This window comes from Micromonospora parathelypteridis, from assembly GCF_014201145.1.
In the GTDB taxonomy this organism is placed as follows: Bacteria; Actinomycetota; Actinomycetes; order Mycobacteriales; family Micromonosporaceae; genus Micromonospora; species Micromonospora parathelypteridis.
This window is the reverse complement of the sequence record NZ_JACHDP010000001.1, coordinates 2,123,413-2,234,917: the sequence shown is the minus strand read 5'-3', so window position 1 is coordinate 2,234,917 and position 111,505 is coordinate 2,123,413. Positions and strand designations below refer to the sequence as shown.

General features: G+C 72.0%; 109 protein-coding genes and 2 tRNA genes (1 of these 111 cut by a window edge). 62 read left to right on the top strand and 49 right to left on the bottom strand.

Features of this window, described 5'->3' with window-relative positions:
• Positions 1-19 precede the first annotated feature (19 nt).
• Complete coding sequence (locus HNR20_RS09750) at positions 20-220, top strand: hypothetical protein (protein WP_184178389.1); 201 nt, start codon at positions 20-22, stop codon at positions 218-220.
• 107 nt (positions 221-327) lie between these two features.
• Here HNR20_RS09750 and HNR20_RS09745 read toward each other — a convergent pair whose 3' ends face one another.
• Genes HNR20_RS09745 through HNR20_RS09730 form a run of 4 tightly spaced genes read right to left on the bottom strand, consistent with a single transcriptional unit; the run spans position 328 to position 3,504 of the window.
• On the bottom strand, positions 328-786 hold the full coding sequence (locus HNR20_RS09745) for an RrF2 family transcriptional regulator (RefSeq protein WP_184178387.1): 459 nt from the start codon (positions 784-786) through the stop codon (positions 328-330).
• A gap of 3 nt (positions 787-789) precedes the next feature.
• Positions 790-1,674: an ABC transporter permease gene (locus tag HNR20_RS09740; protein ID WP_184178385.1), complete on the bottom strand. Its 885-nt coding sequence runs from the start codon at positions 1,672-1,674 to the stop codon at positions 790-792.
• Complete coding sequence (locus HNR20_RS09735) at positions 1,664-2,443, bottom strand: ABC transporter ATP-binding protein (RefSeq protein WP_184178383.1); 780 nt, start codon at positions 2,441-2,443, stop codon at positions 1,664-1,666. Before HNR20_RS09735 ends, HNR20_RS09740 begins: the two co-directional genes overlap by 11 nt.
• On the bottom strand, positions 2,440-3,504 hold the full coding sequence (locus HNR20_RS09730; RefSeq protein ID WP_184178381.1) for an ABC transporter substrate-binding protein: 1,065 nt from the start codon (positions 3,502-3,504) through the stop codon (positions 2,440-2,442). Before HNR20_RS09730 ends, HNR20_RS09735 begins: the two co-directional genes overlap by 4 nt.
• A 173-nt stretch (positions 3,505-3,677) precedes the next feature.
• Between HNR20_RS09730 and HNR20_RS09725 the strand changes: the two genes are divergently transcribed.
• Genes HNR20_RS09725 through nudC form a run of 4 tightly spaced genes read left to right on the top strand, consistent with a single transcriptional unit; the run spans position 3,678 to position 8,419 of the window.
• Positions 3,678-4,793, top strand: a complete 1,116-nt coding sequence (locus HNR20_RS09725) for an LLM class flavin-dependent oxidoreductase (RefSeq protein WP_184178379.1) — start codon at positions 3,678-3,680, stop codon at positions 4,791-4,793.
• 10 nt (positions 4,794-4,803) lie between these two features.
• On the top strand, positions 4,804-6,114 hold the full coding sequence (locus tag HNR20_RS09720; protein ID WP_184178377.1) for a M16 family metallopeptidase: 1,311 nt from the start codon (positions 4,804-4,806) through the stop codon (positions 6,112-6,114).
• Positions 6,111-7,463 carry a M16 family metallopeptidase gene (locus HNR20_RS09715; RefSeq protein ID WP_184178375.1) on the top strand — a complete coding sequence of 451 codons (1,353 nt, stop codon included), beginning with the start codon at positions 6,111-6,113 and terminating at the stop codon, positions 7,461-7,463. Before HNR20_RS09720 ends, HNR20_RS09715 begins: the two co-directional genes overlap by 4 nt.
• A complete protein-coding gene (nudC, locus tag HNR20_RS09710; RefSeq protein ID WP_184178373.1) occupies positions 7,460-8,419 on the top strand; it encodes an NAD(+) diphosphatase in 960 nt (319 codons plus the stop codon). The genes HNR20_RS09715 and nudC overlap by 4 nt, the downstream gene beginning before the upstream one ends.
• 127 nt (positions 8,420-8,546) lie before the next feature.
• On the opposite strand, the gene HNR20_RS09705 is transcribed toward nudC, so the two are convergent.
• The 3 genes from HNR20_RS09705 to HNR20_RS09695 all read right to left on the bottom strand — a co-directional run bounded on the left by HNR20_RS09705 (position 8,547) and on the right by HNR20_RS09695 (position 10,330).
• Positions 8,547-8,822 carry a hypothetical protein gene (locus tag HNR20_RS09705; protein WP_184178371.1) on the bottom strand — a complete coding sequence of 92 codons (276 nt, stop codon included), beginning with the start codon at positions 8,820-8,822 and terminating at the stop codon, positions 8,547-8,549.
• A 210-nt stretch (positions 8,823-9,032) separates the two neighbouring features.
• Positions 9,033-9,272, bottom strand: a complete 240-nt coding sequence (locus tag HNR20_RS09700; RefSeq protein ID WP_184178369.1) for a DUF397 domain-containing protein — start codon at positions 9,270-9,272, stop codon at positions 9,033-9,035.
• 74 nt (positions 9,273-9,346) lie between these two features.
• The gene (locus HNR20_RS09695) at positions 9,347-10,330 is read right to left on the bottom strand and encodes a helix-turn-helix domain-containing protein (RefSeq protein WP_184178367.1); all 984 of its coding nucleotides are present in this window, start codon (positions 10,328-10,330) and stop codon (positions 9,347-9,349) included.
• Between the two features lie 217 nt (positions 10,331-10,547).
• Between HNR20_RS09695 and HNR20_RS09690 the strand changes: the two genes are divergently transcribed.
• On the top strand, positions 10,548-11,843 hold the full coding sequence (locus HNR20_RS09690) for an MFS transporter (protein WP_229687076.1): 1,296 nt from the start codon (positions 10,548-10,550) through the stop codon (positions 11,841-11,843).
• 63 nt (positions 11,844-11,906) lie between these two features.
• Here the strand turns inward: HNR20_RS09690 and HNR20_RS09685 are convergent, their stop codons facing one another.
• Positions 11,907-12,149, bottom strand: coding sequence for a mycoredoxin (locus tag HNR20_RS09685; protein WP_184178363.1), 243 nt, complete (start codon positions 12,147-12,149; stop codon positions 11,907-11,909).
• Positions 12,150-12,241: 92 nt separating this feature from the next.
• On the opposite strand from HNR20_RS09685, the gene HNR20_RS09680 reads away from it, so the two are divergent.
• The 3 genes from HNR20_RS09680 to HNR20_RS09670 all read left to right on the top strand — a co-directional run bounded on the left by HNR20_RS09680 (position 12,242) and on the right by HNR20_RS09670 (position 15,278).
• Positions 12,242-14,407, top strand: a complete 2,166-nt coding sequence (locus HNR20_RS09680; protein WP_184178361.1) for an ATP-dependent DNA helicase UvrD2 — start codon at positions 12,242-12,244, stop codon at positions 14,405-14,407.
• A gap of 155 nt (positions 14,408-14,562) precedes the next feature.
• Positions 14,563-14,778, top strand: a complete 216-nt coding sequence (locus HNR20_RS09675) for a hypothetical protein (RefSeq protein WP_184188248.1) — start codon at positions 14,563-14,565, stop codon at positions 14,776-14,778.
• 134 nt (positions 14,779-14,912) lie between these two features.
• Positions 14,913-15,278 (top strand): WhiB family transcriptional regulator, encoded by a 366-nt coding sequence (locus tag HNR20_RS09670; RefSeq protein WP_110563491.1) that lies wholly within the window; start codon positions 14,913-14,915, stop codon positions 15,276-15,278.
• 293 nt (positions 15,279-15,571) lie between these two features.
• Here HNR20_RS09670 and HNR20_RS09665 read toward each other — a convergent pair whose 3' ends face one another.
• The 3 genes from HNR20_RS09665 to HNR20_RS09655 form a co-directional block, all read right to left on the bottom strand.
• Positions 15,572-16,918 carry an ABC1 kinase family protein gene (locus HNR20_RS09665; RefSeq protein WP_184178359.1) on the bottom strand — a complete coding sequence of 449 codons (1,347 nt, stop codon included), beginning with the start codon at positions 16,916-16,918 and terminating at the stop codon, positions 15,572-15,574.
• The gene (locus tag HNR20_RS09660; RefSeq protein WP_184178357.1) at positions 16,915-18,027 is read right to left on the bottom strand and encodes a TOMM precursor leader peptide-binding protein; all 1,113 of its coding nucleotides are present in this window, start codon (positions 18,025-18,027) and stop codon (positions 16,915-16,917) included. The genes HNR20_RS09665 and HNR20_RS09660 overlap by 4 nt, the downstream gene beginning before the upstream one ends.
• A 222-nt stretch (positions 18,028-18,249) precedes the next feature.
• Positions 18,250-18,420 carry a DUF5679 domain-containing protein gene (locus HNR20_RS09655; protein ID WP_167457767.1) on the bottom strand — a complete coding sequence of 57 codons (171 nt, stop codon included), beginning with the start codon at positions 18,418-18,420 and terminating at the stop codon, positions 18,250-18,252.
• 526 nt (positions 18,421-18,946) lie between these two features.
• On the opposite strand from HNR20_RS09655, the gene HNR20_RS09650 reads away from it, so the two are divergent.
• Both HNR20_RS09650 and HNR20_RS09645 read left to right on the top strand, forming a co-directional pair.
• A complete protein-coding gene (locus HNR20_RS09650; RefSeq protein ID WP_184178355.1) occupies positions 18,947-19,477 on the top strand; it encodes a M48 metallopeptidase family protein in 531 nt (176 codons plus the stop codon).
• A 329-nt stretch (positions 19,478-19,806) separates the two neighbouring features.
• Positions 19,807-20,415, top strand: a complete 609-nt coding sequence (locus HNR20_RS09645) for a hypothetical protein (RefSeq protein WP_184178353.1) — start codon at positions 19,807-19,809, stop codon at positions 20,413-20,415.
• A gap of 209 nt (positions 20,416-20,624) precedes the next feature.
• Here HNR20_RS09645 and HNR20_RS09640 read toward each other — a convergent pair whose 3' ends face one another.
• Complete coding sequence (locus tag HNR20_RS09640) at positions 20,625-21,857, bottom strand: zinc-dependent metalloprotease (protein ID WP_184188245.1); 1,233 nt, start codon at positions 21,855-21,857, stop codon at positions 20,625-20,627.
• Between the two features lie 184 nt (positions 21,858-22,041).
• On the opposite strand from HNR20_RS09640, the gene HNR20_RS09635 reads away from it, so the two are divergent.
• The 7 genes from HNR20_RS09635 to HNR20_RS09605 all read left to right on the top strand — a co-directional run bounded on the left by HNR20_RS09635 (position 22,042) and on the right by HNR20_RS09605 (position 28,549).
• Complete coding sequence (locus HNR20_RS09635; RefSeq protein ID WP_184178351.1) at positions 22,042-23,055, top strand: YlbL family protein; 1,014 nt, start codon at positions 22,042-22,044, stop codon at positions 23,053-23,055.
• Between the two features lie 96 nt (positions 23,056-23,151).
• Positions 23,152-26,148: a UPF0182 family membrane protein gene (locus HNR20_RS09630; protein ID WP_184178349.1), complete on the top strand. Its 2,997-nt coding sequence runs from the start codon at positions 23,152-23,154 to the stop codon at positions 26,146-26,148.
• Between the two features lie 170 nt (positions 26,149-26,318).
• A complete protein-coding gene (locus HNR20_RS09625) occupies positions 26,319-26,828 on the top strand; it encodes a SigE family RNA polymerase sigma factor (RefSeq protein ID WP_184178347.1) in 510 nt (169 codons plus the stop codon).
• A gap of 10 nt (positions 26,829-26,838) precedes the next feature.
• On the top strand, positions 26,839-27,756 hold the full coding sequence (locus HNR20_RS09620; protein ID WP_260321805.1) for a hypothetical protein: 918 nt from the start codon (positions 26,839-26,841) through the stop codon (positions 27,754-27,756).
• A gap of 84 nt (positions 27,757-27,840) precedes the next feature.
• Positions 27,841-27,914, top strand: a tRNA-Met gene (locus HNR20_RS09615).
• 155 nt (positions 27,915-28,069) lie between these two features.
• Positions 28,070-28,143 (top strand) — tRNA-Met (locus HNR20_RS09610).
• A 154-nt stretch (positions 28,144-28,297) separates the two neighbouring features.
• Positions 28,298-28,549 carry a hypothetical protein gene (locus HNR20_RS09605; protein WP_184178344.1) on the top strand — a complete coding sequence of 84 codons (252 nt, stop codon included), beginning with the start codon at positions 28,298-28,300 and terminating at the stop codon, positions 28,547-28,549.
• A 57-nt stretch (positions 28,550-28,606) separates the two neighbouring features.
• Here the strand turns inward: HNR20_RS09605 and HNR20_RS09600 are convergent, their stop codons facing one another.
• Positions 28,607-29,938, bottom strand: coding sequence for an ABC transporter substrate-binding protein (locus HNR20_RS09600; RefSeq protein WP_229687075.1), 1,332 nt, complete (start codon positions 29,936-29,938; stop codon positions 28,607-28,609).
• 137 nt (positions 29,939-30,075) lie between these two features.
• On the opposite strand from HNR20_RS09600, the gene HNR20_RS09595 reads away from it, so the two are divergent.
• On the top strand, positions 30,076-30,909 hold the full coding sequence (locus HNR20_RS09595) for a phosphoribosylaminoimidazolesuccinocarboxamide synthase (protein ID WP_184178340.1): 834 nt from the start codon (positions 30,076-30,078) through the stop codon (positions 30,907-30,909).
• 15 nt (positions 30,910-30,924) lie between these two features.
• Here HNR20_RS09595 and glpK read toward each other — a convergent pair whose 3' ends face one another.
• The gene (gene glpK / locus HNR20_RS09590; RefSeq protein ID WP_184178338.1) at positions 30,925-32,409 is read right to left on the bottom strand and encodes a glycerol kinase GlpK; all 1,485 of its coding nucleotides are present in this window, start codon (positions 32,407-32,409) and stop codon (positions 30,925-30,927) included.
• A 102-nt stretch (positions 32,410-32,511) separates the two neighbouring features.
• Between glpK and HNR20_RS09585 the strand changes: the two genes are divergently transcribed.
• A complete protein-coding gene (locus tag HNR20_RS09585) occupies positions 32,512-33,450 on the top strand; it encodes a ribose-phosphate diphosphokinase (RefSeq protein WP_184178336.1) in 939 nt (312 codons plus the stop codon).
• 111 nt (positions 33,451-33,561) lie between these two features.
• Here the strand turns inward: HNR20_RS09585 and HNR20_RS09580 are convergent, their stop codons facing one another.
• Positions 33,562-34,017 carry an ATP-binding protein gene (locus HNR20_RS09580; protein WP_184178334.1) on the bottom strand — a complete coding sequence of 152 codons (456 nt, stop codon included), beginning with the start codon at positions 34,015-34,017 and terminating at the stop codon, positions 33,562-33,564.
• A gap of 120 nt (positions 34,018-34,137) precedes the next feature.
• On the opposite strand from HNR20_RS09580, the gene macS reads away from it, so the two are divergent.
• Both macS and HNR20_RS09570 read left to right on the top strand, forming a co-directional pair.
• Entirely contained in the window at positions 34,138-35,277 is a 1,140-nt protein-coding gene (gene macS, locus HNR20_RS09575) for a MacS family sensor histidine kinase (RefSeq protein ID WP_184178332.1), read from the top strand.
• A 14-nt stretch (positions 35,278-35,291) separates the two neighbouring features.
• Positions 35,292-35,945 (top strand): response regulator, encoded by a 654-nt coding sequence (locus HNR20_RS09570; protein ID WP_184188242.1) that lies wholly within the window; start codon positions 35,292-35,294, stop codon positions 35,943-35,945.
• A gap of 65 nt (positions 35,946-36,010) precedes the next feature.
• On the opposite strand, the gene HNR20_RS09565 is transcribed toward HNR20_RS09570, so the two are convergent.
• The 3 genes from HNR20_RS09565 to HNR20_RS09555 form a co-directional block, all read right to left on the bottom strand.
• A complete protein-coding gene (locus tag HNR20_RS09565; RefSeq protein ID WP_184178330.1) occupies positions 36,011-36,583 on the bottom strand; it encodes a DUF5709 domain-containing protein in 573 nt (190 codons plus the stop codon).
• Positions 36,584-36,672: 89 nt separating this feature from the next.
• Positions 36,673-37,443 (bottom strand): ATP-binding protein, encoded by a 771-nt coding sequence (locus HNR20_RS09560; RefSeq protein ID WP_229687074.1) that lies wholly within the window; start codon positions 37,441-37,443, stop codon positions 36,673-36,675.
• Between the two features lie 56 nt (positions 37,444-37,499).
• On the bottom strand, positions 37,500-38,501 hold the full coding sequence (locus HNR20_RS09555) for an SDR family oxidoreductase (protein WP_184178326.1): 1,002 nt from the start codon (positions 38,499-38,501) through the stop codon (positions 37,500-37,502).
• Positions 38,502-38,726: 225 nt separating this feature from the next.
• On the opposite strand from HNR20_RS09555, the gene HNR20_RS09550 reads away from it, so the two are divergent.
• Positions 38,727-39,926 (top strand): glycosyltransferase, encoded by a 1,200-nt coding sequence (locus tag HNR20_RS09550; RefSeq protein WP_184178324.1) that lies wholly within the window; start codon positions 38,727-38,729, stop codon positions 39,924-39,926.
• A 25-nt stretch (positions 39,927-39,951) separates the two neighbouring features.
• Here the strand turns inward: HNR20_RS09550 and HNR20_RS09545 are convergent, their stop codons facing one another.
• The 4 genes from HNR20_RS09545 to aroA form a co-directional block, all read right to left on the bottom strand.
• A complete protein-coding gene (locus HNR20_RS09545; RefSeq protein ID WP_221310349.1) occupies positions 39,952-40,806 on the bottom strand; it encodes a DMT family transporter in 855 nt (284 codons plus the stop codon).
• A 59-nt stretch (positions 40,807-40,865) separates the two neighbouring features.
• Positions 40,866-41,684, bottom strand: a complete 819-nt coding sequence (gene hisN, locus HNR20_RS09540; RefSeq protein ID WP_184178320.1) for a histidinol-phosphatase — start codon at positions 41,682-41,684, stop codon at positions 40,866-40,868.
• A gap of 28 nt (positions 41,685-41,712) precedes the next feature.
• Complete coding sequence (gene rsgA / locus HNR20_RS09535) at positions 41,713-42,783, bottom strand: ribosome small subunit-dependent GTPase A (RefSeq protein ID WP_184178318.1); 1,071 nt, start codon at positions 42,781-42,783, stop codon at positions 41,713-41,715.
• A gap of 61 nt (positions 42,784-42,844) precedes the next feature.
• Positions 42,845-44,146 (bottom strand): 3-phosphoshikimate 1-carboxyvinyltransferase, encoded by a 1,302-nt coding sequence (aroA, locus tag HNR20_RS09530; protein WP_184178316.1) that lies wholly within the window; start codon positions 44,144-44,146, stop codon positions 42,845-42,847.
• Positions 44,147-44,249: 103 nt separating this feature from the next.
• Here aroA and HNR20_RS09525 point away from each other — a divergent pair, with 103 nt between their 5' ends.
• The 5 genes from HNR20_RS09525 to rsrA all read left to right on the top strand — a co-directional run bounded on the left by HNR20_RS09525 (position 44,250) and on the right by rsrA (position 47,592).
• Complete coding sequence (locus HNR20_RS09525) at positions 44,250-44,951, top strand: SOS response-associated peptidase (RefSeq protein WP_184178314.1); 702 nt, start codon at positions 44,250-44,252, stop codon at positions 44,949-44,951.
• A gap of 198 nt (positions 44,952-45,149) precedes the next feature.
• Entirely contained in the window at positions 45,150-45,542 is a 393-nt protein-coding gene (locus tag HNR20_RS09520; protein WP_184178312.1) for a WhiB family transcriptional regulator, read from the top strand.
• A 52-nt stretch (positions 45,543-45,594) separates the two neighbouring features.
• Positions 45,595-46,215, top strand: coding sequence for an alpha/beta hydrolase family protein (locus tag HNR20_RS09515; protein WP_184178310.1), 621 nt, complete (start codon positions 45,595-45,597; stop codon positions 46,213-46,215).
• Between the two features lie 260 nt (positions 46,216-46,475).
• Positions 46,476-47,303: a sigma-70 family RNA polymerase sigma factor gene (locus HNR20_RS09510; RefSeq protein ID WP_184178308.1), complete on the top strand. Its 828-nt coding sequence runs from the start codon at positions 46,476-46,478 to the stop codon at positions 47,301-47,303.
• A 1-nt stretch (position 47,304) separates the two neighbouring features.
• Complete coding sequence (gene rsrA, locus HNR20_RS09505) at positions 47,305-47,592, top strand: mycothiol system anti-sigma-R factor (RefSeq protein ID WP_030336658.1); 288 nt, start codon at positions 47,305-47,307, stop codon at positions 47,590-47,592.
• A gap of 123 nt (positions 47,593-47,715) precedes the next feature.
• On the opposite strand, the gene HNR20_RS32850 is transcribed toward rsrA, so the two are convergent.
• Positions 47,716-47,790: a 50S ribosomal protein bL37 gene (locus tag HNR20_RS32850; RefSeq protein ID WP_369814844.1), complete on the bottom strand. Its 75-nt coding sequence runs from the start codon at positions 47,788-47,790 to the stop codon at positions 47,716-47,718.
• A 221-nt stretch (positions 47,791-48,011) separates the two neighbouring features.
• On the opposite strand from HNR20_RS32850, the gene HNR20_RS09495 reads away from it, so the two are divergent.
• Complete coding sequence (locus HNR20_RS09495) at positions 48,012-48,233, top strand: biotin/lipoyl-binding carrier protein (RefSeq protein ID WP_184188239.1); 222 nt, start codon at positions 48,012-48,014, stop codon at positions 48,231-48,233.
• Positions 48,230-48,739, top strand: coding sequence for a GNAT family N-acetyltransferase (locus tag HNR20_RS09490; protein ID WP_184178304.1), 510 nt, complete (start codon positions 48,230-48,232; stop codon positions 48,737-48,739). The genes HNR20_RS09495 and HNR20_RS09490 overlap by 4 nt, the downstream gene beginning before the upstream one ends.
• A gap of 15 nt (positions 48,740-48,754) precedes the next feature.
• On the opposite strand, the gene HNR20_RS09485 is transcribed toward HNR20_RS09490, so the two are convergent.
• Complete coding sequence (locus tag HNR20_RS09485) at positions 48,755-49,372, bottom strand: TetR/AcrR family transcriptional regulator (protein WP_229687072.1); 618 nt, start codon at positions 49,370-49,372, stop codon at positions 48,755-48,757.
• 112 nt (positions 49,373-49,484) lie between these two features.
• On the opposite strand from HNR20_RS09485, the gene HNR20_RS09480 reads away from it, so the two are divergent.
• Positions 49,485-51,071, top strand: a complete 1,587-nt coding sequence (locus tag HNR20_RS09480; protein WP_184178300.1) for an MDR family MFS transporter — start codon at positions 49,485-49,487, stop codon at positions 51,069-51,071.
• Between the two features lie 50 nt (positions 51,072-51,121).
• On the opposite strand, the gene HNR20_RS09475 is transcribed toward HNR20_RS09480, so the two are convergent.
• Positions 51,122-52,951 carry a tetratricopeptide repeat protein gene (locus HNR20_RS09475; protein WP_184178298.1) on the bottom strand — a complete coding sequence of 610 codons (1,830 nt, stop codon included), beginning with the start codon at positions 52,949-52,951 and terminating at the stop codon, positions 51,122-51,124.
• A 189-nt stretch (positions 52,952-53,140) separates the two neighbouring features.
• On the opposite strand from HNR20_RS09475, the gene HNR20_RS09470 reads away from it, so the two are divergent.
• Positions 53,141-54,172 (top strand): SIS domain-containing protein, encoded by a 1,032-nt coding sequence (locus HNR20_RS09470; RefSeq protein WP_184188236.1) that lies wholly within the window; start codon positions 53,141-53,143, stop codon positions 54,170-54,172.
• A gap of 25 nt (positions 54,173-54,197) precedes the next feature.
• Positions 54,198-55,796: a PAS domain-containing sensor histidine kinase gene (locus HNR20_RS09465; RefSeq protein WP_184178296.1), complete on the top strand. Its 1,599-nt coding sequence runs from the start codon at positions 54,198-54,200 to the stop codon at positions 55,794-55,796.
• A gap of 39 nt (positions 55,797-55,835) precedes the next feature.
• Here HNR20_RS09465 and HNR20_RS09460 read toward each other — a convergent pair whose 3' ends face one another.
• Positions 55,836-57,344, bottom strand: coding sequence for a glycosyltransferase family 39 protein (locus HNR20_RS09460; RefSeq protein WP_184178294.1), 1,509 nt, complete (start codon positions 57,342-57,344; stop codon positions 55,836-55,838).
• Positions 57,345-57,380: 36 nt separating this feature from the next.
• Positions 57,381-58,406: an aldo/keto reductase family protein gene (locus HNR20_RS09455; protein ID WP_184178292.1), complete on the bottom strand. Its 1,026-nt coding sequence runs from the start codon at positions 58,404-58,406 to the stop codon at positions 57,381-57,383.
• 62 nt (positions 58,407-58,468) lie between these two features.
• Between HNR20_RS09455 and HNR20_RS32650 the strand changes: the two genes are divergently transcribed.
• The 5 genes from HNR20_RS32650 to HNR20_RS09430 all read left to right on the top strand — a co-directional run bounded on the left by HNR20_RS32650 (position 58,469) and on the right by HNR20_RS09430 (position 63,096).
• The gene (locus HNR20_RS32650; RefSeq protein WP_184178290.1) at positions 58,469-59,380 is read left to right on the top strand and encodes an ArsR/SmtB family transcription factor; all 912 of its coding nucleotides are present in this window, start codon (positions 58,469-58,471) and stop codon (positions 59,378-59,380) included.
• Between the two features lie 293 nt (positions 59,381-59,673).
• Positions 59,674-61,386, top strand: a complete 1,713-nt coding sequence (locus HNR20_RS09445) for a nitrite/sulfite reductase (protein WP_184178288.1) — start codon at positions 59,674-59,676, stop codon at positions 61,384-61,386.
• Positions 61,383-61,544 carry a hypothetical protein gene (locus tag HNR20_RS09440; RefSeq protein ID WP_167393614.1) on the top strand — a complete coding sequence of 54 codons (162 nt, stop codon included), beginning with the start codon at positions 61,383-61,385 and terminating at the stop codon, positions 61,542-61,544. The genes HNR20_RS09445 and HNR20_RS09440 overlap by 4 nt, the downstream gene beginning before the upstream one ends.
• A complete protein-coding gene (locus HNR20_RS09435) occupies positions 61,541-62,302 on the top strand; it encodes a phosphoadenylyl-sulfate reductase (protein ID WP_184178286.1) in 762 nt (253 codons plus the stop codon). Before HNR20_RS09440 ends, HNR20_RS09435 begins: the two co-directional genes overlap by 4 nt.
• Positions 62,284-63,096: a sirohydrochlorin chelatase gene (locus HNR20_RS09430; RefSeq protein WP_373290997.1), complete on the top strand. Its 813-nt coding sequence runs from the start codon at positions 62,284-62,286 to the stop codon at positions 63,094-63,096. The genes HNR20_RS09435 and HNR20_RS09430 overlap by 19 nt, the downstream gene beginning before the upstream one ends.
• Positions 63,097-63,176: 80 nt before the next feature.
• Here HNR20_RS09430 and HNR20_RS09425 read toward each other — a convergent pair whose 3' ends face one another.
• The gene (locus tag HNR20_RS09425; RefSeq protein ID WP_007072794.1) at positions 63,177-63,434 is read right to left on the bottom strand and encodes a WhiB family transcriptional regulator; all 258 of its coding nucleotides are present in this window, start codon (positions 63,432-63,434) and stop codon (positions 63,177-63,179) included.
• A gap of 450 nt (positions 63,435-63,884) precedes the next feature.
• A complete protein-coding gene (locus HNR20_RS09420) occupies positions 63,885-64,835 on the bottom strand; it encodes a diacylglycerol/lipid kinase family protein (RefSeq protein WP_184178284.1) in 951 nt (316 codons plus the stop codon).
• Here HNR20_RS09420 and HNR20_RS09415 point away from each other — a divergent pair.
• Positions 64,834-65,268: a hypothetical protein gene (locus HNR20_RS09415; protein ID WP_229687071.1), complete on the top strand. Its 435-nt coding sequence runs from the start codon at positions 64,834-64,836 to the stop codon at positions 65,266-65,268. The two genes, HNR20_RS09420 and HNR20_RS09415, sit on opposite strands and share 2 nt — an antisense overlap.
• A gap of 24 nt (positions 65,269-65,292) precedes the next feature.
• Here HNR20_RS09415 and HNR20_RS09410 read toward each other — a convergent pair whose 3' ends face one another.
• Genes HNR20_RS09410 through sodN form a run of 3 tightly spaced genes read right to left on the bottom strand, consistent with a single transcriptional unit; the run spans position 65,293 to position 66,688 of the window.
• Positions 65,293-65,697, bottom strand: coding sequence for an ATP-binding protein (locus HNR20_RS09410; protein ID WP_184178280.1), 405 nt, complete (start codon positions 65,695-65,697; stop codon positions 65,293-65,295).
• Positions 65,694-66,287, bottom strand: a complete 594-nt coding sequence (locus HNR20_RS09405; protein WP_184178278.1) for a GNAT family N-acetyltransferase — start codon at positions 66,285-66,287, stop codon at positions 65,694-65,696. Before HNR20_RS09405 ends, HNR20_RS09410 begins: the two co-directional genes overlap by 4 nt.
• On the bottom strand, positions 66,284-66,688 hold the full coding sequence (gene sodN, locus HNR20_RS09400) for a superoxide dismutase, Ni (protein WP_184178276.1): 405 nt from the start codon (positions 66,686-66,688) through the stop codon (positions 66,284-66,286). The genes HNR20_RS09405 and sodN overlap by 4 nt, the downstream gene beginning before the upstream one ends.
• Before the next feature lie 69 nt (positions 66,689-66,757).
• Here sodN and HNR20_RS09395 point away from each other — a divergent pair, with 69 nt between their 5' ends.
• The 3 genes from HNR20_RS09395 (at position 66,758) to HNR20_RS09385 (ending at position 69,465) form a co-directional block, all read left to right on the top strand.
• On the top strand, positions 66,758-67,123 hold the full coding sequence (locus tag HNR20_RS09395) for a S24/S26 family peptidase (RefSeq protein WP_373290996.1): 366 nt from the start codon (positions 66,758-66,760) through the stop codon (positions 67,121-67,123).
• Between the two features lie 142 nt (positions 67,124-67,265).
• The gene (locus HNR20_RS09390) at positions 67,266-68,444 is read left to right on the top strand and encodes an NAD(P)-dependent malic enzyme (protein WP_184178273.1); all 1,179 of its coding nucleotides are present in this window, start codon (positions 67,266-67,268) and stop codon (positions 68,442-68,444) included.
• Between the two features lie 58 nt (positions 68,445-68,502).
• Positions 68,503-69,465, top strand: a complete 963-nt coding sequence (locus tag HNR20_RS09385; RefSeq protein ID WP_184178271.1) for a zinc-binding dehydrogenase — start codon at positions 68,503-68,505, stop codon at positions 69,463-69,465.
• A 105-nt stretch (positions 69,466-69,570) separates the two neighbouring features.
• On the opposite strand, the gene HNR20_RS09380 is transcribed toward HNR20_RS09385, so the two are convergent.
• From HNR20_RS09380 to HNR20_RS09370, 3 genes are all read right to left on the bottom strand, one after another.
• Positions 69,571-70,536, bottom strand: coding sequence for an alpha/beta hydrolase family protein (locus HNR20_RS09380; RefSeq protein ID WP_184178269.1), 966 nt, complete (start codon positions 70,534-70,536; stop codon positions 69,571-69,573).
• Between the two features lie 125 nt (positions 70,537-70,661).
• Positions 70,662-71,201, bottom strand: coding sequence for a nucleotidyltransferase domain-containing protein (locus HNR20_RS09375; RefSeq protein WP_184178267.1), 540 nt, complete (start codon positions 71,199-71,201; stop codon positions 70,662-70,664).
• Positions 71,202-71,227: 26 nt separating this feature from the next.
• A complete protein-coding gene (locus tag HNR20_RS09370; protein ID WP_184178265.1) occupies positions 71,228-72,121 on the bottom strand; it encodes an alpha/beta hydrolase family protein in 894 nt (297 codons plus the stop codon).
• 156 nt (positions 72,122-72,277) lie between these two features.
• Between HNR20_RS09370 and HNR20_RS09365 the strand changes: the two genes are divergently transcribed.
• Positions 72,278-72,448, top strand: coding sequence for a hypothetical protein (locus HNR20_RS09365; RefSeq protein WP_184178263.1), 171 nt, complete (start codon positions 72,278-72,280; stop codon positions 72,446-72,448).
• Positions 72,449-72,492: 44 nt separating this feature from the next.
• On the opposite strand, the gene HNR20_RS09360 is transcribed toward HNR20_RS09365, so the two are convergent.
• The 7 genes from HNR20_RS09360 to HNR20_RS09330 form a co-directional block, all read right to left on the bottom strand.
• Positions 72,493-73,608 carry an acetate/propionate family kinase gene (locus tag HNR20_RS09360; RefSeq protein ID WP_184178261.1) on the bottom strand — a complete coding sequence of 372 codons (1,116 nt, stop codon included), beginning with the start codon at positions 73,606-73,608 and terminating at the stop codon, positions 72,493-72,495.
• Positions 73,605-75,674, bottom strand: coding sequence for a phosphate acetyltransferase (gene pta, locus HNR20_RS09355; protein ID WP_184178259.1), 2,070 nt, complete (start codon positions 75,672-75,674; stop codon positions 73,605-73,607). Before pta ends, HNR20_RS09360 begins: the two co-directional genes overlap by 4 nt.
• 201 nt (positions 75,675-75,875) lie before the next feature.
• On the bottom strand, positions 75,876-76,061 hold the full coding sequence (locus HNR20_RS09350; protein WP_088987811.1) for a DUF6104 family protein: 186 nt from the start codon (positions 76,059-76,061) through the stop codon (positions 75,876-75,878).
• Positions 76,062-76,176: 115 nt separating this feature from the next.
• Positions 76,177-79,932, bottom strand: coding sequence for a multifunctional oxoglutarate decarboxylase/oxoglutarate dehydrogenase thiamine pyrophosphate-binding subunit/dihydrolipoyllysine-residue succinyltransferase subunit (locus HNR20_RS09345; protein ID WP_184178257.1), 3,756 nt, complete (start codon positions 79,930-79,932; stop codon positions 76,177-76,179).
• A gap of 288 nt (positions 79,933-80,220) precedes the next feature.
• Positions 80,221-81,033 carry an ABC transporter permease gene (locus HNR20_RS09340; protein WP_184178255.1) on the bottom strand — a complete coding sequence of 271 codons (813 nt, stop codon included), beginning with the start codon at positions 81,031-81,033 and terminating at the stop codon, positions 80,221-80,223.
• Positions 81,030-81,965 (bottom strand): ABC transporter ATP-binding protein, encoded by a 936-nt coding sequence (locus HNR20_RS09335; protein ID WP_184178253.1) that lies wholly within the window; start codon positions 81,963-81,965, stop codon positions 81,030-81,032. The genes HNR20_RS09340 and HNR20_RS09335 overlap by 4 nt, the downstream gene beginning before the upstream one ends.
• A gap of 141 nt (positions 81,966-82,106) precedes the next feature.
• Positions 82,107-82,754, bottom strand: coding sequence for a hypothetical protein (locus tag HNR20_RS09330; protein ID WP_184178251.1), 648 nt, complete (start codon positions 82,752-82,754; stop codon positions 82,107-82,109).
• 160 nt (positions 82,755-82,914) lie between these two features.
• On the opposite strand from HNR20_RS09330, the gene HNR20_RS09325 reads away from it, so the two are divergent.
• The 9 genes from HNR20_RS09325 to HNR20_RS09285 all read left to right on the top strand — a co-directional run bounded on the left by HNR20_RS09325 (position 82,915) and on the right by HNR20_RS09285 (position 92,298).
• Positions 82,915-83,703 carry a GNAT family N-acetyltransferase gene (locus tag HNR20_RS09325; protein WP_184178249.1) on the top strand — a complete coding sequence of 263 codons (789 nt, stop codon included), beginning with the start codon at positions 82,915-82,917 and terminating at the stop codon, positions 83,701-83,703.
• Positions 83,700-84,644 carry a lysophospholipid acyltransferase family protein gene (locus tag HNR20_RS09320; RefSeq protein WP_184178247.1) on the top strand — a complete coding sequence of 315 codons (945 nt, stop codon included), beginning with the start codon at positions 83,700-83,702 and terminating at the stop codon, positions 84,642-84,644. The genes HNR20_RS09325 and HNR20_RS09320 overlap by 4 nt, the downstream gene beginning before the upstream one ends.
• Positions 84,645-84,746: 102 nt before the next feature.
• The gene (locus HNR20_RS09315; RefSeq protein WP_184178245.1) at positions 84,747-85,571 is read left to right on the top strand and encodes a DUF4097 family beta strand repeat-containing protein; all 825 of its coding nucleotides are present in this window, start codon (positions 84,747-84,749) and stop codon (positions 85,569-85,571) included.
• Complete coding sequence (locus HNR20_RS09310) at positions 85,568-86,179, top strand: PadR family transcriptional regulator (protein ID WP_184178243.1); 612 nt, start codon at positions 85,568-85,570, stop codon at positions 86,177-86,179. The genes HNR20_RS09315 and HNR20_RS09310 overlap by 4 nt, the downstream gene beginning before the upstream one ends.
• Before the next feature lie 96 nt (positions 86,180-86,275).
• Positions 86,276-86,977: a response regulator transcription factor gene (locus tag HNR20_RS09305; protein WP_184178241.1), complete on the top strand. Its 702-nt coding sequence runs from the start codon at positions 86,276-86,278 to the stop codon at positions 86,975-86,977.
• On the top strand, positions 86,974-88,530 hold the full coding sequence (locus tag HNR20_RS09300) for a sensor histidine kinase (RefSeq protein WP_184178239.1): 1,557 nt from the start codon (positions 86,974-86,976) through the stop codon (positions 88,528-88,530). Before HNR20_RS09305 ends, HNR20_RS09300 begins: the two co-directional genes overlap by 4 nt.
• Before the next feature lie 64 nt (positions 88,531-88,594).
• On the top strand, positions 88,595-90,229 hold the full coding sequence (locus tag HNR20_RS09295; RefSeq protein WP_184178237.1) for a S1C family serine protease: 1,635 nt from the start codon (positions 88,595-88,597) through the stop codon (positions 90,227-90,229).
• Positions 90,230-90,410: 181 nt separating this feature from the next.
• The gene (locus HNR20_RS09290) at positions 90,411-91,082 is read left to right on the top strand and encodes a BON domain-containing protein (RefSeq protein ID WP_184178235.1); all 672 of its coding nucleotides are present in this window, start codon (positions 90,411-90,413) and stop codon (positions 91,080-91,082) included.
• Between the two features lie 160 nt (positions 91,083-91,242).
• Positions 91,243-92,298, top strand: coding sequence for a glycosyltransferase family 4 protein (locus HNR20_RS09285; protein ID WP_184188230.1), 1,056 nt, complete (start codon positions 91,243-91,245; stop codon positions 92,296-92,298).
• Positions 92,299-92,326: 28 nt separating this feature from the next.
• Here HNR20_RS09285 and HNR20_RS09280 read toward each other — a convergent pair whose 3' ends face one another.
• Positions 92,327-93,742, bottom strand: coding sequence for a serine/threonine-protein kinase (locus HNR20_RS09280; RefSeq protein ID WP_184178233.1), 1,416 nt, complete (start codon positions 93,740-93,742; stop codon positions 92,327-92,329).
• A 165-nt stretch (positions 93,743-93,907) separates the two neighbouring features.
• Between HNR20_RS09280 and HNR20_RS09275 the strand changes: the two genes are divergently transcribed.
• From HNR20_RS09275 to HNR20_RS09245, 7 genes are all read left to right on the top strand, one after another.
• The gene (locus tag HNR20_RS09275; protein ID WP_184178231.1) at positions 93,908-94,741 is read left to right on the top strand and encodes a patatin-like phospholipase family protein; all 834 of its coding nucleotides are present in this window, start codon (positions 93,908-93,910) and stop codon (positions 94,739-94,741) included.
• Positions 94,741-95,757 (top strand): 1-acyl-sn-glycerol-3-phosphate acyltransferase, encoded by a 1,017-nt coding sequence (locus HNR20_RS09270; RefSeq protein ID WP_184178229.1) that lies wholly within the window; start codon positions 94,741-94,743, stop codon positions 95,755-95,757. The genes HNR20_RS09275 and HNR20_RS09270 overlap by 1 nt, the downstream gene beginning before the upstream one ends.
• 9 nt (positions 95,758-95,766) lie before the next feature.
• Positions 95,767-96,087, top strand: coding sequence for a divalent-cation tolerance protein CutA (gene cutA / locus HNR20_RS09265; protein ID WP_184178227.1), 321 nt, complete (start codon positions 95,767-95,769; stop codon positions 96,085-96,087).
• A 48-nt stretch (positions 96,088-96,135) separates the two neighbouring features.
• Positions 96,136-99,627 (top strand): SCO7613 C-terminal domain-containing membrane protein, encoded by a 3,492-nt coding sequence (locus HNR20_RS09260; protein WP_184178225.1) that lies wholly within the window; start codon positions 96,136-96,138, stop codon positions 99,625-99,627.
• Between the two features lie 136 nt (positions 99,628-99,763).
• Positions 99,764-100,819 carry a fatty acid desaturase family protein gene (locus HNR20_RS09255; protein ID WP_184178223.1) on the top strand — a complete coding sequence of 352 codons (1,056 nt, stop codon included), beginning with the start codon at positions 99,764-99,766 and terminating at the stop codon, positions 100,817-100,819.
• Positions 100,820-100,888: 69 nt separating this feature from the next.
• Entirely contained in the window at positions 100,889-101,182 is a 294-nt protein-coding gene (locus HNR20_RS09250) for a 4a-hydroxytetrahydrobiopterin dehydratase (RefSeq protein ID WP_184178221.1), read from the top strand.
• A complete protein-coding gene (locus HNR20_RS09245; protein ID WP_184178219.1) occupies positions 101,179-102,333 on the top strand; it encodes an FHA domain-containing protein in 1,155 nt (384 codons plus the stop codon). The genes HNR20_RS09250 and HNR20_RS09245 overlap by 4 nt, the downstream gene beginning before the upstream one ends.
• 56 nt (positions 102,334-102,389) lie before the next feature.
• On the opposite strand, the gene rocD is transcribed toward HNR20_RS09245, so the two are convergent.
• From rocD to HNR20_RS09230, 3 genes are all read right to left on the bottom strand, one after another.
• Positions 102,390-103,604 (bottom strand): ornithine--oxo-acid transaminase, encoded by a 1,215-nt coding sequence (rocD, locus tag HNR20_RS09240; RefSeq protein WP_184188227.1) that lies wholly within the window; start codon positions 103,602-103,604, stop codon positions 102,390-102,392.
• On the bottom strand, positions 103,604-104,419 hold the full coding sequence (gene ddaH / locus HNR20_RS09235; RefSeq protein ID WP_184188224.1) for a dimethylargininase: 816 nt from the start codon (positions 104,417-104,419) through the stop codon (positions 103,604-103,606). The genes rocD and ddaH overlap by 1 nt, the downstream gene beginning before the upstream one ends.
• A gap of 319 nt (positions 104,420-104,738) precedes the next feature.
• On the bottom strand, positions 104,739-105,458 hold the full coding sequence (locus tag HNR20_RS09230; protein WP_229687069.1) for a DMT family transporter: 720 nt from the start codon (positions 105,456-105,458) through the stop codon (positions 104,739-104,741).
• Between the two features lie 348 nt (positions 105,459-105,806).
• On the opposite strand from HNR20_RS09230, the gene HNR20_RS09225 reads away from it, so the two are divergent.
• Positions 105,807-106,616 carry an Fpg/Nei family DNA glycosylase gene (locus HNR20_RS09225; protein ID WP_184178217.1) on the top strand — a complete coding sequence of 270 codons (810 nt, stop codon included), beginning with the start codon at positions 105,807-105,809 and terminating at the stop codon, positions 106,614-106,616.
• Positions 106,617-106,633: 17 nt separating this feature from the next.
• Here the strand turns inward: HNR20_RS09225 and HNR20_RS09220 are convergent, their stop codons facing one another.
• Positions 106,634-107,500, bottom strand: a complete 867-nt coding sequence (locus HNR20_RS09220) for an aminoglycoside phosphotransferase family protein (protein ID WP_184178215.1) — start codon at positions 107,498-107,500, stop codon at positions 106,634-106,636.
• A 275-nt stretch (positions 107,501-107,775) separates the two neighbouring features.
• Between HNR20_RS09220 and HNR20_RS09215 the strand changes: the two genes are divergently transcribed.
• Together HNR20_RS09215 and HNR20_RS09210 are read left to right on the top strand one after the other, a co-directional pair.
• Entirely contained in the window at positions 107,776-109,041 is a 1,266-nt protein-coding gene (locus HNR20_RS09215; RefSeq protein ID WP_184178213.1) for an AGE family epimerase/isomerase, read from the top strand.
• Positions 109,038-109,991 carry a carbohydrate kinase family protein gene (locus HNR20_RS09210; RefSeq protein ID WP_184178212.1) on the top strand — a complete coding sequence of 318 codons (954 nt, stop codon included), beginning with the start codon at positions 109,038-109,040 and terminating at the stop codon, positions 109,989-109,991. The genes HNR20_RS09215 and HNR20_RS09210 overlap by 4 nt, the downstream gene beginning before the upstream one ends.
• A 101-nt stretch (positions 109,992-110,092) precedes the next feature.
• Here the strand turns inward: HNR20_RS09210 and HNR20_RS09205 are convergent, their stop codons facing one another.
• Together HNR20_RS09205 and HNR20_RS09200 are read right to left on the bottom strand one after the other, a co-directional pair.
• Positions 110,093-111,124: a LacI family DNA-binding transcriptional regulator gene (locus HNR20_RS09205; protein ID WP_373290995.1), complete on the bottom strand. Its 1,032-nt coding sequence runs from the start codon at positions 111,122-111,124 to the stop codon at positions 110,093-110,095.
• Between the two features lie 27 nt (positions 111,125-111,151).
• A protein-coding gene (locus HNR20_RS09200) for an FAD-dependent oxidoreductase (RefSeq protein ID WP_184178210.1) crosses the window boundary here: on the bottom strand, positions 111,152-111,505 show its end. Its footprint extends 1,026 nt past the window's final position; 354 of the gene's 1,380 nt are visible here — the last part of the coding sequence; its start codon lies beyond the right edge, outside the window; the stop codon is at positions 111,152-111,154.

Genomic DNA, 111,505 nt, shown 5'->3' with positions numbered 1-111,505 from the left:
CGGCGCGGGAGGGGTGACCATGGCGGGCGAAGCCGGCTCGGGTGCGCTGCGCGAACTGATCCTGGTGGTCGCGGTGGCGCTGGCCGGTCTACTGCTCGCCATGGCCGCGGCCTTCGCACCATGGCATGCCACCTCGGCGGGTAATGCTCCCGCCGGTCTGGTGGAGCTGCACAGTCCTGGTGACCCGAGCTTCGGCCCGGTTGTCGCAAAGGTGGGCTGAGCAGCGGCCGGCCGACCAATGCCGGCGGAGGGGCAGGCACGGTCAGGATCGGCACGAGATGTGGTCGGGTCGGCGGGGCACCGACCCGACCACATCGCCCCTACCGCTCATGACGTGGTGGGGGCGTGGTCGGTCGAGTGGCGGGTGAGCAGATCGGCCAGGGTGGTGCTGTCGACCACCGTGGCGATCGCCCCGTGCACCGCCAGCCAGACATCGGTGAGCCCCGCGGCCACTCCGTGATAGCCGGCGCGCTCGGCCGGCAGACCTCGCACCGTGGTGAGCGTGCCGCCGACCGCGCGTAGCACGTCCCCGACGGTGATCTCGTCGGGTGGGCGGGTCAGCGCGTACCCGCCGTCGGCTCCACGATGACTGTGCAGCAGACCCGCTCGCCGCAGGTCGAGCAGGATGCCCTGGAGGAAGCTGAGCGGGATGTCCTGCACCTCGGCGAGGCTGGCCGCCTTCACCAGCTCACCACCGCCCCCTCCGACGTCACCGCCGCCGCCGGTACCGGCGGCGACGGCGAGCATCGCCCGGAGCGCATAGTCGCTGCGCGCGGAGACGTACACGGGTCAGTTGCCCGCCTGGTCGAGCACGCCCCAGCGCCGCCGGATCGCCTTGTCCGCCGCACCGAACGCGGCGTCCACGACCAGGCCGAGTACCAGGATGACGATCATGGTGGAGAGCAGCCAGGGTGCGTCGGACAGCTCGCGGGAGTAGGTCAGCTGGGCGCCGAGCGAGGTCTGCGAGATGCCGACCACGAGCAGCTCACCCGCCATCAGGCTGCGCCAGGAGAACGCCCATCCCTGCTTCAGCCCGGCGACGATCGCGGGCAGGGCGGCTGGTGCGATGACGTACCGGTAGAGGTTGAGCCCTCGGGCGCCCAGGTTGCGGCCGGCCCGCAGCAGCAGCGGCGGCACGTAGTCCACACCGGAGATCACGCCGTTGGCGATCGACGGCGCCGCGCCGAGCACCACCACGAAGAAGATCGCCTTCTCGCTCAGCTCGAAGAGCAGGATGGCCAGCGGGAACCAGGCGATCGACGGCATGGTCTGCAACGCCGTGATCATCGAGCCGATGGCGGCGCGCAGCACCGTGGACCGGGCCACCGCCAAGCCCAGCAGCAGGCCGACGGCTACCGAGAAGACGTACCCGACGGCGGCCCGCCGCAGCGTCGTGAGCAGGCCGTCCCAGAGCTGCGGGCCCTGGGCCTGAGCGATCAGCTCGCGGCTGACCTCCAGCGGCCCGGGCAGGGAGTACGGCGGCTTCCAGCCCGACCAGACCACCAACTGCCAGGCTGCGATGGCGATGGCCAGCGCCGCCAGCTTGGGCCAGGTGGCCGCCCAGAAGCGGGCGCCCCGGGTGACCTCCTTGTCCCGGCCGGCGATCTCCAGCGCGTCGAGGCCGGAGATCTCCGCGTCGGTACGCGCCGAGCTGGTGAGGGTGTCACTGGCCATGGCGGCCCACCTCCGTACGGAGTCGCTCGGTGACCTCGGCGGCGATGGCGGCGACCTCGGGGGAGTCGATCCGCCGTGGGCGCGGGATGTTCACCTCGGTGGAGTAGATGATCCGGCCGGGGCGGCTGGAGAGCAGGATGATCCGGTCGGCCAGTCGGGCGGCTTCACGGACGTTGTGCGTGACGAAGAGCACCGAGAGCTTGCGTTCGGACCAGATCCGTTCCAGCTCGTCGTGCAGGATGTCGCGGGTCATCGCGTCCAGGGCGCCGAACGGCTCGTCCATGAGCAGCACCGGGGTTTCCAGGGCCAGCGTGCGGGCCAGTGCGACCCGCTGCCGCATTCCGCCGGAGAGTTCGTGCGGGCGCTTGCGCCCGAAGTCGGCCAGGTGCACCGTGCGCAGCAGCTCGGCCACCCGCTCGCGGCGCTCGGCCCGGGGCAGCCGGCGCAGCTTCAGCGGCACCTCCACGTTGGCGTCGACGGTCAGCCACGGAAAGAGCGCCGGCTCCTGGAACATCAGGCCGGGGTTGGCGTCGCCGGCCAGGGTGATCTGCCCACCACTGACCCGGTCCAGTCCGGCGACCAGGTTGAGCAGGGTGCTCTTGCCGCAGCCGGAGGCGCCGACCAGGCAGACGAACTCGCCGGGCGCGACGTCCAGCGACACACCGTCGAGCGCCAGGACGGCGTTCGCCCCGCGTCCGTACACCTTGGTCACGCCGGAGAGCGCGACCGCAGTGGTCGCGCTTCCCGGCGTCGTCGTGGTCGACGTCATGGTTGGACGACCTCGGGCTTGCCCTGCGCCTTGAGCGCGTTGTTGAGGTACGTCAGGTCGTACAGGCCCTTGAGGTCGACCGGATCGGTCAGCTTGACCTCGACGGCGTGGTCGAGCCCGGCCTTGAGGGAGGAGGAGATCGGGTCGTTGGTGAATTCCAACGTCGGCCACGCCTGCTTGATCAGCTTGAGTTCCAGCGGCTTGCCGGTGATCTTGCCGATCGCGTCGGAGATGGCCTGTTGGGCTTCCTCGGGCTTGGTGTTGACGAACTCGTTGGCGGCCACCTGGCCGTCGACCAGCTTCTGCACCACGTCCGGGTGCGCCTTGAGGAACTTCGTGCTGACCAGCAGGTTGGTGATGACGAACTTCTTGTCCGGCCACAGGTCGCGCTCGTCGATGAGCACCTTGCCGCCGGCGTTGACCAGGCGGGAGACGAACGGCTCGGGCACCCAGGCGCCGTCGATCGCGCCGCTGTTGAACGTCTCGATCGTCTGGGCGTTCTCCTGCGGCACGATCTTGACGTCGCCGCCACCCTCCTTGGTGGTGGTGAGGCCCTGCTGCTTGAGCCAGTAGCGGATCGCCACGTCCTGGGTGTTGCCCAACTGCGGGGTGGCGATCTTCTTGCCCTTCAGGTCCTGCGCGCCCGTGATGCCGGGCTTGACGACCAGCGCCACGCCGCCGGAGGCCGCGCCGGAGACGACCCGGACTGCCTCGCCCTTGGACTTGGAGAAGGCGTTCACCGTCGGGTTCGGACCGATGTAGGTGGCGTCCAGCGCGCCGGAGAAGACGGCCTCGATGGCGGCCGGGCCGGCGTTGAAGGTCTTGGGGTCCAGCTTGACGTTGGCACCGAGCTTCTCGGCGAAGATGCCCTTCTCCACGCCGACGACCGCCGGCGCGTGGGTGATGTTGGGGAAGTAACCGAGACGCAGCGTCACCGGGCCGGAGCTGCCACCCGTGCCGTCGCTGTCGTCGCCGCACGCGGCCGTGCTGCCGAGAGTCGCCGCGCCGAGGGCGGTGAGGGTGGCCAGGGTGACCAACCGGCGCAGGGGGAGCCGTCTCATCGTCCGTCCAATCCGCAGTATTCCTACTTAGTTGGTAGGAAGAGTGGGCCAGGTGGTGGGCAGCGTCAAGACCCGTCCATATGCCGGGAAGGCGCGTCTCAGATATGTCGGTATTTCCTACCAGCTTGCTAGGGTAATCGGCGCTTGGTTACCGGCAGAGAGGCGACGTCGCGATGACCTTCCACTGGTTCCTGCCCACCTCCGGCGACGGCGACCAGGTCGGTGCCGCCACCGTCACGGCGGGCGCCGCCCGGCACGACCGAGCCGCCACCGTGGCGTACCTGACCGAGGTCGGCCGGGCCGCCGAGACGCACGGCTTCACCGCCGTTCTGACGCCGGTCGGCGCCGGTTGCCCCGACCCGTGGATCGTCTGCGCGGCAGTCGCCCAGCACACCGAGCGGCTCGGCATGCTGGTCGCGGTGCGGGCCGGCTTCGCGCTGCCCACCCTGATCGCCCAGCAGGCCGAGGCGTTCCAGGCCATCTCCGCTGGCCGGCTGTCGCTCAACATCGTGACCGGTGGCGACCCGGCCGAGCAGCGGGCGTACGGCGACTTCCTCGGACACGACGACCGCTACGCGCGCACCGGGGAGTTCATCGACGTGCTCCGCGGCGCCTGGGCCGGACGACCCTTCGACTACGTGGGGACGCACTACCGGGTCGACGGCGGCGGCCTGGCCACCCCCCTCGCCGAGCCGCCGCCGGTCTATTTCGGCGGCGCGTCCCCGGCCGCCGAAGCGGTGGCCGCCCGGCAGGCCGACGTCTACCTGATGTGGGGCGAGCCGCCAGCCGCGATCGCCGCCCGGGTCGCCCGGATCCGGGCACTCGCCGCTGGGCACGACCGCACCCTGCGCACGGGTCTCCGGCTGCACGTCATCGCCCGACCCACCAGCGCCGAGGCGTGGGCCGAGGCCGACCGACTGCTGGCCGGGATGAGCCCGGAGCGCATCGTCGCCGCCCAGGCCAGATTCCGCCGGATGGACTCCGTCGGCCAGGCCCGGATGGCCGCGCTCAACGCCGGTCGCACCGACGGGCTCACCGTCGCACCGAATCTCTGGGCCGGCGTCGGCCTGGTCCGCGAGGGCGCCGGCACCGCGCTGGTCGGCAGCTACGCCGAGGTCGCGGCCCGCATCGACGAGTACGCGGCGCTCGGCGTCGACGAGTTCATCCTCTCCGGATGGCCGCACCGGGAGGAGGCCGAGCGGGTTGGCGCCGAGGTGCTGCCCCTGGTCACCGCCCCGGTGACGGCGGCTCCGGGGAGGTCGCGGGTGGCGGGGGTGCCGACGCGCTAGGGTCGATCACGTGGCGGCGCGGAGATCCAGAATTCCAGCGACGAAGTATCCGGTCGAGCGGTTCACCCTCGACAACGGCCTGCGGGTGGTGCTCACCCCCGATCGCAGTGCACCGGTGATCGGGGTGGCGGTCGTCTACGACGTCGGCATCCGCTCCGAGCCGGAGGGGCGCACCGGCTTCGCCCATCTCTTCGAGCACCTGATGTTCCAGGGCTCGGAAAACTTGGAGAAGCTGGCCCACTTCCGGCATGTGCAGGGCGCCGGCGGCACCTTCAACGGTTCCACCCACCTGGACTACACCGACTACTTCGAGACGCTGCCGAGCAACGCGCTGGAGCGCGCGCTGTTCCTGGAGGCGGACCGGATGCGCGGGCCCCGGCTGACCGAGGAGAACCTGCGCAACCAGGTCGACGTGGTCAAAGAGGAGATCCGGGTCAACGTCCTCAACCGGCCGTACGGCGGCTTCCCCTGGCTGACCCTGCCGCCGGTCATGTTCGACACCTTCCCGAACGCGCACGACGGCTACGGCTCCTTCGACGACCTGGAGTCGGCGACCGTCGCCGACGCCGCCGACTTCTTCCGCCGCTACTACGCCAGCGGCAACGCGGTGCTGGCGGTCAGCGGTGACATCGACGTGGCCGAGGCGACCGAGCTGGTCAACCGGCACTTCGGTGACGTGCCGGCCCGGCCCGCGCCGGTTCGGCCCGACTTCACCGAACCCGACCTGACCGCCGAGCGGCGCACCTCGTACACCGATGCCCTGGCACCGCTGCCGGCGGTGGCCGGCGCCTGGCGGGTGCCCGACCCGGTCACCGACTTCGCCGGCTACCTGCCGTACGTGGTGCTGGCCGAGGTTCTCACCGACGGCGACGCGTCGCGGCTGGTCGAGCGCCTGGTGCAGCGTGACCGCACGGTGACCAGCCTCGGCGGTTACCTCGGCTTCATGGGCGACCCGTTCGACGTGCGTGATCCCACCGCACTGCTGTTGCAGGCGCACCTGCCACCCGGGGGTGACGTGGACAAGGTGCTGCGCACCATCGACGAGGAACTGGACCGGCTGGCCAGCGACGGACTGACCGACGGTGAGCTGGCCCGCACCCAGGCCCGGATGGCGACCCACCTGCTGCGGGACACCGATGCGGTGCTCGGCCGGGCGCTTCGCATGGCGGTGCTGGAGCAGCAACGCGGCGAACCGGGCCTGCTCAACGAACTGCCCCGGCTGGTCGGCGAGGTCACCGAGGAGCAGGTCCGGGCCGCTGCGGCCACCCTGCGCCCGGAGCGTCGGGCCGCGATCGAGGTCATTGCCGGAGGTGCCCGATGAGTCCTGCTACCGCCACCACCGCTCCTACCGGGCCGCGTACGCTGCCCCCGCTCGGCCCGACCCGCAAGCTCAAGGTGCCCAAGCAGGCCGAGCGCACGCTGCGCAACGGCCTCACCGTGATCGCCGTACGCCGTCCCGCCGTGCCCCTGGTCGAGCTGCGGCTCTGGGTTCCGTTCGGTCGGGTCCACCTGGCCCGTGGCGCGATGCTCTCGCAGACCATGCTGTCCGGCACCGAGTCGATGACCAGCGTGCAGATCGCCGCCGAGTTGCAGAAGGTGGGTGGCGGGCTCTCCGCGGGCGTCGACCCGGACCGGCTGATGCTCTCCGGCGCCGGCCTGGTCACCGGCCTGGACCGGATGCTGGAGTTGTTGGCCGAGGTGCTGACCAGCGCCAGCTATCCCAGTGACGAGGTGTCCACCGAACGGGACCGACTGGTCGACCGGATCCAGGTGGCGCAGAGTCAGCCGGCGCACCTGGCCCGGGAGGCGCTGCTGAAGCGGGTCTACGGCCGGCACCCGTACGCGACCCAGACCCCGGAGCCCGGCCAGATCCGCGCCGTCCGGCCGGCGGCGCTGCGCACCCTGCACTCGGAGCGTGTTCACCCGGCCGGCGCGCAGTTGGTGCTGGTCGGCGACGTGCAGCCGGAGAAGGCCCTGGACGCGGCCGAGCGGGCCCTCGGCGGTTGGGCGGGCGCCGGGCGCACCGCCGAGTTGCCGGCGACCCCGCCGCTGGAGCCGGGGCCGCTGCTCTTGGTCGACCGGCCCGGCTCGGTGCAGTCCTCGCTGCGGATCGCGCTTCCGGCGGTGTCCCGCACGGACCCCGACCACGCCCCGCTGCAACTGGCCAACCTGATCTTCGGCGGCTACTTCTCCTCCCGTTGGGTGGAGAACATCCGCGAGGACAAGGGCTACACGTACGGCCCGCACTCGGGGATCGAGCACTCGGTCGCCGGGTCGGTGCTGGTCGCCGCCGCCGAGGTGGCCACCGAGGTGACCGGCCCGGCGTTGCTCGAGACGACGTACGAGCTGGGTCGGCTGGCATCGCTGCCACCGAAGCCGGAGGAGTTGGAGCAGGCCCGCCAGTATGCGCTGGGCACCCTCCAGCTCGGCATGTCCACCCAGGCCGGATTGGCGGCGTTGACCAGCGCGTACGCGGGCAACGGGCTGCGCCTCGATTTCCTCGCCGAGTACGCGGCGAGGTTGGCGAAGGCGAGTATCGACGACGTCGCGCAGGCGGCGGCCCGGTACCTTGCGCCGGCCCGTGCGGCGATCGTGGTGCTCGGCGACGCAGAGCGGATCACGCCAGGGCTGGCCGCGCTGACCACGGTCCACACCGAGCCCGTGTCGTGAGTGGGGAGGCTGCGCCGCCGTTGGCCCGGTCCACGCTCGATCGGGCAGCACACCGGCGGGGTGACGCGCAGTGGTTGACCGAGGCGTGGCTACGTGGCCGGGTGCTGCTGCTCGACTCGACCGACGAGGGTCGGACGCTGGCCCGTACGGGAACGACACCTCCGGCGTTGGTGCTGTTCGACTCGGCCGACGTGCCCGCCGGGTCCGAGTCGACGGCGATGTTCCTCGGTGTCGAGCCGGACGGGGTGCCGGTCTTCGCGGTCGACGCGCCGCTGCCGGCGCTACCGGGGACCCGGGCGGTCAACCTGCGCGAGGTGGGCCACCTGCTCGCCGACCGCGAGGCCGGCATCTTCACCACCGCGTTGGCGCTGGTCAACTGGCACACCCGGCACGGCTACTCGACGAGCAGCGGGGCACCGACCGCGATGGACGAGGCCGGTTGGTCTCGGGTGGACCGCAACGGTGGCCGGATCTGGCCGCGTACCGATCCGGCGATGATCGTGCTGGTGCACGACGGCGTGGACGGCCCGGACGGGCGCTGCCTGCTCGGCAACAACGCCAGCTGGCCGGGCACCCCGGGCGGTCGGCGCTACTCCTGCCTGGCCGGCTATGTCGAGCCGGGCGAGTCGGCGGAGGCCGCCGTGCTGCGCGAGGTCCGCGAGGAGGTGGGCATCGCCGTCGAGCGCATCGGGTACGTGGGCAGTCAGGCGTGGCCTTTCCCCGGCTCGCTGATGCTCGGCTTCCTGGCCACCGCCGACCCGACCGATCCGGTGCAGGTCGACCCGTCCGAGATCGCGTACGCCCGGTGGTTCTCACGCCGGGAGATCGGTGCGGCGCTGGCCGGGCAGACGGTGGACGTGGGCGACGGGGCCCGGCTGATCCTTCCGCCACCGTCGTCGATCGCGCTGTTCCTCGTCCACCGTTGGCTGGACGGCTGGGTGGACGCCGACCGGTGAGCACGGTCCCGGCCCGTGGCCGCCGTTGCCGCGGCGGTCACGGGCCGGGAACACGGGCCGTCGTGGTCGGTGGGTGCGAGTAACGCGGCGGGGGAGCCGGTCCGACCACGACGGACGTCCGGTGACATCAGGGGCCGGTGCGGCCTGGTCTGTTTCGGAAGGCGGGTCGGGGCTCGCTCAGCGGCAGGACCTTGACCCGTTGCTTGCCGGCGCGGACCGCGCCGACCGTGGCCAGGGCACGGGCCAGCAGCAGTGCGGCGTCCCGGTCCTCGGCGTGCACGATCTGCCGTCGCGGCTCGGGCGTGGTCGTCTCGTCGCGAAGTCGGTGGCCGTCCGCCCAGGCGGCGGCGATGTCCCCGTCGGCGACGGCGCGGATGTCGGTGCGAACGATCAGGAACCGCATGAGGGTCTCCGGATGAACCGCGACGGATGAGCCAGTGTGGAAGTTCCACGTACTCGAGGGCCATGTTACGCCGCGTGTTCATTCCAGCAACGCAAACGCGCCTATCGGTTCTGAGCCTCATCCGATCATCCGATGCCTGCTCAGAGGCCTTGCGTACACAACGCGACGGGGCCGCCGGCAGTACGCCGACGGCCCCGTCCCGGTCACCGGTCAGTTCAGATCGAACTGGCCGCCCTTCGCCCCGGTGATGAAGCCGAGCCATCCTGCCCGGTTGAACAGCAGCACCGGGCCGCCTCGGTCCTTACTGTCGCGCAGCGCGACCGCCGACGGGCCGGTGCTCAGCGGGGCGACCTCGACGCAGTTGGAGGTCTGGCTGCGCGTGCTGGTACGCCACGGGGCGTCCGCCAACGATTGGGCGGAGACGGACGGCGTTGTGCGGATGTCGTTCATGGTTCTACTCCTGATGTGAACCGTTCCGATGGGACGAGTGGTGCCGCACGCCCCGACGGAGGGTCCCCCGTGGATCACCGGTCCGTCAGCCGCCCCGAATCCCAGCGGCGTTGGGTCGGCGCCGTTGCCGGCCCGAACGCCACTGTGGATGGGGGCACCGCCTCGGTCGGCCGTCCCGTCGCCTCGATCAGCCAAGAGAGGGTGTCCGAAGCGTCAAGTGCCGCCGTGCATAGCCACTCGAACACCACTTTATAGCTATTTAGCGTGATTGCCTCGGTCGACATGACGTCGGTGAACCCCCCTTCGATGGCCAATGTCTCCGGATCGAGCGGATCGGCGAACCGGTAGACGGAGAACGCGGTCGGCGGAAGGTACCAATTGCCGACCTGGGTGTCGCGCAGCAGCACATGCAACGTCACGTTGGGTAGTAGAGCCAGATCGCAGAGCTGGACCAGTTGCTCGTGCAGCACCTCGGGCGGCCCGGCGCGACGGCCGACGAGGGCCGCCTCTTCCAGGACCGCGGTGTAACTGGGTGCATGAGGCTCCCGGGTGAGCAGCGACTGGCGGGCCATCCGCGCCTTCACCTCGGTCGCGGGCTCGTCGCCAGGCTCCGGTTCACCGGCGCCGGCGCTCACCTCGCGAGCCGAGACGATCCGGACCTGCGCGTACCCGGGTGTCTGCAACAGACCTGGCACCAACACCGGGTTGTACTCGGAGATCTCCGTGCAGCCCGCCTCCAGCTCGGCCCAGCTGCGCTGCTGCTGTGTCATCACCGGGAAGTTCTTCAACCAGCCCCGCATGTCGCCGGCCTCGCCGGCGATTCCGAGCAGCTCCTCGTGCAGTGCCTCGTCGGCACCGTAGAGGTCCAACAGAACGGCGACGTCCTGCGGGTCCGGCCGGCTGCGGCCGTTCTCCAGGCGGGACAGTTTGGACGCGGACGCCCAACCGATCCTTTCGATGACCTGGTCACCGGTGAGGCCCGCAGCCTCGCGCAGGCGGCGCAGGTCTATGCCCAACCGTCGACGACGCATGATCGGGCTGGGTGCGGCAGGAGGCACAGTGTCCTCTTTCCCGTCGACCGCCGCAGACGCGACGGTAACTGTATGAAATTCGCCCCCCACGGTCAGTATGGACGGCGCGACCGGCGTCGGAGGTTCCGACGGGGGCGTGTCTTGCGAAAAATGGACCACAGGTACGCCGGACGACGACGGACCTGCGGTCGCAGCCCCGTCGACCACGCCCACCCGGGCACGCCATCCCGCCGGAGGGACCCCCATGCGCACCGTCCTGCGCCGACCCGACTTCCGCCTGCTCTTCGGCGGCCTGCTGGCCAGCATGACCGCCGAGTCGATCCTGCTGCTGGCGCTCGCCATCTGGGTCAAGGATCTGACCGGCTCCAACGGGCTCGCCGGCGGCACCATCTTCGCCGTCGTCGCCCCGATGACGCTGGCGCCGCTGGTCGGTTGGTTCGTCGACCGCTGCCCACGCCGGCCGTTCTTCGTCGCGGCGAACATGGTCACCGCGGTCCTGCTCACCCCGCTGTTCACCGTCGCCGACGCGGGTGACGTCTGGATCGTCTACCTGGTGGCGGCCCTGTATGGACTGTCGTCCATCACGCTCGGCGCGGCGCTCAGTGGGCTCATCCGGGAGTTGGTGCCGGTCGAACTGCTGGCCGAGGCGAACGGCGTGCTGCAGACCGTACGCCAGGGGATGCGGCTGATCGGCCCACTGGCCGGCGCGGCGCTCTACGCGGCGCTCGGCGGGTGGGCGCTGGCCGGGATCGGCATGGTCGGATTTCTGACTGCGGCGGCGGTGGTGGCCGCGCTGCCCACCCCGCAACAGGTTCCGCCGACCATGCGGTTGCGCTGGCCCGCCGAGTTGGGAGCCGGTCTGCGGCACCTGGCCGGCGAGCCGGCCCTGCGTCGGGCCCTGCTCGGCTACGGGCTCGGGTCGCTGGTGATGGGCTTCAGCGAGTCGCTCATCTTCGCCTACGTCGACCAGGGGCTGAACCGCGACGCCGCGTTCGTGGGCGTGCTGGTCACCGTGCAGGGTGTGGGCGGGCTGCTCGGCGGGCTCTGCTCGCCGGCGCTGGTGCGCCGGCTCGGGGAGGTCGGCACCCTGGCCGCGGGGGTGGCCTTCTTCTCGCCGGCCGCGCTCGTGCTCGCGTACCCCGATCTCCGGCTCGCGTTCGCGGCGGTGCTGCTGGCCGGCGTCTCGCTGCCGCTGACGATGGTGGGGCTGCACACGCTGATCCAGCGCCGGACCCCGCCCGCGCTGGTCGGCCGGGTCGCCGCGGCCACCCAGGCCGTGGTCAGCGGGCCGCAGGCGCTCTCCATCGGGGCGGGCGCCCTGCTGGTCGGCTTCCTGGACTACCGGGTGCTGTTCACGCTGGTCGGGGTGGCCACGCTGGCCGCCGGCAGCTACCTCTGGCGGGGCCGGCACCTGAGCGCGCCGCCCGGCACCCGCCCGCCCACGCCACCGACCCGCCCGACGCTCCCGGCGCCCCGGCGGCCAGTCGAGGACTCCGACCGGCCTGTGACGACCGGCACCCGCCGGACGCCGCGAGGGTGACGGATACCGGACACGACGAGCGGTCGCCCCGACTGGGGCGACCGCTCGTGGAGAGTGAATCGGTCAGGCGCTGAGGGTCTCCAGGTGTTGCTTGACCTGGGTGATCGAGGGATTCGTCAGGGCGCTGCCGTCGGTGAAGCGCAGCGTCGGCACCGTCTGGTTGCCGCCGTTGACGCTCATCACGAACTCCGCGGCCTCCGGGTCCTGCTCGATGTCGACCACCTCGTACCCGATGCCTTCCCGGTCGAGCTGCGACTTCAGCCGGTGGCAGTAGCCGCACCAGGGGGTGGAATACATCGTCAGCATGGTCGGATCCTCCAACTCCTCCGGCCGCGGCTTGCCGATCAAGCCGAGGCTGTTCGCTGCAACGCTCGGAGTAGCTGAGATGATTCCTGGTTGTGGTGGTTCACTCAGCGTCGGAACAGGTGCTCGCCGGGCTGGACCCGGAGCAACGCTCCGCGGTGACCGCACCCGCCGGCCCGGTCTGCATCCTGGCCGGCGCCGGCACCGGCAAGACCCGGGCGATCACCTCCCGGATCGCCCATCGGGCGCTTTCCGGTGAGATCTCCCCCCGGCACGTGCTCGCGGTCACCTTCACCGCCCGCGCCGCCGCCGAGATGCGACATCGAATCGCCCAACTCGGGGTGAAGGGCGTTCAGGCGCGCACGTTCCACGCGGCGGCGTTGCGCCAGGTGCGGTACTTCGCGCCCCGCCTGCTGGCCGGCCGCGCCATGCCCGAGCTGCTGGACAGCAAGGTACGGCTGGTCACCCTCGCCGCGGCCCGGGTCGGCCTGCGCACCGACCGGGCCGCCGCGCGCGACCTGGCCGGCGAGATCGAGTGGGCCAAGTCGTCGTTGGTCGAGCCGACGGACTACGTCGTCTCCGCAGCCCGAGCACTGCGTGACACGCCGCACGAGCCGGCCAAGGTGGCCGAGGTGTTCACCGCGTACGAGCAGCTCAAACGCTCGAACGGTGTGATCGATTTCGAGGACATGCTGCGTGCCGCAGTGTGGGGCATCGAGGAACACCCGGATGTCGGCGAGCAGGTGCGTGGCCAGTACCGGCACTTCGTGGTCGACGAGTACCAGGACGTCAACCCACTCCAGCAGCGGTTGCTGGACGCCTGGCTGGGCGGACGCAACGACCTGACCGTGGTCGGCGACGCCAGCCAGACGATCTACTCGTTCACCGGTGCGACCTCGGCGTACCTGGTCGATTTCCCGCGCCGGCACCGGGGCGCCACCGTCGTGCGACTGGTCCGCGACTACCGCTCCACCCCGCAGGTGGTCGGGCTCGCCAACGCGGTGATCTCCCAGGCCCGGGGCACCGAGGCGCGGCTGCGGCTGGAGTTGAGCGGGCAACGCCCACCCGGGCCCGAGCCGGATCTGCGGATCTTCACCGACGAGCCCGCCGAGGCGAACGCGGTGGCCGCCCGCTGCCGGTCGCTGATCGATGCGGGCACACCGGCGAAGGAGATCGCCGTGCTGTTCCGGATCAACGCGCAGTCCGAGGCGTACGAGAAGGCGCTCACCGAGGCCGCGGTGCCGTACGTCGTGCAGGGCGCCGAGCGGTTCTTCGAACGGGCCGAGGTGCGCCAGGCCATGGTCGCGTTGCGTGCCGCCACCCGGTCGATCCCCGGGGAGACGCCGCTGCCGGCCGCCGTCGTCGAGGCCCTCACCGCGGTCGGCTGGGCCCCCGACGCGCCCCCGGCCGGCGGCGCCGCCCGCGAGCGGTGGGAGGCGCTGTCCGCGCTGGTCCAGCTCGCCGAGGAGTACGCGGCCACCCCCGAGGTCGTGCCGATCGGTGAGGCCGCGTCGGTGGAACGCCCCGTCACCCTCTCCGACTTCACCGAGGAGTTGGCCCGTCGTGCCGCCCAGCAGCACGTACCGACCGTGGACGGGGTGACCCTCGCTTCGCTGCACTCGGCCAAGGGGCTGGAGTGGGACGCGGTCTTCCTGGTCGGCCTCGCCGAGGGCACCCTGCCAACCACGTACGCGAAGACCGTCGAGCAGGTCGAGGAGGAGCGCCGACTGCTCTACGTCGGGATCACCCGCGCCCGGCAGTGGCTCTGGTTGTCGTACGCCGCCGCGCGCTCGCCGGGCGGACGAGCCCGACGGCCGTCGCGGTTCCTGCCCCAGCTCGACCGCTCCGGCGGCACCGAACGGGCCGTCAGTGGTGCCGGTCCGGCCCGCCGTCCCGAGCGGCGTCGAACCCAGATCGTCTCCTGCCGGATCTGCGGCGCCACCCTGCTCGCCGGCCCGGACCGCAAGCTCGGCCGCTGCCCCACCTGCCCGTCCGACATCGACGATGAGCTGCACGAACGGCTGTCTGAGTGGCGGCAGCGGGTCGCCGGGGCACAGAAGGTCCCGGCGTACGTGGTCTTCACCGACGCGACGCTGATCGCGCTGGCCGAGCGGCGACCTGGCCGGCCGGAGGAGTTGATCGCCATCGCCGGTATCGGCCCCCGCAAGTTGGGCCTCTACGGGGAGTCGGTGCTGGCGTTGGTGGGGGGCGCGGGGGTGGACGACGTCTGCCCGGAGAAAACTTTCGAAATCTCGTCCTAAATTCGTTTGCCCTCGCCCCGGCGCGAGGAATAGCCTCAGGACACACCACGCGAGCGGCGCCATTCCGGCTGCTCACCGGGGTTGGTCTGGTCGATACGAGGAACGTGAGGGAGGTGGCACCCGTGAAGATCTTCACCTATGAGCGTCTGACGGCGATGCCGTCTGTCTGCGCTCCGTTGTCGGCTGTCCGGGTGGCCCACACGGCCGCACGACCGGCGGTTCCGCAGGTGCACCAGGTTCAGGCCGAGCTGATCCTGACCGTCGCGCCCGTCGGAGTCGAGGGGACCAGTGGCTTCACGGGCAATGGCATCCAGCTCGCCAAGAAGCGCATGGATGTCCGCGGCGTTCCACCTCGAGGTAAACCGGTCTGACCATCAGACACCGGCTCACCTCGAGGCCGCGGAACCCGCTTACCGGGATCCGCGGCCTCAGTTTTTTGCCCGCCGTAAGTACGTACGTCGGAATGCGATCCACGAGATCGAAGTGAGAGAGAGGTGACCGGGAGATGAGTCTGGCGTTGGCCCCCCTCGACGTGAGCGTCGAAATGGAGGCGAACCTGCCCTGCCGGAAGTTCGACCCCGACCTGTGGTTCTCCGACTCGCCTGCCGAGCTCGAGCTGGCCAAGTCGCTCTGCGGGGACTGCCCGCTGCGCGTCGAGTGCCTTGCCGGGGCGGTGGAGCGGGCCGAGCCGTGGGGCGTCTGGGGCGGCGAGATCTTCGAGCGTGGCGCGGTTGTCCCGCGTAAGCGGCCCCGTGGCCGTCCGCGCAAGGAGGACGTCGCTCGTGACGCCGCACTTCGGGTCGAGGCCGAGGCGCGCCTGGCAGCCACTGGGCTGTCCGAGGTGCGTGGCGCGGTCCGGCTGGCAGCCTGACATGTTCCCGACCCGTACCAACTACGCCGGTGCCATACCGGCAGTGAGAGAGAAGACGATGTTCACCGTTCCGACTGGAGCCTTCGAGATGCAACTACTCCACGAAGCGTTGTCCCGGGCTCGAATGCGCCGGCCTCAGGCCGGTCGTACCACCACGAGCACTGAGGCAGCCCGATCCGCCCGTACCGTCGCCATGAACAGCCGCAACCAGACGGCGCGCGACCTGGGCGTTCTCTAGTACCACCCCACGCAGAAGGGCGGGTGCCGACCGGCACCCGCCCTTCGTGACGTCTTCAGGCGACCGGGGCGAAGCCGGGCAGCCAGCGCTCCAGGATGCTGCGGTACGGGGCCTTCGCCTCCAACTGGCAGAGCACCCCGATCGATCCGAGCGTCACCCGGTGGATCAGCAGGTACGACGGCGGCAGGTTGAGTTGCCTGCTCAGCTGGTACGTGGGGGAGCGGGGACTCGCCAGGCGGCCCGCCTCGCCCCGCAGCCAGGCCCGGGTGAACCGGAACCCGTCCGCCGCGATGGGCTCCAGCATCGGACGGATGAAGTCGAGCACGCCCTCGGCGTCGATCTCCTCCGCCGAGCCGATGAAGCCCTCTGACCGGAGCCCCGCCACCACCTCGTCGGCATCACCGCTCAGGGCCAGCGCCGCGATGCGACCGATCGGCTCCGGCGTGCCCTCCGGCATCCGGGCCACCGCACCGAAGTCGATCACCCCGAGTCGGCCGTCGGGCAGCAGCCGGAAGTTTCCCGGGTGCGGATCGGCGTGCAGCAGCCCGGCCCGCTGCGGCGCGGAGAGGTGCAGGGTGGCCATCAACCGGCCCGCCTCGTCCCGATCCTCCTCGGTGCCCTCGCGGATGATGTCAGCCAGCGGTGTGCCCGTCACCCACTCGGTGACCAGCACCCGAGGCGCCGCATGGACCACCCTCGGGATGTAGATCTCCGGGTCGTCGGCGTACGCCGCCGCGAAGGTGCGCTGCGACTCGGCCTCCAGCTCGTAGTCCAGTTCCTCGGTGATCCGCTCGCGCAGCTCGACCAGGAGCGGCTTGACGTCCAGACCGGGCTGGATGGCCCGGAACATCCCGCCCAGGCGGGAGAGCTGCTTCAGGTCGGCGAGCAGCGCCTCCCCGGCGCCCGGATACTGGATCTTGACCGCCACGTCGCGGCTGTTCGGCGCGCCCGACTCGTCCAACCCCGGCTCCCGCCATCGCGCCCGGTGGACCTGACCGATGCTGGCGGCGGCGGCCGGGACGTCGTTGAACTCGACGAACCGCTCCCGCCAGTCCGGGCCGAGCTGCTCGGTGAGCACCTTGTGCACGCTGGCGACCGGTAGCGGTGGCGCCGCCTCCTGGAGCTTCGTGAGCGCCTGACGGTAGGGCGCGGCGATCTCCTCCGGCAACGCCGCCTCGAAGACCGACAGCGCCTGGCCGAACTTCATCGCCCCGCCCTTGAGTTGGCCCAGCACGCTGAACAGTTGTTCGGCGGTGCGCTGCTGGATCTCCGCGGAGATCACGTCGGAGGCGAGCCCGGTGACGCGCTTTCCCATGCCGAGAACGGTCCGGCCGGCGAAGCCGAGCGGCAGGGCGGCGAGCTTGGCGGTGCGGGACACGGCGCGGCGCGGGATGTCGGTCACCCGGTCATTGTTACCGACCGGAGGGCCCCGCTGCTGCTCTGCGGCCGGGCTGGTGCGGACACTCGTCCCTGCGAGCACCCACACGCCGGGTGTGGCGGCCAACCCCGGCGACGGAAACGGCCGGCAGCACTGATCTCCATGGCCCCGCCCAGTGTCTCCGGCTGCCCGCCGTCAAGCTGTGTCAACGCCTCGGCCAGCGCGTACCCGATGGCCGCGAGCAGCGTGCCGGTCGCGCCGGCGGCCACCGGGTCGGCGGCGGCGAGCTGGGCGGCGAGCCGCGGCCAGTCCGGGTCGCGGTCGGCCCGGTGCAGCTCCACGCAGTGCAGGCAGGGCCCCGCGGGTGGGCGGACCAACGGCCCGACGACCGGTACGCCCTCGCGCAGGGTGACCAGCAGGTGTGGCTGCCGGCGCTGAGCGAAACCCGCGGCGAGCAGCGCGGGCGGCCGGTCGGTGCCGAGCTGGAGTACCAGGTCCACCCGACCGGTCCGGCTCGGCTGGGTTCCGGTGCCCGGTGCGAGGCGGTCGACCGCGGCCCGCACCGCCGGTGCCAGCGGGTTGCCGAGCTCGGTGGCGGGGATGCCCGTGCCGATCAGGTCGACGGGACGTACCGGGCCGGTGAGCAGCGGGATCACCTGCCCGACGCCGGACTGGGCCAACGCCACCGTCAGCGGCCCGCCGAGCGCCCCGGCGCCGGTGAGCACGACTCGGGCGGTCCGCCGCCGACGGAGGACCTGGGCAGGGGTGCCGGGCAGTCGAGCGGCGGTCAGGGCCAGGGCGCAGGCCTCGGCCGTGAGCCGGGCACGGACCGCGCCGGCCAGGTCACGGGGGAGCAGGCTGTGCGCGGGTACCAGCAGGCCGGCCGCCCGCAGGGCGTCGAGCAGGGTACGCGCGTCGTCGGTGGTGACCCGGGCGGTGGCCGCCTGGGCCAGCACAGCTCGCTCGCTGCGGGTGCCGTCGAGCAGGTCGAGCAGGTGGGCGGCGCGGGGGTTGGCCAGCTCCAGCAGCACGGCAGGCCCGGGGCCGACGCCGAGCTGCAGGGTGTGTCGGTCTCGCCAGAGCCGATTGAGGCCGGGCAGCAGCGTGGGGCGGGGCACTACGGTGCGGCTCATGGTCACGAATGGTGACCACATCCTCGCGTTAGGTCGATCGTTGTCCACAGGCGGTCGGGCCCCTGTCCTGCGTTGTCCACAGGATCTGGCCGGTTCTCCACAGCCCGCCGAACATGCTGTCGGTCACCCGACAGACCGTCGACGACCCGCGGGGCGTCGACATCCCGAACGGCAACGGGGTGGGGTGGCCACCGGCCACCCCACCCCCGCCACCCGTACGGGTCAGACCTTGGCCTTGCCCAGGATGCGGTTCACTGTTGTTCCGCATACCGGACACTTGCCCTTGGCCATGTTCATTCCGGTCTTCGAGACCTCGACGTGCCCCTCGAAGTCCCGCTTCTCCTTGCACTTCACGCAGTAACCGTTGTAGGTCGTCTGGGCCTGGTCGGCCACGGTGCCCTCCTCGTCTCGTCCGCCGGTTCGATGCCGTCCCGGCGGGGTGCCCGGCGGCGGGCCACACGGGGCGCCGGCGCTGGGTCTCACTCCACGGCCACCTTCATGACCGCTGGTCCGCGGACCCTACCCAGGTCTGGGCAGTTCCATGTCAGCTGTGCATCGACACTGTGAGCAAGTCGACGTCGAGAGTGTGCATGGCGAAATAGGTCGGATAAGTCAGTTTGGCGGGGACACGCCGACCAAACCCTCACAGCCACCCGTGCGGGTGCCCCCGCGACAGCATCCGGGACGGTGATCACCTACGGTGGAGGGGTGCCGCGCGCCGGCCCCGTTCGGTGTTCACCAAGGGTGACGAGATGGCGCGATGGCGCCGAGGCGGTGCTGCGGTCAAGAAATTTTCGGGACGCCTGGCGACCAATCACCATTTTCTGGGCGCGTGTCGTGCGGTTGACTCTTGCGGACCCCTGGTCAGTACGCATTAGCTTTCCTTCGTGACACGTAGCCGAGGCTGCGCGGGCCAGTGATGGCGGGGACGCGCAAGCCGGTCGTCGAGGTGCGGCGCAGTCAGCGTCGGCGACGCACGGTGTCTGCGTACCGTGACGGTGAGCGGGTCGTCGTCCTCATCCCGGACCAGTTCTCCCGTGCCGAGGAGAGCGAGTGGGTCGACCGGATGCTCGCCCGGCTCGCCGCACGGGAGGGGCGGCTGGCCCGCTCCGACGCCGAGCTGCTGGCCCGAGCCACCCGGCTCATCGACCTGTACCTCGCCGAGTACCCCACGAAGGCGGTTCCGGCCAGCGTCCGCTGGGTCACCAACCAGAACGGCCGGTGGGGCTCCTGCACCCCGGCCGACCGCAGCATCCGGATCTCGCACCGCGTGCAGGAGATGCCCGACTGGGTGATCGACTACGTGCTGCTGCACGAGCTGGCGCACCTGATCGTGCCCAGCCACAACGCCCGGTTCTGGGCGTTGGTCGGCCGCTACCCCAAGGCGGAACGCGCCCGCGGCTACCTGGAGGGCGTTGCCGCCGCCTCCTGCGCTCCGATCGCGCCCTGACCCAACCTCGCCCGCCGCACCCGCGCCCCAACCTGCCCGCGCGCCCGTGCGCCCGTGCGCCGAGGGGCGAAACCTTCTTGATCGACTCCATTTCCCCGATGTGGGGGTGTCCGCGCTCCGGGATAGCCCCACATCGCCGAAACGGAGTCGATCACGTCTCGGCCTGAGTGGGGGCAGGCCCAATCTGGCCGGATGAGGGCAAGTGAGTCGTGCCAAAACGGGACAAAGCGGACCAGGGGTGGGTCGTCGGGGCCGGGTCGGGGTGGGGCCGGAGTAGGGCTTGCCGGGCGGGGTCAGGGCCAGGTCGGCTCGGGCGCTAGGGTCGGGAGGTGGCACGACGAGTGGTGGTGGCGTTGCTCGGACCGGTCCACTGGTCGCCGCCCGGCGTCGACCGGGCCCAGTGGCGAGCGGCTCTCGCAGAAGACGTCATCGACCTGCTGGCCACACTCAACGAGGTGGAGGTCGCGGTCGCGGTGACCCCGGCCGATCGTGCTCTGGCCGACGCGCTGGTGTGGCCCGGCACGGCCGTGTACGAGGTGACCGAGCCGACGCCGAACGCCGTGTTCGCCGCGTTGGAGGGCTACGACCAGGCGGCGGTGCTCGCGGGCGACGTGCCCGACCTGCCCGCGCTTACCGTCGGCAAGCTGCTGCGCCCGCTCACCACCCGATCGGTCGCGGTGGCTCCGGTCGAGGGTGGCGGCCCAGGCCTGCTCGGGGTGGCTGTGCGGTTGCCCGTGCCGGGCTGGCTGCCGCTGCTGGATCTGGACACGGCGATGCCGGCTGACGCGCGCTCCGGTGCCCCTCGACCGGGGGACGTGGCGGTCACCGCCGGCTGGCGACGGCTGCGCGGCCCTGCCGACCTGGCCACGCTCGATCCGGCCTTCGAGGGCTGGGATGCGACCCGCGCTCTTCTTTCGGGATCGGGTCGACCCACCTGACCAGCCGACCGGCCCAACCGGCGCCACGTCCGACCCCGGCGCCGTGCGCCGGCCCGGGTGCCCGGCGCCAGCTAGGCGCCGGTCAGGGCTGAGGCGATGGCTGATCTGCCACCTGTCGGGCAGGGTTCAGTCACGGCGGGCCTTGGGCAGAACCCCACCTGTACGCCGGGCGCCCGCCGTCGATCGGAGCGGGCACCCGGGCACTGGCGTCAGGACCTGGTGTCAGGCTTGGCGTCGCCTTCGCCGTCGGTCTCGTCGGGCTGGCCCGGGGCCTTCTCCACCGCCCCGCCGGGAGCGGTGAAGTCGAAGCTGTCCAGCTCGCTCAGGTCCATGTCGTTCATTGCGAAGGCGACCGGGTCGGCGAAGTCGTCGTCCGACGGGAGCAGGTCCGGGTGGCCCCAGACGGCGTCCCGGCCTTCGATGCCGCGGTGCTCGGTGAGCGCGGCCCAGAGCGCCGCGGCCTCGCGCAGTCGGCGCGGGCGCAGTTCCAAGCCGACCAGTGCGGCGAAGGTCTGCTCGGCGGGACCGCCGGCGGCCCGGCGACGGCGGAACGCCTCGCCCAACCGGACGACGTTGGGCAGCCGGTCGCTGGCGGCGTTGTCCACGACGTGGCACACCCAGCCCTCGACGAGGGCGAGGGCGGTCTCCAGTCGGGCCAGCGAGGCCTTCTGCGCCGGGCTGTCCTCCGGGGTGAAGATGCCCTCCAGGGCGATCGCCTGCATCGACTCCGGGTCGGTCGGGTCGACCCGGCCCATCGCCTCCTCGATCGCCTCCCGGTTGACCCGGATGCCCGAGGCGTACATCTCGACCGCGCTGAGCACATGCCCGCGCAGCCACGGGACGTGCTGGAACAGCCGCTGGTGAGCGGCCTCGCGCAGCGCCACGTAGAGGCGGACCTCATCCTCGGGCAGCTCCAGGCCCTCGCCGTACGCCCGGATGTTGGCCGGGATCAGCGCGGCCGTGCCGGCCGGGCCGAGCGGCAGCCCGATGTCGCCGGCGGAGAGCACCTCCGCGGCGAGCGAACCGAGGGCCTGGCCCAGTTGACCGCCGAAGAGCGCGCCGCCGAGGGTGGCCACCATCGACTGCATCGGGCCGAGCTGGTCGCGCGCCTCCGGCGGCACGAGGTCGCCCATCGCGCCGACCATCCGGCTGGCGACCGGGTCGCAGAGCTTGCGCCACACGTCCAGCGTCTTGAAGATCCACTCATTGCGGTTCCAGGCGACCGGGGACTGGATGCCCGACGGCCATGCCGAGGCCGGCTCCAACCACAGGTCGGCCAGGCGCAGCGCTTCCTCGACCGCGTTGCGCTCATACGGTGACACTGCCGGGTCGCCGGCGGCCGCGAGCTGGCTGGCCGCTACCTGCCGGGCCAGGTCCCAGTTGACCGGACCGCTGCCCGGCGCGGAGAGCAGGTGCTGCAACTGCGACATGAACTGCTGCATCTGCGCGGGATCGTTGGGGTCTGGTGGTTGCCCACCCGGGAGCGCGAAACCGAACGGAATATCAGGCACGACGTCTACGGTACGCGGGCCGCGCCCCAGGTCGCCGCCGCTGGCGTTGCGCTGAGGGCGAAGTCGAGCGACGCATCCGGCAGACGGCGCTCAGCAGGTCGGTACGCTCTGCGGCATGAGACGTCGTGGCCTGACGGTCCTGCTCGGTGCCCTGTTCACCGCTCTGCTGAGCATCGGGGTGCTCCGGGTGCCGATCCCGTACGTGGTGCTCGGTCCGGGTCCGACGGTCAACACCCTGGGTACGGCCGACGGCAAGGAGGTCATCCAGGTCTCCGGGCGGGAAACCTCGACCTCAGCCGGCCAGTTGCGGCTGACCACGGTGGGGGTGCAGCCGACGGTGCGGCTGCGCGGGGCGATCGCGGGCTGGTTCTCCGACGACGAGGCGGTGGTGCCGCGTGAGCTGGTCTACCCGCCGGGGGAGTCGACCGAGCAGGTCGAGCAGCGCAACGCCGAGGACTTCAAGGCGTCGCAGACCAGCGCGGAGACTGCCGCGCTGCGGGAGTTGGGCTTTCCGGTGCAGGTGGTGATCAAGACGGTGGCCGGGGATGGTCCGGCCGCCGGGTTGCTGAAGGTCGGTGACGTGATCACCGCGGTCGACGGTCAGCCGGTGCCGGTGGCCGTGAAGGTCACCGAGCTGGTCCGGGCCAAGCCGGCCGGGACGGCGTTGACGATCGCCTACACCCGGGACGGCGCGCCGGCCACGGCGACGGTGACCAGTCGTGAGCAGGACGGCCGACCGCGGATCGGCGTCGAGATCGACCAGCAGCAGCCGCACCCGTTCACCCTCGGCATCGACCTCGGGGACATCGGTGGGCCGAGCGCCGGTCTGATGTTCGCCCTGGGGATCGTGGACAAGCTGACCCCGGCCGATCTCACCGGCGGCCAGGTCATCGCCGGCACCGGCACCATCGACGACGAGGGCACCGTCGGCCCGATCGGCGGAATCGCCCAGAAGCTGGTCGGCGCGAAGCGCGCCGGGGCCAAGGTCTTCCTGGTGCCGGCGGACAACTGCGCCGAGGCGGTCCGCAATCCGCAGCCCGGTCTGCCGCTGCTCCGGGTGGGTTCGTTGGACGAAGCGATGACCGCCCTGGAGGCGTTGCGCACCGGGGGTCAGCCGACCCGCTGTTGACCGGTGTGACCGTGCCCCGACACGCTCAGGAACACCCCGTACTCTGGGTGCCTGGTCGGAGCCGATCACATCGAGCGTGCGGAGCCAACAGTGGTCATGCGTAGCAGCAGCCCCCTTCCGAGGATGAGCCGGCGCGGGCGCGTCACCATCGCTGTCCTGGTCGGGGTGTTCGTGCTCTTCACCCTGCTTGGCTGGGGTGTCCAGGCGTGGACCGACTGGCTCTGGTTCGACGAGGTCCGCTACACCGAGGTCTTCACCGGTGTCCTGCTCACCCGGCTGTTGCTCTTCCTCGCCATCGGGCTCGGCATGGCGGTGGTCGTCGGTGGCAACCTGTGGTTGGCCTACCGTCTGCGCCCGCGAATGCGTCCGCACTCCGTGGAGCAGGCGACCCTGGAGCGATACCGGATCGCGCTCAGCCCGCGACTCGGCACCTGGATCGCGCTGACCGCCGCGGTGGTCGGGCTCTTCGCCGGCCTCTCCGCGCAGAACCGGTGGAACCAGTGGCTGCTCTTCCGCAACGGCGGTGACTTCGGGATCAAGGATCCGGAGTTCGGGGTGGACATCGGCTTCTACGTCTTCCAACTGCCGTTCTGGCGTTACCTGCTCGGGGTCGCCTTCACCGCGGTGGTGCTGGCCGTGATCGGTGCGCTGGCGGTGCACTACCTCTTCGGCGGCGTCCGCCTGCAGGGCGTCGGGGACCGGATGAGCAACGCCGCTCGCGCGCACCTGAGCAGCCTGATCGCGGTCTTCGTGCTGTTGAAGGCCATCGCGTACGTGCTGGACCGGCGAGCGATGTTGCTGGAGTACAACGAGGGCGCCAAGTTGTACGGCGCCGGCTATGCCGACGTCAACGCGCTGCTGCCGGCGAAGGAGATCCTGGCCTACATCTCGATCGTGGTGGCGATCGCGATCGTCGTCTTCTCCAACGCCTGGATGCGGAACCTGGTCTGGCCGGGGATCTCGCTGGCACTGCTCGGCGTGTCCGCGGTGGCCATCGGCGGCATCTACCCCTGGGCGGTGCAGACCTTCGAGGTCAAGCCGAGCGCCAAGGACAAGGAAGCGCCGTACATCCAGCGCAGCATCGACGCGACGCGAGCGGCGTTCGGGTTGGGAGCCACCGAGACGACCCCGTACGCGGCGAGCAACCTCACCCCACCGGGGAACCTGGCCACCGACGTCTCGGTGGTGTCCAATGTGCGGCTGCTCGACCCGCAGCTGGTCAGCGAGACGTACACCCAGCTCCAGCAGGTGCGTGGCTTCTACGACTTCGGTCCCAAGCTGGACATCGATCGCTACGGGGTGAACGGGAAGGTCTCCGACTACGTGGTCGGCGTCCGGGAGATCAACTACGGCGAGCTGACCGACCAGCAGAACACCTGGATCAACCGGCACACCGTCTACACCCACGGGTACGGGCTGGTGGCCGCCCCGGCCAACCAGGTGGTCTGCGGCGGGCAGCCGTTCTTCGTCTCCGGCTTCCTGGGCGAGAAGACCCAGGAGGCGTGCTCCTCGCAGACCGAGCAGATCCCGGCCAAGCAGCCGCGCATCTACTACGGCGAGCGGATGGCGGCCGACGACTACGCGATCGTCGGTCAGTCCGACCCGAACAAGAAGGCCGAGTTCGACCGGCCGGTCGGTGAGGGTGGCGGCGAGTCCTACACCTACACCGGTGAGGGCGGCGTCAAGATCGGTTCCTTCACCCGGCGCCTGCTGTACGCCATCAAGGAGCAGGAGTCGAACTTCCTGCTCTCCGAGGCGGTCAACAAGGACTCCAGGCTGCTGTACGTGCGTAACCCGCGGGACCGGGTGGAGAAGGTCGCGCCGTTCCTCACCCTGGACGGCGACCCGTACCCGGCAGTTGTCGACGGTCGGGTGCAGTGGATCGTCGACGGCTACACCACGGCGGCCACCTACCCGTACGCCGAGCGGGTCAACCTGCAGACCGAGACCACCGACGAGTTGACCAACCGGGGCACCTTCCAGCTGGCCCGGGAGAACGTCAACTACATGCGGAACTCGGTGAAGGCCACCGTCGACGCGTACGACGGCACCGTGAAGCTCTACGAGTACGACGACACCGACCCGGTGCTCAAGGCCTGGAACAAGGCGTTCGGCGGTGACCTGGTGCTGCCGAAGGCGGACATCCCGGTCGAGCTGACCGAGCACCTGCGCTACCCGGCGGACATGTTCAAGGTGCAGCGCAACCTGCTCACCAAGTTCCACGTGACCAACCCGGGCGACTTCTACTCGGCGCAGGACTTCTGGCAGGTGCCCAACGTGCCGGACGCTCCGGACAGCGGCCAGAAGCAGCCCCCGTACTACCTCTTCACCCAGTTCCCGGGGCAGGAGGGCCCGCGGTTCCAGCTCACCTCCGCGGTCACTCCGAACGGCCGGCAGAACCTCGCCGCGCTGATCTCCGGGTCGTACGTCGACGGCAAGCCCCGGCTGGAGGTGCTGGAGCTGCCGGATCAGACCCGGATCTCCGGCCCGGTGCAGGTGCACCAACAGATGACCAACAACGCGAACATCCGTCAGCAGCTCAACCTGCTCTCCAGCAACCAGGCGCAGGTGCAGTACGGCAACCTGCTCTCGTTGCCCTTCGCCGACGGGATGCTCTACGTCGAGCCGGTCTACGTGAAGAGCAACCAGCAGGACGCGTACCCGCTGCTGCAGAAGGTGCTGCTCTCCTACGGTGACGGCGGCTCGTTCGTGGCGCTCGCCGACAACATCAACGACGGCATCAAGCAGTTGGTCGAGCAGGGCAAGAAGGCCGGGCAGGGCACGTCGCCGCCGCCGACCACCGGGGGCAACCCGACGACCCCGACGACGCCGACTCCCACTCCGACCCCGACGGCTACGCCGAGCGCCGGCACCGGCAACCCGCCGCCGACCGGTGACGTGGCCGCCGCCGCGGACCGGGTGCAGACCGCGATCACCGAGGTCCGGGCCGCGCAGGCGTCCGGTGACTTCGAGCGGTACGGTCGCGCGCTCAAGGCGCTGGACGAGGCGCTGACCGCGTTCCAGCAAGCGCAGCAGGGCGGTACGCCCAGCGGTGGCTCGTCGCCGAGCGTCACTCCGAGCGCTGGAGGCTGACCCGCCTCCGCTGGGAGTTCCTCTTGGAGCCCCCGTCGTCGGACCGCACCCGGTCCTGACGGCGGGGGCTCCGCCGTGTCCGGACGTGCTGAAAGGTCCGGCCGACCCGCAACCTGTGACACCGGTCCGCCGTCCTCAAGTCAACGGGGTGGGAACGAGGGAGAACATTCGTGCGGGACGCGCAGAGCTTCGATGAGTTCTACCGCAGCACTTCGCGGCGGATGGCGAGGTACGGCTATGCGGTGGCCGGCGACCACAGTGAGGCGCAGGACCTGGTGCAGGAGGCGTACACCCGGGCCTGGCGGCACTGGGGGCGGCTGTCGGCGCATCCTGCGCCGGAGGCGTGGTTGCGGCTGGTGGTGTCACGCTTGGCGGCCGATCGCTGGCGTCGGCTGCGCAGCTTGCGCGGGGCGCTGCGGTTGGCGGGGCCCCCACCGGCGGTCGGACCGCCCAGTGAGGACAGCGTGCTGCTGCTTGAGGCCCTGCGCCAGGTGCCGGCCAACCATCGGCAGGCGTTGGCTCTGCACTACCTGTTCGACATGTCGGTGGAGGAGATCGCCCGTGAGGTCGGCGTACCCGTCGGCACGGTGAAGTCCTGGCTCTCCCGCGGCCGATCCCGGCTCGCCGCGTTGCTGCCCGATCTCGCCAGCGTGGAATTGGAGGCAACTGATGTCGCGTGAACTCTCTGAGATGTATCAGCGCCTCGCCGCCGCCGCCGACGCCTGCGACCTGGGCGTCCCCGACGTCCTGCGGCGGCGGGCGGACAGGAGGGCCCGGCTCCGCGCTGCCGGAGGCACCCTCGCCGTGGCGCTGGTGGTGGGTGGCGTGGCGATCGGCACCCAGGTGGTCGCCACGCCGCCGCCGGGAACCACACCCTCGCCGGCCGACACACCGACGATCCCCGCACCCAGTGCGACTGCCGCGTCGCCGTCCGCCCCGCCGACCACGCCCGGCCGACCCCCGGGTACGACTCCCGCGTCTCCGCGTGTCACCAGCGCGTCGCCACCAGAGACTCCGGTGAGCATCCCGGATCGGGCGTTCTTCGCTCTCGCGTCGGCGAACCAGACCACCATCAGCCCGAGGTTCCTCAATGGGGACGTGCTGCCGGGCCTGTGCGACGCCCGCTACCCGAGCGAGTCGGCGATCGTGCAGCGTCGGGCCCGGTCCCTGGTCTACAAGCTGGCGGAAACTCCGGCCAAGAACCCAGCGGATGGCAGCGTCGGCGAGGATGGCACCTACCGGAACACCATCACCATCTACCGGGCCGGGCGTGCCGACGATGCGATCGACGAGCTGCGCCGGGCGGTGCGCGACTGCCCGGAGCAGGAGACGCCGGCCGGCGACGCGTCGGTGGTGAGCAGGCAGCGACTGCTCGGCAGCGACGGGTACGGCGACGAGTCGGTGCTGTTCGAGACGCGGAAGCCGAACCTGGACGTCAACGGCGACCCGACCGGCGGGGACGAGGTCCGGCTGGTTCGCGTGATCCGGGTCGGTGACGTCGTGACCGTCCTCTGGGAGATCGGCTGGGAGACCGGGTCCAGCCCGCGGACACAGGTCGACGCGGACAGTCGCCGAGCGGTCGCCGCCATCGAGGCCTGGCTTGGGTGACCTCGGTGTGCCGGACCGCGATCCGGCGGATTCGGATGTCGTTTTGCGGGGCCCGGGGGTGGTGCGCTACGGTTATCGAGCCGACGCGGGGTGGAGCAGCTCGGTAGCTCGCTGGGCTCATAACCCAGAGGTCGCAGGTTCAAATCCTGTCCCCGCTACGAGAGAAATATCAGTTCGAAGCCCGTCTCCGGATTACCGGAGGCGGGCTTTCGACATTCCTGGCGGCGCGCGATTCCTGGGCACGGGCGTCCGCAGCGGTTGGCGACCCCCGCTGATCATCGCCGGGACGGATGGGTTAAGGTTAACCAGTCGACGCGGGGTGGAGCAGCTCGGTAGCTCGCTGGGCTCATAACCCAGAGGTCGCAGGTTCAAATCCTGTCCCCGCTACAAAGGCAGTGCGGATCGAAGCCCCGCCCCATGATTTGGGGGCGGGGCTTCGATCCTTTCCGGGCGCGGTCTGCTCACCGGCACAGAGCTCCCGATCCCATGATTCGGTGTGGACCGACGTGCCCAGGTTGCGCCCTTCGGCGAGGATGGGCACATGTCTTCTTTTGGTAAGTGGTGGGGCCGGCTGAGCGCCGTCCTCGGTGCGGTCGTACTCGCGGTCTTCGTGCCCGTCGCGGCGTGGGCGTCCACGGGCACCGGCGAGCTGGTGGTGGAGGCCGCCCGGCGGCGACGCGGCAGCAGCGGCTTCGGTTTCATCGGCCTGCTCTGCTGCCTGGTGGTCGTCGCGATCATCGTGTTCCTGGTGCTGCGTCTGACCCGCAACCGTCGGGGCGGTCCGCCCCGCTGACCGGGCCGAAGGCAACGACAGGTCACCAGCGGCCGGCCCCGGGCCGGCCGCCGGTGCTCACGCCGCGAGGGCCGCGATGGCTTGGGACAGAAAGCGCGCGGTGGCCTCACGGGTGCCGTCGCGCTTGACGCGAATGCGCTCGGCGGCGGTGACCAGCAGGGTGCGCACCTTGGGGTGCCCCTTGGGCGGTGGCGCCGGCGCCGGCCCGAGCAGGTCGTCGATGCTGGCGCCGAACGCGGCGACACGCTTCTGGGCCGGGTCGGTGATGCTGCCCTCGGCGTAGCGGCGGACGGGAAGACTGGGGTTCAGCCCACGCTCGTGGCCGAGGACGGTGCCGGCCTCGCCGTTGGTGGTCAAGAAGTTGATCACGTCGGCGACGGCGTCCGGGTGGCGGGTGCCCCGGAACGCCGCCCAGTACATCGACGCCCGCGCCCACTGTGCGCCCGTCGGGCCGGGGAGGCCGACGATGCCCAACTCGGACTCGGTGAGTCGTTGCAGCTCCGGCAGTTGGTGCGACCAGGCGAAGGACGCGGCGGTCAATCCGGTCACCACCAGCTGCCGAGCCGGCTCCCCGCTGTCGGCCTGCTCGACCAGCGCCGCGCCCGGTGTGGCCCGTCCACTGCGGGCCCGCTGCCACAGCTCGAACCACGCGATCAACTCGTCCGCGCCGAAACCGAGCTGGTTGCCCCGGTAGAACTCGCCACCCTGCGACCGCAGCCAGAGCCAGAGCGCCCGGTAGTCACCGGACGCGTCCATGGTGCCGGCCACTTGGCCGTCGCTGGCGTCGGTGACCTGTTCCGCCCAGGAGACGTACTCGGCCCAGGTCATTCCACCGCGTGGCTCCGGCACGCGCAGCTCCCGCAGCAGGTCCCGGTTGAAGACCACGGCGGCGTGGGTCTGCCCGCCGGCCACCGCCATCGTCCGCCCCTCCACCGTGCCGTAGCGGATCAGACCCTCCGACAGGCCTCGTAGATCCAGGCGGTGGTCGGCGACCTGCTCGGTGAGGTCGAGGATGATCTGCCGCTGGGTGTACTCGGTCAGCATCGAGTCGTCGATCTGGATCAGATCCGGGACGTTCCCACCGACCGCCTGGGTGGCCAGTCGGTCGTAGTAGCCGTCGGCACCCTGCCAGGTGACGCGGAAGGTGACTCGGGGGTTCCGCTCCGAGTAGAGCCGCAGCGCCTTCTCGGTGAGCTCGGCCCGCTTGGCGCCACCCCACCAGAAGACCGACAGCTCGACCGGCCCGTCCTGGGTCGACGTGGCGGCGCCGTCACTGCACCCTGCCAGCCCACCGGACGCGAGCAGGGGCGCACCGAGCAGCGCGCCGAGCAGTCGGCGCCGGCCCGGATCGGCGCCGAGGCGGTCGAGCGGGGGTCGAACAACGGGCACGGGGCTCTCCTGGACCTGCGGGGTCGTCGGTCGGACCATTCACGCAGTCAGCGCACGAGGGTGTCAACGTCCGTCCGGTCACCCCCGGCGGGGTGGTCGGCTCGGGCCTCCCGCTGTCGCATGGTGTACTAGCGCGCGTGGAACTTCTGCACTCGGGCAAGGTTCGGGACGTCTACGCCGACGGCGACGATCTGATCCTGGTCGCCTCGGACCGCATCTCGATCTACGACGTTGCGCTGCCGACGCCGATCCCGGACAAGGGTCGCCTGCTCACCGCACTCTCGCTCTGGTGGTTCGAGCAGCTCGCCGACCTGGTGCCAAACCACGTCATCTCGGCCACCGACGTGCCTGCCGAGTTCGCCGGGCGGGCCATCCGGTGCCAGCGGCTGGACATGCTCCCGGTCGAGTGCGTCGCTCGCGGCTACCTCACCGGTGGCGGCCTGCGGGAGTACGAGAAGACCGGCAACGTCTCCGGCGTACCACTGCCGCGAGGGCTCGGCGAGGCGTCGATCCTGCCCGAGCCGATCTTCACACCGTCGAGCAAGGCGCCGATGGGCGAGCACGACGAACCCATCACGTACGACGACGTGGTGGACAAGGTGGGCCAGGCCACCGCCGAGCGACTGCGGCAGATCACCATCGACGTCTACCGGCGCGGTGCCGAGCTGGCCGCCGACCGGGGCATCCTGGTCGCCGACACCAAGCTCGAGCTGGGCTGGGCGCCGGACGGCACCCTGGTCCTCGCCGACGAGTTGCTCACCTCCGACTCGTCGCGGTTCTGGCCGGCCGAGTCGTACCAGCCGGGCCGGGTGCAGTTCTCCTACGACAAGCAGTACGTGCGGGACTGGGCCACCGGTAGCGGCTGGGACAAGCAGGGCCCGGCCCCGGACATGCCGGCCGAGGTGGTCGAGGCGACCCGGGCGCGCTACGTCGACGTCTACGAGAAGCTCACCGGCAACCGCTGGGAGTGACCGCCGGGCCGCCGGTCACTCCACCCAGTCGAGGGTGCGCTGCACGGCCTTGCGCCAGTTGTGCAGCTCCCGGTCGCGCAGCTCCGGAGCCATGGTCGACTCCCACTGCGCGTCGGAGCGCCACTGGGCCCGCAGGGTGGCCAGATCGGGCCAGAAGCCGACCGCCAGACCGGCCGCGTACGCGGCGCCCAGGCAGGTGGTCTCGGTGATCCGGGAACGCACCACCGGCACGTCGAGCACGTCCGCGAGGAACTGCATGAGCAGCCCGTTGGCGGTCATCCCACCGTCCACCCGGAGCCGGCGCAGCGCCACGTCCGAGTCGGCGTCCATCGCGTCGACCACCTCGCGGGTCTGCCATGCCGACGCCTCCAGCACCGCCCGCGCCAGGTGCCCCTTGGTGATGTAGCCGGTGAGGCCGGCGATCACGCCACGCGCGTCGCTGCGCCAGTGCGGGGCGAACAGCCCGGAGAACGCCGGCACGACGTAGCAGCCGCCGTTGTCGTCGACGGTGCGTGCCAACTCCTCCACCTCCGCGGCAGTGGAGATCAACCCGAGGTTGTCCCGCAACCACTGCACCAGCGAGCCGGTGACCGCGATCGCGCCCTCCAGGGCGTACGCCGGCGGTTGGCCCTTGATCCGGTAGGCGACCGTGGTCAGCAGGCCGTGCGTGGACGGGACCGGGCTGGCGCCGGTGTTGAGCAGCAGGAAGCTGCCGGTGCCGTAGGTGCACTTCGCCTCGCCCGGCTGGAAGCAGGTCTGCCCGAACAGGGCGGCCTGCTGATCGCCGAGTGCGCTGGCCACCGGCGTTCCGGCGAGCACGCCGCTGGCGTGGCCGTACACCTCGGCGGAGCAGCGGATCTCCGGCAGCATCGCTGCCGGGACGCCCATCGCGTCCAGCAGCTCCGGGTCCCAGTCCAACGTCGTGAGGTCCATCAGCATGGTCCGGCTGGCGTTTGTCACGTCGGTGACGTGCTCGCCGGTCAGCTTCCAGATGAGCCAGCTGTCCATGGTGCCGAAGAGCACCTCGCCGCGCTCCGCGCGCTCGCGCAGGCCGTCGACCTCGTCGAGCAGCCAGCGCAGCTTCGGCCCGGCGAAGTAGGTGGCCAGCGGCAGGCCGGTGCGGGCCCGGAACCGCTCCTCGCCGTACGCCGAAGCCAGCTCGCGCAGCAGCGGCCCGGTGCGGGTGTCCTGCCAGACGATGGCGTTAGCCACCGGACGGCCGGTGGCCCGGTCCCAGACGACGGTGGTCTCCCGCTGGTTGGTGATGCCGACGGCGGCCAGCCCGGCCGCGTCGGTGCCAGCGGCCCGCAGCGCCTCGGAGACCACCTGCTGGACGTTGTCCCAGATCTCCTCGGCGTCGTGCTCCACCCAGCCGGGCTGGGGAAAGATCTGCCGGTGTTCGCGCTGGGCCACGGCGACGATCTCCCCGGCCCGGTCGAAGACGATGCACCGCGAGGAGGTGGTGCCCTGGTCGATGGCGGCGACGTACTGGGGGGTCACCGCAGCACCGTACCCGGACCGGCGGCGTGGTGCGACAGGCGTCACGGCGGGATTCGGCCCGCCGCCGTCCGCCCTCGGCCGGTTCGCCTACGATGTGCGAACGTGCGCGACATCGCCGTTTTCAGTGGAACTGCCCATCCCGACCTTGCTGCCGAGATCTGCGCCCACCTGGGGGTGCCGCTGCTTCCGGTGCGGGTGTCCCGGTTCGCGAACGACTGTCTGGAAGTGCAGTTGCAGGCCAACTGCCGGGAGCGCGACGTCTTCCTGATCCAGCCGCTGGTGCCGCCGGTGCAGGAGAACCTGGTCGAGCTGCTGCTGATGATCGACGCCGCGCGGGGCGCGTCCGCCGGCCGGATCACCGTGGTGTTGCCGCACTACGCGTACGCCCGCTCGGACAAGAAGGACGCGCCGCGAATCTCGATCGGCGCCCGGCTCGTCGCCGATCTGCTCACGTCGGCCGGGGCGGACCGGGTGCTCGCGATGACCCTGCACTCGCCGCAGGTGCACGGCTTCTTCAGCGTTCCCGTGGATCACCTGCACGCGCTGCGGGAGTTGGCCACCCACTTCCGGCGCTACGACCTGAGCAACACCGTGGTGGTCTCACCCGACCTGGGCAATGCCAAGGAGGCGGCGGCCTTCGCCCGGCTGCTCGGCACGCCGGTCGCGGCCGGGGCAAAGCAGCGGTTCAGCGACGACCTGGTCAAGATCAGCGCGGTGATCGGCGAGGTGACCGACCGGGACGTCATCGTGCTGGACGACGAGATCGCCAAGGGCAGCACGGTAGTCGAGCTGATGGAGCATCTGCGCGGCCTGAAGGTCCGTTCGATCCGCCTCGCCTGCACGCACGGGCTCTTCTCCGGTGACGCCTTGCAGCGGCTCAGCGACCAGGACGGCGTCCTGGAGATCGTCTGCACCAACACGGTGCCCATCCCGGCCGCCAAGCGGGTCCCCAAACTGCAGGTTCTGTCGGTGGCCCCTGCCCTGGCCGAAGCCATGCGCCGGATCCACAACGGGGAATCCGTCTCGGCGCTGTTCGCCTGACCTCCGCGCGCCCTGGCCCCGCGATCTTGCAGTTTCTGTCCCCGTTACGAGCGGGTTTACCCAATTCGTCGAGACAGTAAGTGCAAGATCGCCGGGCTGGGGTGGGGTGGGTTAGTGCGGGGTGTGGTCGTGGCTGACGAGGCCGGCGGTGACGCGGACGGTGGTGCCGGCGGTGCTGGTGACGACCTCCATGGCGTCGGTCAGCTCGCGGGCCAGCCAGAGGCCCCAGCCGCCAGCGGTGTCCGGGGCCGGCCTGGTGCGGTCGCCCAGCCGCTGCGGGCTGATCCCGTGCCCGTGGTCGGCGACCTCACACACCAGCAGGCTCGACTCGTGCCAGAGTCGCAGCCATCCGCGGCCCCCGCCGTGCCGCACCGCGTTGGTGATCAACTCGTTGATCGCGAGCACGAAGTCGTCCAGCCGTTGGCCGGTGAGCCCGGACGCGTGCGCACAGGAGGTGACCGAGTGTCGAATCTCGGTCACCTGGGCCTGGTCGAAGGCATCGGCGATCAGGAGGGCAGGTTCGATGGGCACAACCGTACGCGGTGCGTGCGGATCTGCGTTCGTCATGGGCCCGTCCCGGCGGCGGATCTCGGAGTACTTCGCGGCTTTTCCACCGTACGTCAGGGTTTCCCGAACCGCACTCGCTGCTCGCCGTGCCACTGGCCCGGTTGTGGCATCCTGACCGCCATGCCGTCGCCGCCAGGTGGATTCGAGGTGCCGCTGTGGCGCGCGCTCGCGGTCTTCCGGCTGGCGTCCCTGGCGTACGTGTGTGTGCTCGCGATCCGCGACTCCGACCGGTACGCCCACCCGTACGCCGTCGGCGCCCTGCTCCTTCTGATGATCATTTGGACCGGGGTGACCGCGATCGGGTACGCCCGACCGGCCTGGCGGCGCTGGCCGCTGCTGCTGGCCGACCTCGGGGTGGTGCTGGCCGTCGTGCTGGCCACCCCGTGGGTGGTCGGACGGGCGGCGCTCGCCACCGGCGTACCCACCATGGGGGTGGCCTGGATGGCCGGCCCGGTGCTGGCCTGGGCCGTCTCGGGCGGCCGACGGCGAGGCACGATCGCGGCGTTGCTGGTGGCCGGCGCGGACCTGGCCACCCGGGAGCGGATCGGCCAGTCCTCGTTCACCGGGGTGATCCTGATGCTGCTCGCCGGAGTGGTGGTCGGGCACGTGGCCCGGCTCGCGGCGGGCGCCGAGGAACGGCTGCAGCGCGCGGTGGAACTGGAGGCCGCCACCCGGGAGCGGGAGCGGCTGGCCCGTGGCATCCACGACTCGGTGCTCCAGGTGCTGGCGCTGGTGCAGCGGCGTGGCGCTGACCTGCCCGGCGAGGCCGGCGAGCTGGCTCGGCTGGCCGGCGAGCAGGAGGTCGCGTTGCGGGCGTTGATCGCCGGCGGCAACCCGACCGCTGTCGTGAACCCGGACGGCCCCGAGGCCGCCGCGGTGGACCTGCGGACTCTCCTCGGCCGGTACGCCTCGTCGGCGGTGGCGCTCTCCGCCCCGGCCACCCCGGTGCCGTTGCCTCGGCGGGTGGCCGGAGAGTTGGCCGCCGCGACCGGCGCGGCGCTCGACAACGTGGGGCGGCACGCCGGCGGGCGGGCCTGGGTGCTGATCGAGGACGAGGGGGCGACGGTGACCGTGTCGATCCGCGACGAGGGGCCGGGCATCCCGGACGGCCGGCTGGCCGAGGCGGCAGCCCAGGGCCGGCTCGGCGTGACCCAGTCGATCCGGGGCCGGGTGGCGGAGCTTGGCGGGACGGTGCGAATCGTGTCGGCCCCCGAGGCGGGCACCGAGATCGAGCTGACCGTGCCGAGGACACCGCGGTGAACCCGACCCGGGTGATGGTGGTCGACGACCATCCGATGTGGCGTGAGGGCGTGGCCCGGGACCTGACCGAGGCGGGCTTCCTGGTGGTGGCGACCAGCGGGGAGGGGCGACAGGCCATCCGGGTGGCCGCCGCCGCCCGGCCCGACGTGGTCGTCCTCGATCTGCAACTACCGGACATTTCCGGCGTCGAGGTGATCCTCGGGCTGCGCGCGGCCCTGCCCGACGTGCGGGTGCTGATGCTCAGCGCCAGCGGCGAACAGCAGAGCGTGCTGGACGCGGTCAAGGCGGGGGCCACCGGTTACCTGATGAAGTCGACCGCCCCCGCCGAGTTCCTCGACGCGGTCCGCCGCACCGCGGCCGGCAACGCGGTCTTCACCCCCGGCCTGGCCGGGCTCGTCCTCGGCGAGTACCGCCGGCTCGCCGCCGGGCCGGGGCGGGGGACCGACCCGACCGGCAGCGCGGGACCCGCAACGCCCCAGCTCACCGACCGGGAGACCGAGGTGCTGCGGCTGGTGGCGAAGGGCATGTCCTACAAGCAGATCGCGCAGCGGCTCGGGCTGTCGCACCGCACTGTGCAGAACCACGTGCAGAACACCCTGGGCAAGCTGCAACTGCACAACCGCGTCGAGCTGACCCGGTACGCCATCGAACGCGGCCTGGACGACTGACCCGGGGGTCAGACCGAGCTGACTGACTGACCGGGGTCAGACCGAGCCGACTGACGGACCGGGGGTCAGACCGAGCGCGGCGGCTCCGTCTCGTGGATGGCCAGCTCCTCGGCGGTCGCCCCGCCACCAGCGGAACCGGCGTCGTACGCCACCGAGTCGGTCTCCTGGTCGGTGTGCGACCCCTCGTCCGGTTCCACCAGCCGACCCACCGTGGCGTCGGCGACCGTGCCGAGCTGGCCGTGGTCGTAGAGGGAGACCGGCGAGTTCGGGTCCGAGGTGGGCCCGGGGTCGATCACGTCGGCGTCCAGTTGGGCCTCCGCCGCGGCCTCCAGGTTGTCGGCCTCGAAGGCGATCTTCGGGTCGATCGTCCCGGCCAGCGGGTCGTCCGCCGGACGCTCGTAGACCTCCCGGTCGAGCTTGTAGTCCAACGACTCACCGTCGAGCTGCTCCTCGGCGGTCGTACCGAACCGGTCCACCGCCACCGGCGTCCGGTCGCCGGGCAGTTGGGCCGGGTCCGGGCCGTCCGCCTCGCGCCCGGTGAGCACATCGTCGTGGGCGGTCGAGTCGTCATCGGCGGTGTCGGGCAGCCCTTGCGCCTCGGTGTCGGACACGGGGGTCGGGTACTCGTTGTCGCGCATGTCTGATCACTACCCGCTGCCCTGCCGCCATAACCGAAGCGCCGCCGGCCATGCCCTGCCGAAACCGGCACCCGAGGCGAAAAGCCCCGTCACTCGGATGCCGCGGCCTCGTCGTCCGGGTGCAGCACGCACCAGACGACCTTGCCGTCCGGTACGGCGCTGCTGCCCCAGCGACGGGCCAACGTGTCGATCAGGAGCAGCCCTCGGCCGCCGACCCGGGTCGGCGGGGACAGACCGGCGAACGTCGGCCGGAGCGGGGAGTAGTCGCGGACCGCCACGTGCAGGGTGCTGCCCTGGGGAGCCACCCGCACCGTCATCGGAGTCTGGGCGTGCGCCACCACGTTGTTGACCATCTCGGTGATCGCGATGCACGCCGGGTCGATGAGCGCCGACAGGCCCCAGCACTGGCAACCGGTGGTGACCAGCTCGCGGGCCTGCCGAGCCGCTCCCACCGTCGGCGCCAGTTCGGCGGTGAGCACCGCCGCCAGCGGCGCCGCCGCGACCGCGGCCAGCGCGCCGTCCAGAGTCGGCCACGCCGGCACGCCGGCCAACATGGTCGGCGAGGCCGGCACACCGGCCAGCGGCGCGTCCGCCTGGTCGGGCCCGTCCACCGCAGGGTCACACAGCAGCAGATCCGCGGCAGGCCAGTCGGCGACCTCCCGGCGAACCTCGCCGAAGACGCCGCGCCCCGCCGGGTCGACGACCCGCAGCCCGGTCACGTCGGCCACCACCGGGCCCGGTCGGTCGCAGAGTCGGGCCAGCAGCGCGCCGCGCACCGCCTCGGCTTCGGCAGCGTCGAGCACCCCGGTCAGCCGGATCACCACCGACGAACCGTCGATCTCCACGAGGCAGCTCGACATGATCGCCCCATTGTGCGCGTCAGTGACAGTTCGCGCATTCGGGCGCTCGATGTCGGTCATCGGCCGTCCGACCGGGATCGGCGGTTGATCGCCGCCATCGTGCCGACCGCGGTGCCGGCGGCGGCAAGGCCGAACGCGGCGGTCATCCGCACCAACTGACGCCGTCGGCCGTGCCAGCCGCCGTCCCGCTGGGCCTGGGCGTCGGCGTGGAACACGTTGCCGCTGCTGTCCGACCGAGCGCCCGGACCGAACTGGGTGCGGTGGGCGTACCAGCCGAGGGTGCGCTCGAACAGCGCGGGCGCCAGCCGCCACTGCAGGCCGAGCAGCCGGGCCGCGCCACCGGCGTACGCCTCGCGGCGGGGCCGGCGTAGCAACCGGACGATGGTCTCGGCGACCACCTCCGGCGGGTAGATCGGGGGCGGTGGCACCAGCTCACGTCCGCTGTAGTTGGCCGCGTGCCGGAAGAACGGGGTGTCGATGGTGGCGGGCAGCACGGTGCAGACGGAGATCTGACCGCGACCGGTGACCCGCAGCTCCTGCCGGACCGTGTCGGCCAGCCCTCGGATGCCGTGCTTGGTGGCGTTGTACGCCGACTGGTACGGCATGGCCACCTCGGCCAGCACCGAGGCGTTGTTGACCAGCACACCGCCGCCGGCCGCGCTGAGGTACGGCAGTGCGGCCTTGATGCCGTGCACCGCCCCGAGCAGGTTGACCTCCAGCACCCGGCGGAACTCGGCGACCGGAATCTCGTCGAACAGGCCCACCGCGCTCACCGCGGCGTTGTTCACCCAGGCGTCGATCCGCCCGAACTCGGCCGCTGCCCGATCGGCCAGCCGTCGCACCGACTCCAGGTCGGTCACGTCGGTCGGCACGACCAGTGCCCGTCCGCCCAACTCCCAACAGCGCTGGGCGACCTCTCGTAGGGCCGCCTCGCTGCGGGCGGCCAGGACGACGGCGGCACCGCGGCGGGCCAACGCGTACGCGGTCGCCGTGCCGATCCCGCTGGACGCGCCGGTGATCACCACGGTCGAATCGTCAAGGCTGCGGGTCAGCGGCATTCCTGATCGGTACCCCCGCCCGGGCCTGCTCATACCAGGGACCGATTGTTGATCACTCTGGGAGCGGCGCGAAATGTGGCTGTTGTGCTTGCCGTGGCGCAAGCGTCGGTGGCACCTGCGGGGACTGTTCCCGATCTGCCAGGTTTCGACTCCGGGTCCCGAGGTTAATGGGACGCTCTGAAACGGGAGGACCACCGCCGAGGAAAGATCGCAGGGAGGTGACCCATGCGCGTCGGCCTCGTCTGCGCGCACGCCAGCTCGTACCGCCATGCCGACGGTCCACCGGTCGGCACCCGGCAGCACATCGCGCGGGTCGCCGCCGAGTTGGCCGATCGAGGCCACGACGTCCGCCTCTACGATCGCCAGGACGCCCCCGGGCTGCCGGCGATGGTCGACGTGGACGGCTACCAGGTGCACCAGGTGCCCGCCGGCCCGCCCACCCCACTACCAACCGCCGAGCTCATCCCGTACGTGACGGAATTCGGCCGCTGGCTGGCCGACGAGTGGTCCGGTGCCTGGCGGCCCGAGGTGGTGCACGGGCACTACTGGGTCGGTGGCCTGGCCGCCGCGCACGCCGTCCGGGAGACCGACATCCCGGTGGTGCAGACCTTCCACTCGCTCGGCGTCGAGCAGCTGCGCCACCTGGGCGGTGGTTACGACGGGCCGGGGGAGCGGATCACCCTGGAACGCGCGTTGACCCGGGCGGTGGACATCGCCGTGGCCCAGTCGAACGACGAGGTCGACGAGCTCACCCGGATGGGTCTGCAACGCAGCTCGGTCGCGTTGGTGCCGGCCGGGGTGGACATCGAGCAGTTCCAGCCCGACGGCGAGGCGGCGCCGCGCGAACAACGGGCCCGCATCCTCTCGGTGGGCTCACTCTCCGCAGGGCACGGGCAGGAGGACCTGATCCGGGCGATGCGTCTGGTCGGTGACGCCGAGCTGGTGATCGCCGGTGGGCCGTCGGCCGACCAGTTGGTCAACCACGCGGAGGCGCGACGGCTGCGCGAGCTGGCCGAGCAGGTCGGTGTCATCGACCAGGTACGGCTCGTCGGGGCGGTGCCGCACGACCAGATGGCCACCTGGTACCGGTCGGCGGACGTGGTCGCCTGCACCCCGCACTACTCCTCGGCCGGACGGGTCTCGCTGGAGGCGATGGCCTGCGGCGTGCCAGTGATCGGCTACGCGATGGGCGGCCTGGCGGACGCCGTCGTCGACGAGGTCACCGGCCGACTGGTGCCCCCCGGCGACGTACGGGCGCTCGGAGTCTCGCTGCGCCGACTGCTCGCCGACAACGCCGGCCGTTTCGCGTACGGGCACGCCGCCGTTGACCGGGTGCGCAGCAGCTACACCTGGGAGCGCACCGCCGGCGCGTTGGAACGCCTCTACGAGCGGGTGGTGAGCCGCCGCAAGCCGGTCGAGGCCTGAGGCGGGCTGTCGGACGGCCGTACCGTCAGCCGGGCCGGCCGGCGGCGACCATTGCCTGGCTGCGGCGGCGCGCCACCGAGCGTTGTTGCTGCGGCTCGGCGTACCGGGTCAGCCCGATCACCGCGGCCAGGGTGACCAGGAAACCGGCCGCGGCCAGCCATTCCCTCCCCGGCCAGATCTTGTCGTTGAGCAGCAGCAGGCCGACGATCGCGGCCGGCACCGCCCCGGCGGCGTCCATGGCGGCGACCGCGGCTGTCGTCGAGCCACGCTGCATGGCCAGACCGAGCAGGAGCTGACCGACGATCGAGTGGGCAATCAGCAGGTAGAACAGCGGGTCGGCGAGGAACGCCTCGGCGGACGGCGCGGACGCCAGTGGACGAGCGGCGACCGCCGCCGAGCTGAACGCCAACCCGGCCAGCGAGCCGAGGGCCACCGAACCCGGTGCCCCGCGCAGCCGGACGGCGAACACACCGAGCACCGCGATGACGCCGAGCGCCACCAGCAGAGCGATCGCCCCACCGGTGCCGAGCTGCCGCGACGGCGCCGGCCGGGCGGACAGCACCAGCGCGGTGATCCCGGCGAAGAGCAGGGCCAGCAGCACCACCTCCGCCACCGGTAGCCGCCACTTGAGCACCAGCACGCCGAGGATGGCGGTCACTCCGAGCCCGGCCGCGACGCTCGCCTGCACGAGGAACAGCGGCAGGTCCCGGCGGGCCAGGAAGGCGAGCACGAAACCGCCGATCTGGCAGCTCAGACCGACCAGGTACGTCCGGTGCCCGGCGAGGCGCAGCAGCAGGCCCGGATCGAAGGTGTGGTGGACCGTGGTGCGGGCCGCGGCCACCGACTGGAGGAGGTTGGCGACGCCGTACGCGACGATCATCGCCGCGAGGAAGCACCAGCCGGAGGAGACCACCTGGCGAGGATAGAGGTAACCGGCAGTCAGCGCTCGGCTGGAGGATCGAGCCGGATGAGGATGTCGGTGTGCAGTACACCGTTGGTGGCCACCAGGCTGCTGTCGGTGCCAGGGGCACCGGCCGGGGCCGGTCGACCGGACAGATCCGTGACCGTGCCACCCGCCTCGGTGACGATCGGCACCAGCGCCGCCACGTCCCACAGCGACAGCTCCGGCTCGACCATCACGTCCAGTGCGCCCTCGGCCAGCAGCATGTAACCGTAGAAGTCGCCGTACGCCCGGCTGCGCCAGCTGGCGCGCATCAGGTCGAGCATCGCGTCGAGCCGGCCGGTCCGTTCCCACCCGTCCAGCGACGAGTAGCAGAAGCTGGCGTCGGCGATCCGCTGCACGGCGGACACCCCGATCCGCTCACCGTCGGCAGGGCCCGGCCCGGCGTACGCGCCCGCGCCCGCGCTCGCCCACCAGCGCCGGCCCAGCGCCGGCGCGGACACCACGCCGACCGCCGGCCGGTCGCCGTCGTAGAGCGCGATCAGGGTGGCCCAGACCGGCACACCTCGGACGAAGTTCTTGGTGCCGTCGATCGGGTCGATGATCCAACGACGGCCGTCCGGGTCGCTGGCCGGCCGCGTCCCGTACTCCTCGCCGAGCAGCCCGTCGTTCGGCCGGTGCTCGGCCAGCAGGGCGCGGATCTCCCGCTCCACGGCGGTGTCCGCGTCCGAGACCGGGGTCAGGTCGGGCTTCGCCTCGACCCGCAGGTCGAGCGCGCGGAACCGGGCTGTGGCGATGGCGTCGGCCCGGTCGGCGAGCAGGTGGGCGAGGGCGAGGTCGTCGGCGTACCCGGTCATGCCGGCAACCTAGCCGACGCCCGTCGGCTCACTCGTCGGGCCCGCGCCGGTCACCCTCGCCGGGCCCGCGCTGGTCGCTCTCGCCGCGCGAGTCACCCTCGCCGGCGCGGGAGGCGAGCAACCGACGGTACGAGGCCAGCCGGCGCGGGTCCGCCTTGCCGGCGGCCACCCAGGCATCCAACCCGCAGGCGGCCTCGTCGGCCGTGTGCTGGCAGTTGGGCGGGCAGTCGACGGTGCCCTCGACCAGATCCGGGAAGCCGTGCAGGAGGCTGTCGGCCGAGACGTGCGCCAGCCCGAAGCTGCGGATCCCGGGAGTGTCGATGATCCAGCCGGGATCGGTGTCGACCCCGGGCACCGGTGGCAACCGCAGCGCCACCGCGCTGGTGGAGGTGTGCCGGCCACGGCCGATCGCGCTGACCACGCCGACGGCGCGCAGGGCGTCCGGGACGAGGCGGTTGACCAGGGTCGACTTGCCCACCCCGGAGTGCCCGACCAGCACCGACACCCGGCCGCCGAGCAGCGCGCGCAGTGCGCCCAGGTCGGAGTCGGGGCGGTTGAGCACGTACGGCAGCTCCAGCTCGGTGTAGTAGCCCAGCACCTCCTCCGGGCCGGCCAGGTCGGCCTTGGTGAGGCAGAGCAGCGGCTCGACGTCCGCGTCGTACGCGGCCACCAGGCAGCGGTCGATGAACCCGGTGCGCGGCGGCGGATCGGCCAGCGCGCTGACGATCACCAACTGGTCGGCGTTGGCCACCACCACCCGCTCCAGCCGGCCCTCGGCGGTGGTCTCGTCGTCGTCGGCGGTGCGGCGCAGCACCGAGCGGCGCTCGGCGATCCGGACGATGCGGGCGAGGGCGCCCTCCGCCCCGGACGTATCCCCGACCAGGCTGACCCGGTCGCCGACCACCACCGACTTGCGGCCCAGCTCACGGGCCCGCATCGCGGTGACCGTGGGAAGCTCGGCCCCCACCACGCCGCGTTCGGCCCCGGCCAGCACGCACTGGTAGCGCCCCCGGTCGACGGCGATGACGAAACCGTCCACGGCGTCGGCGTGCTGAGGTCGGGTGCGCGTACGCGGGCGCGACGACTTCCCGGGTCGCACCCGTACGTCGTCCTCGTCGTACTCCCGCCGTTTGGTCGCCAGGACCTGTCCTCTTCTCGCGTCAGCTCTTGCCGGTCACCATCGCTGACCATAGTGCCGGGAACTCGGGCATGGTCTTGGAGGTACACCCCACGTCGTCCACCTCGATGCCGGGAACGGCGAGCCCGGCCACCGCGGCGGAGTGAGCCATCCGGTGATCCTGGTAGGTGCGGAACACCCCGCCGCGCAGCGGCCGGGGCCGGATCTCCAGCCCGTCCGGCGCCTCGGTGATGTCCGCCCCGAGCGCGGTGAACTCGCGCGCGAGCGCGGTCAGCCGGTCGGTCTCGTGGCCACGGATGTGCCCGATGCCGGTGAAGACCGACGGAGAGTCGGCCAGCATGGCCAGTGCGGTCAGCGCAGGGGTCAGCTCGCTGACGTCGGAGAGGTCGGCGGTCAGGCCGTGCACCACACCGGTGCCCCGGACGGTCAGCCCGCTGGTGGAGAGGGTGACCTCGCCGCCCATCCGTTGCAGCAACGAGCGGAGTTGCTCGACCGGCTGCGCGCTGCTGTGTGGCCAACCCTGCAGCGTCACCTCGCCGCCGGTGACCAGGGCGGCGGCGAAGAACGGCACCGCGCCGGAGAGGTCCGGTTCGATGTCCCAGCCGCGCCCGGTGAGCGGGCCCGGCTCGACGGTCCACACGTCAGGGGTGCTGTCGTCGACGGCCGCTCCGGCGGCACGCAACATCTGCACCGTCATCCGAAGGTGCGGCGCGGACGGCACCGGCGGGCCGACGTGCCGCACCACGACGCCGCGGTCGAAGCGCGGGGCGGCCAGCAGCAACCCGGAGACGAGCTGGCTGGAGGCGGACGCGTCGATCACCACCTCACCCCCGGTGACCCGGCCGGTGCCGAACACGGTCAGCGGCAGGCTGCCCGCGCCGGTGACGTCGATCCGGACGCCAAGCGAGCGCAGCGCACCGACCAGCGGGCCGAGGGGTCGGGTGCGGGCATGGGGGTCGCCGTCGAAGGTGACCTGCCCGTCGGCCAGCCCGGCCACCGGCGGCGCGAACCGCATCACGGTGCCGGCCAGGCCCACGTCGACGTGCGCGGGGCCGACCAGTGGGTGCGGCCGGACCAGCCAGCGCTCGTCGTCACTGATCGACACGTGTGCGCCCATCGCCCGCAGGCCGGAGGCCATCAGCTCGGTGTCGCGGGCGCGTAGCGGCCCGGCCAGCGTCGACGGGCCGGCGGCCAGCGCGCTGAGCACCAGGGCGCGCGCGGTCATCGATTTGGAGCCGGGCAGACGCAGCGTCGCCGTCACCGGGTCGGATGCGGTCGGTGCGGTCCACGGCTGCGGCGGCCGGGTCGCGATCAGGTTCCCCACGGTTACATTCTGCCGTGTCGGCCGGTGGACGGCGGAAACCGGCGGTCGTACTCCCGGTTGGCGGGACAGCCGACGGGGTCCCCGACGCGTTAGCGTGTGGCTCATGTGCGGCAGGTACGCGACGACCCGGAGCTCCGGCGAGCTGAGCGCGCTGTTCGAGTCGTCCGACGACACGGACGGCCTGCTCGGACCGGATCACAACGTCGCGCCCACCGACCCGGTGCCGCTGGTCCGGGTCAGCCCGGAGGGGCATCGCAGTCTCTGCGTCGGTCGCTGGGGTCTGCTGCCGCACTGGTCCCGCTCCGCCGCCGGGGCAGCCCGCATGATCAACGCGCGGGCGGAGACGGTGGCCACCAGCCGGGCGTACGCCGGGTCGTTCTCCCGCCGCCGCTGTCTGGTCCCGGCCGACGGCTGGTACGAGTGGGTCCGCCAGCCCGACGGTGGGCGGCAGGCCTATTACATGACCCCCAACGACGGCTCGGTGCTCGCCCTGGCCGGCATCTGGTCGGTCTGGGGGTCCGACGCCGACACCCGGCTCACCTTCAGCGTGCTGACCACCGCGGCGCTCGGCGACCTGGCCGAGGTGCACGACCGGATGCCGGTGCTGCTGCCGCCCGAGCGCTGGTCGTCGTGGCTGGCGCCGACCGACGAGCCGGAGCGGTTGCTCACCCCGCCGTCGGCGGAGTGGCTCGCCGGGTTGGAAATTCGCCCGGTGGGGGCGGCGGTGGGCGATGTGCGTAACGACGGGCCGCACCTGACGGCACGGGTGCCGGCGGTGACTCCACAGGAGTTGACTCTGTTCTGAGGTCGAAGCGCATCGTCGGGTGCCGATTTGCCAGGGTTGCGCTCGATTCGTCTCCTGGCTGTTCAGTCATGTTCCCGGCAGACCCTTGTCCCGGTGTTGCGAAGTGCGATAGAACACAGCGCGCCGGTAGTGGTCGTCGATTCGCACGGGGCGGACGACGTCCACAGATCTTGCCGGTCCCACGGGGGAGGTGGGTGGATGACACGGGCGCGTATGCCTCGGCCGCACGAGGTGGCCGCGGCGCGGCGAGATCCGCGACTGCTGCGGGCCGTCCGCGATCGGCGACAGGACGACGCGTGGCGCACCAGAGGCACATGCCAGGCGGTCGATCCGGAGACATTCTTTCCGGCACCGAACGAGCCGGCCGACGCCGCCGTCGCGCTGTGCCGCAGTTGTGACGTGCAGGGGTCCTGCCTGGCCTGGGCCCTCGACGTCGGTGACTGCCATGGCGTCTGGGGTGCCACCACGCCCCGGGAGCGGCGGGCGATGCTTGTCGCCTGGCGCGGCGAAGTCGAACCGGACCCGGACGCCATCGACGACGCCGGCCCGCCGGTGCGGGACCGCCTGCTCACCCTGGTCCCGCTGAGCTGATCGGAGGGCCGGTCCGCACCCGTCGCCTGGCCGGGCGGCGCAGAATGGGTCGGTGCTACCCAGCGACGAGATCACCACGCCGCGAGGTTCGGCGCGGATCGACACCGATCTGCCGGCCCGCCCCGCCACCGCTCTGCTCGTGCTCGGGCACGGCGCGGGCGGCAGCGTCGACGCCCCCGACCTGCTCGCGGTCCGGGACGCGTCGGTCGCGGCCGGCCTGGCGGTGGTCCGGGTGACCCAGCCCTACCGGGTCGCCGGTCGGCGTGCGCCGGCACCGGCGGGGCATCTCGACGAGGCCTGGACGGCGGTGCTCGCCGTGCTGCGTGACCGGCACGCCGACGTGCCGACGGTGCTGGTGGGTGGTCGGTCCAGTGGCGCACGGGTGGCCTGCCGGACGGCCCGTGCGGTGGGCGCGGTGGGCGTGGTCGCGTTGGCCTTCCCGCTGCATCCGCCCGGGCGGCCGGAGCGCTCACGGGCCGCCGAACTGGACACCGGCCTGCCGACGCTGGTCGTCAACGGCGACCGGGACCCGTTCGGGACGCCGCAACCGGGGCCGGCCGTGCAGGTGCTGACCCGTCCGGGGGAGACGCACGACCTGCGGCGGGATCCGGGCGGCACCGCTGCCCTCGTACGAGACTGGCTGCGCGCCCAGGGCTGGGCCGCGCCCGACTGATCCGGTGCGCTCCGGCGCGCCGCGGCCGGCCGACCCCGGCTCGCCCGGACGACCGTTTCCGGTGCCGGGCGCGGGTCGTTGCATCCGTTGGTGCCGCCGGCCCGAACCGGACAGGCGATACCAGTCCTCCCAGGCCCTTCCTGGTCCCAGCGCCGGCCGCCGTCGGGGCCGGGACCAGGAACGGGAGGGTGGGCCGGAATGCAAAAGTGGTCATCTCGCGTTACAACCCCCGGACGACTTTTCTGCGAGGGGGGTGAACGGTGCCGACCGAGACACGGAGTCTGGAACGGGACGAACGGGACGCCCGGCAGCTGAAGCAACTGCTGGATGGCCCGGATTGGCCCGCGACGGCGGGACCGGGCGGGGTGGGTGCGGTGAGCACGGGCACACCGGCCGGAAGTGAATCTGCGGGCAGGTCCGTGCGCGTATCCTCGGCGGGGAAGCATCCGACGCGAGGGGATGTGCGGTTGACCACCGAGAAGACGGACGAGCGCAGGGCCCGATTCGAGCGGGACGCGATGCCATTCGTCGATCAGCTCTACGCTGCTGGGCTGCGGATGACGCGCAACCCGGCGGATGCCGAGGACCTGGTCCAGGAGACCTACCTGAAGGCGTACGCGGCCTTCCACCAGTTCGAGCAGGGCACGAACCTGAAGGCCTGGCTCTACCGGATCCTGACCAACACCTACATCAACTCCTACCGCAAGCGGCAGCGCCAGCCGATCCAGGCGCCCACCGAGGAGATCACCGACTGGCAGCTCGCCGAGGCCGAGTCGCACACCTCGAGTGGGCTGCGCTCCGCCGAGACCGAGGCACTCGACCGGCTGCCGGACAGCGACGTCAAGGAGGCCCTCCAGCAGTTGCCGGAGGAGTTCCGCCTGGCCGTCTACCTCACCGATGTCGAGGGTTTCTCGTACAAGGAGGTCGCGGACATCATGGGTACGCCGATCGGCACCGTGATGTCGCGTCTGCACCGGGGGCGTCGTAATCTGCGCAAGCTGCTCGAGCGCTACGCCGGGGAGCGGGGCTTCAGTGCGGCCCGCTCATCGAAGGGCTCGACTGCCGCCGCTGCCGGCCGGGAGGTGTGACGTGAGCTGTGGGGAGCCGCACGAGACGGATTGCCGCGAAGTGCTCGCGGAGGTCTACCTCTACCTGGATCTGGAGTGCGCCGACGAGCGGCGCTCGCTGATCCGGCACCACCTGGACGAGTGCGGGCCCTGCCTGCGCGAGTACGGGCTCGAGCAGGAGGTGCGGGCGCTGGTGGCTCGTTGCTGCGGCAACGAGACCGCGCCGGACGAGCTGCGCGAGCGACTGCGGGTCAAGCTCACCGAGCTGGTGGTCTTCGAGACCAGTGATTCCCGCGAGCTGGCCGACTGAGCGTCGGTCGTATCTGACGGACCAAGACCGGTGGCCCGGGTCGATGTCGACCCGGGCCACCGGTGTATCCGGCGTCGGCCGGGTCAAGCTGATCGGTGACGGGCCGCCGGCCCGCCGACTCGTTCAGGAGTTGGGACGCTTGCCGTGGTTCGCGGCGCTCTTCTTACGGGCCTTCTTCTTGCGGGACTTCTTCGCCATGCTGACCTCCTCGTGATGGGTCGGATCCGTTCTGCGGACGACCTCGGCGCCGGTGTGCCCACCGGCGGTCCGGCATCGGGTCCGACCCGCTGATGGTAGTGCGGTCGACACCCGCCGCCTTCCCCAGGGCGGGCCGGCTATCCGGGCCGTGCCGCTGCGCGTCCATCGCCGGCAGCCGCATGATTGGATACGTCGGCAGGCACATCGCGAAAAGGGAGGGCCTGGACATGGCCGAGGAGATCCGCGCCGAGATGGTGGCGAACGTCTGGAAGGTCGTCGCCACGGCGGGTGACACTGTGACCGAGGGCGACACCCTGGTGATCCTCGAGTCGATGAAGATGGAGATCCCGGTCATCGCCGAGTCCGATGGCGTGATCCAGCAGCTCGCCGTGCATGAGGGCGACGTCGTGCAGGACGGCGACCTGATCGCAGTGATCGCTTGAGCGGGCTGCGGGTTCGTCCTGCCGAGCCGGCCGACTTCCCGGCGGTTGCCCGGCTGACCGTGGCCGCCTACGAGGCGGACGGCCAGCTCAAGGGCGAACACGGGTACGGCACGGTGCTGGCCGACGTGTCGACCCGGGCCGGCAGCGGCGAGGTGCTGGTAGCGGTCGACGAGGTGACCGACGCGGTGCTCGGCTCGGTGACCTTCGTGCTGCCGGGCACCCCGTTCGCCGAGTTGTCCGGGCCGGGCGAGGCGGAGTTCCGGATGCTCGCGGTCGACCCGGGCGCTCAGGGGCGGGGCGTCGGTGCCGCGCTGGCCAAGGCGTGCGTCGAGCGCGCGGCCGAGCTGGGCTGCACGGCGGTCGTGATCTGCGTCCGGGCCGGGATGGCCGATTCGGCGCACCGGCTCTACTCGCGGCTCGGGTTCGTCCGCGCGCCGGAGAAGGACTGGTCGCCGGCGGTGGACGTGGACCTGCTCGGCCTGCGACTGGACCTGACGCGCGTCTGACCCGCCGGCGACCGATCAGCCCGGGTCGGTCGGGGCCGCGCCCCGGTCGGGCTCCGCGGCCTCGTCGGGCTCGGTGCCGATGGCTGCCAGCAGCTCGTCGGCCACATCCAGGGCGAGCTTGCGGCGATCGTCGTCGCTGATGCCCGGCGCGCGGACCGCGAACCAGCTGCTGTGCACCGCGAACAGTGACAGCGCTGCGCGGAGCTGGGCGGCGGGGGAGCTGTCGCCCCGGCAGAGCGCGTTGGCCAGCTCCATCATCCGACCGCGCATCTGCTGACCGGCGGCGAGGCTCTTGAGCGCGGTCTGGTTCTGCTCGAAGAAGCGCATCACCGACGGCTGGGTGCCGTCGAACATCGTGTCGGCGTACCGGGAGATCAGCTCGCGCCGGGTGGCCAGGGTGGCCGGCTGCGTCTCGGCCCAGGCGTTCAGCGCGTCCATCTGCTCCAGTCGGTCCTCGACGAAGCTGGCGACGATGTCGTCCTTGCTCTTGAAGTGGTAGTAGAGCGCGGCCTTGGTGACATTGAGGCGTTCGGCGATCTCCCGAAGCGAGGTCTTCTCGTACCCCTGCTCGGTGAAGAGTTCGAGCGCGACGGTCTTGATCCGCTCCCGCGTCCCGCCTGTGCTCTCCCTCACGCACGCCCCCCAATTGGCTTGACCGTCGCTTGTTACCCAACTTACCGTGCGGCTAGTAAGGTGACTAGCCGGGCGGCAAGTAAGTGTGGCAATTCTCGGGGGGAGCTTACCCATGACTCAGGCAACCCAGACCGGCGTACGACCCAACAACATACGGGTCGTGCTGTTCGGGCTGATGATCGCGATGATGCTCGCGATGCTCGACAACATGATCGTCAGCACCGCGCTACCGCGGATCGTCGGCGAGTTCGGCGGCCTCAACCACTTCACCTGGGTGGTTACCGCGTACGTCCTGGGCACCACCGTCTCCACCCCGATCTGGGGCAAGCTCGGTGACCTCTACGGCCGCAAGTCGGTCTTCCTGACCTCGGTCGTCGTCTTCATCGTCGGCTCGGCCCTCTGTGGCATGGCCGGCTCCGGGATGCTCGGCGGCCCGCAGGACGGCATGGTTCAGCTCATCGCCTTCCGGGCCGTGCAGGGCCTCGGTGCCGGTGGGCTCATGGTCGGCGTGATGGCGATCATCGGTGACCTGGTCCCGCCCCGCGAGCGTGGGCGCTACCAGGGCATGATCGCCGGCATCATGGCCATCGCCATGGTCGCCGGCCCGCTGGCCGGTGGCTTCATCACCGATCACCTCTCCTGGCGCTGGGCGTTCTACGTGAACCTGCCGCTGGGTGGGGTCGCGCTGCTCGTGCTGATCACCACCATGCACCTGCCGAAGTACCGCACCGAGCACCGGATCGACTGGCTCGGCGCCGGGCTGCTCTCGGTCGGCATCACCGCGATCGTGCTCATCACCACCTGGGGTGGCAACGAGTACGACTGGACGTCGCCGCAGATCCTCGGCCTGGCCGTGCTGGGTGTGCTCGCGCTGGTGGCCTTCGGCCTGGTGGAGCGTCGCGTCCAGGAGCCGATCCTCCCGTTGGCGCTCTTCGCCAACCGCAACTTCGCGCTGATCTCGGTGATCGGCTTCCTGCTCGGCTTCGCGATGTTCGGCGCGATGAACTTCCTGCCGCTCTACCAGCAGACCGTGCAGGGAGCGTCGGCGACCAACAGTGGTCTGCTGCTGCTGCCCCTGATGTTCGGCATGCTGGTCGTCTCGCTGGTCATCGGCCGGGCGATCACCAAGAACGGTAAGTACCGGGCGTACCCGATCATCGGTGGTGTGGTGATGACCGCGGGCATGGCGCTGCTGTCCATGCTCGACACCGACACCAGCAAGGTGATGTCCTCGCTGTACATGGTCGTGCTCGGCGTCGGCATGGGCTTCCTCATGCAGACCTCGATGCTGATCGCGCAGAACAGCGTGGAGCAGAAGGACCTCGGCGCGGCCAGCGGCGCGGCGACGTTCTTCCGGTCGATCGGCGGCTCGTTCGGCATCTCGCTGTTCGGCGCGATCTTCGCCAACCGGTTGGCCAGCTCCGAGGGCGGACGGGCCTTCGGCGGCGAGTCCGGCGGCGCCGGAATGGACCTGGCGAAGCTCAAGGAGCTCCCCGCCCAGGCGCGCGAGTTGGTGCTCGGTGGCCTCTCCGACGCGATCTCGCACGTCTTCCTCTGGGCGGTGGTGTTCACCATCGCGATCCCGGTGCTCGCCTGGTTCATCAAGGAGATCCCGCTGCGGACCGCCAACGAGGCGCCGCCGCAGGCCACCCCGGAGGAGGAAGCCGAGATCGCCCTCGGCAAGGCCTCCGTCGCCTGACCCGACACACCTGCCGCGCCGCGTCTGCCCTCCGGGCCGGCGCGGCGCGGTCAGTTGTGGCGCGTGAGGCGTTGCCAGAGGCGACGGAGGGGGTTGCGCGGGCGGGGGAGTCGAGGGGATCGGGTGCCGATCAGTTCGGTGGCCAGTGCCGCGGTGGCGGGGTCCAGCTCGGGGGCGGCAAGCGCCAGGTGAGCCAGCGAGACGGCGATCGGGACCGGTCGGGCCCGAGCCACGGCGGCCGCGTCGGCGAGCCGATCCGCCACCACCCGCGCCACGTCCGACCGTACCGAGGGGTCCACCCAGGCGGCGGTGACCAGGGCGAACAACGCCGCCTCGGTGACCCAGTCCTCGACGTCCCAGATCAGGTCGAGCAGCACGCGGCGCCGGGTCGACCCCTCCCACGGCTCGTCGGTGCGGTGGTGCAGCAGCCCCAGGCAGGCCCACACCTGCACACCACGGACCCAGACCGACGGGTCGTGGGCGGCCAGCAGCCGACCCACCGCGTTGGCCGGCGCCGCCGGTGGGTGCACCAGCAGGCCGAGCAGGTCGGCAACGTCGAGACCGGCCAGGCCCACCGCCGCGTCGTACGCCGCCGGTGGGTGTGGCCACGCCGGGTGCGCGATCTGCCCGATCCGTTCGACCGCCGTCGCCGAGGGCGCCGGCAGCGCGGGCGTGGGGACGTTGTCCGCGTAGTGCCACAACCGCTGGGCGGACGCCCGTCGGGGCTCGCGGGGGTCCGGGTCCGGCGTTCCGACGATGTCGATCCGCAGCCCGGGAGCAGTGGACGTCGCCGTCCGGACGGCGCTCGGCGGGGCGGCGGCGGGTAGGCGTACGGCGTTGCCGAGACCGTTGTCGTCATCGGCCACCGCCTGGCGCATCGCGTCGACGAGTGGACCGCCGGCCGGGGTCAGTTGGCCGAGCCAGGGCCGGCCTCGGCAGCACTGGGCCAGGTCACCGTGCTCGTGGCTGTCGTCGGGGTGGTCGCGGACGAAGTCGGCGAGCGCGACCAGGTGGGCCAGGTCGCCGTCGCGCTGGTGCCGCAGGCGGTGGGCGGTGTGCACCGCGCAGTCGAACGACGGGTCGCGCGCCAGCGCCCGCTCGGTCCACTCCAGCGCCTCGTCCAGCCGGCCGATCTCGGCCAGGGTGCCGGCGATGTCCGCGTAGATCGCCAGGTCGTCGGGGTCCAGCTCCACGGCCCGACCGAGGGCGGCGAGGCCGTCGCGGGTCCGGCCCGCGCTGCGGTACGCGTACCCGAGCCAGACCTCGCCCATCTTCGACGGTTGTGCGCGTACCCCTCGGGTGGCCCAGCGGACCGCGAGCGCGGCCTCACCGAGACGCCGGGCCAGCGCGGACGCCGCGCCCAGCAGCAGACCGTGCTCGGGGTGGACGGTGACCGCGTTGTGGGCCAGCGTGAGGTACGGCGTGAGGGCGTCCCGGCCGACCCGCGGCACCGGGTCGGGCAGCGAGGCGCAGATCTGCATGAGGATGCGGGCGATGTGCTCCGGCGTCAGCCGTTCGGCCAACTCGGGCGCGGTGACCCACGGAACGCCGGCCCACTGGACGCCCGGCGCGTACGCGGTCGCCGCGGCCAGCAGCTCCAACCCTTCGGCGGGGCGGCCGACGGTGGCGAGCAGATGGGCGCGGGCGACGACCGCACCCACGAAGGTGTGGTGGTTGATCGGGAAGAGGTCGAGGCCACCGCCGCTCGCCGTGGCGAGCCGCGCCAGCGTCTCGTGCACCTCCGGGAGGGTGGGGGCCTGCGCCAACGCGCCGGCGAGGTGGCCGGCGGCGTGCTGCAGGTCGCCCTCGTCGAGTGCCAGCCGGGCCAGCGCCAGCTCCTCCGTCGCGGAGAGCGCGGGGTCGTCCGTTCCCTCGGGCACGTCGTCCTCTCGTCGCAACCTAGACCGTGTGTGGCGGGGCAAGCGTAGTTGATATTGGGATCATTCGGTGATCGCCTGCGCACTCCTGCTCGTTCGATTGCTGAGATACGATAAAAAGTGCAAGACTGAGCAGGAATCGCGCGGTAATCGCGCAAGGGGGGAGTGTCCGTGACACGTGCAGGGGCTGGGATGGCCGCCGACATCGACGAGCAGCCGGCTGGCTACGCGCGGCTGCTCTCCGCCGCCAACGCCGCCGAGATCGCCCGCGTGGCGGCGGTGATCGCCGAGCGTCGCCCGCGGCACGTGGTCTTCACCGCCCGCGGCACCTCGGACCATGCGGCCCTCTACGGGGCGTACCTGACCGAGATCCGGCTCGGCCTACCCGCCGGGCTCGCCTCGCCGAGCGCGGTCACCCTCTTCGGGGCTCGCCCCGACCTGTCCGACGCGCTGGTCGTCGGGGTCAGCCAGAGCGGCGGGTCACCCGACCTGGCCGAGGTGCTGCGCGCCGCCCGAGCCACCGGGGCGCTGACCCTCGCGGTGACGAACGCGCCAGGGTCGCCGCTGGCCGAGGTGGCCGAGCTGAGCATCGACATCGCCGCCGGGCACGAGCGGGCGGTGGCCGCCACCAAGACGTACACCGCCGAACTGCTCGCCCTGCTGATGCTGGTGGAGGGCATCCGGGCCGGCGACGGCGTGCTCCCGGCGGCCGAACGCGAGGCGCTCGACGCCCTGCCCGAGTTGGCCGCCCGCACCCTGACCGACGGCACCCCGGCCCAGCTCGCGCCGCGTTACCGGTTCGCCCGCCAACTGGTCACCACCGGCCGGGGGTACGCCTACCCGACCGCCCGGGAGGCCGCGTTGAAGCTGATGGAGACCTCGTACCTGCCGGCGCTCGCCTTCTCCGGCGCCGACCTGCTGCACGGCCCGCTCGCGATGACCGACCCGGAGGTGCCGGTGCTCGCCCTGGTCGGCTCCGGTCCGGGTGGACGGTCGATGGGCGAGGTGCTGCCCCGCCTCGGCGAACGCCGCGCCGACGTCGTGGTGGTCGGCTCCGCCGACGTGCCGGGCGCCACCCGGCTGGCCGTTCCGGAGGTCGACGAGCGGTACGCCCCGCTGCTGGACATCCTGCCGCTGCAGCGGTTGGCGCTGGCCCTGGCGCTCACGCGAGGTGAGGACCCGGACGCGCCGCGCGGGTTGAAGAAGGTCACCGCGACGATGTGAGGCCCGGCGTGGCACCCTGGTCACCGTGTCCACGCTGCGCGACCTTGCCGAGGAGCACACCCATCTCCGTCCGGCCGACATCGACCACCTGCACCGGATCGCCGGCGACTGGCAGCTGCTCTCCGATCTGTCCTTCGCTGACCTGCTGCTCTGGGTGCCGGTCGACGCCGACGGCACGTTCCTCTGCGTCGCCCAGGTCCGCCCGACCACCGCACCCACCGCCTATCAGGACGACCAGGTGGGGCGGATCGTCGGCGGGCCGGAGGTGGCCCACCTGGGAGTGGCGTACTCCCAGGGCCGGATCTGGCGGGAGGGCGACCCGGTCTGGTACGGCGACGTCCCCGCCCGGCACGAGGCGATCCCGGTCCGTCTGCGGACGGCCGAGGGTGAGGCCGGCGAGGTGATCGCCGTGGTGGGCCGGGACACCAACCTCTCCACCGCGCGTACCCCCAGCCAGCTGGAGCTCAACTACCTGACCACGGCCGACGACCTGGCCCAGATGATCGCGGATGGCACCTTCCCACCGCCCCGGCACCCGGGTGAGACCACCTCCGCGCCCCGGGTCGGTGATGGACTGGTGCGGCTGGACGCCGGCGGCAAGGTCACCTACGCGAGCCCGAACGCGCAGTCGGCGTACCGCCGGTTGGGTTACGCCTCCCACCTGGTGGGCGAAGACCTCGCCGCGCTGCATCGCCGGCTGGCCGGCGACCCGCTGGACGGCACCGAGGCGGCGAACGGCATCCTGGCCGCGCTGCGCGGTGAGGCGCCGCCCCGACGGGAGATCGACGCACGTGGCGCGACGATGCTCACCCGGGCGCTGCCACTGATGCCCGCCGGGGTGCCGATCGGCGCGCTCGTGCTGGTGCGGGACATCACCGAGGTCCGCCGCCGCGATCGGGCACTGATCACCAAGGACGCCACGATCCGGGAGATCCACCACCGGGTGAAGAACAACCTCCAGACCGTTGCCGCGCTGCTGCGGTTGCAGGCCCGCCGGGTGGCGATGCCGGAGGCTCGGGTCGCCCTGGAGGAGTCGGTCCGCCGGGTCGCCTCGATCGCGCTGGTGCACGAGACGCTCTCCATGTCCAGCGACGAGGCGGTCGAGTTCGACGGCATCGTCGACCGGGTGGCCAGCGCCGCGACCGAGGTCGCCGCGACGGAGGTGAGCGTCGGCATGCGTCGGCAGGGCAGCTTCGGTGTGCTGCCGGCGGAGATCGCGACCTCGCTGGTGATGGTCCTCAACGAGTTGCTGCTCAACGCCGTCGAGCACGGCTTCCCGCCGGCCGAGGAGGCGGACGACGAGCCCGCCTCCGCCGTGGCCGGCCCTGATTTCGTGCCGGCCGTCGTGCCGGAGGCCGATCCGTCGGTGCGGCCGGAGGTGGTGGTGTCGGCGCACCGGTTCCGCAAGATGTTGCATGTTTCGGTGACGGACAACGGGCGTGGGCTGCCGCCCGACTTCGACGCCGAACGCGGCAGCCGACTCGGCCTGCAGATTGTCCGAGCCCTGGTCACCGGTGAGCTGCGCGGCACCATCGAGCTGCGTGCCGGTGCCAACGGCGGCACCGAGGCGATGCTTGTCGTTCCGCTGGCCCGCAGCGCCCACGACGGCCGCTCGCAGGCCTGAGGTCGTGTTCGACCGGGCCGGCGACCGGGTGCGGTCCGGTCAGCGGTTGGGTCGGCTGGTCAGCAGGGCGACGGTCAGGCCGGGGCGCTGCCAGACCTGGGCGACGGTGAAGTCCGCGCGTAGCGCGTCGCCCTTGGCCCCGGTCACGGCCGCCAGCGGTTCGGCGTGTCGGCCGGAAATGACCAGCCACACCCGTGTCGTGCCAACCAGGCACTGCGCCGGTTGGGGGCACTCGGCGGCCCACAGGTCACCCCGGCGGACCTCGTCCTCGGTGACCAGCACGTCCCTTGGCGGGTCGCCGAGGTGGTACTCGATGCCGAGGTCGAGAAAGAGCCAGCTCTGCCGGGGCGAGTAGACCACCGCGTCGCCCGGTCGCTGACCGTCTGCGATCACCCGCGCCGCGCCCGCGTAGTCCACCGGCGCGCTGCGCGGCCATTCGTGGGTCCGCCGCAGCGCGGTCTGGTCGGGCAGGCCGAGCAGCCCGGCCAGGACCACCACGACGAGCGCGGCCGGCGCGGCCACCGCGGCCAGCGCCGCGCCCGCCAGCAGGCAGGCGAGGGGCACCACGAAGACCAGGTACCGGGGCACCCACAGCGCGACGACAGTGCCGGCGGCGAAGAGCAGCAGCACGGGCAGCAGCACCGCGCTCACCGGCAGCAGGGCGCGCCGCCCGAGCCGGGCCGCGCCCAGTGCGGCGACCCCGACCAGCAGGCCGCCCACCACGCTGCTCTGGGTCACGCCACCGGGCAGGGCGGTGAGGTCGTCCAGTCGAGCAAGGTGGACCCAGTTCAGCTGCCGAGACCGCTGTGCCCGGGCCTTGAGCAGCAGCGGGCTGACCAGCAGCACGACCGGCACCACGGCGACCACCCACCGCCACACCCGCCGGTCCCGCTCAGCGCCGCCGTCAGCCGGGGTGGCGATGCCGGCCGCGACCGGACCGCGCCACCAGACGAGCAGGACGACCAGCGCGTGCGCGGCGAGCAGGGTGAGGGCGATCAGATGGATGAGTCCGAGCGCGGCGACGGCGGCCGCGTACCCGGCCCAACGGGCCCAGCTGGGCCGGCGCAGTGCGCTCACCAGCAGCAGGGTGGCGAGCACCGCGAGCATGGTGGCCAGCGCGTACGGGCGGGCCTCCTGCCCGTAGCGCGAAGTGCCGGGGAGCACCGCGAACAGCAGCCCGGCGAAGAGGCCGGTTCGGCGGTCGACGAGCCGCGCGCCGAGCACGGCGAGCAACCCGGCGGCCACGGTCATCGCCAGCACGGCCGGTACGCGGAGGGCGATCGTGGAGTCGCCGACGACCCTGGTCCAGCCGTGCATCAGCAGGTAGTACGGCCCGGTGGCGGCGTCGATGGTGCCGGCCAACCGGGCCAGGTCGTGTGGCGACCGGGTGGCCGCGCTCCAGGTCGCCAACTCGTCGCGCCAGAGCTGGGCGGAGCCCAGCCCGGTCAGGGTCACCGCCAGGGTCAGCAGCGCCGGGGCAAGCCAGACCGGTGCGCCGCGCAGGTGGTCCCACGACGCCCCGGTCGACTTCTCGGACAATATGCCCACGTTGCGAGCCTGCCACGGCCATCCCGGTCGCGGGTGTCAGCTTGCGGCAGGCGGTGGACGCCAGGCGGGCATCACGTCGTTCGGTCGGGCGGTCTTCGCCGGATCTCGCTCGACGAGATCGCCGAGCACGGCGTCGATCTGTGCCATCAGCTCGTCGTCCAGCCGGACCGTGGTGGCCGCTGCCGTTTCGGCGAGCTGCTCGGGTCGCGACGCGCCGACGATCGCACTGGCCACGGTGGGACGGCGCAACACCCACGCCACCGCCAACTGGGCCATCGTGCAGTCGGCGGCCTCGGCGATCGACCGGAGCTGGCGTACCCGGGAGAGCAGCAGATCCGAGGAGTAGCGGGCGATGAACGACCCGCCGAAACCGTCGGTGGCCCGGGAACCGGCGGGCGGACGATGGCCGGGCTCGTACTTGCCGGTCAGCACGCCCATCGCGAGTGGCGACCAGGCGAGCTGGCCCAGGCCGAGTTCGGCGCTGGTGGGCACCACCTCGGCCTCCACCACCCGCCACAGCATCGAGTACTGCGGCTGGTTGGCGATGAACGGAACATTCAGGTCGGCGGCGAGCCGCTGGCCCGCCCGCAGTTGCGCGGCGGTCCACTCGGACGCGCCGACGTAGAGCACCTTGCCCTGGCGTACCAGATCGGCGAAGGCGAGCATCGTCTCCTCCAGCGGCACGCTGTCGTCGTACCGGTGGGCCTGGTAGAGGTCGACGTAGTCGGTGCCCAGCCGGCCCAGCGAGGCGTGGCAGCCCTCGATGATGTGCTTGCGGGACAGGCCGGAGTCGTTCGCACCCGGCCCGACCGGCAGGTACACCTTCGTGCACAGCTCGATCGAGCTGCGCCGGACGCCGCTCAGCGCCTTGCCCAGCGCCTCCTCGGCCCGCCCCTGGGCGTACCGGTCCGCCGTGTCGAAGGTGGTGATGCCCGCGTCCAGGGCGGCGGCCACGCAGGCGGCCGCCGCCCCGTCGTCGAGCTGGCTGCCGTGGGTGACCCAGTTGCCGTACGCGACCGCGCTCACGCGCAGGCCCGATCGGCCCAGTTGCCTGTATTCCATGTGCGGATCGTCCGGTGGTCGCGCGCTGTCGCCGAACCGTTCGAGCGTGGTCGAATCTGTCGGTGATCGAGGTCCACTTCACGCCTGACGACCTGAGTCGGGTCCGGTTCGTGCACTCGCCGCTGGCCGAGCTGGTGGCCAGCACCTGGGCGTTGCGCAAGCCTGCGAAGTACTGGATGCACCGTCCGTGGCGGGAGCGTGCCGAGCGGCTGCTGCCGGGTGCCGGCCTGGAGCCGCTGTTGGCGGTGCTGAAGTCGTCCAACGGGTACGTGCCGGACTTCCTCACCCCGATCGGAGTGGCCCCGAACCTGGCGGCCGAGTTGCGGGCGGTCGCCAGCACCGACCCGACCCGGGTTCGGCGGCAACTGGACCGGGCCGACGCGCCCCGGCTGGCCCCGGACGAGCTGGTCGCGCAGCTCCGTCGGTACTTCACGTTGCTGATCGCGCCGGACTGGCCCCGGTTGCGCGCGCTCGCGCTGGCCGACGTCCGGCGGCGGACCCTGCTCGCCGCCGAGCAGGGCGGTCGCACGCTGCTCCGCGAGCTGCACCCGACGATCCGCTGGGACGGCGCGGCGCTGCAGGTCGCCGTCGGCACGACCCGGCCGGCCGGTCTGGACGGGCGCCCGTGGACGCTGCTGCCCACCGCCTTCGCCGGGCCGACGGTGCACGCGATCATGGAGGGTGACGCCGGGCCGGCCCTCTGCTACCCGCCCCGGGGCCTGGGCGGGCTGTGGACGTCGCCACCACCCAGCGCCGCGCTGGGCGCGCTGCTCGGCAGTACGCGGGCGGCGGCGCTGTCCGTGCTCGACGCTCCGCTGAGCACCGGTGAGTTGGCCGCGATGTTGGGCCTCGCGCCGGCGACCGCGTCGCACCACCTCACCACGCTGCGGGACAACGGCCTGATCGCCGGCGTGCGGCAGGGGCGGGTGGTCCGCTATGCCCGAACTATCCTCGGTGACCAGCTGGTCGGCTAGCCCTCGGCCCGTGATGTGGGATCCGGCACGTGGACATTGGCCGGCCCCCATGCGGTGTGGCAGCATAGGCCCCATGACCGCCGCTGTCGTCCGCCGCTTCGTGGCCCGTCGCCACGTCGACTACGGCCGCGTGTTCAGCGCGATCTGTCCGGCCTACTGACGACGCCCGACCAATCCGTCTCGGGCGCGCTCCGCGCCGGCTGTCTCCGACACCGTTGTCCGCCCGCTTCGCCGGGCCGGCCGCCGCGCTCCGCGCGTGCCCCGAGGCACAGCAGACAACGGAGGACGCCCCGATGGCGGTCAGCAGCACCCCGGCCCGTCCCGAGGGCCCGACGGCCCGCCCGGCGGGGGCCCCGCGCCGCCCACGGGGTGAGGGTCAGTGGGCGCTCGGCCACCGCGAGCCGCTCAACCCCAACGAGCGGATCAAGAAGGACGACGACCCGCTGAACGTCCGGGCCCGAATCGAGACCATCTACGCCCACCGCGGCTTCGCCTCGATCGACCCGCAGGATCTGCGCGGCCGGTTCCGCTGGTGGGGCCTCTACACCCAGCGCAAGGCGGGCATCGACGGCGGGCGCACGGCCGTGCTGGAGCCGCACGAGCTGGAGGACGAGTTCTTCATGCTCCGGGTCCGCATCGACGGCGGCCAGCTCAGCCTGGCCCAGTTGCGGGTGATCGCGGAGATCTCCCGGGAGTTCGCGCGGGACACCGCCGACATCACCGACCGGCAGAACATCCAGTTCCACTGGATCCGGGTCGAGGACATGCCGGAGATCTGGCGCCGGCTGGAGTCGGTCGGCCTGCAGACCACCGAGGCGTGTGGCGACTGCCCGCGGATCGTGCTGGGCAGCCCGGTCGCCGGGGTGGCCCGCGACGAGATGCTCGACCCGACCCCCGCGGTCGACGAGATCGTCGCCCGGTACGTCGGGGACAAGCAGTTCTCCAACCTTCCCCGCAAGTTCAAGACGTCGATCTCCTGGCTGGTGGACACCCCGTACGAGTCGAACGACATCGCCTTCCTCGGCGTCGACCACCCCGAGCACGGCCCCGGCTTCGACGTCTGGGTCGGCGGGGGTCTCTCCACCAACCCGATGCTCGCCCAGCGGCTCGGCGTGTGGGTGCCGCTGGCCGAGGTGCCCGACGTGTGGGCCGGGGTGGTCGGCATCTTCCGCGACTACGGCTACCGTCGGCTGCGTCACCGGGCCCGGCTGAAGTTCCTGGTGGCCGACTGGGGTGTGGAGCGCTTCCGCGAGGTCCTGGAGAAGGACTATCTCGGCCGCACGTTGCTCGACGGCCCGGCGCCGACCCTGCCGTCGAAGCCGGTCGACCACGTGGGCGTGCACGAGCAGGCCGACGGGCGGCACTACGTGGGCGCCGCCCCGGTGGTCGGGCGGGTTTCCGGCAAGCAGCTCACCCAACTGGCAGACGTGGTCGAGGCGCACGGCAGTGACCGGGTGCGACTCACCCCGTACCAGAAGCTGCTGGTGCTCGACGTGCCGTCGGAGCGGACGGAGTCGCTGGTCGACGCGCTGCGCGGGATCGGCCTGGAGGCCCGGCCGTCGGCGTGGCGGCGCGGCACGATGGCCTGCACCGGCATCGAGTACTGCAAGTTGGCCATCGTCGAGACGAAGGCCCGCGGTGAGGAGCTGGTGGCCCGGCTGGAGCAGCGGCTGCGCGACTTCGACGCGGACATCTCGATCCACATCAACGGTTGCCCGAACGCGTGCGCGCGCACCCAGGTGGCCGACATCGGGCTCAAGGGTCAGCTGGTGGTCGGCCCGGACGGTCGGCAGGTGGAGGGCTTCCAGGTGCACCTGGGCGGCGGGCTGGGCATGGCCCAGGGGCAGACCTCCGGTTTCGGCCGCAAGCTACGCGGCCTGAAGACCACCGCCGACGAGCTTCCGGAGTACGTGGAGCGGCTGGCCCGCCGTTACCTGGCCGGTCGCAGCGAGGGCGAGACGTTCGCCAACTGGGTGATCAGAGTCGACGAGGAGGAACTGCGGTGAGCAGCGAGAACCGAGCGGCACCTCTGTACTGCCCGTACTGCGGCGAGGAGGACCTGCGGCCGCACGAGGCGGGGCACGGCGCCTGGGAGTGCCACGCCTGCACCCGGGTCTTCTCGGTGAAGTTCACCGGGCTGCTCTCGCGGGCGGTGACCCGATGAGCCTCGTCTCCGCCGCCGGCCTGCGGTTGGTCGGCCCGGGTGGTCCGACGCCGGCCGACCCGGCCCGGCGCAGCCCGGACGAGCTGCGGTCGCTTGCCGAGCAGGCGGCTCGGGACCTGGAGGGTGCGCCGGCGCTGGAGATCGCCCGCTGGGCGGCGCAGACCTTCGGCGACCGGTTCTGCGTCACCAGTTCGATGGCCGATGCCGTGCTCGCCCACCTGGTGTCCCGGGTGGCCCCGGGGGTGGACGTGGTCTTCCTCGACACCGGCCTGCACTTCCCCGAGACGCTACGGGTGCGCGACGAGGTTGCCCGGACGCTCCCGGTGAACGTCCGGTCGATCCGGCCCCGGCTCACCGTCGGCCAGCAGGACGGCCAGTACGGCCCCCGGCTGTTCAACAAGTCGCCGGACGACTGCTGTCAGCTGCGCAAGGTGGAGCCGCTGGAGCGGGCACTGACCGGGTACGACGCCTGGGCCGCGGGCCTGCGTCGGGACGAGTCCCCGACCCGGGCCAACACGCCGGTGGTGACCTTCGACCCGCGGCGCGCCAAGGTCAAGGTCAATCCGATCGCGGCGTGGTCCCAGGGGGACGTGGACGCCTACATCGCCCGCTTCAACGTGCCGGTCAACGAGCTGTTCAAGCAGGGCTACGGCTCGATCGGCTGCTGGCCGTGCACACGCCAGACCAAGGCCGGCGAGGACGCACGGGCCGGCCGGTGGGCCATGTTCGAGAAGACCGAGTGCGGGCTGCACGTCTGACCTCCCCGGCGACGACCCCCACCGGCCCCACGGCGGCCGGCGGGGCGGATCCGGTGGTGCTGGTCGCGCACGGCAGCCGTGATCCACGAGCGGCAGATGCCACCCGGGCGCTGGCCCGGGCCGTGTCGGCCGCCCGGCCGGGCACACCGGTGTGGGCGAGCTGGCTGGATCACACCGAGCCGGGGCCGACCGAGGTGCTGCGCGACCTGGCGGTGGCCGGCCACCGTCGGGCGGTGCTGGTGCCGCTGTTGCTGACCGCCGCGTACCACCGTCGGGTGGACATTCCGGCGGCGGTCGCCGCAGCGGCGCAGGCCGGGCCACCGCTGGCGGTACGGGTGACCGACGTGCTCGGCCCGGCGGACGGAACGGTCGACCCGGGGCTGCTGGCCGGGCTGCGCCGTCGACTCGGTGAGGCACAGCCGGGCCGTTTCGACGCGCTGGTGCTGGCCGCCGCGGGCGCCAGGGACGCGCGGGCACGTCGTTCGGTGGGCCGGGTCGCGGATGCGCTCGGTGTGGAGTTCGGGGTGCCCTGCCGGGTGGCGTACGCCTCGGCGGCTCCTCCGGCGGCCGGCGTGGCGGTGTCCGGGCTACGCGCGGCCGGCGCGCGCCGGGTCGCGGTGTCCGCGTACTTCCTGGCGCCGGGCCTGTTCCATGATGCGGTGACCGAGGCTGCCCGCGCGGCGGGCGCGGTGGCGGTCGCCGCGCCGTTGACCGACGCACCGGAGTTGGTCGGGTTGGTGTTGCGCCGGGTCGATGACCAGCCCGGCGGGCGCGTGGTGACACCGGCGTGGTGACGGCGCGCTGATTCGTGTGTCGGACAGCGGAACGCCCCGGCGGGCGGACCCACCGGGGCGTGCAGCTGTGTCGTTGGGGATCAGGCGGAGTGAGCGCGCAGCACCCGGAGGCCGCCGCGCCGCTTGACAGCGCGCCGCTCCTCCTCGCTCATTCCGCCCCAGACGCCGGCGTCCTGACCAGACTCGAGTGCCCACTGCAGGCACTGGTCGGTCACGGAGCAGCGCCTGCAGACGGCCTTGGCCTGCTCGACCTGCAGGAGAGCCGGTCCGGACGTCCCGATCGGGAAGAACAGTTCCGGGTCCTCGTCGCGGCAGACAGCATGGTGACGCCAGTCCATGGCGGCAACACTCCTCATTCTGGATGGGTGGCAACAATTGCTTGGTCGTGCTTTTCCTATATGCATCCGCAGTGCCGATGGTGACAGTTAGCGTTCGTCCATTCGGCAGTGCGTGAGCAGGCGGTTAGCGCCCGGGGACCTGCTGGAACAGCTCAACCTGACGAGCATATCCAGGCAATGTCCCGGTAACTCAAGTTCGCTTGTGAATACTTTCACGAACAGTCGTGATGTCAAGGGTGACGCTCGGAAAAACTCCGGGCGGTGAGCAAGCCCACAACCCATTTGTCCGGGTTCCAGTGCTTTCCTGGTTACCCGCCGTGCCACAGTCGAGGATCAATATAGTACAGTCCGCGTGACATTGCTGACATTTCCGGCACCTGCCCCTCGGTGTGGCGGTGACCGGCCGAGGCGGTCGCGGTCACCGTGTCGACCAAGGGCAGTACCCGAGACCTAGCAGATTACTCTCAGTGCGGCGGGAACGGAGGTGAATCTGACTTTCTCCCGCTCGCCGAGATAGTCGCCGTCGAGCTGGAACGCCTGTGGGCGACTGGAGACCAGCGTGAACTCCGCAGTGTCATGGAGTCGTAACACCTGACGACCTCGCGGATCCGGTTGCCGGGACAGGAACTGCGTCACTGTCCGTGTTGTGCTAGCCACCCGGAGCTGACGCAACGCCAGCACATCCAGCCCGAGGTCGAACGACGCCGCCGGGTTCGGGTTGACCTCCCGGTCACCCAGGTACGTCCATGGCGCCGTGTTCTGGATGATGACGGTGGCGAGCTCGGTCTCCGCCGGCTCGTCCGGACGTTCCAGGACGATCGCCGGATGCCGCCGGTCCGATGCGAAGAAGTACTGGCTCATGATCGAGCGCAGATAGAGCGTCGGTGTGGACACCCGACCCTTGCGCCGGGCCTGCTCCACCCGGTGGATCACGGCCGCATCCAGGCCGAACCCCGCGCAGAAGGTGAAGTAGCGGTCGTCCGCGCGGCCCAGCCCAACCGTTCGGCTCCGGCCCAGCCGCAACCCTTCGAGGATCATGCTGGTCGCCTCCGGCCACTCCCGGGGCAGGCCCAGCGCACGGGCGAACACGTTGGTCGAGCCGCCCGGCACGGTCGCCAGCGCGGGCAGCCGCTCGGCCATCGTGGCATCGTCGGCGCCCAGCGGCGGGTCGGCCGTCATCAGACCGTTCACCACCTCGTTCACGGTGCCGTCGCCACCCAGGGTGACGACCAGGTCGACACCCTCCGCAGCGGCCTCCCGGGCCAACGCCATGGCGTGCCCGCGCCGGCGGGTGTAGCGCACGCTGAGGTCGACTTCGCTGCGCAGCGCCCGGACAAGCACGTCCCGGCTGCGTTCGCTGGTGGTGGTGGCCTTTGGATTGACCACCAGGACGGCCCGCATGGGCGGCACTGTACCTCTCGGTAGCCCGGGTATCGTGGCGCGCGTGACCATCGACTCGGCCCCGTTCCCCGTCACGCTCCGCTGGGCGGTCCGGCTGCTGTGGGCGGAAGCGGCCGTCGTCGGGCTGCTCGCGGCATGGCTGGTCTGGGCCGACCTCACGGCCACCACCACCGATCTGGCGTCGGCGTTGCTGGTGACCGCCTTCGCCGTCGGGGCCGCCGTCGTGCTCTGGGCGCTGGGCCGCGCGCTGCTGCGCCGCAAGGCGGGCGCACGAGCCCCCGCGATCGTGCTCCAGCTGATGCTGCTGCCGATCGGGTGGTTCATGATCCAGGCCGGGCTCGGCTGGCTGGGTGTGCCGTTGATGGTCCTCGGCCTGGGCGTGGGCTGGCTGCTGGTCAGCCCACCGACGACCCGGGCCCTCGGCTTCGAGTGACCCTGCCGGCCTGCGCTGGGCCGGTCAGTAGCCGCCGGAGCGGCGGGTGAGCAGCGCGATCGTGGCCCGACCGTCGGCGGCCGTGGCGGATGCCGAGGTGGTCAGCGCGGTGAGCACCTTCCAGGCGAAGGACGACTCGGCGGGCAGCGTGGCGCCACGCACGGTCGGCACGGTCACCTCGACGGTCAACGCGTCCTCGGTGACCGCGAAGCGGCACTCCAACTCGGCGTCGCGGGTGGCGATGGCGAGCAGCATGGCGCACGCCTCGTCGACCGCGATCCGCAGATCCTCGATCTCGTCGAGCGCGAACTGCAACCGGGCCGCGAGACCGGCGGTGGCGGTACGGAGCACGCCAAGGTAGCCGCCGTCGGCAGGCACCGTGAGGTGCACCACGTCGTCGGTCACTGCTTGGCCAGTCAGTTGAGTCACGCCTCATCCCCCCGGTCGGGGACTCTACCCGGTCGGTCGCCGGTACGCGTGCCGGCGGCGGTGGCCTGATTGGCCAGTTGGCGCAGCGCGTCGCCGCTGAGTCGGTAGGGGATCCACTCGCTCATCTGCTCCGCGCCGATCGAGGCGTAGAACCCGGCGGCCGGGTTCCAGTCGATCATCCACCACTCCAGCCGCCGGTAGCCGCGTCGTACGCAGATGTCGGCCAGAGTGGCGAGCAGCAGTCGACCCGCCCCGGTGCCGCGGGCGGCCGGGGAGACGTAGAGGTCCTCCAGGTAGATGCCGTGCACGCCGGCCCAGGTGGAGAAGTTGAGGAACCACAGCGCGAAGCCGATCGGCTCGTCGTGCTCGTCGACCGCGACGTGACCGAAGAGGGCCGGAGCAGCCGGCGCGTCCGAAGCCGCGCCGCGATCTGGACCAGCCGGAAACAGGGCCGAGGTCAACTGCTCGGCCGTGAGATGGCACTGGTCGGGGGCACGTTCGTACTCCGCCAGCTCGTGCACCATGGCGACGACGGCCGGCACGTCCTCGGGACGTGCCGGCCGGATCGTCGGAATGACCGGGGAGGTCACGCCTTCTTGGTCTCCCAGAAGATCTTCGAGATCTCGTCGATCTTCGCGAGCAGCTTGTCGGCGGTGGCCGGGTCGAGGCTGCCCTTGACGCCACCGGCGCCGGCGAGCTTGGTGGCCTCGTTGAACAGGCTGTGCAGGTTCGGGTACTTCTCGAAGTGCGGCGGCTTGAAGTAGTCGGTCCAGAGCACCCAGAGGTGGTGCTTGACCAGCTCGGCGCGCTGCTCCTTGATGATGATGGCGCGGGTGCGGAACTCCGGGTCGGTGTTCGCCTGGTACTTCTCGCAGATCATTTTGACCGATTCGGCCTCGATCCGGGCCTGGGCCGGGTCGTAGACACCGCACGGCAGGTCGCAGTGAGCGCTCGCGGTGACGCGGGGCGCAAGGATGCGGGGAAATCGCATCGGGATCCTCCATGGGAAGTTTGCGATGATCAAAGGCGACATTACTCCTGAGGATGCTCCCCGAACCGGGTGGAGGTGAAACCAGTGGGCAGCGATCACCCGGCTGAGGCGCCGCGATTGCGGCGGCCGCTGACCGCCGTTCTGGTGATTGGTCCGTCCATGGCGCCGACACTGCGGCACGGTGATTCGGTGCTGGTCCGCCCCGGTGGCCGCCCGATCCGACCCGGGGACGTGGTGGTCGCGGTCTTCCGGACCCGCCCCGACTTGCTGGTCGTGAAGCGGGCGGTCCGGCAGCAGGACGGCGGCTGGTGGTTGCGCGGGGACAACGACCTGGTCACCGATGACTCCCGGGCGTACGGGGTGGCCGACGTGCGGGCCAGGGTGGTGGCCCGCTACTGGCCGCGCCCCGGCCGGGTTCGTCGTCGCCGGTTATGACCCCGCTCACATCCGAGCGGCAGTGTCGACACTATGCTCGGAAGTGCCCGGGTGACCCCCTGCACCGCGTGCCACCGCTCGCCGCCTACTCCGCGGCAGGGCCGGCCGCCCCGTCTGCTCGACAGATCCTGGAGTCACCACCATGTCTTCGTCCACCGTGGACCCCGCCGATCCCGTCTTCCTGCTGCACCGGGGCGGCAAGATGGCCGTCACCTCGACCGTGCCGCTCACCAGCCGGGAAGATCTCTCCCTGGCGTACACCCCGGGGGTAGCTCGGGTGTGCGAGGCGATCGCCGCCGATCCCACGCTGGTGGACGAGTACACCTGGGTGTCGCACACGGTCGCGGTGGTCACCGACGGCTCGGCGGTGCTCGGGCTCGGCAACATCGGCCCACGCGCCGCGCTGCCGGTGATGGAGGGCAAGGCGGTGCTGTTCAAGCAGTTCGCCGGGGTGGACGCCGTGCCGATCTGCCTGGACACCCAGGACGTCGACGAGATCGTCGCCGTGGTGCGGGCGCTGGCCCCCTCGTTCGGTGGGATCAACCTGGAGGACATCAGCGCGCCGCGCTGCTTCGAGGTGGAGAGGCGGCTCGACGAGGCGCTGGACATCCCGGTCTTCCACGACGACCAGCACGGCACCGCGATCGTGGTGCTCGCCGCGCTGCGCAACGCCGCGACCCTGCTCAACCGCAAGCTCGGCGACCTGAGGGTGGCGGTGAGCGGCGCGGGCGCAGCCGGCGTGGCGGTGACGAAGATGCTGGTCGCCGGGGGCGTCAACCCCGACCAGGTGGTGGTCTGCGACTCCAAGGGCATCATCGGCCGGCACCGCACCGAGTTGACCGGCACCAAGGCCGAGCTGGCGGCGAGCACCAACGCGGACGGCCGCCGTGGCGACATCACCGAGGCGCTGCGTGGCGCGGACGTGTTGATCGGGGTCTCCGGCGGGCAGATCCCCGAGACCGCGGTGGCCGGAATGGCACCCGGCGGGATCGTGTTCGCGCTGGCCAACCCGACCCCGGAGGTGCACCCCGAGGTCGCCGCCCGGCACGTCGCGGTGGTCGCCACCGGGCGCAGCGACTACCCCAACCAGATCAACAACGTGCTGGCGTTCCCGGGGGTGTTCCGCGGTGCGTTGGATGCCGGCGCCACCCGGATCACGGAGGCGATGAAGGTCGCCGCCGCGGACGCCATCGCCGGGGTGGTGGCCGAGTCGTTGACCGTCGACGCGATCGTCCCCTCGCCGCTCGACCCGCGCGTCGCGCCGGCCGTCGCGGAGGCGGTCGCCGAAGCCGCCCGCCGCGACGGCGTCGCCCGCCACTAGGGCCGGACACGGGCCATCGAGGACGGGCACCTTCTTAACGGGCGCTCAGCTTGTTACCGTGCCGATCATGCGTGCTGCCTTCGCCTCCAGGTTCGACGACGCCGATCCGCTCGCCGCCCTTACCGTCGGTGAGCGGCCCGAGCCGACCCACCCGGCCGACGACTGGGTGACCGTGCAGTTGCGGGCCACCTCGCTCAACCACCACGACCTTTGGTCATTGCGCGGGGTGGGGCTCACCGAGGCCCAACTGCCGATGATCCTCGGCTGCGACGCGGTCGGCGTGGACCCGGAGGGTCACCCGGTGGTCGTGTACCCGGTGGTGGTCACTCCGGGTGACCCCCGCGGGGTCTCCATCCTCTCCGAGCACTTCGCCGGGACCCTCGCCGAGCGGGTCGCCGTACCCCGATCGAACCTGATCCCGCTGCCCGACGGCATGACGGCGACCGACGCGGCCTGCCTGCCCACGGCCTGGTTGACCGCGTGGCGGATGCTGACCACCAAGGGCCGCGTCGCGGACGCCGACAGCGTGCTGGTCCAGGGCGCGGGCGGTGGCGTCGCCACCGCGGCCGTCGCGCTCGCCGTCGCGATGGGCAAGCGGGTGTACGCGACCAGCCGCGACGCCGCCAAGCGGGAGCGGATCTCGGCCCTCGGCGCGACCGCCGTGGAACCCGGTGCCCGGCTGCCGGAACGCGTCGACGTGGTGATCGAGACGGTTGGCGCGGCCACCTTCGACCACTCGCTGAAGTCGGCCGCGCCGATGGCCCGGATCGTGGTCTCCGGCGCGACCGCCGGGCACGAGCCGGCGATCAACCTGCGCCGGGTCTTCGCGATGCAGTTGGAGATCCTGGGCACCTCGATGGGCACGCCCGGCGAGCTGTACGAGTTGCTGGCGTTCTGCTCCGACAACGAGGTGCGCCCGGTGGTGGACTCCGTCGTTCCGTTCAGCCGGGTCGAGGACGCCTTCGCCCGCCTGCAGTCCGGCGAGGCCTTCGGCAAGGTCGTCATCGACCACACGGCCTGATCCACGCGGCCGCCCCTTCCCGCAAGATCCGCACAACATCATGGAAGTAGTGGCCTCGGCGTCACGGGAGGCCACTACTTCCTGGATGTTGTGCGGACGCGCGGCTCAGAGGTGATCGTCGAAGGTGGCGATGTCGCCGCGCGTCGCGTCGGTGGGGATGCGCTTCTTGGCCGCCGCGTCGCCGTACAGCGACCAGCGGAGGAACTCGACGGACGTGTCCGCGACCACGCGCAGCGTCGCGCCATCACTGAGCAGCCCCCGTCCGTGGTCGCCGTTCGGCAGGCTCAGCATCGCCTTCGGCCAGGGCACCTTGTCGTACACGGCCTTGCCCGCCGCGTACTCGATCACCTCGTCCAGCTCTCCGTGCACGAACAGTTGCGGCGCGGACGCGCCGGCGAACGCGGTGCCCACGCCGAGCGCCGTGCCGGCGAACACCACACCCGCGTCCAGCCGTTCGTCCCGGCTGGCGGTGAAGAGGCCGATGGTGGTCACCCCGCCGGCGGAGTGCCCGGCTGCGGCCACCCGCTCACCGTCCAACCGGCCGCGCAACGAGTCGCCGGCCCTGCCGTCCAACGCCAACACCTGATCCAGCGCGTACGACACGTCGGCCGGCTGGTTGAGCACGTCGAGGACGTTGTTGTCGGCGCCCCGGGAGGTGTGCGGGAAGGTCGGCGCGGCCACCACGAAACCCGCCGCCGCCCACCGGGTCAGCAGAGTGGCGTAGTCGTCCGGGCGCCCGCCCAACCCGTGGCTGAACATCACCACCGGAAACCGTCCCTGCGCAGCCGACGCCGACCGCTTGGCCGCGCCGCCGGCCTCCCCGGCCGCCGGATACCAGAGCGTCACCGGCAGCGCACGGCCGTCCCGGTCCAGCTTCAGTTGGCGTACGCCGACTGCGAAGGCGCGCTGGGGCGCGGTCCCGGCGGGGACCTGCGGCGTCGGCGTGGCCGCGGGCGGAGGCGCGACCGGCGCCTGCCAGCCCTTGCCCTGTGGGGTGTCCGCAGAGCAGCCGGCCAGACCGGCGAGGAGCACGGCGCTGGCCAGCAGAGCGGGGGTGACGCGACGCGACATGAATCCGATTGTGCCCTGTGCGGTCGGCGCGACCGGCGGAGTTCGGCGCACTGTGCCCGCCCCTTCACCCACCGCTGCACACCAGGCGTCACGATCACCGCGCGGCCGAGGAGCTCGAGTTGGCTCTACGTCAGCCGCTGGCCTGCTCGACCAGGACCGGCACGCAGCCGGATCAGGTCGGCGGCGTCCTTCGGCCGGCGCGGATGCTCCGGCATCCACACCGGGTACATCTGCTTGAACTCGATCTGAGCCCGCACCGAGATGGTCGGCGCGGTGAGCGAGCCGATCCGGCCGGGTGGCGCGTCCAGCATCCCGGCCGGCAGTGGTGTCCCGGCCCATGGCCCGGCACCCACGGTCGGTCGACCCGCGTCATCCCGACCCAGGTACGCGAAGCTGACCTCGACGTCACCCGCGAACACGTCGAGTTGCAGGTCCGCCGGCATCCGGGGGTCGGGACGCCAACCTCGGGCCAGCAGCGGTGTGGCCAGCCGGTCCGCGTCCTCCCGCCAGCAGTACCAGTCGACGTCGACGTGGGGTCGGGTCACCGTGCCGAGGTGGAAGTCCATCGCCCAGCCGCCGCGCAGCCATACCGGGATGCCGTCCGCCCCGGCCACCGTGAGCACCTCGGCGATGCTCGCCAACTGGCGGCGCGCGTGCTCGTTCACCGGGCCACCGTACCGGCGCGCCAGGATCAACTGGCCGGACGAAACTCGTAGCTGGTCATCGGGGTACCGGCGTCGGCGGCGAGGCGCGCACCGGCCGACTGGTCGCCGTAGAGGGTCCAGCGGAGGAAGTCGGTGGTGGTGGCGAGAACCGGGGCGAACCCCGGGTTGCCCGGCGTGAGGTACGCGCCGTGGTCCTGCCCCAACAGGCTGAGGAACGCGGCCGGGCCGGGGGTACGCCCGTACGCCGCCCGGCCGACCGTGACCGGCACCACCGCGTCGGCCGTGCCGTGCACGAAGAGCACCGGCGCGGGCGGCCCGGCGAAGCTGCCGGGCAACCCACCTCCGGCGATCACGATCCCGGAGCGCAGCCGGGTCGGGTGCCCCTCGCTGAACATGCCGGACGTGGTGAAGCCGCCCGCCGAGTGGCCGGCGGCGGCGATCGACGACAGATCCAGGTGGCCGGCGAGGGGGTCCGCGTGGTTCCGGTCGAGGCGGCCCAGGTGTCGGATCAGCCGCCACCCGTCGGCGGGCTGGTTGCGCACGTCGTGCCGGGTGAAGTGGGCGGCACCCTGCCGGGTGTGCGGAAACGCGGGCGCGGCCACCACGAAACCGGCCGCCGCCCAGCGGGTGGTCAGGCCGGCGTGCAGGTCGGGCAGGCTGTACAGCCCGTGGCTGTAGATCACCACCGGGAACCGCCCGTCGGCCACCCCGTCGGCCGAGGTTGGAAACCAGATCGTCACCGGCAGGGGGCGCGCCGAGCGCGGATCGAGGGTGAGCGTACGCACGCCGACGGCGTACGACCCCTCGGGCGCCCGACGCGCCGCCGGCGGCCCGTCGGAACCAGCGGTGCCGGCAGTGGCAGGCGCGCAGCCAACCAGCAGCGTTGTCATCAGCACGGCGATCAGCCGTCCCGCCCCCATCGTTCCACGGTAGGTGCCCGGGTGGGCGTTGCGACCCCGCCGTCCGGCCCGGCTGTACCCGCCACCCGGTCGGGTCGTTTCCACCGGCCGGGTCCAACCCGGGACGACGTGGGCCGGGGGCGGTGCCGCGCGAGCCGTTTCGCTAGGGTCTCCGGCATGCCTGAGAACTACACCGACCCCAGCGGCAACACCGAGGCCTTCCGCGCCTTCACCGAGACGCCGAACGTGGCAGGGCCGACGGAGACCCCGTCCCGCATCCCTCTGATCGTCGGTGTGGTGGTCGTGGTGCTGGTGGTGGCTGTCGTCGCCTGGCTCGCGCTGAGCTGACCGGAGCTTCGTCAGCCGCCCGTGCTGGGCTGACCGGAGCTTCGTCAGCTGCCCGCGACCACGTCGCGGGCCTGGCGGGCGATCTCCCGTTCCTCGTCGGTGCGGATGACGCAGACGCTCACCTCCGCGCCGTCGGGCGAGATCACCCGGTCGCCGTCGCCGTCGTTACGGGCGTCGTCCACGGCAATGCCGAGCCGCTCCAGGCCAGCCAACGCGGCAGCCCGGACGGGCGCGGCGTTCTCGCCGACCCCGGCGGTGAAGGCGATGGCGTCGACGCGACCGAGCAGCGCGTAGTACGCCCCGACGTAGCCGGTGATCCGCCGGCAGTACACGTCGAAGGCCAGCCCTGCCGCCCCGTCCCCGGCCGCCCGACGCTGCAGCACCTCGCGCATGTCGTTGACGCCGCTCAGCCCGAGCAGGCCGCTGCGGTGGTTGAGCAGGTCGTCGATGTCGTCCACCGACAGCCCACCCTCCCGGCGCAGGTGGAAGATCACCGTCGGGTCGAGGTCGCCGCTGCGAGTGCCCATCACCAGCCCCTCCAACGGGGACATGCCCATCGAGGTGGCGACGCTGCGACCGTTCGCCACCGCGCAGGCGCTGGCCCCGTTGCCCAGGTGCAGGGTGATCGTGTTGAGCTGCTCGTACGGGCGGCCCAGCAGTTCGGCGGTGCGGCGGGACACGTACGCGTGCGAGGTGCCGTGGAAGCCGTACCGGCGGATGTCGTACCGCTCGGCGGTCTCCCGGTCGATCGCGTAGGTCGCGGCGGCCTCCGGCAGGGTGTGGTGGAACGCGGTGTCGAAGACGGCGACCTGCGGGACGTCCGGCAGCGCCGCGCGGGCCACCTCGATGCCGGCCAGGTTCGCCGGGTTGTGCAGCGGGGCCAGCGGCACCAGATCCTTGATCGCGGCCAGCACCGCGTCGTCGACCAGGACCGGGGCAATGAACCTCCGGCCGCCGTGCACCACCCGGTGCCCCACCGCCGCCAGCCCGGTCAGGTCCAGCCCGTCCAGGATCTGCCGGACCGCACCGGCGTGGTCCGCCGGGCCGCCGCCGGGCTCACCGACCCGCTCGACGGTGCCGTGGTCGAGCGTCCGGTCACCGTCGTAGTGGCGCCACTTCACCGACGACGACCCGCAGTTGAGCACCAGCACCCGACTCACGAGGCCTCCTCGGTGGCCGCCTGGATGGCGGTGATCGCCACCGTGTTGACGATGTCCGGCACGGTAGCGCCACGGGAGAGGTCGTTCACCGGTCGGCGCAGGCCCTGCATCACCGGGCCGACCGCGACCGCCCCGGCGGAGCGCTGCACCGCCTTGTACGTGTTGTTGCCGGTGTTCAGGTCCGGAAAGATGAAGACCGTGGCCTGGCCGGCTACCGCGCTGCCCGGCAACTTCGTCGCCGCCACCGCCGGGTCGATCGCCGCGTCGTACTGGATCGGTCCCTCGACCAGCAGGTCGGGCCGGCGCTCCCGGACCAGCGCGGTGGCCGTGGCGACCTTCTCCACGTCCGCGCCGGCGCCGGAACTGCCGGTGGAGTACGACAGCATGGCCACCCGGGGTTCGATGCCGAACCGGGCGGCGGTGTCGGCCGACGAGATCGCGATGTCGGCGAGCTGGGCGGCGTCCGGGTCGCGGTTGACGGCACAGTCCCCGTAGACCAGGACCCGGTCGGCGAGCAGCATGAAGAAGACGCTGGAGGCGACCGACACGTCCGGCACGGTACGGATGATCTCGAACGCCGGTCGGATGGTCGCGGCGGTGGTGTGCGTGGCACCCGAGACCATGCCGTCGGCCCGCCCGGTCGCCACCATCAGGGTGCCGAAGTAGTTGGCCTGGGCCACGATGTCGTGCGCCAACTCCGCAGTGACGCCCCGGTGGGCGCGAAGCCGGGCGTACTCGGCCGCGAAGTCGTCCCGCCACCCGCTGGTGACCGGGTCGACCACGTTCGCGTCGCCGAGGTCGATGCCCAGTTCGCGGGTCCGCCGGGCGATGTCGTCCGGCCGGCCGAGCAGCGTCAGCTCGGCCACCCCACGGCGCAGCAGGATCTCCGACGCACGCAGGATCCGCTCCTCGCTGCCCTCCGGCAGCACCAGGTGGCGGGGCTTCGAGCGGGCCCGGTCGATCAGCTCGTTCTCGAACATCAGCGGGGTGACCCGCGTCGACCGGCTGACCCGCAACCGGCGGGCCAGGTCGTCGGTGTCCACGCACCGCTCGAACGCGCCGAGCGCGGCCTCCACCTTGCGGGGATTCGCCGCGCTGGGCCGACCCTCGATGCGACTGGACGCGGCCACCGTGTCGTAGCTGTCGGTGCGCACGGACAGCACCGCCAGCCCGGTGTTCAGTCCCTCCACCAGCCGCATGACCCGGGGGTCGGGCTGCTCGCCGAGGGTGAGCACCAGCCCGGCCACCGACACCTGCCCGGCCACGTGCGCGGCGCTCGCGGCGACGAGCAGGTCGGCCCGGTCCCCGGGAGTGATCACCAGGGCGCCCTCGGTGAGGTGGCTGAGCAGGGTCGGCACGTGCGCCGCGCCGACCACGAAGTCCAACACGTCCCGGCCGAGCGCGGCCTCGTCCCCGGCCAGCAGGGTGGCGCCGAGCGCCGCCGCCACCTCGGCCACCGTCGGCGCCGACACGCTCGGCACCTCCGGAATCGCGTACGCGGGCACCGGCAGGTCGGGCAGCGTCATCGGCCCCGGCACGCGGTTGGCGATCACCGCGAGCACCGTCGCGCCCAGGTCGGCCAGATCGTGGTACGCCCCGCGTACCGCCGCCGCGACGGCCCCCGGCTCCTGCCCGAAGCCATCCACCACCGGCACCACCACGCTGCCGAACTCGGTGGCGAGCCGGGCATTGAACGCCAACTCCCGGGGATGGGCCGGGTCGCCTGGTTCGTCGAAATCGCTGCCCACCACGACCACCGCCGGGCACTGCCGCTCCACCGCCCGGTACCGCTCGACGATGGCGGAGATCAGCTCTGCGCGCCGGCCGTCGGCCACCAGGGCGGTTGCCTCGGCGTAGGTCGCTCCGGCCAGCTCGGCCAGCGGCAGCTCGACCCGGTAACGCTCGCTGAGCAGGGCGAGGATCGGGTCCGGACCGGTGTCGGCGACCAGTGGCCGGAACACGCCGATCCGCCCGACCTGGCGGGACAGCAACTCCGCCAGCCCGAGGGCAATTGTCGACTTGCCCCCGCCCGAACCCACGCTAGTCAGATACACACTGCGAGCCACAACCCCACCCTAAAAGATCGCAAGACCCCCACCCGACCCCTCCACCGCGCCCCCACCCCGCCCCCGCCCCCGGCCCGGCCCCCAGCCCCGCCCCTGTTCCCGGTGATCATGAGGTTATGGGCCGACACGCCGACGACACGCGCGCACAACTTCATGATCAACAGCGGCGGGGCGGGCGGGGGATGGGAGTGGGGGTGGGGGTTAGGCGTCGTCGTCGTCGGGGTCGTCCAGGCGGGCCAGGTAGGTTGCCAGGCGTTCGATGGGGGTTTCGAAGTCGGGGTTGAGGTCGACGAAGTCGCGTAGGCGTTCGCCGAGCCACTCCAGGGTCACCTGCTCGTCGCCCCGGCGTTCGACCAACTCCTCGATGCCACGGTCGGTGAAGTACATCGCGTATGTCCTCGTGCTCGGCCCGGCGCGGGCCGGGTGGGTTTGCGGGTGGACCGACGGAGCCGGGGCAGGACCGTGGTGAACGGCCTGCCCCGGCTCTCGCAGTGCGGTCAGGTCACGGGCGGGGGAGGGCCGCCTCGATCAGCGCGGTCTGCTCGACCTCGTGGGTCTTGGCCGAGCCGACCGCCGGGGCGGCCGCGGCCGGGCGGGAGATCCGCCGCAGCCGAACGTCCGCGAGGTGCTCCAGCAGGTTGAGCGCGACGAACGACCAGCCGCCCTGGTTGGCCGGCTCCTCCTGCACCCAGGCGAAGTCCTCGGCGTTCGGGTACTGCGCGAGGGCGGCCCGGATCTCCTCCACCGGCAGCGGGTACAGCTGCTCGATCCGGAGGATCGCGGTGTCGGTGATGCCGCGCTCCTGGCGGGCCTGGAACAGGTCGTAGTAGACCTTGCCCGAGCAGAGCAGCACCCGCTTCACCGCCTCCGGCGCCGGGGCGGCCGTGTCGCGCAGGACCGGCTGGAAGGTGCCGGTGGTGAAGTCCTCCACCGAGGAGACGCAGAGCTTGTGCCGCAGCAGCGACTTCGGCGTGAACACCACCAGCGGCTTGCGCTTGGGCGACAGTGCCTGGCGGCGCAGCAGGTGGAAGTAGTTCGCCGGGGTGGTCGGGATGGACACCCGCATGTTGTCCTCGGCGCACATCTGCAGGAACCGCTCCGGCCGGCCGGAGGTGTGGTCCGGGCCCTGGCCCTCGTGGCCGTGCGGCAGCAGCAGAGTGACGGCGGAGCGCTGGCCCCACTTCACCTCGCCCGACGAGATGAACTCGTCGATCACCGACTGGGCGCCGTTGACGAAGTCGCCGAACTGGGCCTCCCAGGCGACCAGCGCGTTGATGTTCTCCACCGAGTAGCCGTACTCGAAGCCCATCGCCGCGTACTCGCTGAGCAGCGAGTCGTGCACGAAGAACCGGGAGCGCTCGCCGTCGCCGGTGAGCGACTTCAGCGGCAGGTAGTCGTCGCCGGTGCGGGAGTCGACCACCGAGGCGTGCCGCTGGACGAACGTGCCACGACGCGAATCCTGCCCGGCCAGCCGGACGGTGACCCCGTCGTGCAGCAACGCCCCGAGCGCGATGATCTCGCCGAAGCCCCAGTCGATGTTGCCTTCGACGGACATCTTGGCCCGCCGGTCCAGCAGTTGCTGGATCCGCTTGTGCGGGGTGAAGCCCTCCGGGAGGTTGATGTGCGCCTCGCCGATCGCCTTCACCACGGACGCGTCGGTGGCGGTGTCGACCTGCGGCTCCGGCTCGACCTCGCGGCGCGGCCGGTTGAGCTGGCGCGGCGCCGAGGCGGCGTCCCGAGTGGCCTTGAAGACCTTCTCCAGCTGCGCCTGGTAGTCACGCAGCAGCTCTTCCGCGTCCTCCACGGTGATGTCGCCGCGACCGATCAGCTCCTCGGTGTACAGCTTGCGGACCGAGCGCTTCGAGTCAATGATCTTGTACATCTGGGGGTTGGACATCGACGGGTCGTCGCCCTCGTTGTGCCCGCGCCGGCGGTAGCAGACCATGTCGATCACGACGTCCTTGTTGAACGTCTGCCGGTATTCGAAAGCCAGCCGGGCCACTCGGACCACGGCCTCCGGGTCGTCGCCGTTCACGTGGAAGATCGGCGCCTGGATCATCCGGGCCACGTCGGTGCTGTAGAGGCTGGACCGGCTGTACTCCGGGGCGGTGGTGAAGCCGACCTGGTTGTTGACCACCACGTGCACGGTGCCGCCGGTGCGGTAGCCACGCAGCTGCGACAGGTTGAGCGTCTCGGCGACCACACCCTGCCCGGCGAACGCCGCGTCACCGTGCACCGCGAGCGGCAGCACGGTGTAACCCTCGAGCTTGAGGTCGATCCGGTCCTGCTTGGCCCGGACGATGCCTTCCAGCACCGGGTCGACGGCCTCCAGGTGCGATGGGTTGGCCACCAGCGACACCTTGACGGCGTGCTCGCCGCCGGGAGTGGTGAACTTGCCGTTCTGGCCCAGGTGGTATTTCACGTCGCCGGAACCCTGCGTCGAGCGCGGGTCCAGGTGGCCCTCGAACTCCGAGAAGATCTTCTCGTACGGCTTGCCGACGATGTTGGCCAGCACGTTGAGCCGACCACGGTGGGCCATGCCGATGACGACCTCGTCCAGCCCGTTCTCGGCGGAGGACTCCAGCACCTCACCGAGCAGCGGAATCAGCGACTCGCCGCCCTCCAGCGAGAAGCGCTTCTGGCCGACGTACTTGGTCTGCAGGAAGGTTTCGAACGCCTCGGCGGCGTTGAGCCGGTTGAGGACGTGCTTCTGCTCGTCGGCGGCCGGCTTCTCGTACTTGCGCTCGATCCGCTCCTGGATCCAGCGCCGCTCCTCCGGGTCCTGGATGTGCATGTACTCGATGCCGACCCGGCGGCAGTACGAGTCGCGCAGCACGCCGAGGATCTCGCGCAGCTTCATCCGCTGCCGGCCGGCGAAGCCGTTGACCGGGAACTCGCGGTCCAGGTCCCACAGGGTGAGCCCGTGCTGGAGAACGTCCAGGTCGGGGTGCTTGCGGATCTTGAATTCCAGTGGGTCGGTGTCGGCCATCAGGTGACCGCGCACCCGGTACGCGTGGATCAGCTCGTGCACCCGGGCGGTCTTGTTGATCTGGCCCTCGGAGTTGACCGCCACGTCGCGCATCCAGCGCACCGGCTCGTACGGGATGCGCAGCGAGGTGAAGATCTGGTCGTAGAAGCCGTGCTCGCCCAGGATCAGCTCGTGCATCACCTTGAGGAACTCGCCGGACTGCGCGCCCTGGATGATCCGGTGGTCGTACGTGCTGGTCAGCGTGATGATCTTGCTGACGGCCAGCTCGGCCAGGGTGGTCTCGGACATGCCCTGGTAGGGGGCCGGGTATTCCATGGCGCCGACGCCGATGATCGCGCTCTGCCCCTGCATCAGCCGCGGCATCGAGTGCACGGTGCCGATGCCGCCCGGGTTGGTCAGCGAGATCGTGGTGCCGGAGTAGTCCTCCATGGTCAGCTCATTGCGCCGCGCTCGCCGGACCACGTCCTCGTACGCCTGCCAGAACTGCCGGAAGTCCATCTGCTCGCAGCCCTTGATGGAGGGGACCACCAGGTTGCGGCTGCCGTCCGGCTTGGCCAGGTCGATCGCGATGCCGAGGTTGACGTGCGGCGGGCGGACCACCGCCGGCTTGCCGTTTGCCTCGGCGAAGGAGTTGTTCATCTCGGGGTGCTGGACCAGCGCCCGGACCATCGCGTAGCCGACCAGGTGGGTGAAGCTGACCTTGCCGCCGCGCCCGCGGGCGAGGTGGTTGTTGATCACGATGCGGTTGTCGACCAGCAGCTTGGCCGGGACCGCGCGCACGCTGGTCGCGGTGGGCACGCTCAGCGAGGCGTCCATGTTCTGGACGATCTTCGCGGCGACGCCACGCAGCGGCGTGGTCTGCGGACCGTCTGCGGTCGGCGCGGTGGCCTTGGCGGCCGGCTTGGCCGGGGCGGTCTTCTCCGGGGCGGCCTTGGCGGGGGCCGGCGCTGCGGCGGCGGGCTTGGCCGGTGCCGGCTTCGCGGCGGACGGCGCGGTCGCCGGCTGCGCGGTGGCGCTCGGCTGGGTGACCGTGGCGGCTGCCTCCGGCTGGCCGTCCGGCTCGGGGGCGGCCGGCTTCTCCGACGACGTCTCGGCCCCGCGCGGCGTGGCCGCACCCGGCGCTGGCCGGTAGTCGGCGAAGAAGTCGTGCCAGGCCGAATCGACGCTTGTTGGGTCGGCGAGGTACCGCTGGTACATCTCCTCGACGATCCACTCATTCGGGCCGAAACCCGCCAGTGGGTTCTCCTGCGAAGTCTGCTGGGTCGACACGGCCGGTAATCGCCTCTTTCACGCGGGTTTGTGTGGCACGCGGTGTGTCCCTCGCGCCCGATTAGGAGCACGGGATGGACGGCTCCCAGGCTACGCCGTACCGATCGCGCAGGCATTTCCGCCTCGGTCCCGTGGCCGGTTTCACAGAAGATGCCAGAAGTTCAGCAACCGCTGCGCGGCCGGTCCAGGGCTGGTACGCACGGGGATTCACGCCGTCCTGACCCGCGGCAGCGGCGACGACCCCGGCGCGGCCAGCCTGTCGCCGCCGCCCCGGGGTCGGGACCGCCGTCAGGCGATGTCGCGCCGCCGAGTGAGCAGGACTCCGACGACCCCGCTGACCAGCGCGTAGCCGACCAGCACCAGGGCACCGACCCACCAGGCCGGTACGAACTCCGACTGGCCTTCGGTGATCATGACCTGGGAGGCGACCGCGGGCCAGACCACCTGCCACTTGAGCACCGCCTCGCTGTCCAGGAGGTTCGACAGGAGCAGGAACAGCAGACCCACCACCTGGGTACCGACCAGGTAGAGCACCGCCGCCGTGATCACCGCGCCGAGTTGGTTGGTGATCAGCGTGCCGATACCCACGCCCAGGATCGTCCAGATGGCGTACGCGAGCAGGTTGAACAGCAGCGCCCGCTGCACCGGCCACTCGCCGAGCTGGGCGCCGTAGTCGTTCAGGGACAGGAAGATGGAGCCGGCGGCCAGGTCGATCACGGTGGTCGCCAGCCAGAAGAAGAAGCCGAGCAGGCTCGCGGCGATGAGCTTGCCGACGATGACCGAGGTGCGCCGCGGCGTCGTCAGGAACGTCGTGGTCGCGGTCTGGTGGAAGAACTCGTTGGTGACCATCAGGATGCCGATGAGCATCACGAACATCAGCCCGAGGTACTGGCCCGAGGTGTAGAGGTTCGCCGCCTGCGCCGCCGGGGTCGACTGCTCCGGGCTGGCGCCGACATCCCCGCCGTCGCCGCCCAGGACGGTGACGGCGTACCAGGCGTTGAACGCGAAGGCCAGGGCGATCGACAGGAACGCGCCGAGGGCCAGCCACCACCAGGTGCTGGTCGTGCGGATCTTGAGCAGTTCGGCTCGGACGAGGTTCATCGGATGCCCGCCTTTCCGGCCGTCAGCTCCAGGAAGACCCGTTCCAGGTCGGGTCGTTCGGTGGTCAGTTCGTGCAGCTCGACGCCGGCGGCCAGAGCGGCCCGGCCGATCGTCGGGGCATCCACCCCGGCCACCAGCAGCGTGCCGTGCTCGTCGGTGTCGACGGTCGCCGACTGCGCCTTCAGGGCGGCGACCAGCGCGTCGGCCTGCGGCGTGCGGACCCGGACCCGGGCGCTCTGCGCCATCGAGCCGAGAACCTGGTCGACCGGTCCCTGCCGGACCAGCTGCCCGGCCGCGATGATCACCACGTCGTCGGCGAGCAGCTGCATCTCCGACAGCAGGTGGCTGGAGACCAGCACGGTGCGGCCCTCGTGGGCGAGGTTCTTGAGGAACCCACGCATCCAGCGGATGCCCTCCGGGTCGAGCCCGTTGGCCGGCTCGTCGAGGATCAGCACCCGGGGGTCGCCGAGCATCGCGGCGGCGATGCCGAGCCGCTGCTTCATACCCAGCGAGTAACCCTTGAACTTGCGCTTCGCCGCCGGCGTCAGACCGACCAGGGCCAGCGCCTCGTCGGCCCGCTGCTTGGGCAGCCCGGCCGCCGCGCAGATGACCCGCAGGTGGTTGATGCCGGTGCGACCCTTGTGCGCGCTGGAGGCCTCCAGCACCGCGCCGACGTGCCGCAGCGGGTCGCTGAGGTCGGTGTACCGGCGGCCGCTGATGGTGGCCGTGCCGGCGGTCGGCGTGACCAGGTTCAGCAGCATGCGCAGCGTGGTGGTCTTCCCGGCGCCGTTCGGGCCGAGGAAGCCGGTGACCCGCCCGGACGCCACGGTGAAGGACAGGTCGTTCACCGCCCGCACGTTCTTGTACTGCTTCGTCAGACCGGACACCACGATCTGACCGTCGCTGGTGGGGCTTCGCTGCCCGTCAGTCATCGTTCTCCTCCCGTGTGTGGCGTCGAGGTACGCCGTGGCACAGCGTGACGGCCCGGGGCAACAAGGTCAATCAGGCGCGGTCCGTACCTTCTGGTCCGTCGCAGGGCGGAGGCGACTCCTCCCTACGGACGACGGCCGGGTTCAGCGGGCGATCCAGGTTGCCCGGGCGGAGCCGAGCAGCGTGCCGTCCGGGCCGTAGAGGCTGGTGTGCACGAGCGCCTTGCGCCCATCGACGCCGAGCAACGCCCCGGTCACCACGCACTCGTCGCCGGGCCCGGGCAGCGCCGCGACCACGGCGGCGATCCGGCCCAGCAGGTACGGGCGGCCCGGCGCGAGCACGGTCCAACCGCCGGGGCAGTCCAGTGCCGCCCAGACCGTGGCCTCGCTGACCTGCTCGGGCGCCCGGAACGGCGCGGCGGTCCGGCCGTCCGGCAGCCGGCCGGGGAAGATCCGCAGCCCGTCCGTCCGCTGTGGCCCACAGACATAACAGCTGGGGAAAGGATGCTCGACAAGGCCGGGGTAGCGGGCCGCCGCAGCCACCGCGGTGTCCAGGTCGACAGGGGGTACGACAGCGTCGACCACCCCGGCCGGGCGCACCTCGGCCACCAGTTCGCCGGCCGGGTCACGGACCTCGCCGTCGACCAGACTCAGCGCGGTCTCCAGTGGCGGTGGCCGGCGCAGCGTCACCTCGATCGGGCCGGTGCCGCCGGCCTCGGCGGCGAACACTCCCGCGCTCCAACCGCCGTTGCCGGATCCGGCGGGCCCGTTGTAGCGGGACTCGATACGCATCATCGACCTCCGGTGGGGGCGTGCCGGCGCGTTCGCCGGTCCGCCCCGGCAGCCTCGCACGCCCACCGCCGGGTGTGGCTCGCGGTCTCGCCTGCCGGCGTTCACCCGAACGACACCAGTGGTCCCCGTGGATGGCAACCCGGGCACCTAGACAGATCCCATGGCCGTTCTGCATGCCGCTGGCGCACCCCTGACGACCAGCGGATACACCCTGCTGATCGCCGACGACCCCACCCAGGTCGCGGCCGCGCAACGCCTGCGTCACGAGGTGTTCGCCATTGAGCTCGGCGCCACCCTCCTCCCCGGTGCGGCCGGGTTGGACGTGGATCCCTTCGACGCGTACTGCGACCATCTGATCGTCCGCGAGGACAGCACCGGCGACGTGGTCGGCACGTACCGGCTGCTGCCGCCCGGCCGCGCGGACCGGCGGTACGCCGAGGACGAGTTCGACCTCACCGCGCTCGACCCGCTCCGCGACGACCTCGTCGAGGCGGGCCGGTCCTGTGTTCACCCGGACCACCGCTCCGGCGCGGTGATCAACCTGATGTGGGCCGGCATCGTCCGGTACCTGCACCTGCGTGGCTCCCGTTGGCTCGGTGGCTGTGCCTCGGTGCCGGTGGGCGACGGTGGGCGGACGGTCGCCGAGGTGTGGAACCAGGCCCTGACCCGACACCTGTCGCCGCCGCCGCTGCGGGTCCGCCCGCTGCGGCCCTGGTTCGCCGACCCGGCCGCCGCGCTCACCGCCGCTGCCCCGTTGGGGGCTGACGCGGCCGGGCGTGTCGCGGTGCCGCCGCTGCTGCGTGGCTATCTCCGGCTCGGCGCGTGGATCTGTGGTGAGCCGTCGTACGACCCCGACTTCGGGTGCGCGGACTTCTACGTGCTCTTCTCCCTGGACCGGATGAACCCGCGCTACCTGCGGCACTTCCTGGGTGCGGAGGCGCAGCGGTGACCGCCGCGCCGCACGACCTGTGGCGGCCCTCGTCGGGCTGCGACGACGACTGCCTGCCGGCGGCCGGCGACGTGCCCACGGTGTCGGTGGCCCGCCGGGTGCTCCGGTTGGTCGCGGTGGCCGGCATGCTGCTGGCCGGGGTCGGCCTGGTGGTGCTGCTGCCCGTGCTCCCGAGCCGGGAACGGCAGGCGGCGGTGCGCGGCTGGGCCCGGGCCACCGCCCGAGCCTTCGGCGTACGGCTGGTGATCCGGGGGCGGCTGCCCCGGCGGCGGGCACTGCTGGTCGCCAACCACGTCTCGTGGCTGGACATCCTCGCGGTGCTGGCGGTCGCGCCCACCCGAATGGTCGCGAAGCGGGAGATCCGCTCCTGGCCGGTGTTCGGCCTGCTGGCCGCGGCGGCGGGCACGGTCTTCGTGGACCGCTCCCGGCCGCGGGCGCTGCCGACCACCGTCGGCCGGGTCGCGGACACGCTGCGCGCCGGGCGGTCGGTGGCGGTCTTTCCGGAGGGTACGACCTGGTGTGCTGGTGATGGTGCCGCCGACTGCCGCCCCGGCGGCGGCTTCCGGCCCGCGATGTTCCAGGCGGCCATCGAAACGGGCAGCCCGGTGGTGCCCCTGCGACTCGCCTACCGCTGCACGGCCACCGGGACGACCACCACGGCTGCTGCCTTCCTCGGGGCGGACACCCTGCTGCGGTCGGTGGTCAGGGTGGTCACGGCGCGGGAGTTGGTGGTGTCGGTGACGATCGCCGCCGCGCTGCACCCGGCCCGTGATGCCGACCGGCGGATGCTGGCCCGGGCCGCCGAGTCGGCCGTACACCTGCTGCCCACGGCGGGTGCCCTGGCGCGGGCCCGGCAGCGTCCGGCGCCCACGGCGACCCTGGCCGTCGTTCCGATGCCGACGCCGGCCGCCTCCGGTAGCGAACTGGACCTCGCGGCCTGACCGAGGGGAGGAGCGACCAGCCACTTTTGTAGTGTCGCGATGTATCGCGTTACTGTCTCCTCGTCAGGCGCGCTCCGGCGCGTGGTCGAGAGGAGGACAGCCATGGCCGGATGGACGGTCGAGAGCCCGCAGCGGCTCACCATGGACGGCCCGGTCACCCGGCTGGACGTCCGCCTGGTGAGCGGACGGCTCAACGTGGTCGCGACCGACGGTCCGACCCGGATCGACGTCACCCAGGTCGGTCGCCGACCGGTGCTGATCGAGCACTCCGACGGCCGGCTCAGCATCCGGCAGGAGCGCGGCCGGGGCTGGTCGGACGTCCTGCGCTGGTTCCGGATGATCCACCGCTACCCGCGGGTGGACGTCTCCGTCGCCGTGCCCGCCGATGTCCTCGCCGATCTGGGCCTGGTCGCCGGCTCGCTGGTCGCCTCCGGCCTGCGACGGCAGACGACGGTCCACGTCACCGCCGGTCAGATCACCCTGATGGGCCTGCGCGGCAACACCTTCGCGAAGATCACCTCGGGGCCGGTGGAGGCGCTCGGCGTACGTGGCGACCTCACTCTGGAGACGGTCTCCGGAGAGGTGATCCTCGCCAACAGCGCCGCCGAGCGGGTGCGGGCGCAGACCGTCTCGGGCGCGATCACCTGCGACCTTGACAATCCGCGGCGCAGCGAGATCCGGCTGACCACCATCTCGGGCAGCATCACCGTCCGGGTCCGTGAGGACAGCGACCTCGCCGTCCAACTGCACACCGCCTCGGGCCGGATCACCAGTGGCTTCCCGCAGGTCCGCACCTCGACGTTCCCGTTGCCCAGCAGTGAGGGGGTGCTCGGCGCCGGCGAAGGTAAGCTCTGGGCTTCCGCGACCTCGGGGAGCATCGCCCTGCTCGCCCGACCGGTCGACGACGAGGGGGAGGAGCTGCCGTGACCGCCGTGTTCAGCCACGGGCGGCTCCGGCTCTACCTGCTCAAGCTGCTCGACGACGGCCCGAAGCACGGCTACGAGCTGATCCGCCTGCTGGAGGACCGGTTCCTCGGGCTCTACGCGCCCAGCGCCGGCACCATCTACCCCCGCCTGCAACGGTTGGAGGCCGAGGGGCTGGTCAGCCACACCGCCGCCGGTGGCCGCAAGACCTACGACATCACCGACGCCGGCCGTGACGAGCTGCGCCAGCGGGCCGGCGAGCTGACCGCGCTGGAGGCGGACATTGCGGCCTCGGTGGCGGACCTCTCCACCCTGGCCGGCGAGATCCGCAGCGAGGTTCGCGGCTCGGTTCGCGACCTCAAGCGGGAGCTCACCGAAGCCACCCGGCAGACCCGGCGTACCCGGTGGGAGACCCCGGCGCCGCCGTCCCGGCCGGCACCGACCAACGGGCCGCACGCCATACTGCTCGACGAGTTCGACCAGCGGCTGGCCGCGTTCACCACCGAGGTGGGTCGGCTGGTGCGCGCTCGGCAGTTCAGTGACACCCAGCTGCGTACCGCGATTCGGCTGCTCGACGGCGCGCTGGACGGGCTGCGCCGCCTGTTGCGCTGACCGGCGTCGCCGCCGAGCGGCGCGTGGCCGGTGACTCACAGCTTTTTTGCAGCAACCGTCCAGCGCCGCCGCAGTGACGTCACCGATGATGGGCCCATGCCCGCTACCCAGACCGAGGCGCGACTGCTCGTCGTCGAGGACGACCCCAACATCCTCGAACTGCTCTCCGCGAGCCTGCGGTTCGCGGGCTTCGACGTGGCCACCGCGACCAGTGGGAGCGCGGCGCTCAACGCCGCCAAGGACCACCGGCCCGACCTGGTGGTGCTCGACGTGATGCTTCCGGACCTGGACGGCTTCGAGGTCATCCGGATGCTGCGCGAGGGCGGCACCCGTACCCCGGTGGTCTTCCTGACCGCTCGGGACGCCACCGACGACAAGATCCGTGGGCTGACCCTGGGCGGTGACGACTACGTCACCAAGCCGTTCAGCCTGGAGGAGTTGACCGCCCGGATCCGCGCCGTGCTGCGCCGCACCACGACCGGCGAGCAGACCCCGTCCCGGCTCACCTTCGCCGACCTGGAGTTGGACGAGGAGACCCACGAGGTGCACCGGGCCGGCCAGCGTGTGCAGCTCTCGCCGACCGAGTTCAAGCTGCTGCGCTACCTGATGCTCAACGCCAACCGGGTGCTGTCCAAGGCGCAGATCCTCGACCACGTCTGGAACTACGACTTCCGCGGTGACGACAACATCGTCGAGTCCTACATCTCCTACCTGCGGCGCAAGGTCGACACCACCCAACCCCGGCTGATCCACACCCTCCGTGGCGTCGGGTACGTGCTGCGCAAGCCGGCGGCGTGAACGCGGTCCAGCAGGCGAAGGGGCGGGTGCGGGGCGTACCGCTGCGGGTCAAGCTGGTCACCTCGGTGCTGGCGCTGGTCGCCGTCGCGCTGCTGGTGATCAGCTCACTGACCGCCTACTTCCTGCGCAACTACCTGGAGGGCCAGGTGGACGGGCAGGTCCGCTCGGCCACCCAGGGTCTCGGTCAGGCGCTCCCCGGGCTGCGTAGCGGCGAGATCAGGGCGATGCTGCCCAGCGACTACGTGGTGTCGTTGGCCGACGAGACCCAGGTCTACCGCGCGATCTACGACTACAAGAGCCTCGACCCGGAGCAGTTGCCGAGCTTCCCGACGAGCGTTGACGGCTTCGAGGACTCGGAGGGGGAGCCGAAGACGGTCGTGTCGCACGACGGCCACACCCGGTGGCGGGTCTACTACGCGGCACAGCCGGACGGTTCGGTGCTGGCCGTGGGTCAGCCGCTGACCGAGGTGGACCGGGCGGTGAAGCAGCTCGTCTGGATCGACCTGCTGGTCGGCGGTTCGGTGCTGATCCTGCTGGCCTCGGTGGGCGCGGCGATCGTCCGGACCAGCCTCAAACCCCTGGTGGAGATCGAACGCACGGCCGCCGCCATCGCCGGCGGTGACCTGACCCAGCGGGTGCCCGACCCGGAGCAGGGGCAGGAGCATCCGACCTCGGAACTGGGCCGGCTCTCCCGTGCGCTGAACGCGATGCTCACCCAGATCGAGGCGGCGTTCACCGCCAGAGCCGCCTCGGAGTCCGCGGCGCGCTGGGCGGAGAGCGCCGCACGCGACGCGGCCGTCGCCGCTCAGGCGTCCGAGGCGCGGGCCATCCGCTCGGAGGAGCGGATGCGGCAGTTCGTCGCGGACGCCTCGCACGAGCTGCGGACCCCGCTGACCACCATTCGCGGCTTCGCCGAGCTGTACCGGCAGGGCGCGGCGCGTGAGCCGGAGCAGACCGCCGGCCTGCTGCGCCGCATCGAGGACGAGGCGTCCCGGATGGGGCTGCTGGTGGAGGACCTGCTGCTGCTCGCCCGCCTGGACCGGGAACGGCCGCTCTCGCTGACTTCGGTGGAGCTGCCGGTGCTCGCCTCCGACGCGGTGCAGGCCGCGCGGGTGATGGCACCGGATCGTCGGATCGAGTTGGAGATCGAGCCCGGGTCGGGTCCGCTCGTCGTCTCCGCTGACGACGCTCGGCTGCGCCAGGTGATCGGCAACCTGGTCACCAACGCGCTGACCCACACTCCGCCGGACGCCGAGATCCGCGTGCGGTTGCGCGCCGAACCGGGGGACCTCGCCGTCGTGGAGGTGGCCGACACCGGCCCCGGCCTCTCGGCGGAGCAGGCCGAACGGGTCTTCGAGCGGTTCTACCGGGCCGACGCGGCGCGTACGCGGCGGGCCGATGGCAACACCGGCACCGGCCTCGGCCTGGCCATCGTGGCGGCGCTGGTCGCCGCGCACCACGGCTCGGTCGAGGTGGCCGAGACACCCGGCGGTGGGGCCACCTTCCGGGTCCGGCTGCCGCTGCTGCCACAGATCGAGGGAGCGGGCGAGTGACTTTTTCAGCCAACTTCCAGGACGATTCCAGCTTGATTGCAGTGCCCAGGGAGAAGGTAGTGGCATGACCGAGTTCGAGTCCGACCCGCAGCGCCGGCCGGCCCCCACCGACGCCGAGCCGTCGCAGTCCACCGCCGAGCTGCCGCGCGACGAGCGCGCGCAGTCCGACTCCCCGACCACTCCCGTCCCGGTCGTTCCGACCACCGGCGACACCCCGGTCGTTTCGACCGCAAGCGACACCGAGGCCACCGCCGTCACGCCCGCCGTGGCCGGCGCGCCGGCCGCACACCCGGGCCAGCCGACGGGGTACGAGCCGCCGACCGTCGCGCAGCCGACCGGGTACGAGCCGCCGACCAGCACCCCGTCCGCTCCGCCGTACCCGGTCTCCGGGCACCCGGCACCCGGCCAGCCCGGCTACCCGCAGCCGACGGCCGGCCAGTACCCCGGCGCACCCTGGTACGCGAGCCAGCAGTCCGGCTGGGCCGGCGGGGGCCAGCCGGGCGCGGCGTACCCGCAGCAGCCGGGCCAGTCGCACTACCCGCAGCACGCGGGCCAGCCACAGCACCCAGGTCAGCCACAGCACCCGGGTCAGCCGGTCCCGCCGTGGGGCCCGCAGGTCGCGCCGCCCGGCAGCGGCCCCCGGCCGGGCCGGATCGCCAAGTTCGCCGGTGCCGGCGTCGCGGTGTTCGCCCTGATGCTCGGCTCCGGCGTGGCCGGTGGGGCGCTCGCCCTCGCCCTGGACGGCGACAGCGGCGGCGTCACCCGCACGTACTCCGCGGCGCCCGTGCTCAACAGCGCCGACCTGCCGAAGATCGCCGCGTCCGTGCAGGACAGCGTCGTCTCCATCGCCACCGACAGCGGCGAGGGCTCCGGCGTGGTGCTCACCGCCGACGGCTACGTGCTCACCAACAACCACGTGGTCGCCTCCGCCAGCGGTGACACCGTGCAGGTGGTCTTCGCCGACGGCAAGACCGCGCAGGCGAAGATCATCGGCACCGACCCGAAGACCGACCTGGCCGTGGTCAAGGCCAACGGGGTCACCGACCTCAAGCCGGCCAAGTTCGGCGACAGCGACGCCATGCAGGTCGGCGACCAGGTGCTCGCCCTGGGCAGCCCGCTCGGCCTGCAGGGTTCGGTGACCTCGGGCATCCTCAGCGCCCGGGACCGCACCATCCGGGCCGGCGAGGGCCAGCAGCAGGACCCGACCCAGCAGAGCCAGGCCGTCAGCTCGATCTCCGGTCTGCTGCAGACCGACGCGCCGATCAACCCAGGCAACTCCGGCGGCGCGCTGGTCAACACCCGGGGTGAGGTGATCGGCGTCAACACCGCCATCGCGACCTCCGGGCAGAGCACCGGCAACATCGGCGTTGGGTTCGCCATCCCCAGCAACAAGGCCAAGGACGTCGCGGGCAAGCTTCAGCGCGGCGAGAAGGTCAGCCACCCGTCGCTCGGGGTGGGCGTCAACCAGGCCGAGGGCGGCGGCGCGCTCGTCGCGTCGGTCACCGCGGGCAGCCCGGCTGAGAAGGCCGGGCTCCAGCGCGGCGACGTCGTCACCCGATTCGGCGACAAGCTGGTCAACGATTCGGACGACCTGGTCGGCGCGGTGCAGGCCGGCAAGGTCGGCGACCGGGTCGAGGTGCAGTTCAAGCGGAACGGTGTCGAGAAGTCGGCAACCGTGACGCTCGCCGAGACGTCCTAACCAATATCTGAACCTGCTCCTCCCTCCGGCGGCGGGTGGCGGGGCCGAGGGGGTCGGCTCCGTCACCCGCCGCTTCTTTCCGCCCGGACGGCGGTTCACCCGGATCGGGTGAACCGCCGTCACCCGTCTGTCCGGCAGGTTCGGTGGGCGAGTCTCGGCAATCGAACCGGGGGTGGGTGCCATGACCGAGGTGGTGGATGTCCGCGACGACCAGCGGATCCAACGCGACGTCCTGGCGGAGCTGGCCTGGGACGCCCGGCTGCGACCGAATGAGATCGGCGTGACCGTCGACGAGGGCGTGGTCACCCTGACCGGATTCGTGGACGGTGCCGCTCGCAGTTGGGCCGCGACCCGCTGTGCACAACGGGTGCGAGGCGTACGGGCGGTTGCTGACGAGATCGAGGTACGGCTCTCCGGCACGCCGGGGCGTACCGACGGCGAGATTGCACTCGCCGCCTCCCGCGCGCTGGAATGGGACAGCTTCGTGCCCTCCGAACGGCTGGACGTGACCGTCGCCAACGGCTGGTTGATGCTGCGCGGGGAGGTCGAGTTCGGATGGCAGCGCCGCGCTGCCGAGGGGGAGTTGCGCCGGCTCGACGGCATCCGGGGGATCACCAACCTGATCGAGGTACGACCGTCGGCCCCACCGGTCGCCGAGCGGCTGCGTCGGGACGTCCAGCGGGCGCTGGTACGCACGATGGGTGCCGAGCGGGTGACCGTCGAGGTGGACGGCGACACGCTGGTCCTCGCCGGGGTGGTCCGGTCCTGGTGGGAACGCGACCAGGTCGAGCGGGTCGCCTGGTGCGCGCCGGGGGTGCGGGTGGTGCACGACCAACTCCTCGTCGGCGGGTGAGCGTCCGCCTTGTCCGGTTTACCCGGGACGCCACAGGGAACCCGCCGCCGACCACGCTCGGCCGGCGGTGACGCCGCACCGGGGAATCAACGGGGGAGGACTCGTGGCCGTGAACCATCCGCCTGCGGGCCGCCCTCCGGAGCGGTCTTTGCGCATCGCGATGGTGGTTCCGCCCTGGTTGTCCGTGCCGCCGCCCGGCTACGGCGGTCTTGAGCAGGTCGTCGCCGCCCTGGTGGACGCGTTGACCAGGCACGGGCACGCGGTGACGCTGTTCGGTGCCGGCAGCCACCACGGCACCGCCGCCGAAGGCTTCGTCTCCACCGTCCCCGACGTCCAGTACGAGCGGCTCGGCGAATCGCTGCCCGAGCTGGCCCACCTGGCCCGGGTGAACCGGCTGATCACGGCGGCCGACTTCGACGTGATCCACGACCACACCACGATCGGGCCGCTGCTCGCCGGCCGCCGGGCCGTACCGACGGTCGCGACCGTGCACGGCAACCCCGTGGGGGAGTACGGCGACGTGCTCAGCGAGATCGACTCGGACGTCGCCCTGGTGGCGATCTCACACGCCCAGCGCCTGCTGAACCCCGGTCTGCCCTGGGCCGGCACGGTGCACAACGCGCTGGACATCCGCGGCCTTCCGCGCAAGACCGAACCCGGCCGGGGGCCGGTGCTGTGGTTGGCGCGGTTCAGCCCGGACAAGGGCCCGGACGTCGCCATCGAGGCGTGCCGGGAGGCGGGTCTGCCCCTACTGCTGGCCGGTAAGTGCAACGAGCCGGCCGAGCGCCGTTACTACGAGCAGGTCGTCGCGCCGCTGGTCGACGAGAACGTGACAGTCGTGCTCAACGCCGACCGCGCGGAGACGCTGCGGATGCTCGTCGACGCCCGTTGTCTGATCATGCCGATTCAGTGGGATGAGCCGTTCGGCATGGTGATGCTGGAGGCGATGGCGACCGGGACACCGGTGGTGGCGCTCAACCGGGGTGCGGTGCCGGAGCTGGTCCGACCTGGGCTGACCGGGCTGGTCTGTGCGCGCCCGGAGGAGTTACCCGCGGCGTTGCTCGCGGCGGAGCGACTCGACCCGGATGACTGCGTGGCGCACGTCGCGGAGAACTTCTCGGTCGAACGGATGGCGTACGGCTATGCGGAGGTCTACCAGCGCTTCGCTGCCGGCCGCCGCGACCTCCTCGAATCGGCCCGGGTCTCGGCCCGCTGACTCCGCCCGCTCCGGTGCTGCCGTGCGGTCAGACCCTGGCCACACCCAGGTTGGCGATGGCCGCGTCGAGTTGCTCCGCGTACGCCGGACTGATGCCCCCCTCGCCGAGGCGGACCGCGACCTTCTGGCGCAGCCGGGCCACCGGTGGTGCCAGCTCGCCTCGGCCGGAGCCGACCGCGGAGGTGAGGTTGCGCAGCTCGTTGCGCAGGTCGAGGCCGACGTCGCTGCGGATCTCCCCGGCGCTCAGCCCGGCGCTGATCAGCTTGTCGACCCGGTTGGCAGCCTCAATCAGGGTGCCTGGATCCGAGGTGGGCGGGCCGGTGCTCGGCGACGTTGGCGGTGCCGAGGTCGGCTCCGGCGGCGCGGAGACCGGCGGGTCGGTCGGCGGGGTCGCCACCGGGCCAACCGTGGGCTGCGCCTGGCGTGCCGGCTGCTGATCGGGCAGCAGGGCCACGCCGGCCAGGGCCACCCCGACCGCCAGGATCACGGGGACGGCCAGCAGCGCCAGCCGCCGTCGCGACCAGCCCGACCCGGCGATCGTGGGGACGGTGACCGGCTGCGGCGGCAGGGGCGGGGTGGGCGCCCGGACGGGCTCGGGTGGAGCGTCGGCTGGCAGCAACTGATCGAGCAGCACGGTGGCGACCTGCCGGGCGGTCGGCCGATCGGCCGGGTCCCGGGCGAGGCTGCGCAGGCAGATCCGCGCCACCGGCGGGGGCAGCTCCGGAAGGTCGGCCAGCGTCGGCGTCGGGCCGAGGGCCAGCGCGGCGCTGAGTTCCTCCCAGGTGTCCGCCGGGTACGGGACCCGGCCGGTGAGCGCCTCGTGCAGCAGTACGCCGAGCGAGTACACGTCGGTGGACGGCTGGGCCGGCGCGCCGTCGAGCCGTTCCGGGGCGACGTACGCCGGCGTTCCGAAGGTTTCCCCGTCCTCGTCCTCGTCGGGCGCGCCGATCCGGGTGGCGATGCCGAAGTCGAGCACCTTGACCCCCGTTCGGGTCATCATGACGTTGGCGGGGGTGATGTCCCGGTGCACGATGCCGAGTCGGTGCGCTGCGGCCAGCGCGTCGGCGACCTGCGCGCCCACCTGGACCGCCTCGGCCCACGGCAACGGCCCTTCGGTGAGTCGCAGCTCCAGCTCCTCGCCGCTGAGCAGCTCCATCACCACGAACGAGGTGATCGAGCCGTCCGGGGCGACGGTCTCGCCGTAGTCGTGCACCGAGGTCACGTGCGGGTGCACCAACTGGGCGGCGGCCCGAGCCTCCTCGCGCACCATGCCCCGAAATCGCGCGTCGGCGGCCAGTGACGGTGCGAGCACCTTGAGCGCGACGACCCGGTCCAGCACCTCGTCCCGGGCACGCCAGATCACGGACATGCCGCCGGCGCCGATCTGGTCGAGAAGTCGGTATCTGCGGGCCAGCAATCGGCCCGGATGCAGTGCTGCCTTCACCGATCGCACCTGCCTCAGGGGTGGGAGCGGTATCAGGTTGCGCGAATGTGTCCGGGCTGTCAACGCCGTCACCGCCCGCTGTCGACGGGCGGCGCCTGGCGTGCGCCGACCGCCCGTTGACGGCGGCTGGCCGGTCGGCTGCGGGCCCGTGCCAGGATGAGGGGCATGGCGGGGGGACCGGTGGCGTTCGTGCTCGGCGGCGGGGGAGTGCTCGGCGCGGTCGAGGTGGGCATGTTGCGAGCGCTGTTCCGCGCCGGCATCCAACCCGACATGGTGCTCGGCACCTCGATCGGCGCGGTGAACGGCGCGCTGGTCGCCGCCGACCCGTCGGAGGCGGTGACCGACCGGCTGGTCCGGCTCTGGGCCTCGCCGGAGGCGAGCGAGGTGTACGGAGACTCGGTCGCCCGCCAGTTGCGCCGCTTCGCCGCCCGCACCCATCTGCACTCACCCCGTCCGCTGCGCCGCCTGCTCGAGACCGAGCTGGGGGTGGACACCACCTTCGCCGAGCTGCGGGTGCCGTTCCGCTGCTGCGCCGCACACATCGAGCGGGCCGCCGAGCACTGGTTCGACAGCGGCCCGGTGGTGCCGGCGGTGCTGGCGTCGGCCTCGGTGCCGGGCCTGCTCCCGCCCATGGAGATCGACGGCGCGCACTACGTGGACGGTGGCATCGTCAACTCCATCCCGATCGGCGAGGCGGTGGCCGTCGGCGCCCGCCGGATCTACGTCCTCCAGGTCGGTCGGATCGAACGGGAGCTGACCCCGCCCCGACGGCCCTGGGAGATCGCGCAGGTCGCGTTCGAGATCTCCCGCCGGCACCGCTTCTTCCGGGAGATGGCGGCGCTGCCCGAGGGGGTGGAGGTGCACGTCCTGCCGACCGGGGGGCTGAACCCACGCGACGACACCCCGTGGGCGTACCGGGACATGGCGGCGGTGGGACGGCGGATCAGCCGGGCGTACACCGCCTCCCGGCGCTACCTCGCCACCCACCTGGAGCCCTGATGCCGCTGCCCCCCAGGTGGCTTCGTCGGTTGCTGATCGCCCCCGCCGTGGTGGTGCTCGCGTTCGTCGTGGTCACCACGCTGCCGGTCTGGGCGCTGCTCGCCGCGGCCGCCTCCCCGCTGGTCCCGGGCCGGTTGCGCCCGCTGCGGCTGCTCTGGATCGGCTGCTTCTACCTGATCTGGGACGCCGCCGCGCTGCTCGCGCTCTTCGTGCTGTGGGTCGCCTCCGGCTTCGGCTGGCGGGCCCGGTCCCCGGCCTTCCAGCGTGCGCACTACGTGCTGGCCGGCTGGTTCCTGCGGGTGCTGTTCTGGCAGGCCCGATGGACACTGCGGTTGCACATCGACGTGGTGGGCACCGACCCGGACACCGCGCTGCCCGGCCGGCCCGAGTTGGTGCTCTGCCGGCACGCCGGACCGGGCGATTCGTTCATCCTGATCCACGGCCTGGTCAACTGGTTCAACCGTGAGCCACGGATCGTCCTCAAGGACAGCCTCCAGTGGGACCCGGCGATCGACGTGCTGCTCAACCGGCTACCCAACCGGTTCATCGCTCCGACGCCGGAGCGCGGCGAGGAGACGGTACGTTCGGTCGGGCATCTGGCCAGCGGCCTGGACGACAACGACGCGTTCGTCATCTTCCCCGAGGGCGGCAACTTCACCCCGAAGCGGCGGCTACGCGCCATCGCTCGGCTGCGTTCGCTCGGCCTGGAACGGATGGCCGTGCGCGCCGAGCGGATGCGCCACGTGCTCGCCCCGCAGCCCGGCGGCGTGCTCGCCGCGCTGGACGCCGCCCCGGACGCCGGAGTCATCTTCGTCGCGCACACCGGGCTGGACCGGATGCTCACCGTCGCCGACGTGTGGCGGGAACTGCCGATGGACAAGCGGATCGTCATGCGGTTCTGGTCGGTGCCGCCGGAGGACGTACCGGCCGGACGGCAGCAACGCATCGACTGGTTGTTCGACTGGTGGGCACAGATCGATGCCTGGATCGCCGCCAACCGTGATGGTGCCGCGTAGGGTGCGGTCGTGGAGCAGATCTGCGTGGTGACGACGGTGGTGGATGCGCGTGCGGTCGCCGACGTGCTGGCGGCCGCGGCGGTTGCCGGCCGGCTTGCCGCCTGTGCACAGGTAGGTGGTCAGGTTGACAGCACCTACTGGTGGCGGTCCGGAGTGGATTCCAGCACCGAATGGTCGGTGCAGTTCAAGACCGCACCGGACCGGTTGTCCGCGTTGGTGGACCAGATCCGGCTCAGCCACCCGTACGAGGTGCCGGAGATCCTGGTGTCCAGAGTGGAGTGCGGCGACCCCGCGTACGCGATCTGGGTACACGAGCACACCCGCCTCTGAGTACGCGCACTCTGGGCCGCGGCCGGGTCGGCTCCCGATGATGGCCGGGTGGACGACACCCGCTATCCCTGCCCCGCCTGTGGTGCGCCGGCCGACCTGAGCACTGGTTGCACCGGTTGCCGGCGCGCGCCCGACCCGATCGCCGCTGAGGTGTGCCGGCTGGGCCGGGAGGTCGCCCAGCTCGAGCCGGAGGTGGAGCGGGCCCGTCGCACGTACACCGAGCTGGCGGGACGCCTGTCGGCCACGTCGCGCCGGCGGGCCGAGTTGGCGGCGGTCGTCCGCGCCGGGGTGGCGGCCTCCGTGGTGGCGCGCCCCGCGGCTCTCGTCGGGCCGGTGCCACCGACTGCTCCGGGTGTCCCGGCCGATTCGGCGCCGGGTGCGGCCGAGACGTCGACCCGGACGGTCCAGGGTCTGCTCTTCGTCCTCGGTGGACTGCTGCTGGGCACCGCGGCGGTGGTGTTCACGGCGGTGGCCTGGGCGGCGGTGGGGGTCGGCGGACGGGCCTTGATCCTGGCCGCGTTCACCGCGCTCGCTCTGGCCGTACCGCTGCTGGTGGTCCGCCGGGGGCTGCGGGGCACGGCGGAGACGTTCGCCGCGGTCGGGTTGCTGTCGGTGGTGCTGGACGGTTACGCGGCCTGGTCGGTGGACCTGGCCGGTGTGGCCGGCTGGCCAGGCACCCGGTACGCCGCGCTGGTCGGGGGGGCCAGCGCGGCGGTCGCCGTGGTGTACGGCCGGTGGAGCGGGTTGACCGGGCCCTGGTTCGCCGCCCTGCTGGCCGCTCAGCCGGTGTTGCCGCTGCTCGCCGTCGAGGCCGAAACGGGTCCGGCCGGTTGGGCGCTGGTCCTGCTCGCGGTGGCGCTGTTGGACCTGGCCGTGCTGGTCGGGCTGCGCGGCCGGGAGGGTGGGGCGCAGCTCGTCGGCCGGGTGTTGGCGGGGATCGGTCACGTCGCCGCGCTCGTTGGTGCCGCGAGCTGCGCCCTGGTGCCGTTGCTCCTCGGGCGGGCGGCGGGTTCGCCACTGCTGGCCGGGTTGCCGCTGTTGCTGGTCGCGCTGGCCGGGTTCGGCGCGGCCTGGCTGGTCGGCGGAGAGGCGCTGCGGGCGGTGGCCGCCGGGTTGCTGGTGCCGGTGCTCGCCGCCGCGCTGCTGCGCCCGGTGGCCGAAATGCGGCCGTCACTGCTGCTGCTCGCGGCGGCGACGGTGGCGCTCGTGCTGGCTGCGGCGGTGCGGCTGCTGCCGGCCGTGGCTGGGTCGGGGCTGGCCGGTGCCGGTGGTTGGCGGGCCGGCCCGCGCGCCGGCGCGCTGCTGGTCGCGGCCGGCACGGCGCTGGTGGCCGTGCTGATCACCGCCGCGCTCGCGGTCGCCGCCGTCGGCCGGTCGATACCGCCGTGGCGCGGGGCCGGGACCGGACCGGACCTGGACTGGGGCTGGCAGTTGGTGCCCGCCGTGGCGTTGGCGCTCGGCGCGACGGTGCTGCTGACGCCCCGGGCAGCGCGGGCGGTCATCGCCCCGGCCGGCGCGGTAGCGGTGCTGCTCGCAGTACCCGCCGGTTGGACGGCTACCTGGCCTCAGGTGGTGACCGTCGACCTGGTCGGCGGGGTCGTGCTGCTGCTCGCCGTGCTGGCCCGCCCGGCGACCCGCCCGGCCTCCCTGCTCACCCGCGCGCTCGGTGGTGCCGTCCTGCTCGGGCACGGGCTGCTGGTCGCAATGGCCGCCCCGACCGGTGTCCTGGTGGCGCTCGGCACCATCGTCGTGGTCGGGCTGGCACTGGCCGCACGCCGGGGCGTCGGGCCGTACCGGCAGGTGGCCGGTGTGGGTCTGCTGGTCGCGCAGCTCGCGCTGCCCGGGGTCGCGGCGGTGGCGCTGTTCGCGGCGGGCGCGCCGCCCTGGTGGCAGGCCCGGGTCGCGCTGTTCGCCGCCGGGCTGCCGCTGGTCGCGGTGCTCGCGGCGCGTCGCCACCGGGTGGAACTGACCGGGTACGCGGTGACCGGTGCCGTGGTCGCGGTGACCCTGCCCGGACTCGCGCCGCTGGTCGCGGCGGGGAATGAGCGCCCCGCGCTGTACGCCGCCCTGGCAGCGCTGGGCGTCGCGCTCGTCGCCCGATGGGACCGGCCAGCGGTTGGTGACCACGAACCGACCCGGCCGGGCCTGCTGACGGTGGGCTGCGCGCTGGCGGCGATCGCTGTCCTGGCGGCCGTGCCGGCGGTGCTGACCGCGCTCGTGTCGCCGTACGGCACTTCGGGGACGGTGTGGGCGGGGGTGCCCCCGGTCGTCGCCGATCCGGCGGCGCTCCCCGCCGGGTTGGCGCTGGCCGTGCTGGCCGTGACCGCCGTACTGGCCGGCCGGCGGGTCCGCCCACCGGTGCTGCCCGCGCTGCCGTTCGTCGCGGCGGCCCTGCCGGTGCTGCTCGTGGCGGTCGGCGCGCCGTGGCCGGTGCTGCCGGCAACTGTCCTGCTCGCCGGGTTGGCCGCGCTGCTGCTCGCCGCTCTGGTCGCGCACCGCCCGGTGCTCGCGCCGGTCGCCGTACCCGTGGGCGTGGTGCTGGTCGCCTCCGGTGTGGTGGGGCTGCTGGCCACCCGAGCCGGGACGCTCGCCGCCGAGGGGGTGCTGCTGGTGGCGGCGGTCGTCGTCGCCGTCGGCGCCCGCATGGTCGAGGTGCGTGTCGCCGGATGCCTGGCGGCGGTGGGTGCGGCGTCCGCGCTGGCGGTGACCGCTCCGCTCGCCGGCGGGCTGCCGGTGCGGGCGGCGGCGTACCCGCTGCTGGCGGTGGCCGCCCTGGCGCTGGCCGTCGCCGCCGCGATCACCCCGCCGCAGGCGATCGGGGCGCCGGCCGACGCGGCCACGTCGCCGCAGCCAGTCGCGGTGACGCCGGTGCGGGCAAAGGCCGGACGGGTGCTGGACGCTGCCGCCCAGGCGGTGGCGCTGGTGGCGGCGGCGCTCACCATCGAGGCGGCGCGGCATCTCGCCACCGTCTGCGTGCTCTGGGGTGCCGTCGTCGCGCTGCGGCTGCTGCGCCGGGGCGAGCGGGCCGGCCGGCGGTGGACGTTCGCCGGTATCGCCGCCGGCAGCGAGCTGCTCGGGGCGTGGGTGCTGCTGGCCGCCGGCGGCGTGACCGTGCTGGAGGCGTACACCCTGCCGGCCTCGGCGCTCGCCCTCGGCGCAGGTCTGCTGGCCCTGCGCACCCGGCCTGGACTGACCAGCTGGCCGGCCCTCGGCCCGGGGCTGGTCGCGGCGCTGCTCCCGAGTCTCGTGTCGGTGCTGGCCGGGAGTGACCCGCAGTCGTGGCGACGACTACTCCTCGGCGCGGCGGCGCTGGGCGCGGTGCTGGCCGGCGCGACCCGCCGGTGGCAGGCGCCGGTGCTGCTCGGCGGTGGGGTGCTGGCGCTGTTGGCCCTGCACGAGCTGGCCCGAGGCTGGGACCTGCTGCCCCGGTGGATCTACCTGGGCGCCGGTGGGCTGGCACTGGTGGGGCTCGCCGCCACCTACGAGCGGCGGCGGCGTGACCTGGCTCGACTGCGCGCCGCAGTGGGTCGGCTGAGCTGAGTTTCCCGTCAGGGGGTAGTGCTCGCCCTACCCCCTATTCGGGGGTTGCCTGGGTTACTCAGCGCTACTGCCGCCGGGAGACTTGACATTGAGCCCGAACCACCCCGGTTCAGGCGCAAGCGGATCGGGAGCAGCGATGGCGATCGGAGCGGTGGCGGAACCGCCGGTACGACAACGGCGAGGCAGTGACTACGCACAGTTGTCCCGACGGATCAGCCAGGCGGGCCTGCTGGAGCGGCGTCCCGGCTGGTACGTCACCCGCATCACGCTCACCCTCGGCGCCTTCGTCGCCGGCTGGGTCGCCGTGTTCCTGCTCGGCGACTCCTGGTGGCAGCTGCCGCTCGCGGCCCTGATGGCGGTGGCCACCACGCAGGTCGCGTTCCTCGGCCACGACGCCGGGCACCGCCAGATGTTCCGACGGCGTGGCCCCAGCGAGCTGGTGGGGCTGTTCGCCGGCAACGTGGCGGTGGGGATCAGCTACGGCTGGTGGGTCGACAAGCACAACCGGCACCACGCCAACCCGAACCACGAGGACGAGGACCCGGACGTCGGCGCGGGCGCCCTGGTGTGGACGCCCGAGCAGGCGCTGGAGACGCGCGGGTTCGGCCGTTGGATGGCGCAGCGGCAGGCGTACTTCTTCTTCCCGATGCTCCTGCTGGAGGGGTTGAGCCTGCACGTGGCCAGCATCCGGGCGATCCTCGGGCGTGAGCCGGACGGCCGGTACACCACCCCGATGCGGCACCGCGCGGTCGAGGCCGTGCTGCTCGTCGCGCACACCGTCGGCTATGTGGCACTGCTGTTGGCGGTCATGTCGCCGGTCAAGGCGCTGCTCTTCGCCGTCGTGCACCAGGCGCTGTGGGGTCTCTACATGGGTTGCGCGTTCGCGCCGAACCACAAGGGCATGCCGATGCCGACCGCCGAGGACGAGCTGGACTTCCTGCGCAAGCAGGTGCTGACCTCCCGCAACGTGCGCGGCAGCCGACTGGTGGACACCACGCTGGGCGGGCTCAACTACCAGATCGAGCACCACCTCTTCCCGAACATGCCCCGCGCCAACCTGCGCCGGGCCCAGCCGATCGTGCGCGCCTACTGCGTCGAGCAGGGCATCCCGTACGCCGAGACCGGGCTGGTCGAGTCGTACCGGCAGGCGCTCGGTCACCTGCACGAGGTGGGCCGGCCGCTGCGCGGCTGAACAGGGGGGCGGGCGGCGGGGCGGCATCTGATGCCGCCCCGCCCGACGCTCCACCGGTAGGGTCTGGTCATGGCAGACCTGCTCACCGCGGACGCGGTGCGAGAAGAGCTGGGCGGGTTGACCGACTGGTCGGGCGACCCGACCGGCATCGGTCGCACGGTTCAGCTTGGCAGTTTCCCGGACGTCATCGCGGTGGTGAACCGGGTGGCGGCGGTCGCCGAGGAACTCGACCACCATCCCGACATCGACATTCGATGGCGGACCCTGACCTTCCGCTGTGTCACGTACTCGGACGGTGGGGTCACCCACCGGGACATCGAGCTGGCCGGGCGGATCGACGACATCGTCCGGAGTGCGGCATGAGATTCGAGATCAGCAAGGTTCTGGACGCCATCGAGGGTCGGGTCTGCACGGACCCGTCGTTGGCCCGGGCGGTGCTCGACCTGGCCGAGGTGATCCGCTACCAGGACATCGACGGTGGTCGGCCAGCCAGTCTGCTACGGCTCGGCATGATCATCGACGCGCTCTCCCGCGAGCTGGAGGAGGACAGCGTCCAGGTCTACGCGGTGGTGCACCGGGCGCTGCTCTCCGACGCCGACCTGACCTCCAACGAGCGGATGGTGGTCCGCCGCTGGGCCGACGACGGGCTCGTCGAGGTGCTCGACAACCCGGGCGACCGGATGTTGGAGGTCGCCGACCTGCTCGGATTGCCGGTGCTCAGTCGGGTCCGCTTCGACGGGCTGCGCGGACGGTTCCCGTGGCTGGTCGAGCAGCCCGGTCGGGTGCTCGCCCCGGTGCCGGGAGCCGGCGGGCCGGTGTTCATCGCGCACGTCGGTGGCGGACACGCGCCGGTCACCGGCAAGCGGTCGCCGACCGGCGCCAAGTTGCTGGCCCGCCAGTGGCGCTGCCCGGAGTCGGGCTGCGCGCTGTTCGGCAGCGGTGGTGGGGGCGGCGCGTTCGCCGACCTGGCCCGGGTGGTCGAACGCAGCCCCGCTGGGCAGCCGCCGCCGGCTCTGCGCAACGGCGTACCGACCTGCCCCCGGCACGGCGTACGGCTCGGTGACGGGGGCCCTCGGCCGCGTACGGAGGTGCTCGCGGTGCGCGTCGGCGGCCTGGTCCGGCGGCGGTTCGTGCTCAGCGAGGAGCAGCCGGTGGTGGCCGGTCGGGCCCCAGAGCAGGACGGCGGCATCATGCTCGGGCAGTGGCTCAACGATGAGGCCCGGCGGTGGATCAGCCGTGGCCACGTCCGCTTCGAGCTGCGGGTCGGCGAGGTCATCGTGACCGACGTCAGCACCAACGGGTCCGGCATCCGCCCGGCCGGTTCGATGGCCGAGTCGGAGCGGATCCCCCTGGCGCCGCAGCAGTCCCGGGTGTTGGGCGAGAACGACATGGTGGAGCTCTACCCGGGGGTGCAGATCGGTCGGGCCGAGGAATTGCCCGCCGGCGCACCGTTCACCCCCACCTCGGTGATGGCCGAGGCCCCGACGATGGCGATGCGCCTGCCCCGCCCCTGACGCAGCGGGCGGGCGCCGGAACCCGGCGCCCGCCCCGTGCGTGGATTGGTCTTGGATCAGCCGGCCAGCACCTCGGCGAGCTGGGCCACCGCCAGGTCGATCTCCTCCTCGGTGATCACCAGCGGCGGGGCGAGTCGGATGGTGGAGCCGTGGGTGTCCTTGGCGAGCACACCCCGGTCGGCGAGCCGCTCACACGCCTCCCGCCCGCTCATCAGCGCCGGGTCGATGTCCAGGCCGGCCCACAGACCGCGCACGCGCACCGCCACCAGGCCCTTGCCGAGCAGCCCTTCCAGGCCGGCCCGCAGCCGCTCACCCAACTCGGCCGAGCGCCGCTGGAACTCGCCGGTGGCCAGCAGCCGGACCACCTCGATCGCCACCGCGCAGGCGAGGGGGTTGCCGCCGAAGGTGGAGCCGTGCTGGCCGGGCTTGAGTACGCCGAGCACGTCGGTGTTCGCGGCCACCGCGGAGACCGGCACGATGCCTCCGCCGAGCGCCTTGCCGAGCAGGTACATGTCCGGCACGACGCCCTCGTGGTCACAGGCGAAGGTCGCGCCGGTACGCCCCAGGCCGGACTGGATCTCGTCGGCGATGAAGAGCACGTTGCGTTCGGTGCAGACCTGTCGTACGCCCGGCAGGTAACCCTCGGGTGGCACCACCACGCCCTGCTCGCCCTGGATCGGCTCCAGCAGCACGGCCACGGTGTTCTCGTCGATCGCCGCAGTCAGCGCGTCCAGGTCGCCGTACGGCACGACCGTGAAGCCCGGGGTGTACGGCCCGAAGTCGGCGCGGGCGTCCTCGTCGGTGGAGAAGCTCACGATGGTGGTGGTCCGGCCGTGGAAGTTGCCCTCGGCGACCACGATGTTGGCCTGGCCGGCGGGCACTCCCTTGACCTGGTAGCCCCACTTGCGGGCCACCTTGATCCCGGTCTCCACCGCCTCGGCGCCGGTGTTCATCGGCAGCACCAGATCCTTGCCGCACAGCTCGGCCAGCTCCCGGCAGAAGTCGGCGAACTGGTCGTGGATGAACGCCCGGCTGGTCAGCGTCAGCCGGTCCAACTGGGCGTGCGCGGCGGCGATCAACTGGGGGTGCCGGTGACCGAAGTTGAGCGCGGAGTAGCCGGCCAGGCAGTCCAGGTAGCGGCGACCGTCCACGTCGGTGAGCCAGGCGCCCTCGGCGGACGAGATCACCACCGGCAGCGGGTGGTAGTTGTGCGCTGTCCAGCGCTCGGCGTCCCGGACCGCTCCCGGCGTCCGCAGGATGTCATCCACGATCACTTGCTTGCCTTTCCCTGACGGAGTCGCAGTGTGCAGCACTTCGGTCCGCCGCCGGCCTTACGCAGCTCGGACAGGTCGACACCGATGGTTTCGTAGCCCCGGTCGCGCAGCTTGGCGGCCAGGTCGGTGGCCTGCGCGGGCAGCACCACGTGCCGTCCGTCGCTGACCGCGTTCAGCCCCAGCACCTCGGCGTCGGCCATGGTGGCGTGCACCGCGTCGGGGAAGAGCCGGCGCAGCACGGCCTGGCTGCCGGGGGAGAAGGCCTCCGGCAGGTACGCCACGGTCCGCTCGTCGAGCACGGTCAGCGCGGTGTCCAGGTGGTAGAAGCGCGGGTCGACCAACTGCATGGTGATCACCGGGTAACCGAAGACCTCCTGCAGTTGGGCGTGCGAGGAGTGCGCCGTGCGGAAGCCGGTGCCGGCCAGCAGGTGGTCGCCGGCCAGCAGGACGTCGCCCTCACCCTCGTTGACGTGCTTCGGGTCGTACATCTCGAAGCCGGCGGCCTCGAACCAGGCGCGGTAGGCCGGCGCCTCGTCGGCGCGCTGCGGGTCGCGGAACTGCACGGCCATCGCCTTGCCGTCGATCACGGTGCCGCCGTTGGCGGCGAAGACCATGTCGGGCAGGCCGGGCACCGGAGTGATCTCCTCGACGGTGTGGCCCAGGTCGCGGTACGTCTGGCGCAGCTGCTCCCACTGCCGTACGGCCAGCGCGGCGTCGACCGGCGCGCTCGGATCCATCCAGGGGTTGATCGCGTAGTCGACGGCGAAGTACGTCGGCCGGCACATCAACAGGCGCTGGCTGGTGGCGTCCATCGTCATTGTCCTGCTCCCAGGGGTCGGGCGCGCCCGGCCACCGTGGCCCACGGGCTGGCGCCGTTGCTCAACGCTATGCGGCCTCAGCGGCAGGATCCACCATTGAGAGTTGCACAGACCGAACATTCGTTGCGTCTGAGCGGCTGCCGGCCGCGATTCGTTGCGTCAGCGCTCGCCGTACCCCGGAAACACTTCAGGGGCGGCGAACCGCCGCCCCTGAAAGGGTGTCGCCCGGCCGGTGAACCACCGGAGAGTTCGGGCTGCCGGCGAACCGCCGGGTCCTACGCCGGTTGATCACCGGCGACCGGAACAGTGCCCGCTAGAAACGATCGACAAACTGTGAGTCGAGCCACTCGCGGAAGCGCTGCACCCAGTCGCCGTCGGTGGTGGGCCAGTCGAACTGGCCACTCATCGCCAGCACCCCGATCACCACGGCGGCCAGACCGATCAGCACGCCGAACAGCGCGTCGGTCTTGCCGGCGATGTGCCGGCGGCGGGTGGCCGTCAGACCGAGCACCGCGAGCACCGCGCCGACCGCGCCGAGCCCGATGCCGTACCCGGCCAGGGTGCCGGTCAGCACGAACAGCGCGCCGGCGACGGACACGATCAGTCCGAGGGTGGCGAGCAGGCTGGCCCGCGGCTTCGGGCCGCGCACCACCGGCGGCTCGGGCGTGGTCACGCCCGGGGTCGGGTCGACCGGGCGGGCGGTCGGAACCCGGTCCGTCGGGTCGGGCCGCAGGGTGGTGCCGTCGAGGTCGGTGTCCCGCTCGGCGGTGCGTCCCGTGGTCGGGTCGGTGCCGGGCCGGGCGTCGCCCTCCACCGGGCGGGCGGTGGCGGCGCGGGCCACGGCGGCCCGCTCAGCGGCCCGCCGCTCGGCCTCGCCGGCCTGCTCGGTGGGTGCGGCAGTGCTGCCGTACGCCGTCTGGTTGGCGTCCCGGTCGGAGACCGGGGTGTCGCGGCCGTCGATGCGACCGTCGAGGTTCTCGTCCCGCGTCGGCGCCGGCTCGGACCGGCGGGACAGCGAAGGAATCTTGACCACTACACACCTCCTGATTAATGCGTGGTGGCCGACAGATCGGGTGGCACCCACGCGGTACCGCACTGAAGTACCCCACTGGGCGTTTTCTGACACCAATTTCGGGTACGGCCGCGGACGATCGCCGTTTTCAGCCGCGCGAGGGTCGCCGACCAGCAGAGGGTGTGGGTTGGAATGCCTGTCGAGCTGAATCGTTCACGACATCAGCGGATGACTCGTCTGTGACATCAGCTCCACAGCGCGGCAGGAGGCCCCATCCGGGCGTGTGGCGGCAGCACTCGCAATCCGGCCTGCTGCACACCATGCAGCTCACTCGGCCCTACCGGGCGTTGCTGGCTATCCTTGGCACCCGTGCCAGAGGGACATACGATCCACCGCTTGGCGGCTCGGCACGCCGAGCTGTTCGCCGGGGACAAGGTGCACGCCGCCAGCCCGCAGGGCCGCTTCGCCGAGGGCGCCGCGCGGCTCTCCGGGACCGTGCTGGAAGGCACCGAGGCGTACGGCAAGCACCTGCTGCACCACTACGCCGGTGAGCTGACGCTGCATGTGCACCTCGGGCTCTACGGCAAGTTCACCGACGGGTCGGGGGAGCCGCCGGAACCGGTCGGTCAGCTGCGGCTGCGCCTGGCCAGCGACCGGCACTGGCTGGACCTGCGCGGGCCCACCGCCTGCGAGCTGCTCACCCCACCCGAGGTGGCCGCGCTGCGGGATCGCCTCGGGCCTGATCCGCTTCGTGCCGACGCGGACCCCGAGCGGGCGTACCGCAGTATCTCGCGCAGCCCGACGCCCCTGGCCGCGCTGCTGCTGGACCAGTTGGTGGTGGCCGGCACCGGGTTGATCTTCGTGACCGAGGCGCTGTTCCGGGCCGGGCTGCCGCCGACGATGCCGGGCCGCGAGCTGACCCGTGCCGGCTGGGACGCGCTCTGGGCAGACCTGGTCGGGCTGATGCGGCTCGCGGTCGAGCACGGGCGGATCGACACGGTCCGCGACGCGCACCTGCCGGAGGCGATGGGCCGGCCGGCCCGGGTGGACCGGCACGGTGGCGAGGTGTACGTCTATCGCCGCCCCGGCGTGCCCTGCCACGTCTGCGGCACCGAGGTCAGCCGCGGCGAACTGGCCGGACGCAACCTCTACTGGTGCCGTACCTGTCAGGTTGGCTGATCCCGTCGGGTGGGGCGTCAGCCCTCGTCGAGCAACCAGCGGACCACCTCGATCTGGTGCGGAAAGGCGACCTCGTCGGCGATGCTCCAGGCCAGCGTGTGCCCGATCGTCCAGCCCCGGACCCGCTCCCGGTCCAGCCCCAGCTCGATGCTGAGCCGGTCCAGCCGGTGCCGGACGGCGGCCGGCGAGTGGCCGAGCTCCCGACCGCGCACCATCGGCACGGCGGAGAACTCCCGCTCGCCGGTCAGCGGCTTCGGGTCGATCGCCAGCCACGGTTCCAGGTCGGCGGCGAGCACGTTGCCGGCGTGCAGGTCCTGGTTGACCAGCACCTGCTCGCCCTGGCTCGACGCCAGACCGGTGAGCAGGGCGAGCGCCTCGTCGAGCAGCCGCCGCTCGTAGGGCCGGCCGGCCCGTTCCCAGTTGCGGGGCATCCGGTCGATCCAGCCGGCGGCCTCCTCGGCCAACGGGGTGAACGGCGCGCCCGCCGGCCGCCACAGTCGGGGCAGCAGGTCGATCACCGCGTCCAGCGCCCGGTCCAGCGGAATCTCGTGCAACGGAGTGCCGGGTCGGCAGCGCTCCACCAGCAGGGCACGCCGTTCCGGGTCGTGTGCGAGCAGCCGAATCGCCCCGACGCCGTCCCAGTGGGCCAACGCGTCGGCCTCGTGCTGGCTCTCCTCGTCCGGGTATTGGAGCTTGAGCACCGCCGCCGTGCCGTCGGGCAGGTCCACGGGGAGCGCCAGCGAGGCGTACGCGTACCGGAAGGGCGGCCCGAGTCGCAGCGACCACCGCTCGGTGCACTCCGCCAGCCACGTCGGGAGTGTGGCCAGCCAGCCTCGGCCGGCCGGTGAACCGCGTACCCAGTCGAGGCCCTCGGGCAGCTCCATCCGTCCATCCTGGAGCATACACCGCAGGCGGCTGCTCCCGGTGGGGTGTGACGCAACCGCAATTGACAGTTGACCAGCTGCCGGAGCAGGGTTGAGAAGTGACAACGATGTCAACGGTCAAAAGGGAGGAAACGTACTCATGATCCTCTCCGTTGCGTACCCGACGTGGGCCAGTCGGTGCGCGGCGTACCGTTGGCGGGTTTTCCGGCGCGGACCTGGTCCGTGCACCGATCCTGGCCGTATGTCCCTTCCCTACCCAACGGTGACCAGCTGAGATGACCGACGTGCCCCGATCCGACGCTGAAACGACCCCTGCTCCGGCTGGGTCGCCCGACCTCCCCGATCTGGACGAGTTCCTCGCCGACCAGACCCACACACTGCTCGACACGGCCCGCCGCTCGGTCCGACCCGAGGGCGGCTTCTGGTGGCTGACCGACGACCGCACCCCGGACCGGGGCGAGGCGGTGCACACCTGGATCACCTGCCGGATGACCCACGTGGCCGCGCTCGCTCACCGCAACGGCGATCCGGACGCCGCCGCCCTGGTCGACCACGGGATCGCCGCGCTCAGCACACTGCTGCGCGACGACCGGTACGGCGGCTGGTTCAGCGCCGTGGACCAGCAGGGCGCGCCCGTCAACGACCGCAAGGCCGGCTACGACCACGCGTTCGTGCTGCTCGCCGCGTCCAGCGCCGCGCGCGCCGGACGGCCCGGCGCGGACCGGTTGCTCGCCGACGTGCAGGCCGTGGTGCGGGACCGGTTCTGGGACGCCGAAGTCGGCGCGGTCCGCGAATCGTGGAACCGGGACTGGACGGTCACCGAGGACTACCGCGGCGCGAACAGCAGCATGCACATGGTCGAGGCGTTCCTCGCCGCTGGCGCCGCCACCGGCGACGCGAGCTGGGCCGACCGGGCCCTGCAGATCGCCACCCACCTCGTGCACACCGAGGCCGCCCGGCACGACTGGCGGCTGCCCGAGCACTTCACCGCCGACTGGACACCACTGCTCGACTACAACCGGGACCAGCCCGCTGACCCGTTCCGGCCGTACGGCTCGACGATGGGCCACTGGTTGGAGTGGGCCCGGCTGCTGCTGGAGCTGGAGGCGGTCCTGCCGCAGCCACCACGCTGGCTGCTCGCCGACGCCCGTACCCTGTTCGCCGCCGCCGTGCGGCGCGGCTGGGCGGTCGACGGCGCCGACGGCTTCGTCTACACGATCGACTGGGACGACCGGCCGGTGGTGCGCTCCCGGATGCACTGGGTGCTCGCCGAGGCCATCGGAGCGGCGGTCACCCTGCAGCGCCGCACCGGCGACGCGGTCTACGCCGACTGGTACCGGGTCTTCTGGGCGTACGCCCGCCGCTACCTGATCGACTCCACCGGATGGCGGCACGAGCTGGACGTGCGGAACCTGCCCTCAGACACGGTGTGGCACGGCCGGCCGGACGTTTATCACGCGTACCAGGCGGTGCTGCTGTCCCGTTCGGCCGACGGGCTCGGTGGCGCCGGTCCGCTCGCGCCGGGCACGGTGACCGCGTGATCGTCGTCGCGGGTGAAGCGCTGATCGACCTGGTGGTCACGGCCGTTGGGCAGCGGGCCGTGCCGGGTGGCTCCCCGGCGAACGTGGCGGTCACCCTGGCCCGACTCGACCAGCCGGTACGGCTGCTGGCCCGGCTCGGCACCGACGAGTACGGCCGGCAACTCGCCGAGTACCTGAGCGCCAACCGGGTGGACCTGGAGTGGGCGGTCCGCGCCGAGGAACCCACCTCGGTGGCGGTGGCCACGTTGAACGCCAGCGGGCAGGCCAGCTACGAGTTCCGGTTGGCCGGCGCGGCGGACTGGCAGTGGACGCCGCCCGAACTGCCCGAGCTGGCCGGGACCGCGGCGACCGCCCTGCACACCGGGTCGCTCGCGCTCGCGCTGGCACCCGGCGCACAGGTGCTGGAGGACCTGCTCGACCGCGAACGCCGCCGCGACGGCCTCACCCTCTCGATCGACCTCAACCTGCGTCCGAGCATCGTCACGGACCGGGCGGCCGAGCAGGCGAGAGTGCGCCGCCAGGTGCCCCTCGCGCACCTGGTCAAGGCCAGCGACGAGGATCTGGCGTGGCTCTACCCGGATCGGTCGGTGGCCGAGGTGATGGCCGAGTGGCGCGAGGTCGGGGTGTCCTGCGCGGTGGTGACCCGGGGCGGGGACGGCGCGTGGCTGCTCGCCCCGGACGGGTCGCTGCACGAGGAACCGGCGGTACGCACCACGGTGGTCGACACCGTTGGTGCCGGCGACTCGTTCACCGGCGGCCTGCTGGCCGCGCTGGCCGACCTCGGCGCGCTCGGCGACCGACCGGCCGACCGGCTCGCCGCGGTGACCGAGCCGCAGTGGCGTGCGGTGCTCCGACAGGCCGCGACAGTGGCGGCGCTGACCTGCGGCCGCCGAGGCGCCGACCCACCAAACCGCGCCGAGCTGAACGCCCTGCTAAACGCCGCAAGCTGACCCCCGACCCCGCGATCTTGCACTTTCTGTCCCGACAAAGGGCGTAATCCACGCCATTCGGCGACCCAAAGTGCAAGATCGCGGGCGGGAAGGGTGCGGGATCAGGGCTTGCGGGGCGGGGTTAGGCCGCGACGCAGCAGGCTGGTGGGGAGCACGATGGTTGACGGTGGGGAGTCGTCGTCGCCGGCGATCCGCTGGAACAGCCGCTCCGTGGCGACCCTTGCCAGCTCCCGGGTGTCGTAGGCGACGACGGTCAACGGCCGGGGCATCAGGTGGGCCAGTTCGAAGTCGTCGAAACCGACAAGCGCGGCGTCACTGCCCCGTCGGTGCAACTCCTGGAGCGCGCCGACGGTGAGCCGGTTGTTGGCGCAGAAGAAGGCGGTGGGCGGGTCCGGCAGGTCGAGCAGCGCGGCGACGGCCCGCCCGGCCTCCTCGGGAGCGATGAGCCGGTCGCGCACCAGTGATTCGTCCGGCTCGACCCCGGCCTCGGCCAGTGCCGCCCGCGCCCCGACCAGCCGCTCACGGATGGTGGGCACGCTCGGCGCGCCGAGCAGGAGACCCACCCGTCGGTGCCCCTCGTCGAGCAGGGCGCTGACCCCGGCGTGGCTGCCGCCCCGGTTGTCCAGGAGCACGGCGTCGGCCAGCAGCCCCTGCGGCGGCCGGTCCAGGAACACCACGGGCATGCCCAGCTCGACCTCGCGGCGCAGGAACGAGTGGTCGAGGCCCGCTGGCACCACCAGCAACCCGTCGACCCGGCGCTGGGTGAAGTCCTGGAGCACGGCGCGTTCCCGCTCCGGGTCCTCCTCCGACGAAGCGGTGATCAGCATGGTGCCGTGGGCGGCCGCGATCTCGGCTGCGACGCTCGCGATGGTCGCGTAGAACGGGTTGGCGATCTCCTCGATGAGCAGCCCGACCGTGGCGTTGAGCTGCCGGGACCGCAGATTACGAGCGATGTCGTTGCGCCGGAAGCCCAACTCGGCGATGGCGGCCAGCACCCGGCTGACCAACTCCTGCCCCACCGGCTCGTCGTTGACCACCCGGGAGACCGTCTTCAGGCTGACCCCGGCGTGCCGGGCCACGTCGACCATCGTCGGGCGCCGACGCACCGTCGGCCGGGTCGGGGTCTGCGTCACAGGGTGGTCCTCCAGGGCGGGCGCCGGTCAGCGGTCGAGGGCGGCGAGCGCGTCGACCGCTTTTCGGGCGGCGACGAGCACCGGATCCCACACCGGCGCGTACGGCGGAGCGTAGCCCAGGTCGAGTGACGTCATATCGTCCACCGTCATGCCGTTCCAGAGCGCCACGGCCAGCGTGTCGATCCGTTTGGCCGCCTCGGACAAACCGACGATCTGCGCACCGAGCAACCGGCCGCTGGGCCGCTCGGCAATCAACTTCACGGTCATCGGCCGCGCACCCGGGTAGTAGCCGGCCCGGTTGGTCGACTCGGCGACCACCGAGATGAAGTCGAACCCGGCCCGGGTGGCTTCCCGCTCCCGCAGGCCCGTCCGACCCACCTC

What these genes read in the sequence shown, in the direction of transcription:
- HNR20_RS09750 (WP_184178389.1), top strand. Translation starts at nt 20, where the DNA reads ATGGCGGGCGAAGCCGGCTCGGGTGCGCTGCGCGAACTGATCCTGGTG.
- HNR20_RS09740 (WP_184178385.1), bottom strand. Translation starts at nt 1,674, where the DNA reads ATGGCCAGTGACACCCTCACCAGCTCGGCGCGTACCGACGCGGAGATC.
- HNR20_RS09735 (WP_184178383.1), bottom strand. Translation starts at nt 2,443, where the DNA reads ATGACGTCGACCACGACGACGCCGGGAAGCGCGACCACTGCGGTCGCG.
- HNR20_RS09730 (WP_184178381.1), bottom strand. Translation starts at nt 3,504, where the DNA reads ATGAGACGGCTCCCCCTGCGCCGGTTGGTCACCCTGGCCACCCTCACC.
- HNR20_RS09725 (WP_184178379.1), top strand. Translation starts at nt 3,678, where the DNA reads ATGACCTTCCACTGGTTCCTGCCCACCTCCGGCGACGGCGACCAGGTC.
- HNR20_RS09715 (WP_184178375.1), top strand. Translation starts at nt 6,111, where the DNA reads ATGAGTCCTGCTACCGCCACCACCGCTCCTACCGGGCCGCGTACGCTG.
- HNR20_RS09705 (WP_184178371.1), bottom strand. Translation starts at nt 8,822, where the DNA reads ATGCGGTTCCTGATCGTTCGCACCGACATCCGCGCCGTCGCCGACGGG.
- HNR20_RS09700 (WP_184178369.1), bottom strand. Translation starts at nt 9,272, where the DNA reads ATGAACGACATCCGCACAACGCCGTCCGTCTCCGCCCAATCGTTGGCG.
- HNR20_RS09690 (WP_229687076.1), top strand. Translation starts at nt 10,548, where the DNA reads ATGCGCACCGTCCTGCGCCGACCCGACTTCCGCCTGCTCTTCGGCGGC.
- HNR20_RS09685 (WP_184178363.1), bottom strand. Translation starts at nt 12,149, where the DNA reads ATGCTGACGATGTATTCCACCCCCTGGTGCGGCTACTGCCACCGGCTG.
- HNR20_RS09675 (WP_184188248.1), top strand. Translation starts at nt 14,563, where the DNA reads ATGCCGTCTGTCTGCGCTCCGTTGTCGGCTGTCCGGGTGGCCCACACG.
- HNR20_RS09670 (WP_110563491.1), top strand. Translation starts at nt 14,913, where the DNA reads ATGAGTCTGGCGTTGGCCCCCCTCGACGTGAGCGTCGAAATGGAGGCG.
- HNR20_RS09660 (WP_184178357.1), bottom strand. Translation starts at nt 18,027, where the DNA reads ATGAGCCGCACCGTAGTGCCCCGCCCCACGCTGCTGCCCGGCCTCAAT.
- HNR20_RS09650 (WP_184178355.1), top strand. Translation starts at nt 18,947, where the DNA reads ATGGCGGGGACGCGCAAGCCGGTCGTCGAGGTGCGGCGCAGTCAGCGT.
- HNR20_RS09640 (WP_184188245.1), bottom strand. Translation starts at nt 21,857, where the DNA reads ATGCAGCAGTTCATGTCGCAGTTGCAGCACCTGCTCTCCGCGCCGGGC.
- HNR20_RS09635 (WP_184178351.1), top strand. Translation starts at nt 22,042, where the DNA reads ATGAGACGTCGTGGCCTGACGGTCCTGCTCGGTGCCCTGTTCACCGCT.
- HNR20_RS09630 (WP_184178349.1), top strand. Translation starts at nt 23,152, where the DNA reads ATGCGTAGCAGCAGCCCCCTTCCGAGGATGAGCCGGCGCGGGCGCGTC.
- HNR20_RS09620 (WP_260321805.1), top strand. Translation starts at nt 26,839, where the DNA reads ATGTATCAGCGCCTCGCCGCCGCCGCCGACGCCTGCGACCTGGGCGTC.
- HNR20_RS09605 (WP_184178344.1), top strand. Translation starts at nt 28,298, where the DNA reads ATGTCTTCTTTTGGTAAGTGGTGGGGCCGGCTGAGCGCCGTCCTCGGT.
- HNR20_RS09580 (WP_184178334.1), bottom strand. Translation starts at nt 34,017, where the DNA reads ATGACGAACGCAGATCCGCACGCACCGCGTACGGTTGTGCCCATCGAA.
- macS (WP_184178332.1), top strand. Translation starts at nt 34,138, where the DNA reads ATGCCGTCGCCGCCAGGTGGATTCGAGGTGCCGCTGTGGCGCGCGCTC.
- HNR20_RS09570 (WP_184188242.1), top strand. Translation starts at nt 35,292, where the DNA reads ATGGTGGTCGACGACCATCCGATGTGGCGTGAGGGCGTGGCCCGGGAC.
- HNR20_RS09565 (WP_184178330.1), bottom strand. Translation starts at nt 36,583, where the DNA reads ATGCGCGACAACGAGTACCCGACCCCCGTGTCCGACACCGAGGCGCAA.
- HNR20_RS09560 (WP_229687074.1), bottom strand. Translation starts at nt 37,443, where the DNA reads ATGTCGAGCTGCCTCGTGGAGATCGACGGTTCGTCGGTGGTGATCCGG.
- HNR20_RS09555 (WP_184178326.1), bottom strand. Translation starts at nt 38,501, where the DNA reads ATGCCGCTGACCCGCAGCCTTGACGATTCGACCGTGGTGATCACCGGC.
- HNR20_RS09550 (WP_184178324.1), top strand. Translation starts at nt 38,727, where the DNA reads ATGCGCGTCGGCCTCGTCTGCGCGCACGCCAGCTCGTACCGCCATGCC.
- HNR20_RS09545 (WP_221310349.1), bottom strand. Translation starts at nt 40,806, where the DNA reads ATGATCGTCGCGTACGGCGTCGCCAACCTCCTCCAGTCGGTGGCCGCG.
- hisN (WP_184178320.1), bottom strand. Translation starts at nt 41,684, where the DNA reads ATGACCGGGTACGCCGACGACCTCGCCCTCGCCCACCTGCTCGCCGAC.
- HNR20_RS09525 (WP_184178314.1), top strand. Translation starts at nt 44,250, where the DNA reads ATGTGCGGCAGGTACGCGACGACCCGGAGCTCCGGCGAGCTGAGCGCG.
- HNR20_RS09520 (WP_184178312.1), top strand. Translation starts at nt 45,150, where the DNA reads ATGACACGGGCGCGTATGCCTCGGCCGCACGAGGTGGCCGCGGCGCGG.
- HNR20_RS09480 (WP_184178300.1), top strand. Translation starts at nt 49,485, where the DNA reads ATGACTCAGGCAACCCAGACCGGCGTACGACCCAACAACATACGGGTC.
- HNR20_RS09470 (WP_184188236.1), top strand. Translation starts at nt 53,141, where the DNA reads ATGGCCGCCGACATCGACGAGCAGCCGGCTGGCTACGCGCGGCTGCTC.
- HNR20_RS09455 (WP_184178292.1), bottom strand. Translation starts at nt 58,406, where the DNA reads ATGGAATACAGGCAACTGGGCCGATCGGGCCTGCGCGTGAGCGCGGTC.
- HNR20_RS09445 (WP_184178288.1), top strand. Translation starts at nt 59,674, where the DNA reads ATGGCGGTCAGCAGCACCCCGGCCCGTCCCGAGGGCCCGACGGCCCGC.
- HNR20_RS09435 (WP_184178286.1), top strand. Translation starts at nt 61,541, where the DNA reads ATGAGCCTCGTCTCCGCCGCCGGCCTGCGGTTGGTCGGCCCGGGTGGT.
- HNR20_RS09425 (WP_007072794.1), bottom strand. Translation starts at nt 63,434, where the DNA reads ATGGACTGGCGTCACCATGCTGTCTGCCGCGACGAGGACCCGGAACTG.
- HNR20_RS09415 (WP_229687071.1), top strand. Translation starts at nt 64,834, where the DNA reads ATGGGCGGCACTGTACCTCTCGGTAGCCCGGGTATCGTGGCGCGCGTG.
- HNR20_RS09420 (WP_184178284.1), bottom strand. Translation starts at nt 64,835, where the DNA reads ATGCGGGCCGTCCTGGTGGTCAATCCAAAGGCCACCACCACCAGCGAA.
- sodN (WP_184178276.1), bottom strand. Translation starts at nt 66,688, where the DNA reads ATGCGATTTCCCCGCATCCTTGCGCCCCGCGTCACCGCGAGCGCTCAC.
- HNR20_RS09390 (WP_184178273.1), top strand. Translation starts at nt 67,266, where the DNA reads ATGTCTTCGTCCACCGTGGACCCCGCCGATCCCGTCTTCCTGCTGCAC.
- HNR20_RS09380 (WP_184178269.1), bottom strand. Translation starts at nt 70,536, where the DNA reads ATGTCGCGTCGCGTCACCCCCGCTCTGCTGGCCAGCGCCGTGCTCCTC.
- HNR20_RS09370 (WP_184178265.1), bottom strand. Translation starts at nt 72,121, where the DNA reads ATGGGGGCGGGACGGCTGATCGCCGTGCTGATGACAACGCTGCTGGTT.
- HNR20_RS09365 (WP_184178263.1), top strand. Translation starts at nt 72,278, where the DNA reads ATGCCTGAGAACTACACCGACCCCAGCGGCAACACCGAGGCCTTCCGC.
- HNR20_RS09350 (WP_088987811.1), bottom strand. Translation starts at nt 76,061, where the DNA reads ATGTACTTCACCGACCGTGGCATCGAGGAGTTGGTCGAACGCCGGGGC.
- HNR20_RS09340 (WP_184178255.1), bottom strand. Translation starts at nt 81,033, where the DNA reads ATGAACCTCGTCCGAGCCGAACTGCTCAAGATCCGCACGACCAGCACC.
- HNR20_RS09335 (WP_184178253.1), bottom strand. Translation starts at nt 81,965, where the DNA reads ATGACTGACGGGCAGCGAAGCCCCACCAGCGACGGTCAGATCGTGGTG.
- HNR20_RS09330 (WP_184178251.1), bottom strand. Translation starts at nt 82,754, where the DNA reads ATGCGTATCGAGTCCCGCTACAACGGGCCCGCCGGATCCGGCAACGGC.
- HNR20_RS09325 (WP_184178249.1), top strand. Translation starts at nt 82,915, where the DNA reads ATGGCCGTTCTGCATGCCGCTGGCGCACCCCTGACGACCAGCGGATAC.
- HNR20_RS09315 (WP_184178245.1), top strand. Translation starts at nt 84,747, where the DNA reads ATGGCCGGATGGACGGTCGAGAGCCCGCAGCGGCTCACCATGGACGGC.
- HNR20_RS09305 (WP_184178241.1), top strand. Translation starts at nt 86,276, where the DNA reads ATGCCCGCTACCCAGACCGAGGCGCGACTGCTCGTCGTCGAGGACGAC.
- HNR20_RS09295 (WP_184178237.1), top strand. Translation starts at nt 88,595, where the DNA reads ATGACCGAGTTCGAGTCCGACCCGCAGCGCCGGCCGGCCCCCACCGAC.
- HNR20_RS09290 (WP_184178235.1), top strand. Translation starts at nt 90,411, where the DNA reads ATGACCGAGGTGGTGGATGTCCGCGACGACCAGCGGATCCAACGCGAC.
- HNR20_RS09285 (WP_184188230.1), top strand. Translation starts at nt 91,243, where the DNA reads ATGGTGGTTCCGCCCTGGTTGTCCGTGCCGCCGCCCGGCTACGGCGGT.
- HNR20_RS09275 (WP_184178231.1), top strand. Translation starts at nt 93,908, where the DNA reads ATGGCGGGGGGACCGGTGGCGTTCGTGCTCGGCGGCGGGGGAGTGCTC.
- HNR20_RS09270 (WP_184178229.1), top strand. Translation starts at nt 94,741, where the DNA reads ATGCCGCTGCCCCCCAGGTGGCTTCGTCGGTTGCTGATCGCCCCCGCC.
- HNR20_RS09255 (WP_184178223.1), top strand. Translation starts at nt 99,764, where the DNA reads ATGGCGATCGGAGCGGTGGCGGAACCGCCGGTACGACAACGGCGAGGC.
- HNR20_RS09250 (WP_184178221.1), top strand. Translation starts at nt 100,889, where the DNA reads ATGGCAGACCTGCTCACCGCGGACGCGGTGCGAGAAGAGCTGGGCGGG.
- HNR20_RS09245 (WP_184178219.1), top strand. Translation starts at nt 101,179, where the DNA reads ATGAGATTCGAGATCAGCAAGGTTCTGGACGCCATCGAGGGTCGGGTC.
- ddaH (WP_184188224.1), bottom strand. Translation starts at nt 104,419, where the DNA reads ATGGACGCCACCAGCCAGCGCCTGTTGATGTGCCGGCCGACGTACTTC.
- HNR20_RS09220 (WP_184178215.1), bottom strand. Translation starts at nt 107,500, where the DNA reads ATGGAGCTGCCCGAGGGCCTCGACTGGGTACGCGGTTCACCGGCCGGC.
- HNR20_RS09215 (WP_184178213.1), top strand. Translation starts at nt 107,776, where the DNA reads ATGACCGACGTGCCCCGATCCGACGCTGAAACGACCCCTGCTCCGGCT.